This window comes from Streptomyces javensis (assembly GCF_039525925.1).
In the GTDB taxonomy this organism is placed as follows: Bacteria; Actinomycetota; Actinomycetes; order Streptomycetales; family Streptomycetaceae; genus Streptomyces; species Streptomyces asiaticus.
This window is the reverse complement of record NZ_BAAAIF010000011.1, coordinates 1-115,343: the sequence shown is the minus strand read 5'-3', so window position 1 is coordinate 115,343 and position 115,343 is coordinate 1. Positions and strand designations below refer to the sequence as shown.

Sequence of the window (115,343 nt, the reverse complement as noted above, 5' to 3'; positions counted from 1 at the left end):
CATCCACGCCACCTCCCCGACCGGCGGCAACGGCGCGAACACCGCCCTGCGCGATGCCGATCTGCTGCGCCGCCACCTGATCGGGGCCGTCGAGCGCCGCCAGGACCTCCTCGGCGCGGTCGGCGACTACGAGCGGCAGATGTTCGAGTACGGCGGCGAGGCCGTGCGCCACAGCCTCGCCGCGCTACCCGCCTTCGTCCCGAACCCGGAACGACCCGATCCGACATAGGAACTATTGGCGGGTTTCGGGAGCGTTCGCGGCGGAACCCCTCACTCGGTGTCCGCGCCGATGGCCTCCAGCATCGGGATGCGCGCGGCCTGCCGCCCCGGCCAGAGCGAGGCCAGTACACCGATCGCCGCGCTCGCGAGGAAGAAGAGGGCCGTCCGGTCCCAGGGGATGACGAGCGGAACGGACTCCTGGCCGAGTACGGCCGCCGCGCCGATGGCCGTACCGGCGACGACACCGAGCGCGGAGCCGAAGAGGGAGATGGTCACCGACTCCAGGCGCAGCACGGATCCGACGCCACCGCGGTCCAGGCCGATGGCGCGCAGAAGCCCGATCTCCCGCACCCGCTCGAAGACGGCCATGCCCATGGTGTTGACGACCCCGAGGGCGCCGATCAGCACGGTGACGCTGAGCATGGCGTACATGATGTTCAGGAACGGCGCGGACCGCGCGGTGGCGGCGGCCCGGGCATCGGCGCGGTCCTGGACGAGCAGCGCCGGGTTGTCCAGGGCGCGCCGGATCTTCTGCTGGAGCGCGGCGGTGCGGCCGGGGGCGGCCTTGACCAGGACCGAGTCGATGCTCGGCCGGTCCTCGGCGCCGACCGGACGTGGCAGGGCGCGCCGGGAGACGAGGGCGGGGGTCACATTCTCGGGGCCGTCGTAGATCGCGACGACGGGCAGATCGGCCTTGGCGCCCGGCGTACGCCCGCTCGCACGGGTGAAGGTGCCGGTGACACGGGAGCCGAGCCGCCAGCCGTGGGCGGCGGCCAACTCCTCCGTGACGGCGATGCCCTGGCCGAGGCGGTCCAGCGACCCCTCGCGGATGGTGAGCGACGCGGCGCGTTCCACCGCGGCGGGGTCCACCGCGGTGACCGAGAGCGGGGTCTTGTCGGCGAGGTCGAAGTAGGCGGGGATGACGGGCGTGACGGCCTCGGCGTCGGCGAGCCGCGCCACCCGGTCCGCCGTGCCCTCGCCCACCTCGCCGAAGTCGACGGCCGTGATGCGCAGGTCCGAGGCCATGGAGCGGTCGGCCTCCCGCTCGTCGAAGCGGTTCACCGAGGTGACGGCCACGGTGACGGCGGTGACCATCGCCAGACCGACCATCAGGGTGGTCGCGGTGGCCGCCGTACGCCGTGGATTGCGGCGGGCGTTCTCCACCGCCAGCTTGCCCCGGACGCCCGCCAGCCGGGTCAGCGGGGAGCGCAGCAACCCGGTGAGGCCGAGCGCGAGCAGCGGGGTGAGGACGATCAGGCCGACCAGCAGCAGGGGCGCGGCGCCGAAGAGGAGGTTCGGCTCGCCGACGGCGGCGGCGATCAGCAGCGCGCCGCACGCGGTGGTGATCAGCCCGATGGTGTTGCGGCGGCGCAGTGAGGCGGCGGTGGACGGCTGGACGGTCCGCAGCGCCGCCACCGGCGGTACGGCAGCCGCCCGGCGGGCCGGGACGTAGGCCGCGAGGACGGTGACACCGATGCCCACGGCGAAGGCCGCGAGCAGCGGTTCGGCGGACAACGCGGGCACGGTGGCGCTCCCCGCTCCGGCGGCGTCGAACAGGCTGCCCAGCAGATGCGCGGCGCCGACGCCAAGACCGTAGCCGATGGCCGAGGCGACCGTGCCGACCACGGCGGCCTCGGTCAGGACCATGCGCATCACATGGTTCGTGGTGGCGCCGACCGCCCGCAGCAGCGCGTGTTCCCGGGCACGGGCGGCGCTGAGCATGGTGAAGGTGTTGGCCACCAGGAAGGTGGAGACGAACAGGGCGACCCCGGCGAAGCCGAGCAGCAGTGTGGTGAGCTTGTCCGCGTCCCCGCCGGGGACCGCACCGGACTCCAGATCCGCGCGGGTGACCGCCCGCAGCCCGGAAGGCAGCAACTTCTGTGCACGCTGGGCGAGTTGGGCGTCCGTTGTGCCCTCGGCAGCGGTCAGTGTGATGGCCGAGTAGCCCTTCGGCGCGGGGGCGAAGTGCCGTTGCGCGGTGGCGGTGTCGAAGGCGGTGAGCGTGCCACCGGAGTCTACCCGGCTGTCGTGGGCGGTGAAGACGCCGACCAGCCGTGCGTCGAGGGCCGTACCGGCCACGACGATGCGCACCCGGGCGCCGACCCGGTACCCGGCCCGCTCGGCGGTCCGCCGGTCGACGGCGATCTCGGTGGCGCCACGGGGGCCGCGGCCCTCGGTGAGCGGATAGCGGACGTCCTTGCCGCTGCCGTCGGGCACGTAGTTGACGCCCGCGGCCTGGACCAGATCGCCGACCAGAGTGCCGTCGGAGCCGACGAGGAAGGAGCGGCCCTCCACCACACCGCGCGCCGCGGCCGCCGACGGCAGCGCCCGCAGCCGCCGCAGCAGCGTGTCATCGAGCCGGTGTGGCGCGGCGGGGTCCGCGGTGATCGAGACGGAGGCGTCGGGCTGGGAGTTGGACCGGGCGCGGTTCACGGCCGCTCTGACGGAGTCGCCGTAGAGCAGCGAACCGGTCACGAAGGCCACGCCGAGCACGACGGCGAGGGTGGGCATCGCGAAACGGAGCCGATGGGATCGGAGGGTGCGCAGGGCGGTGCGGAACATCGATGGCCTTCGGAAGAGCTGGCGGGGTGGCGGTCGGAAGGGGCGCGGCGCATCGGGCTCGAGCGCTCTCCGGTCGCCCCGGATGCCATCCTTCGCGAGGACGTGGCGCGGCGGATCCACCGGAATGCCGAAGCGGGCCGTGTCCCCTCCCCGGTTTCCTCGGCCGAAAGTCTGATGTGGCGGCGGCGGCCGGACCGTAGCGTGACCTGCCATGATCTCCGATTTCCGGTCCCGATTCCGCTTCCGGCACCTCCGACAGGGCCTGGTCGGCGCCGCTCTGGCCGTCCTCGTGGTCCTGGAGGGGCTGAACGCGCCGCATCCGGCGATGGCCGCGGCGACGATGGTGTCGGGGATGCTGTGCCTGGCCGCGGTCACCGTGCCGGAACGCCTCTTCGCGCGCTACGCCCTCGGTGCGGCGGTCGTCTCGTGCGTGCTGACCGGGGTGGAAGCGCGGCTGTCCGAGCGTCCCCCGAACACCCCGGGCATGGTGGAACTGGGTGCGCTGCTGCTGCTCAGCACCCGCGCGGTGCGGCGCTGCCCGCCGCTGCGAGCGGCCGGTCTTGTCGCGGTGTCCTCCGGCGCCGCCGTGGTCCTTCCGCTGCGGATCGAGCTGTGGGACGACCACCTCAAGGAACTGATCAGCGTCATCGCGGTCTGCGCCGTGCCGTTCATGGTGGTGGTGGGGCTGTGTCTGCGTCTGTACGACACGCTGCGGGAGCGGGAGCGCGAGGCCATCCGGCAGGCCCAACGCCTGGAGCACGCACGGGAGTTGCACGACTTCGTGGCCCACCACGTGACGGCGATCGTCGCGCAGACCAAGGCCGCGCGCTTCACCGCCGCGGCCGGACACACCCAGTCCCCTGAGGACCTGGACCGGATGCTCGCCCAGATCGAGCGGGCCGGATCCCAGGCGCTCGGGTCGATGCGCGCCATGGTCACCAGCCTGCGGGACCACGCCACCGCCTCCGCCACGACCCGGCCCACGGGCGATCCGGCGGGTCCGCGCGGTCCGCGCGGGCTGCGTGATCTGCGTGCCCTCACCGAGGAGTTCTCCGGGGTGGGGCCGGTCGCCGAGCTGATCCTCGCCCCGGAACTCGCCGACCGGCCGCTGCCGCCCGGTATCGCCACCACGGTCCACCGCGTGGTGCAGGAGTCCCTGACCAACGTCCGCAAACACGCCACCGGGGTCGGCCGGGTGGAGGTGCGGGTCGGTGTCCGGCCCGGCGACCGGGAGGGGCTGGAGGTGTCGGTCGTCGACGACGGGCGGGGTGGCGCCTCATCCGCCGCCGAACGGCCGGTCGAGGGGGGCGGCTACGGTCTCGTGGGGCTCGCCGAACGGGTCGAGGAGGTCAACGGGCACCTCACAGCAGGGCCACGGGACGGCGGAGGCTGGCACGTCCTGGCGGTCCTGCCACTGGACAAGACGGCCACTGAGGAGACGATCGCCTGCGATCATGCCTGACATGACGATCCAGGTACTCATCGCCGACGACCAGGAGATGGTCCGGGCCGCCTTCCGCATGATTCTCGACTCCCAGCCGGACATGCGGGTCGTCGCCCAGGCGGCGAACGGCGTCGAGGCGGTCGAGCAGGCCCGCTCTCTGCGGCCCGATGTCTGCCTCCTGGACATCCGCATGCCCGAGCTGGACGGTCTCGAGGCCACCCGGCTCCTCGCCGGACCCGATGTGCCGGATCCCCTCAACGTCCTCATCGCGACCACCTTCGACCTCGACGAATACGTCTACCGGGCGCTGCGCAACGGCGCGTGCGGCTTTCTGCTCAAGGACGGCGCACCCGGGCTGCTCACCGAGGCGGTACGGGCCGCGGCGTCGGGCAACTCGCTGATCTCCCCGTCGGTGACCGTCCGCCTGCTCGCGCACATGGCACCCCAGCGCGACCGGCCGGTCCCCTCCGAGACCCGCCCGGCCCGCCGGGGGAGGAGCGGACCCAAGGATCTGATCGAGCCGCTGACCCAGCGTGAGATCGAGGTGGTCAGGCGGGTAGCCCGCGGCCGTACCAACGAGGAGGTGGCCGCGGAGCTCCATGTCACCCTGTCCACCGTCAAGACCCACCTCGGCAACGTCCAGCGCAAGCTGGCCGCCCGTAACCGCGTCGAGATCGCGGCCTGGGCCTGGGAGCACGGCATGGTGGACGAGCCCTCGCCGAACGGCGGACGCTGACCGCCCGGCGGGTGTCCCCGCCGTTGTGCGCGCTACCAGGTGCGGGCGGCGTGCTGAAGCCGCTCCCGGACCCGGGCGACGTCCGGATTGGCGTCGGCGCCCGGCCGCTGTACGAGGAAGAGCGTGTTGAGCGGCGGCTCTTCGGGCTCATGGAGCGGGACGAGTCCACCGGAGGAGAGTTCGTCCTGGCACAGATAACGGGGGAGCACGCTGTAACCGGCGCCCGCGGCGACGGCCGACACGGCCCCGCGCAGATCCGGCACGGTCACCGCGGCCTCGGCGGTGAGCCGCTTGCCGAAGACATTGCGCCAGTACCGGCGGGCGATGGGGAGGTCCTCCGCGTAGGTGATCAGCGGTACGTCACGGACGGCCGCACACGGCCCGTCGGCCGCCAGGCGCTCCCCGACGCGCCGGGCCCAGCTCGGCGAGGCGACCAGCACATAGTCCTCGTCGGCCAGCGGGAGCGAGGTCAGCGTGCGGCCGCCGGGGCGTCTGGTGGAGATCACGAGGTCGTGGTGTCCCGCGCGCAGCGCGTCCAGCAGCGGATCGGTCAGCCCCATCGTGATCCGCAGCCGTACCCCCTCGGCCACCAGCGGGGCGAGCGCGGGCAGGGCGCGGGCGCACAGCAACTCGGCCGGCCCGGCCAGGTGGACGGGGGTGGTGCGGCCGGTGAGCACGGTGTTCCGGCCGCCGAGGGAGGCGAGCGCGTCGAGTGGCCCGGCGATGTGTCCGGCCAGGTCATGGGCGAGGTGGGTGGGCTCGGCGCCGCGCGGGAGCCGGGTGAACAACGCGCGTCCGGTCTGCTGCTCCAGGGCGCGGATCTGGGCGGTGACGGTCGGCTGGGAGAGCCCGAGCAGCGGCGCCGCGGCGGTGAACGAGCCGGAGCGGTAGACGGCCAGGAAGGTGCGCAGCAGATTCAGATCGGCGGGTTGCGCGGGCGCCCCGCCGCCGATGACGATGTCGCCGTCCTGGTGTGTCCGGTCCTCCATGCGGCCCAGCATAGAGAGGCACACCGTCTTTCCCGCCATCGGAAACCCGATGCCGTCGATCGAGCGATCTATTGGCATTCCGATGCCCAGTGGATCTACCTTCGAGCACGCCGCCAGGACGGCGGCGCCACATCGGGGCGGCGACGACGCCCCGGGAGAATCCAGCGATCACACTCACAGCACGTGATCGCGTCGAGGAGTGAGCATGGCCAAGATCCTGTTTGTGATGACCGGTGCCGACCAGTGGACACTGGCCGACGGTACGAAGCACCCCACCGGCTACTGGGCCGACGAGGCCGTGGTCCCCTATGAGGCGCTCAAGGCCGCGGGCCACGAGATCACCGTGGCCACCCCCGGCGGCGTCGTCCCGCCCGTGGACTCCGCCAGCCTCAGCCCCGACGTCAACGGCGGCCCGGAGAACGCCGCCAAGGTGAGGAGCGTCGCCGAGAACGCCGCCGAGTTCCGCGCCCCCGTAGCGCTGAGCGACGTAACGCTGGACGACTACGACGCCGTCCATGTACCCGGTGGCCACGGCCCCATGGAGGACCTCGCGGTCGACGCCGACTCGGGCAGGATCCTCACCCTCGCGCTGCGCGGCGGCATGCCGGTGAGCGTGGTCTGCCACGGCCCGGCGGCGCTGTTGGCGGCGGTCACGGAGGACGGCACCCACGCGTACGCGGGCTACCGGATCACCGCCTTCACCAATGAGGAGGAGAAGATGGCCGGCAACGCCGACAAGGCCAAGTGGCTGTTGCAGGACCGGCTGACCGAGGCGGGTCTGACGGTGCGGGTCGGCGACCCCTTCGCACCGCATGTGGAGGTCGACCGCAACGTCATCACCGGCCAGAACCCGGCCTCCTCCGGCCCGCTCGCCGAGGAACTGCTCAAGAAGCTCGGCTGACCTCGGCCCTGAGCTCGGCTGGTCTCTCGACCCTCCACTCGCGCCTCAGGCGGGCTCGGCCGTGGTGCCCCGGATGACGAGATGGGGGGCGACCACGGCCTCCCCCTCGGGGATCCGCTCTCCCTCCAGGCGGGCGATGGCCCGGCCGACGGCGAGTTCGGCGAGGCGGGGGACGTCCTGGCCGACGGTGGTGAGGTTGATATGGGCCAGGCGCGCCAAGTGGCTGTCGTCGAAACCGATGACGGAGATCTCGTCGGGGACGGGGACCCGGGCGCGCAGGAGAGTGTCCAGAACGCCGGTGGCGGAGCGGTCGTTGAAGGCGAGGACGGCGGTGGGCCGGGGAGCGGCGTCGAGGAGGGCGCTGGCGCCCGCGGCGCCGTCCTCCTCGGTGAGGCCGCCGGGCAGGACGCGGACGCGGTCGGCCAGGCCGTGGCGGCTCATGGCGGTGCGATAGCCGCGGCGCCGGTCGGCGGCGCCGGGGGCTCTGCCGCCGTCGATATGGGCGATGTCGCGGTGGCCGAGGGCCACCAGGTGGTCCACGGCCTGGCGGGCGCCCTCGTCATCGGCGGTCCGCACCACCTCCACACCCGGGGCGGACCCGCGCAGCCGACGGGCCACGGAGACCACCGGGAGCTGCGCGGCGAGTTCGGCCAGCCGCGCGGCCGGGGCCTGCGGGCCGAGCAGGATCAGGGCCTCGCAGCGATCGGCGAGCAGGGTGTCGGTGGCCCGCTGCTCACCACGCCCGGCGGCCACGGCGCTCAGCGCGATCTGGTACCCGGCGGGCTCGGCCACCGCGTAGATGCCCTCCAGCAGATCGGCGTGGAAGGGGTGCTGAAGGCCGAACTGCACCCCGAGGAGATGGGACCGGTGGCTGCGCAGCAGCCGGGCCCGGGCGTCCGGCCGGTAGCCGATCTCCTGTGCCGCCCGGAGGACCCGCTCACGGGTGGCGGCACCGGCGCCCTTGGCGTCCCGCATCACGATGGAGACCAGCGCCGTGGAGACGCCGGCCCGCGCCGCCACGTCCGCGAGGGTCGGGCGCTTCCCATGGGGGACGGCCGGCGTCGGTGGCACCACTGGTCTCCCTGGTCGGGGCGTCGTCTTCGGTCGGGGTTTCGCCTCCCGGCGGGGTTTCGCCTCCGGGCGCGACGATCGTAGCCCAGGGTCCGGCCGGTACGCTCCCCGCTTCTATAACGTTCTAGCGATTCCGCCGCCCGCCCTTGACAGGGGTGGGCGGCGGCTGGCGTACTGCTGCTCGCCCCTAGAACGTTCTAGTGACGGGAACGTTCTAGTCGCATTGTTGCCGGGTCCGCAGAGAGGGCGAGCAGTGGCGATGTACACATTGGCGGTCTGCGCCGAGATGGTCTTCCGGGATCTGCCGATCCAGGAACGGGCGCGGCGCATCCACGACGCCGGTTTCCAGGTCGAGATCTGGGACTGGAGCCGACACGATCCGACCGCCCTCGAGCGGACCGGCGCGGTGTTCTCCTCCATGACCGGCTACCTCCGCGGCAGCCTCACGGACGAGGACGGGGCGGCCGAACTCCTGCGCACCGCCGAGGAGTCGGTCAAGGTGGCCCATCAGCTCGGCTGTCCCCGGCTGAATCTGCACGGCACCGGGCTGGACGGCGAGGGCCTGCCGGTGGCGCCGGTGGCGGGCGAGGCCACCGGCCCGATGTGGATCGCCACCCACCGCACCCTCACTCGCCTCGCCGAGCTGGGCGAGCGCGCCGGGGTCACCTTCACCCTGGAGAACCTGAACACCGCGGTGGACCACCCCGGTGTGCCGTTCGCGACGGCCGCCGACACCCTGGCCCTGGTCGAGGCCGTGGACCGGCCGGGGCTGCGGATGAACCTGGATCTGTACCACGCGCAGATCGGCGAGGGAAACCTGATCGAGCTCGTCCGCCGGGCCCACGGCCGGGGTCTGATCGGCGAGATCCAGGTGGCCGACGTACCCGGCCGCCGCGAGCCCGGAACGGGAGAGATCAACTACCCGGCCCTCGCCCGAACCCTCACCGAACTCGGCTACGAGGGCACCGTCGCCATGGAGGCGTGGGCCTCCGGTGACAGCGACCGCGCCCTGGAGCGCTTCCGCTCCGCCTTCACCCGCTGAAGATCGCCCGCGCGTCCAGCCCTGATCGCTGAAGCGCGCCCACACCGACCCCACGGAGCATCCGCATGACCACACCGCACCCCCTCCCCATCGGCCTCATCGGCGCCGGACGCATGGGCTCCTTCCACGCCGAGACGCTCGCCCGCCGCCTCCCCGGCGTCCGCCTCGCCGTCGTCGCCGACCCGGCCCCCGGTGCCGCCCGGGCGCTCGGCGACCGGCTCGGCGGTGCCACGGCGTACACCGAGATAGCCGAGCTGCTCGCCGACCCCGGGGTCGAGGCGGTGGTCATCGCCACCCCGGCCCGCACCCACGCCGGGCTGGTCGAGGCCGCGGCCCGGGCGGGCAAGGCCGTCTACTGCGAGAAGCCCATGGCCGTCACCCTCGAGGAGGCGGACCGCGCCATCGCCGCCGCGGCCGACGCCGGTGTCCCCCTCCAGGTGGGCTTCAACCGCCGCTATGACAGCGGCTTCCACGCCGCCCACGAGAAGGTCCGCGCGGGCGTCATCGGCACCCCGCAGCTGCTGCGCTCGCTCACCCGCGACCCCAAGCTGGCCGACCCGGGTCGTATCCCGCCGTGGACGATCTTCCTGGAGACGCTCATCCACGACTTCGACACCCTGCGCTATCTCAACCCCGGCGCCGTACCGGTCGAGGTCTTCGCGTTCGCCGACGCCCTGGTCCGCCCCGACTTCAAGGACCGCGGACTGCTCGACACCGCCGTGGTCACCATCCGCTTCGACAACGGCGCCCTCGCCACCGCCGAGGCGAACTTCCAGGCGGTGTACGGGTACGACGTGCGCGGCGAGGTCTTCGGCTCGGCGGGGATGCTCACCATGGGCGACATCCGCCGCAGCCATCTGACCGCCTACGGACCGGACGGCACCGCCGCCGAATGCGTCACCTACGACCAGGATCTCTTCCGCGACGCCTACGTGGCCGAACTCGCCGACTTCACCGAGTGCGTGCGCACCGGCCGTACCCCCTCCGCCACCGGACAGGACGCCCGCGCCGCCCTGTCCGTCGCGCTCGCGGCCATCCGGTCGGTCACCATCGGCGGTCCGGTCCGCGTCGGTGACATCGCGTAGTGGTCCGCCCACCGGCTCTCGAGGCGTTATATTCGGGCTATATAGGACGCGGCTGGCCTGCGATCCGTACGGCACCGGGCTCCCGAGGACGATGACAGGTGACGCCATGGGTGTGGATGAACAGCACCCAGACAGTGCGGACACCCGGATCACTCGGTCGGCGCGGACACGGCTTCGGCTGATGGGTTCCGCGGGTGGCCAGCTGAGTGGCACCGGGCCGGTGAGGCTCGCCCTCGGGCAGGCGGTCGCCGAACTCGGCGCCCTGGGCGGCATGATCCATGTGCGTGATCCGCGCCAGGGGGTGATGCGCCTGGTGGCCAGCGTGGGGCTGCCGGACAACCTGGTCTCGGGGTGGGAGACCCTCACGGACGAGGACAGCGCGGCCCCCGTGTCATGTGTGCGCTACGGCACCCAGGTCTGGACGCCGCCACCGCCGGATGTGCCGCACCGGGCGCCCCTCCCGTCATCCGGTGCCCCCTCCCACGGGGACTTCCCTCCCGGCGCCGGCTCGCTTCCGCCCGGCAGCGGGGTGGCGTCGGTGCCCGTGATCACGGCTGACGGGGAGCCGGTGGGCGCGCTGTCCGCCTTGGTGGAGGAGCCGGACAAGCTCGACGAAGCGCACTGTGAGTTCCTGCGGTTGGTCGCCGACTGGGTCGCCGGGTATCTGCGGCCCGCCCGCCCCGCCGCCGCGGACGTCGCGCATGAGCGGCACCCGCTCGGTGGCGACGCCGTCGGCAGCGCCGTATGGCGGATGAACGACGGTCTGCTCGCCCTCGACAGCCAGGCGCGGCTGACCTTCGCCAACCCCGCGGCCCTGAAGCTGCTGGGCTCCTCCGCCCAGGAGGCGCTGGGAACCGTGCTGTGGGACCACCCGGTGGTCCGGGACACCGGGATGGCCGCCTGCCACGGGCGGGCCGTGACCACGCGCGCACCGGCCGGATTCGACACCCGGTGGCCCGGCAGACCGGGCTGGTACCACGCGCGCTTCGACCCCGTCCCCGACGGACTGGTGATCCACATCGCGGACATCACCGAACGCCGGACGGAGGAGGCCGAGCAGTCCGCGGCCCAGCGCACCGCGGCCGAGCGGGTCATGCGCATGGGCGAGCTGACCTCGGCGCTCGCCGAGGCGCTGACCGTCCAGGACGTGGTGAAGGCGGTCGCCGACCGGGTTCTTCCGCCGTTCGGCGCGACCGGCCTGATCTGCGGGCTGATCGAAACCGCGCGGCTGCGGGTGGTCGGTTCGGCCGGGTATCCGGAGGAGTTCCTCGAGATCGTCCAGAAAATGATGGTCTCGGAGATGTCCGCCGTCGTCCAGGTGCTCAGCTCCCGCACTCCGACCTTTCTGTCCACGCCGCAGGAGTACGCAGAACAGCATCCGGACGCCGTCGGCTACCTCCACCGCAGCGGGATGAAGGCGTGGGCGTTCCTCCCCCTGATCGCCTCCGACCAGCAGATCGGCTATTGCGTGGTGAGCTTCTCGCGGCCGCGCCACTTCTCCGAGGAGGACCGTTCCCTGCTCATCGCCCTGAGCGGACTGGTCGCCCAGGCGCTGGAGCGGGCGCGGCTGTACGACGCCGAGCACACCCGCGCCCAGGAGCTCCAGCGCGGACTGCTGCCCCGTACGCTGCCCGTCGTACCGGCCGTCGCCGCCGAGGCGCGCTATCTGCCCGCCACCGAGGGCGTGCAGGTCGGCGGCGACTGGTACGACCTCATCCCGCTGTCCGGGGAGCGGGTCGCCCTCGTCATCGGCGATGTCATGGGCCACGGGCTGTCCGAGGCCGCGACGATGGGGCGGCTGCGCACGGCCGTGCACACCCTCGCCGATCTCGAGCTCCCGCCCGATGAGCTGCTCACCCATCTCAACGATCTGGTCGGCGACCTCGGCGATGACTTCTACGCCACCTGTCTGTACACGGTCTACGACCCCGTCACCAATCGCTACGCCTTCGCGAGCGCCGGGCATCCACCGCTCGCCATCGTCCATCCCGACGGCACGGCACACTTCCCGCATGTGGACGCCGACCCACCGCTCGGTGCCGCCAGCCCGCCCTTCGAGACCCATGAGGTCCAGGTGCCCGAGGGCAGCCATCTGGTGCTGTACACCGACGGTCTGGTCGAGTCGGCGGCGGTCGACATCGACGAGGGGATGGCCCGTCTCGCCCAGGCCCTCACCAGGGCGGCCGCCGCACCTGCCGCCGATCCGTCCGGGGCCGAGTGCGCGCCTGCCTCCGCCCCCACCACGCGGCACGATCCCGGCCGGCTGTGCGACGCCGTCATCAGCGCACTGGTGCCCGAGCAGGCCACGACCCACGACGACGCCGCGCTGCTGATCGCCCGGACCCGGTCGTTGGCTCCGGACCGGGTGATGTCCTGGGCGCTCCCGGACGGCCCCATCGCCGCGGCCGAGGCCCGCCACCATGTCACCGAGCAGCTGTCCGCGTGGCATCTCGACGAGCTGGCGATGACGACGGAGCTCCTGGTCAGCGAGCTGGTCGGCAATGTCGTCCGGCATGCCAAGGGCCCCCCGCGACTGCGCCTGCTGTACGGCCGGACGCTGATCTGCGAGGTCTCCGACCGCAGTCTCACCACCCCGCGGATCCGCCGCGCCGCCGAGACCGACGAGGGCGGACGCGGGCTCCAGCTGGTCGCGGCGCTGTCCGATCGATGGGGCATGCGGTTCTCGGCGACGGGCAAGTGCATCTGGACGGAGCAGGCACTGCCCTCGCCCGCCCACCTGGCTGCCGCCTGAGGGGAACTTGAGGGGAACGGGGCCCGCCGCGCCCTGAGCGGACAGCGGCCCCCGCGCCCTGGCGGACGGGGTCCGCGGTGTGCCCGGCGGTGCGGCCCGCCACCGGCACGCTCTAGGATCGGTCGGTGACCGCCGTGAAACAGCAGACCACCAGGGACCAAGCGGCACCGGGGCGGAAGCGCTCGGACGGTGCCGGCCGGAGCGCCACCGTCAAGGACGTGGCGACGCTCGCCGGGGTCTCCCCGAAGACCGTGTCGAATGTGATCAACGGCTTTGTGCATGTCTCCCCGGCGACCCGGGAGCGGGTCCAGCGGGCCATCCGGGAGCTCGGCTACCGGCCCAACCGGGTGGCCCGCAACCTCCGCCGCGGCAGCACCGGCATGATCGGGCTGGTCCTGCCCGAGCTGGACGTCCCATACTTCGCCGAGCTGGGTCGCCATTTCCTCACCACGGCCGAGGAACACGGCCGCACCCTGCTGATCGAGCAGACCCTCGGCGACCGCGAGCGGGAGGCGGCCGTGATCCACGGCCTCGGCGACCAGGTCGTGGACGGCATGGTGGTGAGCCCGCTCGCCCTGCACGGCAGCGCGCTGGCGGACCACCTCGGCACCGTGCCGCTGGTGCTCATCGGCGAACGCCCCAGCGGCGGCCTCGCCGACCACGTGGTGATCGACAACGTGGCCGCCGCCAGGGAGGCCGTGGCCCATCTGGTGGCCGGCGGGCGCCGCCGGATCGCCGCCATCGGCCTCCAGCCCGAGCCGTACATCGGCACCCCGCTGCTGCGCAGGACCGGCTACCGCCAGGCCCTGGAGGAGGCCGGGCTGCCGCTGGACCCCCTGCTGGAGCGCGAGACGCCCCGCTACCACCTGGCCGAGGGCGCCCGGGCGATGGCGGCGCTGCTGGACCGGCCCGAACCGCCGGACGCGGTGTTCTGCTTCAACGACGCGCTCGCCCTCGGCGCCCTGCGGACCCTCTACGAGCGCGGACTGCGGGTGCCGGACGACATGGCCGTGATGGGCTTCGACGACGTCGAGGCCGCGCGCTACAGCACACCGAGCCTGAGCAGCGTGGCACCGGACAAGAGCGCCATCGCCCGGCACGCCGTCGATCTGCTGCTGGAGCGGATCGAGACACCGGACCGTCCGGCCCAGGAGGTCGTCGTCGGCCACACACTGCACACCCGCGAGTCCACCGAGGGCGGTATCGCCACGACCGCTCACTGACCTCCCAGACCCGTGGTGGCCACCGACTTCACGATCTGACGCTGGAACAGCATGAAGACGATGAGCAGCGGGATGGAGCCGAGGATGGAGGCGGCCGACTCCTGGGCGTTGCGGAGCCCGGTGGAGTCCTTCACGGTCGAAAGACCCACCGGCAACGTCATCAGCTGGGGATCGCTCGTGCTGATGAACGGCCAGAGGAAGTTGTTCCAGGTGTTGATGAAGACGAAGATGGCCACGGCCGCGAGGATCGGCCGGGACAGCGGCAGCACCACACTCCAGAACACCCGGAAGCTGCCGGCCCCGTCGATCCGGGCGGCCTCCTCCAGCTCCCGTGGAATGCCGTCGAAGAACTTCTTCAGGATGAACACCATCGCGGGCGCCACCACCTGCGGCAGGATCACCGCCGCGTAGGTGTCGACGAGGTTCAGCGCGAGCATCTGCCGGAACAGCGGCACGATCAGGATCTGCGGCGGCACCATGATCGAGGCGACGGTGACGGCGAAGAGCACCCGGCGGCCGCGGAAGAGCGTGCGGGAGAAGGCGTACGCCGCCATCGCCGAGATGGCCACGGTGATGGCCGTGACGCACACGGCGATCACCACGCTGTTCACCGCCCACACCGGGAGATTGCCCTGGCCGAAGATGGTCCGGTAGGCGTCGAGGGTGAAGCCCGCCTTGGGGATCCAGTCGGCGCCCGACGCGCTCGCGTCGACCTCCGTCTTGAACGAGGTGTCCACGCCCCAGCCGAACGGCACCAGCCAGACCGCCGCCATCAGCGCCAGCGCCAGCAGCGTCAGCACACGGGGGAGGGGGCCCGTGCCGAGCGAGGGGTGCCAGACACGGCCGCCGTAGCGGCGCCGCCGGACCACCTCCCGGGGCATGGTCGACCGGGGCTTTCCGGGGGTACGGGGGGAGAGTGTCTCGGTGGTCATGGCGCGGTCAGTCCTCCCTGCGCGAGAAGATCTTCAGCTGGGCGATCGAGAGGACGATGATGAGCCCGAAGAACACATACGACACCGCCGAGGCGTAGCCGAGCCGGTAGTTGGTGAAGCCGGTGTCGTAGATGTACTCCAGGATCGGCCGGGTGGCCCCGTTCGGGCCGCCCTTGGTGAGCAGATAGATCTGGTCGAACACCTTCAGCGACGCCATCACCTGCAACACCGCGATCAGCCCGGTGGTCCGGCGCAGCTGCGGCAGGGTGACCGACCACAGCCGGCGCCACGCCCCGGCGCCGTCCAGCGCGGCCGCCTCGTAGAGATGGTCGGGGATCGCCTGGAGCGCGGCCAGATAGAGCAGGAAGTTGAAGCCCACGGTCCACCACAGGGTCACCAGCGCGATGGACCACATCGCGTACTTCTCGTCCGTCAGCCAGGCGATGCCGTCGATCCCGAAGATCTTCAGCAGGCCGTTGAGCATCCCCCGGTCCGGCTGGAACAGCATGCTCCAGATCTGGTAGACCACCGCGACCGGCAGCAGATGCGAGGCGAAGAAGGCCAGCCGCCACAGCCACTGCCCAGGCATCCCCGTGTACACCAGCAGGGCCATCACCAGCGCGACGAGCACGAGGGGGACGGTGGTCAGGACGGTGAACCAGACCGTGTTGCCGAGGGTCTGCCACACCTGGCCGTCGCCGAACGCCTCGGCGTAGTTGTCCAGGCCGACGAGGGTGTTGTCACCGTGTCCGGTCAGGCTGGCGTTGGTGAAGCTCATCCACAGGCCGATGCCGATCGGCACGATGAGGAAGAGCGTGAAGAACACCAGGAAGGGGGTGGCGAAGAGCCACCCGGCGCCGCCCGACCGAGGCCGGTCCGTGGCGGTGGCCCGCCGGAATCCGGCCCGCCGGAATCCGGCCGCGGCCCGCCGCGCGGGCGTGGAGACGGAAGCCATGACATCGCTCCTTTCCATTGCGACTCCGTCGCGATCAGGCCGGATTCGGCTGGGCCAGCAGGGTGTTGATCTGGGAGACCATCGTGCGCACCGCGCTCCGCGCGGACGACGAGCCGCCCAGCGCGGGGTCGAGCGCCTGGCACATCCGGGTCTGGAAGTCCGAGCCGGAGCCCGCGAACCACACCGGCGGGTCGAGCACGAGCTGCTTCGCGGCGCCCGCGTACTCCGACTGCGGGCGCAGCTTCGCGTACTGCGGGGACGAGACGGCGGGTGTGTACGCGGGGATATGGCCCGCCGTCGCCCAGGTCAGCCCGGACCGGACCAGCTCGGCCACGAACCGGTGGGCGCGCCGCCTGCGCTCGGGATCCGGGTTGTCCTGGTGCGGCAGCACCAGGGCGTGGCTGTCCGAGGCCCCGGCCGGACGGTCGTAGAAGGTGGGGATGGGGGCGCCGCCCAGCTTGTCCTTCAGGGCCGCCTTGTACGTGGCCATGTCCCACTCGCCCGAGAAGATCATCGGGGAGCGGCCGTTGGCGAAGGCGGCGATGGCCGTCTGGACGTCCATGGTGCGGCTGTCGCGCGTCAGGTCGGCCATGAAGCGCACCACTTCGACGGCGGTGTCCTCGTCGATCTCGGCCCGCTTCCCCGTGAGGTCGAAGGTGGCGCCGGTCTGGCTGAACAGCGTCCAGAACATCCGCCAGCCCATCGCCGCGTCATTGGCGTGGCCGAAGACCGGCCCCAGCTCGCCGCCGGACCGGCGGAGCTTGTCCATCAGCTCCAGGGCGTGTTCCGGCGATTCGAAGGGCACCAGCTGACCGTCACCGGTGAGCAGCCCCGCCTTGTCCATGACGTCCCGGTCGAAGAAGACGACGAACGGGTGGGTGTCCAGCGGAACGGCGTACGGGTCTCCCTGGTACAGACTCCGCTTGACGAGCGTCTCGTTGAGGTCTTCCTGCTTCAGGCCGAACTCGGCCAGCAGATCCAGGTCCCAGGGGTCGAGCAGACCACCGGGGGCGTAGCCCGCCAGCCGGGTCAGATGCATGATCGCCACATCCGGCGACCGGCCACCCGCCGAGGCCATCGCCAGCTTGGTGTAGTACGGCGGGCCCCAGTCCAGCACCGTCGTCCTGACCTTGAGACCCGGGACGCGCTTCTCCACGTTCCGCGTCATGGTCTTCATCAGTTCGCCGTCGGGGCCGGTGAACAGGGTCCAGTACTCGATCTCGTCCGCGCTCCGCACGCTCCCGGCGATCGAACCGCAGCCGCTGAGCGCGGACGCCGACACGGCGGCCCCCGCCCCGTACACCGCGCCTCTCAGCAGACCACGCCGTGACAGGCCGCTCATCGCCCCTCCTCACCGGCCGGGCGCTCGAAGGCGGCGGGGCGCTGCTGCGCCGCGCGCAGCCGCTCCACGTCCAGCTTGCGGCTCCGGTCGAAGCGGTAGACACCGTTCTGCTCCTGGAACACATCGGTGAGCTGGGTGTAGCAGTAGCCGAACATCAGGGGGTCGTCGAGCAGCGCCCCGGTCAGCCCGGCGAAGCGGGTCTGGAACTCCTCCTCGGTCCGCGGCCGCTGCCCGTACCCCCAGGACACCTCGCGGTCGTCCCCGGCCGCCTCATTCGCCTCCTCCGGGTTCCACCAGATGCCGCCGAACTCACTACAGAAGTAGGGCTGGCCGCGGTACGGCAGCGACCACACCGCGTCGGTGTCCTTCCTTCCGGGGTTTCCCCGGTTGTCGGGGTTGAGATACGGGGCGTCCTTGTCCAGCCCCGCCATCTGGTGGCGGAACGCCTCCGGGTCCTGCTCATAGCTGTGCGAGTCGTAGACATCGGTCTCGGCCACGCGGTGGGAGTAGCCGGAGGCGTCCAGGACCGGACGGGAGGTGTCGGCGGCCTTCGTGGCCAGGAACATGCCCCGGGTGACATCGTCAAGGACGGTCTGCCGGTCGTGCAGCTCCTGGTGCGTCTCGTTGAGCGGGCACCAGCCCACGATCGACGGATGGGAGTAGTCCCGCTCCACGGCCTCCAGCCACTGGGTGATGAATCCGGCGGTGGGCTGCTGGTTGTCCTGGGTGGTGCGCCCGGTACTGGCTCCCCAGTCGCCGAACTCGCCCCAGACGAGATAGCCGAGCCGGTCCGCGTGGTGCAGGAAACGCTCCTCGAACACCTTCTGGTGCAGCCGCGCCCCGTTGAACCCCGCGGCCAGCGACAGCTCGATGTCCCGGACGAGGGCGGCGTCGTCGGGCGCGGTCATCAGCCCGTCCGGGTACCAGCCCTGGTCCAGGACGAGCCGCTGGAAGACCGGGCGGCCGTTGAGCAGCAGCCGCTTGCCGTCGATGGCCACCGACCGCAGTCCGGCGGTGCACTCGGCGCGGTCCACGACTCCGCCGGCGCCGTCCAGCAACTCGATCCGCACCCGGTACAGATGGGGGTCCTCCGGAGACCACGGCCGCCGCCGGTCCTCGGGCAGCGCGAGCACCATACGGGGGGCCAGATCCAGGTCGGCCCGCACGTTCGCCTCGGCCACCGGCCGGCCGTCCGCGTCGCTCACCCGGGCCGTGATCCGGTGGCCCGGGCGGTTGGCGCTGAGCGGCAGTTCGAGGTGGAAGGCGCCGGACGCCAGGTCCGGGGTGATCCGCGGCCTGCGCAGATGGACCTCGGGCACCGGCTCCGCCCACACCGTCTGCCAGATGCCGCTGGTGCGGGTGTAGTGGCAGTCGCTATTGGCGTAGTCGGTGGCCTGCTTGCCGCGCGCCTGGACGCCGTGGCGGGCGTCCCGGGCCCGTACGACGATCACCACTTCCGCGTCGCCGCCGGCCGCCCCCGCCACCACGCCGAGGTCGGCGGTGAAGGAGGTGAAGCCGCCGCTGTGCCGGGCCACTTCGCGGCCGTCGGCCCATACGGTGGCGTCGTGGTCGACGGCCCCGAAGTGCAGCAGCACCCGCCGGCCGGCCCAGCCCGCGGGTATCCGGACCGTGCGCCGGTACCAGACCGCGGGGTGGAAGTCGGTGTCCCCGATCCCCGACAGCTCGGACTCGGGGCAGAACGGGACCAGGATCCGCCCGTCCAGCTCCTGGTGCACCAGACCGCGCTCGAGTCCGCTGTCGCCAGGGTCGAAGGCGAACTGCCAGCTGCCGTTCAGATTGAGCCAGTCCTCACGGACGAAACTGGGCCGGGGATATTCGGGTCGTGGAACGTCGTTCGACACTTCGGGCGAGGTGATGTCCGGGTGGGCCATGGGATCTCCGGGAGGGCGGGGGATTCGACCGGGCAGGGGTATGCCATCACCCGTTTACATCGATGTAAAGATCCCGCGCAGCAACTTTTGCCACGACCTCGGACGGCCGGCGGTGGGCCTGGCTAGATCTCGCCCTTCTTCACCTTGTAGAGCTCGATGTCCGCGTTGGCGAAAAGGTGCACATAGCCGCAGTTCCAGCAGATCAGCCCGGTGGCCGATTCGTTGGCCCAGCCGAACGTGAACAGCTCCATGCCGGTGCTGTTGAGCTTCACCTCGCGATCCCGGAAGAGGTCGCCCTTGCAGAACACACATGTGATCCACACGTCTCCGATAGCCGCACGCACAGGCTTGGCCACGCTCTTTCACCTTTTCCGGCCACCGAAGTGGCCCCCGTCTCGCGTCAACAACGGTGATCAGCATAGGACGGGGGCCCACTCGGCGGGTCAGCCGCGATAGGTGTGCAGGTAGTCGAACCGCGCGAGCGCGCCCGCGGTGTTCTGCGCGACCAGCCCGATCCTGAGCTTGCTCGACGTCGGCAGGGTCCAGACCCCGGTGTGTACCCAGCGCACACCGTCGGTGCTGGTGGCGGCGCGCACCTCGGTCTCGTCCCGCGCGGTGTCGGCGTGGTACGACAGCCGCATCCACAGCGTGTCCGCGGGCGGGCCGCCGAACATCGGCCCGTAGGCCACCGGCGTCGGCGGTGTGGTGGTGGGACGCTCGCCCTCCTTCGCGAACTCGGTGAGATGCGTGGTCTTCCCGTCCGCGTGGCTCACCGGAAGCACCGCGTGCACCAGCTTGTAGTAGCGGTCGTCGTTCCCGTACAGCACCAGCCCGGCCTGCTGATTGGTCCGCCCCGGGGCGAACCGGAGCCTGGTCTCCACGGTGTAGTCGCCCGGTGGAGCGTCCCGGGTCAGCACCGACGCCGTATTGGTGCCGAGGTAGAGCTCCGCGCTCTGAGTGGGCCAGGACAGGGCGCCATCGGACATCGTGACCCCGGACGCCGGTCCGCGCACCCAGGACCACGGCGAGCCCGCGGTGGTGCCGGGGACGGTGGCGGTGTCGAAGTCATCGCTGTAGGCGGGCAGCAGCGGGCCCGGCGCGTGCTCGGGGACGCGGCTGGTGACCGGTGTGAAGAGTGCCGAGGCCCCCGCGTTGTCGGCCGCCGCACCGGCGCCGCGGGCGGCCACCCCGACCTTGCCGGGGCGGACCGCCGCCGCGGGCAGCGGCCGCTCCTGGGTGGCCACCGCGTCCCGCAGCCGGTCCGCGCTCACCTCCACGGTCATCCGGTTGCCGCGGATCTCCGCCGTCACGTTGTGCCAGGTCTCCCAGGAGAAGTCGGGCGGCAGCGGGGTCGTACGGGTGCCACGGCCGCGGCCGTCGACCCGTACGTCCGTCACCAGCGCGTTGCGCTGCCGGTCCAGCCACGCCACCACGTAGTCGTCCGGGCCGGAGTAGCCGGCCAGCAGCCCGGCCGCGCCGGTGGCCGAGGCGACCGCCGGTTCGGCCTCGGCGCGCCGGGCCGCCGGGGCGGACCGGTCCGAGACCAGGTGGACGGGGCCGGTGGGATTCCCGCGCGGTGTGACGAAGCCCCGGGCGTCCTGCTCGCGGCCGATGCGCCAGCGGTCCGTGCCGGATCCGCCACCGCCGTGCCACCCCTTCAGCGAGCCGTCGTTGAAGGTGCCGCCCGCGGCCCAGGAGGCCACGGGGGCCCGCTGTGCGCCCTGGGAGGCGCCCGCCCCGGCCCGTACCACGGGCCAGCCGTCGATCCAGTCCAGCCGGTCCATCAGCATCGGTCGCTTGGACAGCTTCAGCGTGCCGCCCGCGGCCGGTTTCAGATCCGGGTCGTCGGAGGAGATGGCGTGGTAGACGAGCCAGTCCTGGCCGGACAGATCGGTCTGGAGGGCGTTGTGCCCGGGGCCGATCCAGCCGTTGCCGTTGGCGGTCAGCACCACACCGCCCTTGCTGGTGGCGGCCGTCAGCGGAACGCCCTGGTCGTCCACGAAGGGCCCGGTCGGGCTGGTGGCCCGGCCGACCTTGACCTGATAGCCGCTGTAGGCGCCGTCGCAGCACCCCGCGTCGGAGTAGAACAGGTAGTAGTGGTCACCGCGCCGGACGACGAACCCGCCCTCCATCCGGCGGCCCTGCGCCACTTCGGTCACCGCGCCCTCGATGCGGGTGCGGTCGGCGTTCATCTTCGCCACGCAGATCGTGTCGTAGCTGCCCCAGTACAGATACGGCTGACCGCCCTCGTCCGTGAACTGGGCCTGGTCGATGTTGCCGGTGGCGCAGCCGCTCGGCGAGGGCAGTACGGCACCGCGGTCGGTCCAGGGGCCGGTGGGGGTGGGCGCGGTCGCCACGCCGACGGTGTTCCCGGAGGACACCGAGTAGTAGAGGTTGTAGTGGCCGTTCACATAGCGGATGTCGGGGGCCCACAGCCGGGCGCCCTTGTGCCAGGCGGGTTTGGTCTCCGGGGTGAAGACCTCCCCGGCGTACTCCCAGTGCGCCAGGTCGGCCGAGCGGAGGATGGGCAGCATCCGCTCACCGTCCTCGCCCTTGCTCTGGAACACCGGGTTCTGGGTGCCGTACGCGTACCACAGGCCGTCCTTGCCCCGGATCATCACCGGGTCGGGGAAGGTGTCGACCACTCCGGCCGTGAGCGGGTTGTGGTACGTGGTCGCCTGGTGGACCGTCGTGGCGCGCTCCGCCGCCGGGCGTGCGGCGGCCGTCGCCCGGGCCGCGGGCAACAGCCCGGCCAGCAGCGCGCACAGCACCGCGGCGACGAGCGTGCCGGGACTGTGTCGAGGGCTCGGTCTACGGCTTCGTCTCATCTACGCGGTCCCTTCCGGCTCGAAGGAGCTCAGGCTCGGGTCGTAGTCCAGATCCCCGATGTCGAACATCGGGGTCATCCAGTGGTAGAAGTTGTCGCCCCGCTCCCGCAGCAGGTCGTACAGGCGGCGCATCAGACGGCGGCGCACGGGCAGCAGTTCGGGGTGCTCATAGCGGTTGGTCAGCTCATGGGGGTCGGTGTCCAGGTCGTAGAGCTCGTTGACCGACTCGGGGTTGACGATGAGCTTGTGGCGCTCGTCGCGGATCATCCGCTGCGGATACGGGAAGTGGTGGCCGTGGAACTCGGCGAGCAACTCGGCCGGCCACCGCGGATGCTCGCCCCGCACCAGCGGCACCAGGCTCCGGCTGTCCACGGCAGGTGAGGTGTCGCAGCCCGCGAGGTCCAGGATGGTGGCGGTGCAGTCGGTGAGACTGACGAACTCCTGGCGCACCTGAGGGGCTTGCCCGGGGATCCGGATGATGCCGGGGATGCGGTAGATGTCCTCGTACATCGCCGGGCCCTTGTCGTGCAGCCGGTGGGCGCCGGTGAACTCGCCGTGGTCGGCGGTGAAGAACACCGAGGTGTCATCGGCGAGACCGAGTTCGTCGAGGCGGGTGAGGATGCGCCCGATCTGCTCGTCGATCAGCGTGACATAGCCCCAGTAGACCGCGATCAGCTTGCGGGTGACCTCGATCGGGATGGTGTCGAAGGTCCAGTGGGCGCTGTAGTTGCGCTGTACCGGTGGCTTTCCCTCGAAGGTCTCGGCGATCGAGGCGGGCAGGTCCACCAGGTCGGGGTCGTAGCGGTCGAAGTAGGCGTCGGGCAGCAGATACGGCAGATGCGGTCCGAAGAAGTGGGTGGCCAGGTAGAACGGCCGCCCGTCCGCGGCGTAGCGCTCCAGCTGCTCGATGGCGCGGGTGGCCAGATAGTGCTCGAAGGTGGCCTCCACCGGCTGGTGCAGCCGCGCCGCCAGCAGATTGCCCGGATTGCCGTTGGGCGTGGTGCCGCGTACGGAATCGGATATCCGGTACGGCGGCAGCCCCCGCTCCTTCAGGTACGCCGTGTAGTCCGGGTGGTCCACGGGGTTGTGCCAGCCGGGCAGATCGGGTCCGTCGAAGCCGTACGAGGCGGCGTTGCGGTGGGTGCCGACATGCCACTTGCCGACCAGGCCGAGCTGGTAGTCGCGCTCGGCCAGGGCACCGGGAAAGGTGAACGCGTCCTCGCGCAGATCCTCCAGATAGCCGACGTTGCGCTCGTAGTTGGCCAGCAGCCGGTGGCGGAAGGGCGCCTGCCCGGTGAGCAGACTGGCGCGGGCCGGGGTGCAGATGGCGGTGGGGGTGTAGAAGCGGTCGAAGCGGGTCCCGGTCGCGGCCAGCCGGTCGAGGTTCGGCGTGGCCACATGCGGATTGCCATAACAGCCGAGGGTGTCGACGCGGTGCTGGTCGGTCATCAGGAACAGCAGGTTCATCGGGCGGCCGCCTTCGTGTAGAGGTCACCGGCGTAGAACGAGGACGGGTCGGGAGCCTTCGGCAACTGCCCGGTCCGGACGAAGAACTGGCTCATGCCGTCCAGCCACTTCTCGACGGTGCCGTCCTTGGTCCTGGCCACCAGCTCGGCGGTCGTCATCGTCTTCACGTGCTTCGCGTCCGCCGCGACCTTCGCCTCATCGGCCTTGAGCAGCTTCGCGGCCAGCGCGATGGACTCCTTGACGTGCGCGGCCCGCCAGTCGTTGGCCTCCTGGAGGACCTTCACGACCTGTCGATCGCGCTCCGGCTTCGCCTTGGCGGCGGAGACGAACGCGGTGGGGAAGGAGGAGCCGGGGAGGTCCTCGGTGCTCGCCACCTCGTTCATCCCCGGCACCTTCTCCTTGATGGTGTCGATGAGCGGATACCAGATCCCGGCGCCGTCGATCTGCCCGGAGGAGAACGCGGAGACCACGGTGGGCGCGTCCATCACCACCTTCGAGATGTCCTTCATCGTCATCCCGGCCTTCTGGAGCGCCAGATTGAGCGCCATCTCACCGGAAGTGCCCTCGGGGACGCCGACCTTCTTCCCTCTCAGGTCCTGGATCGAGTCGATACCGGGCCTGGCGATGACCCGGTCGGCGTAGGTGAGGGTGTCGATGGCCACGATGGTGGCCTTGCCGGAGGCGGGCAGCCACAGCGCGCCGGGACCGATGTAGCCGTAGTCGAGATTGCCGGTGCGCAGGGCCTGGATCTGGACCGGCCCGTTGACGAACACCTTGGGCTCGGCGGTCAGGCCGTGCTTCTTCCACAGACCCCGCTCCTCGGCGATGGCCAGCAGGCTGGCGCCGTTGTAGTCGGCGATGTAGCCGAACCTGACCGCGGAGCCGCCGCCGCTGCCGGAGGACGAACACGCCGCCACCGACAGTGCCGCTCCGGTCGCGGAGAGTGAGATCATGAAGTCGCGTCGGCTCATCCTCATCTCGGGTGAGTCCTTTCGGAAAAGAAGTGCGGTGGGAGAGCGGGGTCAGGCGGCGGAGCCGGCCGGTGACTGGTGGTAGACGTGGGTCCAGACGTCGTTGCGGATGCGTGCGAACTCCGTGGAGAGCCGGATCTCCTCGGTCCGCGGATAGGGGAGGTCCACATCGATGACCCGGTGGATCCGGCCGGGCCGCGCGGCCATCACGACCACCCGCCCGGCCAGATACACCGCCTCGTCGACGTCATGGGTGATGAACAGGACGGTGCGCCGCTCCTGCGTCCAGGTGTCCAGCAGCTGGTCCTGCAACTGCACCCGGGTCAGCGCGTCCAGCGCCCCGAACGGCTCGTCCATCAGCAGTACTTCGGGGTCCACGGCGTAGGCCCGGGCGATGGCGCAGCGCTGTTTCATCCCCCCGGAGAGGGTCTTGGGCAGGGCGTCGGCGAAGTCCGCGAGCCCGACCAGGTCTATGGCGTGATCGGCGCGCCGCCGGCGCTCCGCGGCGGGGACGTGTGCCAGCTTCAGTCCGAACTCGACATTGCCGCGCACCGTCAGCCACGGGAACAGCGCGTACTGCTGGAAGATCACCCCACGGTCCGGCCCGGGCCCGGTGACCGGCGCGCCGTCCACCGTGACCGTGCCGGAGGTGGGTTCCACCAGTCCGGCCACCATGGACAGCAGGGTGGACTTGCCGCAGCCGGACGGGCCGACGACCGCGACGAACTCCCGGTCCCCGATGTCCAGGGAGACCTGGCCGAGGGCGGTGAAGGTGGTGTTCTTCATCGGGTACGTCTTGACCACGTCCCGGAAAGAGATCTTGGGGCTCATCGGCGCTCCTGCCACGCGGTGAGTCGGCGTTCGGCCAGTAGCAACAGCCGGTCCATGACCAGGCCGATGACACCGATGCTGATCAGGCCCACGAAGATCGTGGGCACGTCGTAGTAGGTCTGGGCGTGGACCATCTCGAAGCCGAGACCCTTCTGGGCGCCGATCATCTCGGCCGCCACCACGGTGGCCCAGGCCGCGCCGAGGCCGATGCGCATGCCGACCAGGATGAACGGCGTGGACGCCGGGATGACCACCTTGAGGAAGACGGTCCGGTCGGAGGCGCCGAGCACCCGCGCCGCGTCGATCAGCGTCCGGTCCACTCCGGTCACCCCCTGGAAGGCGGCCACCACACAGGACATGAACGCCGCCAGGAAGATGACGAAGATCTTCGGCGTCTCGCCGATGCCCATCAACACGATCACCAGCGGGATCAGCGCGAGTGGCGGGATCGTGCGGAAGAACTGGACGTACGGCTCCAGCAGGCCCCGGGCCACCGGGTACCAGCCCATCAGAAAGCCCACGGGCACGGCGACCACGGTGCCGAGCGCGAACCCCAGGAGCACCCGCTGGAGGCTGGCCAGCGCGTCCTCGGTGAGGGTTCCGTCGGAGAGCAGTTCCCGCGCCCGGGAGCTCACGGAGAGCGGGCCTGGGATGTCGGCGAGCCCCGCCGCGGCGGTCAGCGCCCAGAGGGCGATGGCCAGGACGAGGGCGATCAGATTGAACACGAGGGGGTGGACGGTGCGTCGTGCGCCGCGTGGCGCTTGTGGTGTCGTGGAGGTCTTCTCGGGTGCGGTGACCACCGTCATGGACGCCTCGCGGGGTACATGGGTCCTCCTCTTCGGCCCGGGATCGGGCCGGATCAGCCCGGAGGGGCCGGGTAATGGTTGAGCAGGGGGGATTCGCGCAGGACAAGGGCGATACCGCCCAGGGCGCCACCGGCCTCGCCGAGCGTCGCCGGCCTCAGGTCCACACGGTCCCGTGAGATCGGCATGATGTGTGCGCGCAGCGCCCGTTCGACCGGCTCGAAGAGCGGCGGGCCTGCCGCGGCCAGCTCGCCACCGAGCACGATCACCCCGGGGCCGATCGCGTTGCACACCGCCGCCAGCACGGTGCCGATATGGGTGCCGGTCGCCTCCAGCGTGCGCAGCGCCACCGGATCGCCGGCCTCCAGCGCCCCGAGGAGCGCGGCCAGGCCGTCCGCGTGGCCGCCGGCGCGGCGGTAGGCGGCGAGCACGGCGCCCACCGAGGCCACCGTCTCCAGGCAGCCGGTGGCGCCGCACGAACATCGTCCGTCGCCCGACTCGACCGCGATATGCCCGAACTCGCCGGACAGCCCGTACGCCCCGCGGTGCAGGGCGCCGGCCACCACCAGTCCGCCGCCCACACCGTGCGACAGCCGCAGATACAGCACGTCCTGACCGCCCGCGGCGGCGCCCCAGGTAGCCTCGGCGAGCGCGGCGAGCCGGGTGTTGTTGTCCACCAGCACCGGGGCCTCGAACCGCTTGCGCAGCAGGGCGGGCAGATCGGCGGAGGGGCACGGTTGCGCGGGCCCCGCGTCGGGGTTCTCGACGGGGCCGACCACACCCACCCCGATGGCGTTCAGCGCGCCCAGCCGCAGGGCGCCGTCGGCGAGCGTGCCGACCAGCCGCTCGGCCAGGGCGATCCGCTCCTCCCAGGGCAGCCCCGGGTCGTGCGGCTCACTGGCCGAACCGATCACCTCGTGGGCGACGTTGACCGCGGAGACATGCACCGCCCGGCGGGCGAAGTCGATGCCGATGGCCTGGCCCGCGCTGGGGTTGAGCGTCAGCGCCTCCACCGGCCGTCCCCGCCTGCGCGGAGCCGTTCCGGGCGCCGTGGCGACCACGGCGCCGCCCTCGATCAGCTCGGTGACGATATCGCTGAGGGTGGTCCGGGAGAGCCCGCTGTGCTGGCCCAGTTCGGCCCGGCTGAGCGGGCCGTGCTTGCGCAACAGGTCCAGTACCAAGTCTTCGTGGCCCCGCCGAAGCCGGGCCAGCGGGCCGTCCTGATGGGGGTGCATGCCGACCAGCATGCGCACGCCAATCTATTTCGTCAACACCCCGGAATAAAAGAGGGCTCGGCATCGCGGACGCGGCGGAAGCCGAGGTTGCCGGGGGAGTGCTCGCCTTCCCCGCCCGGCGCCCCACCCTCCTTCATCCCGCCCCACCACACCTGCTATAGCTGTTGGCTGACTCTTCATCACGGTGACATCTCCCGCCGCCGCTCAAGGAATGCGATCATGCTGACCTGAGCATGCCAACCCCCCACCTTCCCGGCGTGCGGTCACGCCGTGGTCGTTCAGGAGGACCCAGTGAAGAAGAGCTCGCGGATCGGCAGAGTGTCCGCCGTCCTCGGCAGCGCCATCGCGCTGGTCGTGGCCTTCCCGGGCAGTGCGCTCGCGGACCCGCCCACGGCCCTGCCCGCCAACGCGGACGGCACGGAGCAGACGTTCCAGCCGGCTTTCGACTACGACACCGACGGCTGCTACCCCACGCCCGCCATCGGCCCCGACGGGACGATCGCGGGCGGACTCAACCCGAGCGGCGCCCTCAACGGCCAGTGCCGCGACTCCTGGGACCTGGACAACACCAACGCATACTCCCGCTCCAAGTGCAACAACGGCTGGTGCGCCGTCATCTACGGCCTGTACTTCGAGAAGGACCAGGCCGTGGCCGGGAGCGGGCTCGGCGGCCACCGCCACGACTGGGAGCATGTCGTGGTGTGGGTGCAGAACAACGAGGCCAAGTACGTCGCCACCTCGGCCCACGGCAACTTCAACATCTACAACCGGGACCAGATCCGCTGGGACGGCACCCACCCCAAGGTCGTGTACCACAAGGACGGTCTGAGCACCCACTGCTTCCGCCCGGCGAACGCCAATGACGAGCCGCCGGAGAACCACCAGCACACCTGGCAGTACCCCGCGCTGGTCGGCTGGAACGGCTACCCCGCCGGGCTGCGCGACAAGCTGAGCCAGGCCGACTTCGGCAGCGCCACCCTCGGCCTGAAGGACAGCACGCTCAACTCCCACCTCGCGAAGGCAAAGCCGTCCGACATCCCCTTCGACCCCAACGCATAGGTGACACCGGCCCGGGAGGCGATGTGGCGCCAGCCCGCCTCCCGGGGCGGGGGTAGCCCGAGTCCACCGGCCCGGTCAGCGCCGGGGCGGCCCGGCCGGGGGCGGCTCGACCTCGAGGTAGCGGTGGCGGCGCGCCCCCCGGTACTCCAGCGCGTCCCAGCCCAGCCGCCGCAGCACGTCCGCGCACGTCCGCAGCGCTTCCTCCGCCGCGTATCCGGCGCCACTTCCCGGCGGCCCCAGCCAATCGACCCGCACCACCCCGGTCCGGTCCGCCGCGCCGAGGCAGTATCCGGTCGCCGTACGGCGGCCCTCCGCGTCCACGGCCGACGGGGGAACACCGGCCGCCTCCAGCGCCAGGGCCACGGCCCGCACCGGTTGGCGCCGCTCCCACTCGGCGGGCACCCCTTCGGCATCGGCGGTGTCGGCGTTCATCAGCCGGCGGATCTGTAGCAGCCCCTCGAACGCGGTCCGCACCGCGGCCTCACGGCCCCGGTCGTCGCCCGCGGGGAGCTCCGCGGCGCCGGTGGCCACCTCGAACTCCGCCATCCCCCTGCCCCCTTCGGACCTGGCCTTCCACAGCCTCCCGTGGCCCGGCCGCGCCGCTCAGCGCCGCCGCTCAGCGCCGTCGCAGACGGTCGGCCTCGACCACGGCATGGGCGAAGGCCTCCGGAGCCTCCTGGGGCACATTGTGGCCGATGCCCTTCAGCGTCCGGTGGGCGTACGGGCCCGAGAACTTGTCCCGGTACGCGGCACCGCCCCCGGCCGGGGTGAACGGATCGCGCCCGCCGTCCAGCGTGACCGTGGGGACGCCGATGACGGGGCCCTTGGCCAGGCGCCGCTCCAGACCGTCGTACCGGGGATCGCCCGCCGTGAGCCCCAGCCGCCAGCGGTAGTTGTTTATCACGATGCGCACATAGTCCGGATTCCTGAAGGCGGCGGCGGTGCGGGCGAAGGTGGCGTTGTCGAAGTGCCAGGTCGGGGAGTTGAACCGCCAGACGAGCCGTGCCAGTTGGCGTCGGTAGTCGGGGTTCTCCAGCCCGAGCACACCCCTCTCGGTGGCGAAGTAGTACTGATACCACCAGGCCCATTCGACCTTCGGTGGCTGCGGCCGCTTGTTCGCCTTCCGGTTGGTGATCAGATAGCCGGTCACCGAGACCAGCGCCTTGCAGCGCTCCGGCCACAGCGCCGCGACGATGTCGGCCGTTCGCGAGCCCCAGTCGAATCCGGCGAGGACCGCCCGCTCGATCCCGAGGGTGTCCATCAGGGCGATGAGATCGACCGCGAACACCGACTGCTGGCCGTCGCGGATCGTCCGGGGCGACAGAAAGCGCGTCGTCCCGTAGCCGCGCAGATACGGGACGATCACCCGATAGCCCTCGGCGGCCAGCAAGGGCGCCACATCGGTGTAGCTGTGGATGTCATAGGGCCAGCCGTGCAGCAGGACGACCGCGGGGCCATGGGCCGGACCGGCCTCGGCGTAGCCGACGTTCAGCACCCCGGCCCTGACCTGCCGCAGGGCGGCGAAGGACGGGTGCGCCCCCGCGGCCGACACCCCCTGCTCGTCCGGGTCCGTGAGCATCCCCGCGGCGTCCGCCGGGCCGGTGGCGGCCCGAGCGGCGAGCGGTGTCCCGACCGCACTCGCACCCACGATCTTCCAGAAGCTGCGCCTGCTGAACATTCGCACCCACCCTCCGCAGTGCGAACCGCTCCCCGGGCCTGGCATCCACCATGGCGCACGCGGCTGCCCCGCGCACGCCGTGCGTCACCTGCCAGAGAGGTGATACGAGGTGGGGGATGGACCTCTGCTCGGGTGGACCGGTCTCCACTCGGGCGGATGGGCCCCTACTCGTAGAGCTCCTCCTCCTCGGCGAGCTCACGCTCCGCCGTCACCGCCATCCTGCGCTTGATCACCGCGGCCGCCGCCAGCGCGCTCGTGGTGAACGCCGTCGCGATCAGCCACGGCCGGTCCAGCACATGGCAGGTGAGGTGGTCCAGGGAGTAGCGGCCGGGCCCCGAGATCCCGAGCGCCGCCGCCGAGCAGCCCAGCAGGGCCGGGAACTCATAGCCTCCGGACTGGGCGAAGAACCCGGCCGGCGCGTTCACCGACACCGCCCCCGCCATCGTCCCCGCGGCCGCCGCCCCGGCCGCGGGAGTGGCGAACCCCAGCGCGAGCAGCAGCCCGCCGCCCGCCTCGCCCAGCCCGGCCACCACGGCGCTTGCCCGCCCCGGACGGAAGCCCATGGCCTCCATGACCTCGGCGGTACGGGCCAGGCCATCGCCCCCGCACCAGCCGAAGAGCTTCTGCGTGCCGTGCGCGACCAGCACCCCGCCCACGCCGAGGCGCAGCGCGAGCAGTCCGAGGTCCTTGCGGTCGGGCATGGGCTCTCCTCCGCTCCGGGGCACGTCTCACCCAGTCTCGGTACGCCGCGCGGGCCCCGCCGTCGCTGCTACGCCATCGGAGTGCATCAGCTCCGTCGTGGTGACCGCGCGCAGACCGCGCCACCGCAGACCGTCGAGGACCGCGGGCAGCGCGGTCAGGGTCCCGGCGTGGCCGAGGTGCAGACTGACCACGGAACCGGCGCGGACCTGGCCGAGGACCGCGTCCCGCACCGCGTCCGGGCCCGGGTCCTGGAAGTCGAGCGAGTCCACGTCGTAGGAGAGGACGTGCGGATATCCGGCACGGGCCGCGAGACGGGTCACGAGGTCCGTGGCGGTCCGGGCCTGCGACGGTCGGAACCAGCTGCCGATGGTCCCGGTCAGGCGGCGCAGCCGGTCGGCGCACTCGGCGATCTCCGCGTACGCCTCGTCGGCGGGCAGGGCGCATACGGCGCGGTGCCGCATGGTGTGGTTGCCCAGCTCATGGCCGCCGTCCAGGACCCGCCGGGCCAGCTCCGGGTGTTCGTCCAGCCAGGTGCCGACGGCGAGGACGGTGACCCGGGCGCCCGCCCGTTCGGCCTCGGACAGCAGCGAGCGTGCGAGCTCCGGGTCGCCCTGGCCGTGGAAGGTGAGGGCCACCGCGCCGCCGTCGCGCGGGCCGTGGGCGATCCGCGGTGGCAGCCCGGGGAAGCGCGCCGGTCCGCGTGGCGCGTGTCCGGCGGACGTGGCCCGGTCCTGGGTCGCACCGGAGGAGGGCGGCTCGGTGTGACCGGCCGGCCGGGACGACGCGGAGTCGGCGTGATGGCCGCAGCCGACGCCGCACGTCGTGGCCGCCACGGCACCGCTCGCGGACCGCAGGACATCGCGGCGGGAGGGAGAGGACACCTGAAGCATGAGAACACGCCCCCGCCCGATATCCGGCGATTCCGCTCCGGTGGGGGGTGTTTTTCCGTCGATCGCCTCGCACGGGCTCGCACCGAGGCCCGAGGCCCGAGGCCCGAGGTCCGGGGCGCGTCGACGGAGCCCGTCGGCACGCATGGCACGCTGGGCCTTTGCCTGTTCGTGCACCACCGAGGAGACGAGCCACCGTGCCGCAGAACCACCCACCGGAGTCCATCGCCGCGCCGGCGGTGCTCGCCGAGGAGCGACGACTGCACAAGGACCTCGGATTCTGGGCCCTGACCGCGATCGGGTTCTCCAACATCCTGGGGTCCGGCTGGCTGTTCGCGGCCCTGTACGCCGCCCAGACCGCCGGCCCCGCCGCCCTGCTGTCCTGGATCGCGGCTGGTGTGCTGTGCGCCCTGATCGCGCTGGTCATGGTGGAACTCGGCGCCACCCGCCCGGAGGGCGGCGGCACCGTGCGCTGGCCGCTGTACGCCAGCGGACGGCTGGTCGGCACGATGATCGGCTGGTCGGTGCTGCTCTCGGTGGGCGGTACGGCGGCCGAGATCAGCGCCATCATGCAGTACGCCGCCCACTATCTGCCCGGGCTCTACAACGGCGGCACGCTCAGCGCCTCCGGCCTCGCCGTGGCCGTCGCGCTCAGTGTCGTACTGACGGCGTGCAACTGGTTCGCCGTACGGATATTCGCCCGGCTGAACAACCTGATCTCGGTGTTCAAGGTCGTCGTCCCCATCCTCACCATCGTCGCGCTGTTCCTCTCCGGCACCCACTCCGGGCGCCTCACCGACCACGGCGGTTTCGCGCCGTACGGCTACGCGGCCTGCCTGACCGCGCTCGCCGGCGGTGGCATCGTGTATTCCGTCAACGGCTTCCAGGCCCCGCTCGACTTCTCCGGTGAGGCCCGCAATCCGCGCCGTACCGTACCGGCCGCGGTGCTCACCGGGATCGGCCTCGCCGTGCTGGTCTACCTCGGGCTCCAGCTGGCGTTCCTGTACACGGTGCCCGAGTCGCTGCTGGGCCACGGCTGGAAGGGAGTCGACTTCGAGTCGCCCTTCGGGCAGCTCGCCCTGGTGCTCAACCTCCACTGGCTGGCCACGCTGCTCTACGCCGACGCGGTGATCTCACCGGGCGGATCGGCCTATGTGGGCGTGGCCATCGACGCTCGCCATACGTACGCCCTGGCCAAGAACGGTCTGCTGCCCCGCTTCTTCATGCGCATCCACCCCTGGTCCGGAGTGGCGCGCCGGGCACTGCTGCTGAACCTCGCGGTCATCGTCGTCTTCATGCTGCCGTTCGGCGGCTGGCAGGACATCGTGAGCGTGATGGGCGACATGTACTTGTTGATCTACGCCGCCTCGGCGGTGGCCGTCGCGGCGTTCCGGGCACACGACCGCGAGCGGGGAGTGGCGCGGGCCGAGGGCCAGGTGCCCGGGGTGCGCTGGATCGCCCCGGTGAGCTTCGTGGTGGCGAGCGAGTTCGTCTACTGGTCCGGTTGGCACGATCTGCGTCTCGCGCTGCCCTTCGTCCTGGTCGGCGCGGTGTTGTTCCTGTTGCAGCGCCGGGAGGACGGAGGCGCTCCGCTGGGGGAGGAGCTGCGGCGCGGCGCCTGGCTGGTCTTCCACCTCGCCGCGCTGACCGTGCTGTCGTGGCTGGGCACCTTCGGCGGTTCCGGCCGCCTCCCGGCGCCGTACGACACGGTGGTGGTGGGCGTACTCGCGCTCGCCGTGTTCGTGTGGGCGGTCCGCGCGGGCGCCCAGCACCTGCGCACCTCGCAGCTCAGCGCAGCGTCGCCGTGAAGCTCCGGCCGTAGGCGCGGCGGGTGGTGACGACGATCCGGGTGCCGCCGGGTACCCGGCCCACCCGGACACCGTCGTCCACCGCCACGGCCCTCATCCCGCGGCCCCGGATGACGAGAGAGACCGTGTCGCGCTCGGTCGTCGGATCGGACACCGCGACCGCCACGCCGCCGTCGTGGGTCTCCCGCAGGATCACCGAGCCGGGGCCGCGCACCGACAGCCGTCCGGCGTGGTGGCCGCCGGGGGCGAAGGCGTTGAGCGCGGTGATCCGCAGCCCCCGGTGGGCCACGGCCTGGAGCCGGGTGGTGTTGGCCAGGACGGCGAGCGGGTGTCGGGCGTAGCCGCCCAGTTGGCGTTCGGTGGCATTCGGGACGAGGGCGTACGCCATCGAGGAGTGTGGCGCGCCCGCCGCCCGCTCCACCGTGACGGCGAAGAGCTGTTTGGTCACCGGGGTGTCGGGGTTGGCCAGGCGGACCGCGCGGCGGCTGCGGGTGACGGTGTCCAGCGTGACGGTGGGCGGTGGCCCGTCGAGGAAGACGTACCCGACCGAGGCGGCCCGGGTGGCGTTGGCGTAGCGCAGCCAGGCGAGCGAGGCCGTGCCGGTGCCGGACCAGGGCGCACCGCCGCGGAGCCGCCCGGTCAGGGTGAGGGTGTCCGAGGGCGCGGCGATCCGGGTGTCGAGAGTGGTGGTCACCGCGCGGCCGGCGGCATCGCCGACCCCCGCGGCCAGCACCACGATCTCGTCGTCGAACAGGAACCACGACTTGGTGGCATCGGCGTTGCGGTACACCACGAAGTCCTCGGGCAGGTCGCCCGCCCGCTTCGCAGCGTACGCCACGTCGTCGGACTGGACGAACCCGGCCACACCGTACGGGCCCAGGGCGGCGCCACCGGAGAACGGGTGGGTGGACCGGGGGAAGTAGACATAGGTGTTCTGTGCCTCCGAGGAGGAGGTGAAGCCGCGCTCGGGGTTGTCGTACCAGAGCGTGCCGTACAGCTCGGGGATCGTGCGGCGCGTCTCCACGGGGGCGGTGACACCGGCGAGGCGCTGGGGCGGGACGGCGGTGAGGTAGTCGATGCCGAACGCCTGGGTCTGGTCCTGGCCGGACAGGTACAGATGGTGGGCGCCGTCCCCCTGGAACCAGGGCAGCAGGTTCTCCCCGCTCATGTACTCGTATCTGCTGATCCTGGACGAGCTCCGGGCCAGGGCGAAGGCGTAGCCGGGGCGCCGGTGGACGGTTCTGTCCATCGCGTTGAACGCCACATGGCGCTCGGCGGGCCCGAGGTCGCCCGCCGGGATCGAGGCGTCGGCGAGGATGTCGGCGTAGGCCGCGATGCTCACCGGGGACACGAACGCCGAAGGGTCGAGCACGGCCTTCGAGGTCTGCCGCAGATATGCCACATAGCCCTTGAGCGCCGTGGCGTCGGTGCCGGTGGCGTGGGCCGAGAGGCCCACCACGGCCTCCACCACCTCGGCCGCGTCGGCGTACCCCGTGGCCGGCCGGGACACCCCGCGCCCCTTGACGATCTCCATCAGCCAGCCCTCGAAGATCAGCGGCGCGAAGCCGTCCACCACCCACCCCTGGGCGACACGGACCAGCTGGTCGTCGGGGGTGTAGCCGGTGCCGTCGAGCATCTTGACGGTCTGTACGACACGGGTGAGCAGACCCTTGCCGTAGGAGCCCGTATAGGCCACGGACGCGTGCTGGATAAAGGAACCGTCGGCGTAGAAGCCGTCGGTGACGCCGTGCCGTAGCTCGTACGGGTCGATGGTCGCCAGGATGGTCAGCTGGTCGGCGAGGGCCTTGGTGATCCGGGCGTCGTCGCCGAGGACGGCGCCCTGGAGGACGCGGTTGGTGGTGATGTCGGCGAGGTTGGCGCCGGTGTGGAAGCGTGAGTCGAGGTCGACGTCGCCGTCCTTGCCGTTGCGCAGATACGCGTCCATCGAGGCCACGTAGGTGGCGGCGAGATCGGGCCGGTAGGCGGCGAGTTCGTCCGCGAGCAGCGCCAACATCTTGCTGACGTGGGTGGAGATGCCGATTTCCCAGGTGAACCAGTTGCCGTAGTAGCCCTTCGACTGGTCGCCGTAGGCGTGCTCGTGGAGCCATATCAGGCCGTCGATGACGCGTCGCTGGACACCGGTGTCGCCGTGGAGTCCGGACGGTGTGCCGCCGTCCGGGGTGCGGGTGGCGAGGGCGATCTCGTAGAGGTACTGGAACGAGGTGTTCAGGTTGGGATCGCTGGTGCCCAGGGCGAGGCCCTGGAAGAGCTCGCCCTGCCCGGCGCGGTCCATCGCGGTGAGCCGGGAGCGGGCGGTCGCGGCGATGGAGGTGAGTTTGGCGCGCACCTCAAGGCGGGCGTTGGACTCCCGAGTCCCGGCGAAGACGGCCACGGTGTTGTCGATCAGTCGGGTGTGAGCGGCGCCGGTCGCTTCACCGGCCGCTGCCGGACCTGCCGCGGCACGTGCGCGCAGTGGCAGGGCCATGGCCGCCAGCGCGGCCGCCGGGAGCGTGGAGACGAGAGCACGACGCGAGAGAGGCACGGGCACGCTCCAACGGTCGACGGGGTCCGATGGGGAACCGACCGACCATTCAAGCAACCCCGGCCTCCCCTGTCACGGGGCTGGAATGGGCCGGGATCAGGGGTGCGCGGGCCGCTCCCTGTCGCCAATATGGGCAACGAAATCGTTGACAATCTTGTTGGCCTAGATTTACCTTCGACAGGCACTCACTCAGGGAGGGCACGCGATGCCGAAGGAAGCTCGTCCAGGCACCGGGGAGCAGGCCAAGCAGCATGCCTTGGAACAGCTGCGGCAGGCGATCTTGCGCGGGGAGATGGCACCGGCCCAGCGGCTGGTGGAGAACGAACTCGCCGAGCAGTTCGGTGTGACCCGGGCGAGCATTCGCGCGGCACTGATCGATCTGGCCTCCGAGGGTCTGGTCGAGCGGATCCGCAACCGTGGCTCACGGGTGCGGGTGGTGAGCGTGGAGGAGGCCGTGGCCATCACGGAATGCCGCATGGTCCTGGAAGGGCTGTGCGCCGCCAAGGCGGCCGTCGAGGCAAGCGAGGAGCAGCTGACCGAGCTGGCCGACCTGGGCACGGCGATGTCCAAGGCGGTCGCCGACGGCGAACCGCTGACCTACTCCGACCTCAACCACCAACTGCACGCCCGCATCCGGGAGTTCTCCGGTCAGCAGGTGGCGGTGGAGCTGCTGGAGCGGCTCAACGCACAGCTGGTGCGCCATCGTTTCCAGCTCGCGCTGCGGCCGGGGCGTGCCCAGCGTTCCCTGGGTGAACACCTGGCCGTGATCGAGGCGATCAGGGCCAGGGACCCACAGGCGGCCGAGGCGGCCGTCCGTGCCCACCTCGCCAGTGTGATCGACGCGTTGGGCGAATGACGCGGGGCTCGCGCCGCGGGGTGGGTCACCGACCTGTCCAGCAAGGAGATATCAGCAATGACGCACGGTAGCCCGGGTGACGCGCCCGCCGCCGCACGGCCGAGCGGTGTCATCGTCACCGACCCGCCACGCGCCGGGGCCGAGCATGTGGAGGCCCTGCGGGGGTACGGCGTGGCCACGGTGCACGAGGCCATGGGCCGCACCGGATGCCTCGGCCCCGGGCTGCGCCCGGTCCAGCAGGGCGTGCGCGTCGCGGGCACCGCGGTCACGGCGCTGTGCTGGCCCGGCGACAACCTGATGATCCACGCCGCGGTCGAGCAGTGCGCCGAGGGCGACATCCTCGTCGTCGCCACCACATCGCCGTCCACGGACGGCATGTTCGGCGAGCTCTTCGCCACCGCCCTCCAGCACCGCGGGGTCCGCGGCCTGGTCATCGACGCCGGGGTGCGCGACACCGCCGAGCTGCGCGCGATGGGCTTCCCCGCGTGGTCGGCCGCCGTGTGCGCGCAGGGCACCGTCAAGGCCACGGCCGGGTCCGTCAATGTGCCCGTGGTGGTGGGCGGGCAGTGCATACGCCCCGGCGATGTGATCCTCGCCGACGACGACGGGGTGATGTGCGTACCGCGCCACTCGGCCGCCATGGCCGTCGAGGCGGCCGAGGCGCGCACCGCGAAGGAGGAGGCGACCCGGGCCGCCTTCGCCGAGGGCCAACTGGGCCTGGACCGCTACGGGTTGCGGGAGACCCTGGCCCGGCTCGGGGTGCGGTACCAGCCGTACGCCGAGTACGCCGAGAACGGCCGCGGCGGGGCCGTCTCATGAGCGGGCCGGAGGGCGTGCGCTGCATGCTGATGCGCGGTGGCACCTCCAAGGGCGCCTACTTCCTCGCGGAGGACCTGCCGTCCGACTCCGCCGCCCGGGACGATCTGCTGCTGCGGATCATGGGCAGCCCCGATCCACGGCAGATCGACGGACTCGGCGGAGCGCACCCCCTCACCAGCAAGGTGGCCGTGGTCTCCGCCGCGCGGGGCCCGGACGCCGATGTCGACTATCTGTTCCTTCAGCTCGGTGTGGACAAGGCCGAGGTCTCCGACCGGCAGAACTGCGGCAACCTGCTGGCCGGGGTCGGCCCCTTCGCCGTGGAACGGGGCCTGGTCACCGCCCGGGACGGGCGGACACCGGTACGCATCAGGATGGTCAACAGCGGTGACCACGCCACCGTGACCGTCCCCACGCCGGACGGGCGGGTCGACTACACCGGCTCGGCCGAGATCTCGGGTGTTCCGGGCTCCGCCGCCCCGCTGGTGATCGGCTTCGAGCAGGGCAGCGGCCCGCTGCTGCCCACCGGCCACCCCCGCGACGTCATCGGCGGCACCCCGGTGACCTGTGTGGACAACGGCATGCCGACCGTGCTCATCGCCGCGTCCGCCCTGGACGTCACCGGCTACGAGGACCCCGGGGAACTGGAGGCGAACGCGGCGCTCGGCGCCCGGCTCCAGGAGATCCGGCGGGAGGCGGGGCGGTTGATGGGCCTGGGCGATGTGAGTGCCACGACCGTGCCCAAGCTCAGCCTGCTGGCCCCGCCCGTACACGGTGGCACCGTGATGACCCGCACCTTCATCCCGGTCCGCTGCCATACGTCGATCGGCGTCCTGGGAGCCGCCAGTGTCGCCGCCGGGCTCCGCGTCGAGGGAAACGTCGGCGAGGACGTGGCCCGGCTCCCGGCGACGGGGGAGCGGCTGCGCATCGAACACCCCACCGGCTTCCTGGACATCGACACATCCGTGGACAACGGCGCCACTCCGGTGGCGCGGGGCACGGCCGTCGTACGCACCGCACGGAAGCTCTTCGACGGAACGGTCTTTCCCCGGCCCGCCTGATCCCGCGCCCGCACCACCCCTCCGCTCCAGTCCCGCTACGGCACCACCATGCCTTCTCCCCGCCCACTCGACTCAAGGAGTCGCCGATGACCCCGCCGCTCGGGGACATCGCCCACCTCGGGCATGTCGAACTGCTCACCCCGGACCCCGACCGCAGTCTGTGGTTCTTCACCACCATCCTCGGACTGACCGAGAACGGCCGCTCAGGCGACTCGGTCCACCTGCGGACCTGGGACGACTACGAACACCACAGCCTGACCCTCACCGCACACCCCACCTCGGGCATCCGCCGCACCGCCCTGCGCGCGTCCAGTGCGGAAGCCCTCCACCGCCGGGTGAAGGAGGCCGAGGCCGCCGGTCTCCCCGGGCGCTGGGCCGAGGACGAGCCCGGTATCGGCCCGCTCTATGTCACCAGCGACCCGGACGGCCATGAACTCGCCCTGTACTGGGAGTCCGAGTGGTACGAGGCACCGCCCGGGCTCAGGCCGGGGCTGAAGAACCAGCCCCAGGCCAAGCCCGCCCACGGTGTGGGGGTGCGCCGCCTGGACCACGTCAACTTCCTCGCCTCCGAGGTCGCGCCCAGCGCCGCCTTCACCCACGAGGTGCTCGGCGCCCGCCCCACCGAGCAGATCGTCCTCGACACCGGACGGCTCGCCGCCCAGTGGCTGACGTTCACCAACAAGTCCTACGACATCGTCTACACCGAGGACTGGTCGGGCTCACGCGGTCGGCTGCACCACATCGCGTTCGCCACCGACACCCGCGAGGACATCCTGCGCGCCGCCGATCTCTGCCTGGACAACGGCGTGCACATCGAGACCGGCCCGCACAAGCACGCCATCCAGCAGACGTTCTTCCTCTACGTCTACGAGCCGGGCGGCAACCGCATCGAACTGTGCAACCCGCTCACCCGCCTGGTCCTGGCCCCCGACTGGCCCCTGATCACCTGGACCCAGGCCGAGCGCGCCAAGGGCCAGGCGTGGGGGCTCAAGACCATCGAGTCCTTCCACACCCACGGCACCCCGCCGATCGACTGACCGCTCACAGGGCGCGCCTCCAGGACGAGAGGAATGCCATGTCCTCCATACCCGCCCCTCCCGCCGCCGGTTCGCGCGTCACGGCACTCGCGGTCCTCGTGGTCGCGCTGTGCTGGACGGTCGTCCTCTTCGACGGCCTCGACCTGTTCATCTACGGTGCCGTGCTGCCCGGCATGCTCGACGACCCCGACCTCGGGCTGAGCCCCGGCCGGGCCGGTGACCTCGGCAGCTACGCCACCTTCGGCATGCTGCTGGGCGCCCTGTCGGCGGGCACCGTCACCGACTGGATCGGACGCAAGAAGGTGATCATCGGTTGTACCACGGTGTTCTCCCTGGCGTCCGCCGTGTGTGCCATGGCGCCCGACCTGGGGGTCTTCGGCGTCGCCCGGTTCGTCGCCGGGCTCGGCCTGGGCGGTCTGCTGCCCACCACCATCACCCTGGTCGCCGAATACGCCCCGCGCGGCCGTGGCAACCTCATGATCGGCCTGTTGATGACCGCCCATCAGGCGGGCGGTATTCTGGCGGCGTTGCTCGGCCTGTGGCTGGTGGAGCCGTTGGGCTGGCGCTCCGCCTTCTGGGTCGGGCTGGCGCCGCTGGTCATCGCCGTGCCGCTGGTGGCGATGTACCTCCCCGAGTCCCTCGGCTTCCTCCTCGCCCGCGACCGTACCGACGAGGCCCGGCGGCTCGCCGACCGGTACGGGGTCGGGCTGCCCGCCACCGAACCGCCCACCGAACCGCCCACCGAACCCGCCACCGAACCCGCCACCGTGACCTCGCCCGGCCGCCGCCACGCCCTGTTCGCGCTGTTCCACGACGGCCGGTGGAGGAAGACCCTGCTGTTCTGGTGCGCCTCCTTCGGCGGGCTGCTCCTCGTCTACGGCGTCAGCACCTGGCTGCCGACCATGATGCGCGGTCAGGGCTATGAACTCGGCTCCGCCCTTGCCTTCCTCGTCGTCATCAACCTCGGTGGCATCGTGGGCATGCTGGTGGCCGGGCGCATCGCCGACCGCTTCGGCGCCGCCCGGGTCGCGGCGATCTGGTTCGGCTGCACCGCCGTCGGCATCTATCTGCTGGGCATCCATATGCCGCTGGCGCTCACCTACATCGTGGTCTTCCTGACCGGTCTGTGGCTCTTCAGCGCCCAGACCATGGTCTACGCGACCGTCGCGGGGCGCTCCACCGCCGAGAACCGCGCCACCGCCGTCGGCTGGACCTCCGGCATGGGCCGTTTCGGCGCCGTCTTCGGGCCCTGGCTCGGCGGGCGGCTCGTCGCCAACGAGGCACAGGACTGGGGCTTCACGGTGTTCGCCGCCACCGCGCTGCTCGCCACCCTGATGATTGGCCTGACCGGCCTCCGTACCGTACGGAGCACACCGCGGAGCGGCCCCGCGCAGCCCGTTTCCACCGCCGGCTGACAGCGGGGCCACAGGAACGCCTCATGTCCGTCAAAGGTTCGCCCTCTAACCTCCGGGCATGCCGATGACGCGCCCCACGGATGAGGCACTGGCCCGGGCCGCCGTGCTGGCCCTGATCGCCCAGGCGGAGCTCACGCCCAAACCGGGCCTCGCCGACACCCGCGATCTCCAGGCCCGCGCCACCGGTGCGGATCTGCTCGCGCTGCGCTGGTCGGCGAAGGCGCTGACGCCCGGGTTCGCGGCCATGGCCGCCGCGGCCCGCCGTCCCGGGGAGCCGACCCGGGCGCTGCGCGAGGAGCTGGGTGCCATCGGCCGCTGCGCCGAGTGGACGATGGCACGGGCCGGTGGCGGCGCGGCCACCGGCCCCCTGCACCACGGCGCGCTGTGGGTGATGGGCCTCCTGGTGGCGGCCGCCGCGCTGCGACCCGGCGCCGGGTCCGACGAGGTGACCGCCACCGCCAAACGGATCGCGGACCACCCCGACCGCGGCGCACCGCGCCGCCCCTCACCGGGCTCGCACGTCTCCGCCACCTATGGGGCGCCGGGCGCGCGTGGCGAGGCCCGGGCCGCCTTTCCCCATGTGCGCCGCGCCCTGGACGCCCTGTCCCGGGCGCGTACGGCGGGGGCCACCGAGACCCAGGCGCGGCTGGACGCGCTGCTCACCGTGATGAGCACCCTCCAGGACACCGGCCCGCTGTACCGGGCGGGCCCGCCCGGGCTCCGGCGGGTCAAGGAAGGGGCGTACGCCGTGCTCGAGGCGGGCGGCACGGCCACGCCCGAGGGCGCCGCCGCCCTGTCCGCACTGGACGCGGAGCTACGGGAGCGGGGCATCGCACCGCGCGGAAGCGCCGCGCTGCTCGCGGGCGCCCTGTTCCTGGACGGCCTCCCGGCACCGGCGGTCATGGCACCGCCCGCGCGGTGACTGCCCTCAGGCTCCGGACCCGGGCTTCGGACTTCCGGTTGTTCAGTCCTTCGCCGGTGCCGTCAGCCCGTGGCGGTGGAGAAAGGCGTCGACGAGCCGGTCGGTGAACTCCTGGCCGACGGGTTCGCCGGTCACCAGCACCCGGTAGTAGAGGGGGCCCATGAGCTGGTCGGTCTCGGCCGCCAGATCCAGGCCGGGCGGCAACTCACCGCGCTCCACGGCCCGTTCCAGCGGAAGCCGGTCGCGCCCGCGCTGGTCGTCGAGGTACCGGGAGCGGAAGTCCGCGGCGAACGCCGGATCGTGCTGCGCCTGGGCGATCAGCGCCTTGAAGACGGCACCGGCGTCGGACGCGTCGAGGAACCAGGCCAGCTCGCGCAGATACGTGCGCAGGTCCCGGGCGAGGTCGCCGCCGTCGCGCACGGTCAGGTCCTCGGCCACGTCCTGGAGGAAGGCGTCCATGAGGACGTCGGTCTTGGTGCTCCACCAGCGGTAGATGGTCTGCTTGGCGACACCGGCCCGGGTGGCGATGCCCTCCATGGTGACGCCCGCGAAGCCCTTCTCGACCAGCAGGTCGTCCGCCGCGTTCAGCACCGCCAGCCGGGCCTGCTCGCTGCGTCCGTGCCGGTTGCCGTGGTGGCGTGCCACCGGTCGGCCGGTGCCGGGTGTCCCGGTGGTCCGTGTCGCGCGTGCCATCTCGCCTCCCCGGTCAGGATAGCGACCCGCCGGGGCCGCTCCGCCCGGGAGGCCCACCCCGGCGTCGGGTGCGGCAGGGAGATCGGCCGCCGCCCAGCCATGGCTGGGCCCGCCTGCCGGTGGGAGATCACCGGCCCGCGGGCCCGGGCGCCGAGAGGGGGTGGCTAAGCATCGGAGGAAGTCCGCTACGGTTCGGGCAGCGCCCCGGAGCGGGCGCGGGGCCGTGTCGATGTGCGGCTCCGCCGCGCGGGCGCGACCAGCCACGACGGCGCCGCGGTCGGCCGACGACGTATCGCGACACCTCCAGCGGAGCGCTTAGTCCCGTTCCCCCTCGGCCTGTGAGGGAGTCGTCCTCTGTACGTCGGGGTGGCCGGTGTCCATCTCGTCGTCGCGCTCGCCCTCGGCCTGCGAGGGGGTCGTCCACGGTACGTCCGGGTGGCCGGTTTCCCGTTTGCGTTCGGTGCGGGAGGGGGCTGCCTCGGTCATCTGATGCCTCCGCTCCTCGTGCCCTCCTGGTGCGGACGGAGCCCATTTTACGCCCGAATGACCACGTCGTCGCGGTTGGCGGTCATGAGGGCCGGAGCGAGGCCGGGAGCTGCCGGTGCACCAGCGATGCGTACCGGCCCCCGGTGAGCATCAGGTCGTCGTGGCCACCCCGCTCCGTGAAACGGCCGTCGTCCAGGACGACGATCTCGTCCGCATCCATGATCGTGCTGATGCGGTGCGCGACGACGATCCTGGTACAGCCCAGCGCGGACAGCTCACCGGCCACCTCCGCCTCGGTCACGGCGTCCAGATGACTCGTGGCCTCGTCCAGCACCAGCAGCGCGGGGTCGGCCAGCAGCGCGCGGGCGATCGCCAGACGCTGCCGCTGGCCCCCCGAGAGCGCGCTCCCGCCCTCCGCCACATGCGTCTCCAGCCCCATGGGCATCCGCCGCACATCGGGGAGCAGCCCGGCCCGGCCGAGCGCCTCGAAGAGGGCCTCGTCGGGCAGGTCGTCCCGGCCGAGCCGCAGATTCGATCCGATGGTGCCGCCGAAGACATGGGGTTCCTGAGTGACGATGCCGAAGCGGCGGCGCAGACTGTCCGCGTCGTACTCCTCGATGGCGCGCCCATCGAGCAGCACCGTGCCCTCGGTCGGCCGCAACAGCCCGGCGAGCAGGCGGATCATCGTCGTCTTCCCGGAGCCGCTGGCCCCGACGACGGCGAGTTTCGCGCCCGCGGGGACGCGCAGGGTCAGGTCGCGCAGGATCCACGGCCCCTGCCCGTAGCGGAAGCCCACTCCGCGCAGCTCGATCTCGCCCCGCACCGTGGCGGGGGCGATGACACCCGGCCTTCGGACCTCCGGACGCTCGTCCAGCACATCGTGCACCCGCTCCAGATGGGCACCGATGGTCTGGAGGTAGCGCATGCTGGTGGCCAGCCCGGCGATCGGGGTGAGCAGCCCGGCCGCGATCGCGTTCAGCGCGATCATCGAGCCGATGGTCAGCGCACCCGAGCGCACCTGCGCGATGCCCAGCAGCAACAACACCAGCGGGGAGGCCACCTGGAGCAACAGGGTGAGGGAGTCGGTGAGGGCGTCCAGGCGGCGCCGGTGGAGCGCCGCCCGCAGATAGTCGCCCAGCGACCCGCGCCAGCGGTCGAGCACGGTGCCGACCAGCCCCGCGCTCTTCAGGAACTCCGCGCCCCGCAACGCGTCCACCGCCACCGACTGGGTGGCGGCCTCGGCGCTCAACTCCCGTTTCGCCAGGGCGTTGGCCGGCCGCAGGGTGGCCAGCACGATGGCGATCTGCGCCGCGCCCAGCCCCGCCGCCAGAAGCGCGTACCAGGGGCTGAAGGCGCACAGCAGCACCAGATAGCCGACCACGAAGACGCTGTCGATGACCAAGGTGACCATGCGCGAGGTCAGCAGGTCCCTGATCACCGTGTTGCTGTTGAGGCGGGCCAGCAGATCCCCGCTGCTCCGGGCCTGGAAATAGCCGAACGGCAGCCGGAACAGATGAGTCATAAACCGGTCGCCGAGCGCGCCGTCCAGCCGGTGCTGGAGTACCAGCAGGGCTCCGGCGCGCCCCAGTCCGATCAGCGCGTACACCGATACGAAACCGGCGATGCTCAGGGAGAGGCCCGAGAGTGTCCCGGCCCGTTCACCGATGAGCGTGTCGATGCCGTACTTGGTGAGGAACGCCGACCCCAGGGCGAGTAGCTGCACCACCCCGGAGAGCAGCACCGCGAGGGCGGCCCACCGCGGTGCCATCCGCATCATGTCGCGCACCAGCCGCAGCGGCCAGGAATCCCGGGGCCCGCGCCGCTCGATGAACGAGGGGCCGGGGGCGAACTCCAGCAGGGTGCCCGAGCTCCGGGCGCGGAACTCCTCATGGGAGACGGTGGCGCGTCCCTCGCCCGGGTCGAGCACCCGCACCCCGTTGCGCCCGACAGCTTCCACCACCACGAAGTGGTGGTCGTCCCAGTGGGCGATGGCGGGCTTGCGCACCGCGCCGAGCGCGTCCGGCGGTACCTTCAGCCCCCGGGCCTCGAGCCCGTGGGCGCGCGCGACCTCCAGGATCCGGCGGGCGCTCGCGCCATCGCGGCTCACCCCGAACTCCGCGCGCAACTCCCGCAGGGGAACCCTGCGGCGGTGCGCCCCGAGCACCATGGCCAGACACGCGGGACCGCACTCGACCTCGCTCATCTGGGCCACGAACGGCACCCGCGCCCCCTCCTGCCCGCCGCCCATATGCGTCTCCTCCCGCGCCGCGTTCCCTGGCGCAGCAGCGTGCGGCACACCGGTTCGGTCCCGGTTCACCGCCGGTTCATTTCGCCGCTGACCGGCGCGGACGGCACCGCTGGGCGCGGCGGCACAAGGTTTTCGCAAGGTTCCCGGCCAACTCGCTCACCCAGTTTTGGCCGTGTCACACCGGGCCGACCGGAGTGATGTCCATGAACGAACCGATGAGTGCACGTCGAACGGAGGAACCATGAACCGGACCACCAAGGCATGGAAGGACCCGGTCTTCCGCGCCGGACTGAGCTCCGAGGAGCTCAGCGCGCTGCCCGCCCACCCGGCGGGTGCCATCGAGCTGACCGACCAGCGGCTGGACAACGTCGTGGGCGGGGGGCTCACCGACACCTGGGTGACATGCGGTCACAAGACCTGCCGCACCTGCTTCACCTGTGACTGGCTCTGTGGCTGACCCGGCGCGTCCTCGGACGCGGTGACCCATGAGCCATTCCGGCGCGGGCCCCGCGGGGCCCGCGCCGGACCGGATCGCGACCGGGCCGTCTCAACGGTGACAGGGCCATGGCCGGTGACCGGGCCGTCGAAGGAGACAGGGCCATCAAAGAGGGGGAGAAGTGAGGAATCGGCAGCAGGACATCCTGAACTCGACGACGTGGTGGCGAGGCGTGCCCCTGCACGACCGGTGGCAGGGCGCTCCGGCGCTCACCGCCGAGCGGCGTGCGCACGGGCTGCGCCGCCTGGAGCTGTGGCGCGGCGGCATCCTCTGCTCCGCCGGAAGGCCCGCCACCGGCGTGGACCCGCTGGAGCGCTGGACGGCCACGGGCGTCACCGAGGAGGAGCTGATCACCCTGCTGGGCGAGCCCGCGGAGTCGCTCGCCGGACGGCTGCCCGCACCGGAGTGGCTGACGGTGATCGCCGAGGCATGGCGTCATCACACCTCCGACGGCGACGACGACATCCGGGGCCATGTCCACGCGGCCACCCACGATCCCGGCCATGACCACGGCCACCGCCCCGGGCTCGGCCCGGCCGAACTGGCCCTCCCGCTGCTGCGCTGGGCGCGGGGGGAGCTTCGGCGCCGGGTGCCCGGGCTGCCCTCGGACCATCCCCTCCTCCTCCCGCCCCTGGAAACGATCTCCGGCATGGTCTCCCGTGTCCTGGTGCTGGAGCTCAACGTGGCCAGGGTGACCGAGCAACTGGCCGGTGACACCCCCGAGGAGCGGTTCGCCTCGTTCATGGACACGGTCCGCACCCCGAAGCGGGCGCTGGAGATCCTGTCCGAATACCCCGTGCTGGCCCGAGAACTGGTGGCTTCGCTGCGCCACTGGATCGAGGTGAGGCAGGAGTTCGCCGAGCGCTTCCTGGCCGATCTGCCCCTGCTGCGCACGGTGTTCGGCGGCTCCTGGCGTGGTCTCGGCGATGTGACGGACATCGGCTTCGGCGCCGGTGACACCCACAACGGCGGCCGCTCGGTCGCGCTGTTCACCCTCTCCGACCGTACGAAGCTGGTCTACAAACCGCGGTCGGTCGACGTCGAGCGCCACTTCAACGACCTGCTCGCCCGGCTCAACGACCGGGGGCTGCGCCATCCGCTGCGCACCCTGGAGGTGCTGTCCCGGCCCGGGTACGGATGGGTGGAGCACGTGGCCTCCGGGACGTGCGCCGACGAGGCCGAGGCCGACCGGTTCTTCTGGCGCCAGGGCGCCCATCTGGCCCTGTTCCACGCCATCTGCGGCGCGGATCTGCACCTCCAGAACCTGATCGCGGCGGGGGAGCACCCCGTCTTCGTCGACCTGGAGGCCACCTTCCTCGGCCGCGCCCGAGCGGTGGCCGACCCCGTGCTGCGGATCGCCGGCGCGGTGCCCGATGTCCTCAACGACTCCGTCCTGGGCATCGGGCTGCTGCCGGAGCGGATCATCGAGGTGGACGACTCGGGCTGGCGGGACGCCGAGATCAGCGGGCTCGCGGGCGGCGGCGGCCAGCTCTCACCGAGCGTGCTGCCGACGTACGCCGGCCAGGGCACCGACGAGATGAGGCTGGTGCGCGAGCGAATGCCCATCGCCGGCGCGGCCAACCGGGCCTCCGTGGGCGGAACATCCGTCGATCCACTGCGGTACCGCCGATCCCTGATGGAGGGCTTCGAGTCCGCCTACGGGCTCATCGAACGGGAGCGGGACGAACTGCTCGCCGAGGACGGGCCGATCGCCGCCTTCGCCGGGGACGCCGTGCGCCATGTGCCCCGGCCGACCTCGGTCTACAGCCGCATCCTCGCCGAGTCGATGCACCCGGACGTCCTGCGCGACTCGCTGGACTGGGAGTACGTGCTCGAAGCCGGCCTCGCGGACGGGCATCGCGGCGTCGAGGGCAGGATCGGGCTGCTGACCAGCGAGCAGCGCCAGCTGGCCCGGCTCGATGTGCCGACCTACCACACCACGCCGTCCGCCACCGACCTGTGTGACGCGGACGGTGTTGTCGTCCGTGACTTCCTGGCCACCTCCGGGATGGAGGCGGTGCGCGCCAAGATCCGCCGCATGGGCCCGGTCGATCTGCGCCGCCAGAAGTGGTGCATCGACGCGTCGCTGACGGGCCTCACCTTCGGCACGCGGACGCGGACCGCCCCCCGACCGCGGGAGCTGCCCGACCGCCCCCTCGACACCCCGCTCGCCCTGCGGGCCGCGGCCTCCCTCGCGGACGAGCTGCTCGACACCGCGGTGCACGGCACCGACGACCAGCCACCGCACTGGCTGTCGCTCAATGTCGTGGGGGAGCGCTACTGGCGCGCGGGACCCGCCGGGATCAGCCTCTACGACGGGGTGAGCGGTATCGCGCTGTTCCTCGCGCACCTCGGCTCGATGACGGGGGACCAGCGGTACCGGGAGGTGGCCGAACGCATCGCGCAATCGCTTGCGGACTCGCTGACCAGCCCCGACCGTGGCCGTCACCTTCGATTCAACTTGACCATCGGGGGATTCGGCGAACTGGGCGGCGCCGTCTACACGCTCACCCATCTGGCCGCCCTGTGGGACACGCCCGAACTGCTCGACGCGGCCACCGCGCTGGTTCCCGAGCTGGCCGGGCGGTTCGCGGGCGACCGAGAACTCGATCTGGTCCAGGGAACGGCCGGGGCGGCGCTGGCCCTGGCCGCGCTCCACCGGACGCGTCCGCACGAACGCACCGCGGACGCGCTGCGGCTCGCCGCCGCCACACTCGCCAAGGCGGCGACCGAGGTGACCGGCGGAGCGGCCTGGCGGACGGCGGTCGACCCCGACCGGCCGCTGCTGGGAATGTCCCACGGGGCGAGCGGCTTCGCCCTCGCCCTGGCCCGCGCGGCAGAGCTGACCGGCGAGGACCACCACTACCGGCTGTGCGAGGCGGCGCTCCGGTTCGAACGCCACGGTCTGGACCCCGGCCGGGGCAACTGGCCGGATCTGCGCAGCATCGTGCCGCGGGGATCCTTCATGGACGCCTGGTGCCACGGCGCCGCCGGTATCGGGCTGGTCCGGGCGGCGCTGCTCGGCGTCGAGGGGCTCGCCGACGTCCATGGGCTGCTCACGGAGGACCTGCGCATCGCGGCCGACACCGTCCGCGGCGACCTGCTGGGGGACGGCGTCCACACCGGACTGGGCAACGACTCGCTGTGCCACGGGGACCTGGGGCTGGTCGCGACGCTGCTCGCGGCCGGCCCCGCGCTGGGGGAGACCGACGACCTCGGGCCCCGCGTGGCACGCCTGGTGGCCGACCGGGTGCTGGCCGGGGACGTCCGTCCCGGCGTCCCGATGGGAGTGACCACCCCCGGACTGATGACCGGATCCGCCGGAATCGGATACGGACTGCTGCGGGTGGCCGCACCGGACCGGGTGCCCGACGTCCTCACCCTCGCCGCCCCCGGAGCCGACGGCGGACCCGACGGGCGCCGTCACGGTGGACACCGATGACCCCGGCACCGGTGCGCTACCGCATCCTCGGGCCGCTGGAGGTCCGGGGACCGGACGGCGCCTTCCACATGGTCGGCCAGGCGAAGTGCCGTGCGCTGCTGGCCGCACTGCTCGTCAACGCGGGCCGTACGGTACCGGCCGGGGAACTGCTGGAGCAGCTCTGGCCGGGCGGGGCGCCGAAGTCCGCCCCCAAGCTGGTCCAGCAGTACGTCCACCGGCTCAGGCGCGTACTTCCCGCGCCCCCGCCGGAGCGATGCCCCGCGGTGCGGGGCGGAAGCCGGCTGCTCACCAGCCCGCCGGGTTACCGGCTGGCGGTGGACTCCGGTGAGCTGGACGCCGACCGCTTCACGGCGCTCGCGCGGGCGGCGCGCGGCGCCCTGGCCGAAGGGCGGACCGGGCAGGCGGCGGAGGGGCTGCGCCGGGCCCTGGACATGTGGCGCGGGCCCCTGCTCGCCGATGTGCCGGACCTCCCCGCGATCACGGCCGAACTCGTACGGCTTGAGGAGGCGCGGCTCTTGGCCACCGAGGCATGGGTGTGGGCCGAAGTGCACCAGGGACACGCCCTTGACGTCGTACCCGAACTGGAGATCCTGGTCGCGGCCCACCCGCTGCGCGAGACCTTCCGCCATCAGCTCATGATCGCGCTGTGTCTGACCGGGCGCCGTGCCGAGGCGCTCGGCGCGGCCCGGCAGTTGCGGCACGTACTGGCCGAGGAGCTGGGGATCAGGCCGGGAGCGGACGTCCTCGCCATGGAGCAGGCGATCATCCGGGACTCCCTCGCGGATCTGCCGGCGCTGGTGTCGAAGGCGATCGGCGCGCCCCCGGCCGCCCGGGTCGTATGAAGGGCGCACCCGGGCGGTAGCGGGTGCCCCCCGGTGCCCGGTTCGCGTTCCCCGTCGTGATGTCCCTTCCATACCGGGAAGTCCTCCCCGTACCTTGGGGAGTTGTTGACTCGGTATTGCGCCGACTGTCATCCAGTAGTGGTCGGCGCGGGGGCTACGACACAACGGGGGAAATCGCATGGGGGCGCGATTCGGCGTGCTCGGTGCCATAACGGTGTGGCGGGACGGGACGCCGGTGGACGTGGGGCACGCACGGCAGCGGCTGGTGCTCGCCGCGCTGGCCGTCGACGCGGGGCGGGTGGTGCCCACGGGGCCGCTGGTGGACCGGGTGTGGGGAGTGGGGGTGCCGCGGCGCGGCCGGGAGGCGCTGTACGCGTATGTGTCCCGGTTACGGCAGGCCCTGGCGGGCACGGGGGCGGAGCTGGTGCGCGAGCAGGGCGGCTACCGGCTGGCGGCGGAGACCGACGCGGTGGATGTGCTCCGGTTCCGCGAGACGGCCCGCCGGGCTCGTGCGGCAGGCGGCGGGGAGGAGGCCGCGGCGCTGTGGGAGACCGCCCTGGGGCTGTGGCGGGGTGAGGCGTTCGCCGGGGCGGACACACCCTGGTTCAACGCTCAGCGTTCGGTGCTCGAGGCCGAGCGGTTCACCGGACAACTGGACCTGATGGACGTGCGGTTGCGGCTGGGACAGCACGGCCGGGCGCTGCCCGAGCTGGCCGCCCGCGCCGAGGCGCATCCGCTGGACGAGCGGGTGGCCGGACAGCTGATGCTGGCCCTCTACCGGTGCGGGCGCCAGACCGAGGCGCTGGAGCAGCATGAGCGCATCCGGCGCCGGCTGGCCGAGGAGACGGGACTCGATCCCAGCCCGCCGCTGGTGCTGCTGCGCCAACGGATCCTCACCGCGGATCCGGCGCTCGACCTCGCCCCGGTCACGACGCCCGTGACGCCCCGGCCGCGACCGCGGCCGGTGCCTCAGCAACTCCCCGCACCGCCGGTCACGTTCGTCGGCCGCGAGCGGGAACTCGCCGCGCTCGACGACCTGTGCGGGACCGCCGACGGTGAGCGCACCCTCGACATCGCGGCGATCAGTGGTGTCGGCGGGGTGGGCAAGACCTGGCTGGCGCTGCGCTGGGCCCATCGCAACCTGCCGCGCTTCCCGGACGGGCAGCTGTACGTGAACCTGCGCGGGTTCGCTCCCGCCGCCGGTCCCGTGCCCGCGGCGGCGGCCGTACGCGGCTTCCTCGGCGCCCTGGGCGTGGATCCGCAGGAGATGCCCGCCGATCCGGAGGCACAGGCCGGGCTGTACCGGTCACTGATCGCCGACCGCCGGATGCTGATCATGCTGGACAACGCGCGCGACGCCGACCAGGTGCGGCCGCTGCTGCCCGGCGCGGGCGGCTGTGTGGTGCTGGTGACCAGCCGTGACCGCCTAACCGGACTGGTCGCCGCCAACGGGGCCCGTCCGTGCGCGGTGGACCCGCTCACCGACGGCGAGGCGCGGCTGCTTCTGGAGCGGCACCTGAGGCGGGTCCGGCGGACGGACGATCCGACGGCGTTCGACGCGATCGCCGCGGCGTGCGCGGGGCTGCCGCTGGCGCTGGCGGTGGTGGCCGCGAGGGTCGCGGTGACCCCGCGGTTTCCGCTCCGGACCCTCGCCGCCGAGCTGCACGACACCCAGCTCGGCCTGGACGTCTTCAGCGGGGGCGACACCGCGACCGATGTACGGGCGGTGTTCTCCTGGTCGTATCACGCGCTCGGCACGGACGCCGCACGGCTGTTCCGGCTGCTCGGCCTCCACCCCGGACCGGACATCTCCCTCCCGGCCATGGCGGGCCTGGCCGGTCTCCCGGTATCCCGGGTGCGCCCCCTGCTGGCCGAGCTGGCCCGGGTGCACCTGGTCGGGGAGGTCACGCCCGGCCGGTACGCGCTGCACGACCTGCTCCGCGCCTACGCGGGCGAACTGGCCCGCACCGTGGAGTCCGAGGCCGATCGCCGGGATGCGCGGCGCCGTGTCGTCGAGCACTATCTGCACACCGCCGATCGCGCGGCCGGGCTGCTGGACCCGCACCGGGACCGCGTCCCCCTGCCACCCGCCGTGCCGGGTGCCTGCCCGCAGGAGCTGGCGGACCAGGCCGCGGCGCTCGGCTGGTTCACCGCGGAGCACGCCGTACTGCTGGGCGTGGTCGACCTGGCCACCGGTGCCGATCTCGACGCGGGCGCCTGGCGGCTGGCCAGGAACCTGGAGACCTACTTCGACTACCGCGGGCACTGGCACGACTGGGCCGCCGTCCAGCGCATCGCCCTGGGCGCGGCCCGGCGGCTCGGCGATCCGGCGTGGCAGGCCGGCGCCCACCGCGGCCTGGGCAACTGCCTCACCCAGATGGGCCGCCTCGACGAGGGACACCACCACTTCCGGCAGGCCCTCGACCTCTACGAGCGGCTGGACGACCCCGTCCGTCAGGCACATGTCCACCGTGGCCTGGGCTGGGTCTGCGGCCGCCTGGGCGCCCATCGGGACGCGCTCGGCCACAACGAACGGGCCCTGACGCTCTATCGGCAGGCGGGGCACCGGGCCGGTGAGGCCCTGGCGCTGAACAACGTCGGGTGGGTGCACGCCGTGCTGGGCGACTACCGGCAGACGCTGGACTACTGCGCCCGGGCGGTGTCCGTGAACCAGGAGATCGAGGACCGGCATGCCGAGGCCGGGGCGTGGGACAGCCTCGGCTACGCCCATCACCACCTGGCCGAGTACCCCGCCGCCGTGTCGTGCTACGCCCGGGCCCTGCACCTGGTGCGTGGCTTCGGCGACCGCTATAACGAGACCGAGATCCTGAACCATCTCGGCGACACCCAGCTGGCCGCGGGTGACCTGGACGCCGCCCGGGCCACCCGGGGCCAGGCACTGGAGATCGCCCTCGAGATCGGCCATCCGGACACCGACGAGCTCCGCACCAAGCGGGACGACCTCGGCCCAGCGGGCTCGGCGGACCTCAGGGCCCCGCATCCGGCCCTGCGCTGATGTCGGCACGTGAGTATGTCTAGACCAGTGTCATGTTCACTGCCATGATGACTCTGCACTTCCGGCACCCCCCACCCCCGCTCCACGAGCACCCCATTCCCCCCGCTGACGCGGCCCCGCGCGGCCGCGCGAGAGGTGACGTATGTCCAGACGCGTCTCCACCCGATTCCGGACCCTGCCCTGCTGGGCGTCGGCCTTACTCCTGGCCCTGGGCATGACCGCACTGGCCCCCGAGGCGTCCGCCCGGCCGGCGGTGCCGAGCACGATCCCGCTGAAGTTCACCAACAACTCCGGGCGCGGCGACCAGATCTACGTCTATACGCTCGGCACCCTGCTCTCGACCGGACAGCAGGGCTGGGCCGACGCCTCCGGGACCTTCCACCCCTGGCCCGCCGGTGGCAACCCGCCCACCCCGGCGCCCGACGCGTCGATCGCCGGACCGGCCAACGGCCAGTCCCTGACGATCCGCATCCCGAAGCTCTCCGGCCGGGTCTACTTCTCCTACGGCCAGAAGATCGACTTCAGGCTCACCACCGGCGGTCTGGTGCAGCCCGCCGTGCAGAACCCCTCCGACCCCAACCGGAACATCCTGTTCAACTGGAGCGAGTTCACCCTCGACGACTCCGGTCTCTACATCAACAGCACCCAGGTCGACATGTTCTCCGCGCCGTACGCGGTGGGGGTGCAAGGCGCCGACGGCAGTACGAAGACCGCCGGACACCTCAAGTCCGGCGGCTACAACGGCGTCCTCAACGGACTGCGCGCACAGGGCGGCGGCTGGGCCAAGCTCATCCAGACCCGCCCGGACGGCACCGTGCTGCGGGCCCTGTCGCCAGGGCACGGCATCGAGGCGGGCGCCCTGCCCGCGAACGCGATGGACGACTACATCAACCGGGTGTGGCAGAAGTACGCCGGCACCACCCTCACGGTCACGCCCTTCGCCGACCGGCCGAGCGTCAAGTACTTCGGGCGGGTCTCCGGCGACGTCATGAACTTCACCAATGGTTCAGGAGCCGTGGTCACCAGCTTCCAGAAGCCGGACTCCGACTCCGTCTTCGGCTGCTACAAGCGCCTCGACGCACCCAACGACCAGGTGCGCGGCCCGATTTCGCGGACCCTGTGCGCGGGCTACAACCGCACGACCCTGCTCACCAACCCCAACCAGCCGGACACCAGTGACACCGGCTTCTACAAGGACGGCGTGACCAACCACTACGCCCGCGTCATCCACGGCCAGATGGCCGACGGAAAGGCGTACGCCTTCGCCTTCGACGACGTCGGCCAGCACGAGTCGCTGGTCCACGACGGCAATCCGCAGCAGGCGTCCATCACCCTGGACCCCTTCAACTAGGCCGGGAGGAGGCACGGCATGAGAGGCAAGAGACCGCTGCGCACCCGCCTGGCCGCCCTCGCCACCGGAGCACTCGCCCTGCTGGCCCCGCAACTCCTCCCGGCCACGGCCGAGGCGGCGCCGTCCGCCACCGTGTGCAACAAGTACTGCGACGCCCGCGATCCGGCGCTCGCCCCGCAGGGCCGCACCCCCGTCACGGCCACCGTCTTCTCCCGCTCCATCGCCCTGCACTTCGACGACACCGACGCGATGGGCTGGGCCTCCATCGACAACGGCAGCCCCGGTGACGAGGTGTGGCTGGACCGCTCGTTCGACGGCGGCCGGACCTGGTCCTCGGGCAGCCGCCTCGGAAACACCGCCGTCCCCGCCGGACAGCGCGGCTGGCGCACCCTGATGTACAACGTGGACGACTGGGGCGCCCAGGGCGTCGGCGCGCTGCGGGCCTGTGGCAAGGCCGGTGACCGCGCCGACATCGCCTGTACGCCCTGGGCCCGTACGACCTGGAACGCATGGGACCGCCGCACGGCCGCCGCCACCGCCCAGATGGCGTTCTACTCGAACCGGACCGGGCTGTTCTCCACCACCGGCTGGTGGAACTCGGCCAACGCCCTCACGGCCGTCATCGACAACATCCGCGTCACGGGCATGCGCAGCTATGAGTACGCGATCGCCCGCACCTACGACCTCAACCTCGGTGCGCAGGGCGGGCAGTTCCGCAACGACTACATCGACGACACCGGGTGGTGGGGCCTGGCCTGGGTGGCCGCCTACGACCTCACCGGGGACTCCCGCTATCTGTCCACCGCCCGCGCCGACGCCGACTACATGGCCTCCTACTGGGACTCCACCTGTGGCGGCGGGGTGTGGTGGAGCACGGCGAAGACGTACAAGAACGCCATCGCCAACTCCCTCTACCTCCAGCTCAATGCCGCCCTGCACAACCGGATCCCCGGCGACACCGCCTATCTCCAGCGGGCGAAGGCGGAGTGGACCTGGTTCCAGGGCACCGGCATGGTGAACGGCTCGAACCTGGTCAACGACGGCATCGACCTGGGCACCTGCAAGAACAACGGCAGCGCGGTCTGGTCCTACAACCAGGGTGTGCTGCTCGGCGGCCTGACCGAGCTGCACCGGGCGACCAGCGACGGTTCCGTGCTTGACACGGCCCGTCGCATCGGCACGGCCGCCACCACGTCGTCCCAGCTCAACACGGGTGACGGGATCCTCAGGGACCCCTGCGAGACCGGCGACTGCGGTGCCGACGGACCGTCGTTCAAGGGCGCCCATGTGCGGGGGCTGGCCAAGCTGAACGCGGCCCTGCCCGACCGCCCCTACACGGCCTACCTCAAACGGCAGGCGGACCGCGCCTACGCCGCCGACCGCAACGCCCTCGACCAGTACGGACTGCGCTGGTCAGGACCGCTGGACAAGACCGACGCGGCACGACAGCACAGCGCACTGGACCTGATGAACGCGGCCTCCTAGGCCAGGACAGCGGGCACGACGGCGGGCACGACGGCGGCCATGACAGCGGCAGCGGCAGCGCTCACCAGGGCCGCAGGATGAGCTTGCCGCGGCTGTGGCCGGCCTCGCTCTGCGCATGGGCCTCGGCGGCGTCGGCGAGCGGGAAGCTCCGCATCACGGGCACCCGCAGCCGGCCCTCCGCGGCCAGCCGGGCGTAGTCGGCGATGGCCTCCATGGAGCGGCCGCCACCCGCGGAGAACGTGACACCGAGATCGGCGGCCGCGGGGTCGGCGATGGTGACGACGCGGTCGGTCGTGCCGCCCCGCAGCTCGATCGACACGGGCAGGGCGCCCTGGCCGGCCGCGTCGTAGACGGCGTCGACACCCTTCGGCGCCACGGCGCGCACCCGGTCGGCCAGGCCCTCGCCATAGGCCACCGGGATCGCGCCGAGCGAGCGCAGATAGTCGTGGTTGGCGGGCGACGCGGTGCCGATGACGATGGCGCCCCGGGCCACCGCGAGCTGGACACCGATCCCGCCGACCGCACCGGCGGCCCCGTGCAGCAGCAGGGTCTCGCCCTCCTTCAGCCCCAGCAGGTCCAGGACGCGGGCCGATGTCTCGGTGGCCACGGGCAGCGCCGCGGCCGTCTCCCAGTCGAGTCCGGCCGGCTTGGGGGCGACATCCGTGGCCAGCGCGTACGGGGCGTAGGCCCCGGTGTCCGTCCAGCCCAGCACCTCATCGCCCACCGACACACCGGTGACCCCGTCACCGACCTCGTCGACGACCCCGGCCGCCTCCCCACCCGGGATCGCGGGGAACGAGGCGGGGCCCATCTGCGGCATCCAGCCACCGCGGATCTTGTAGTCGAGGGGGTTCACGGCGGCGGCCATGACCTTCAGCCGCACCTGCCCCGGACCCGGATGGGGCTCCTCCGTCTCCTTCAGCCGCAGCACCTCGGGGCCGCCGTACTCCTCGTAGACGATCGCCTTCATCACTCTCACTCCCGTCAGCCCCGTCGAGGGGGCACGTTTGTAGCGACAACGCCATCCTCGGCCGGGGCATGCCCCGGCCCGGCCGTTCCTTCGGCCAGTTCCACCTGGCCGAAGGAACGGCCGGGGGCACGGGACGGGCCCGTTACGCTGACGGACATGGACCTCACGGCCGCAGTCGATGTGATCCGGGCGCCCCTGGGCGAGATCCTGCCGCGCGTGTCCGCCGTGCTCTCCGAGGCGATCGCGCACCGGGCGGCGGCCGAGCTCTCCGGCAACTGCCCGCACTCACCGTTCAAGACCCACGGCGACCCGCCCGGCGACCCCGGAACCGCCATCACCACCGCCGAGATGGCCGCCCTCGCCCCGATGGCGCGCGCCGAGGGAACCTGGCAGGGCCGGGCGTGGATGGCCGGGGCCGAGGTGCCCGTGCTCGCCGTGCACAGCGACGCCACCGCGCGGGGCGCGCTGCTCGTCCTCGTACGGACCGAGGAGGCCCCCGTCCCGGCCGAGGCCCTGGCGGGCGTCCGTGCCCTGTGGGACCTGGTGACCGCGCACCGTGACCGGATGGCGGCCGAGGCGGTGCCCGGGGCGCTGGGCCAGTCGCGCGCCGCGGCCGCGGCGCGGGCCACGGCCATCGCCGAGCTCGTCGACGCCCACGGCGCCGCCCTGTCCGCCCTGCTCGGCGTGTTGCGCGGCCGCGACCTGGACGACCGGACCGCCCGGGCCCGCGCGGTGGACCTCGCGGTCAGCTCCCTGGCCGAACTGCGCGCCCGGACCGACCGCGATCAGGCGCTGGTGGAGGAGCCGGCCGGTGACGCCTTCGCCCGGCTCGCCGCATCGCTCCGCCCGGAGCTGCGCGGCCTGTCCGTACGGCTGGACCTCGGCCCGCCCGGCACCGAGGAGGGCGCGGACCGGCTGCTCGCCGCCGATGTGGCCAATGCGGCCCGCGCGGTGGTGCGGGCCGTGGTGCACGCCATGCTGAACGAGCAGGGACCGGGTCAGGACGGCGCGCCGCGCCCGGTGCACCGCGTGCACATCGGCTGGAAGGTCGGCGAGGGCGAGCTGCGCGCCACCGTACGGGACGACGGGCCCGGCGTCCTGAGGCGGACCGCGCTGGACGCCCGCCGGGTCGGGGAGCGGCTGGCCGCGCTGGGCGGACGGCTGGACGTGGACGCGGTCCCGGAGTGGGGCACCACGGTGACGGCCACCGTGCCGCTGGGCCCGCCGCAGCCGGCCCGCGAGGATCCGCTGGACGTCCTGCGGGCGCGCGAGCTGGAGGTGCTGGAGCAACTGGCCCGCGGGCGGCGCAACCGGCAGATCGCCCAGGAACTCCACATCAGCGAGTCGACGGTGAAGTTCCACGTGGCGAACATCCTGGAGAAGCTCGGGGTCACCTCGCGTGGCGAGGCGGCCGCGCTGGCCCACACCTGGGGGGCCACCGACTCCTGAGCGGCCGCTGACACGGCGTATCCGGCAGGCACGTCGGCGGACGGCCTTACGCTTCGGAACGTATCGTTGGCGAGGAACGGCGAGCGGAGCGTTTGATGACCACACCGCGGGACCTGCTGATCGTCACTCTGGACGTGGCGCCCATCCGCCCCCTGGAGCGGGGTGACCTGGCGCTCGCACTCGCGGGGGCCGAGCTGATCGACCTCCTCGGCACCGAGGCGCTCACGATCGAGGACGAGCGGATCGTGCCGGGACTCTGCCCGCCGACCGGCGATCGCCTGCTGGACGAGGCCGCGGCCTCCCTCGTCCGCCAGTCGCCCCACGAGCCGGTCGCCGAGTGGCTGTGGCGCAGGGGCCGCGGTCTGTCCTCCGCCTATCTGGACGCCCTGGAGGAGGCGGGAGAGATCACCCGGCGGCGCCACGGCTGGCTGCCGCTGCGCGCCGGTCAGGCGGTGCCGGTCGACTCGCCCGGCCGTCGCCACGCGACGGACCGCTGGGCCTCGGACGAGCCCGTCCTCGCCACCCTCGCGGCGGCCATCGGCATCCGTGAGGAGCCCGCGGCAGACGCCGCGGGCGCGGTCGGCGACGCGACCGTGACCGTGCTCGCCGCCGTCAACGACGCCGTGATGGAGCTGGAGGCCGAGCGGCAGCGGCGGGCCATCGAGGAAGCGGCCTACGACAACATCTGGCGCGGCGAATGACCGCGTGACCGTGAGGGGGAGTGGCGGACGCCGCCGGGGGCGCGATGGCGCCGGGGCGCGGTGCCGCCGGGCCGCGGTGCCGCCGGGGGTGGCGAGGTGCCGTTGTGGGGAGCGCGGCGCCTCCCATGATTCGCGCCCGTGGCCGCGGGCGGGCCGTGCCGCCGTATCGTGTCGGGTGATCCACCACGTCCCATTGGGCACCATCCCCGAACGGAGACGCACATGGACACCCTAGCCGGAGCGTCCGGCCACAGATCCCCCCGCCGCGACGCCGAGCCCATCACGGCTCCCTTCCCCCAGGCCCTCATCGACGCCTTCCGCGCGCGGCCGGAGCCGCCCGCCTTCGAACACCGCTCGCGCGTCCTCTCGCGCGGCGAGGTGCTGGAGCTGATCGGCCGGTGCGCGGACGGGCTGCGGGCGGCCGGACTCGGCCCGGGCCGTTCGGTGGCGGTGGCCACCGATGTGACGCCCGAGGGCTTCGCGCTGCTGGTGGCGGCCTACGCGCTGGGCTGCCGGGTGACGGGGCTGCGGCCCGGCATGACCCCGGCCCATCTGGTGTACGTCCTTTCCGACGGAATCGACGTCCTCGTGGCCGACGAGACCGGTGCCACCCCCGAACTGCTGGACGCGGCGGGTGGGATGACCGTGTTGCGGCTGGGCCCGGACCTCCTGGACGCCCATCCGAAGGCCACGGGAGAGCTGACCGCCCAGGGCCGCCCCGACGACATCGCCTTGGTGACGCTGACCAGTGGCAGCACCGGACGCCCCAAGGGCTGTGCGCACAGCTATCGTTCACTCGCCCTCAACTGGGCCTGGCAGCCCGCCCGTTGGCCGGAGCGAACCGCGCGGCTCGCGGCGGGCTACGAGCGCTATCTGCTCTTCGGCACCCTGAGCAGCGCGGTGATCTTCGAGCATCTCGGGGTCTGCCTGATGGGTGGCGGCACCGCCGTCATCCCCGAACCGCCGTTCGCCTTCCCCCAGGTCTTCGAGCGCCGCCGGATCACCGCGTGTCTGATGACCGTGCCCCGGCTGCACCAGGTGCTGGACGTGCTGCGCACGGAGCGCGTGGACACCTCCAGCCTCCGGGTGCTGCTGGTGGCGGGGTCCCCGCTCGCCCCGCACCGGCTCGCGGAGGCGGCCCGGCTGCTCGGTCCGGTGGTCCACCAGGGCTACGGGCAGACGGAGACCGGCATGCTCACCCTGCTCACCCCGGATGAGATGGCCGAGTTTCCGGACCAGGTGTACGACTCGGTGGGCCGGGCGTGGTCCGGGGTGGAGATGGACGTCCGCGACCCGGAGGGACGGCCGGTGCCCGCCGGGACCACCGGCGAGATATGGGTGCGCACCGACTCGGCGATGGCGGGCTACTGGAAGGACGAGGAGCGGACCCGGGAGGTGCTGCGGGCCGGGTGGGTGCGCACCCGCGATGTGGGACACCTGGACGACCAGGGTTTTCTGCGGCTCACCGGGCGCGCCCGGGACGTGGTCATCATCAACGCGATCGTGCACTACGCCGGGGCGATCGAACGCGCGCTGGCGGCCCATCCCGATGTCGACCAGGCGTATGTGGCGGGCGCGCCCGACGAGCGCACCGGCGAGGCCGCGCACGCCTTCGTCGTTCCGGCCGAGGGCCGTGAACCGGACCTCGACGCGGTGCGCGCGTTCGTCGCGGCGGAGTTGGGGGAGGCGAGTGTCCCCGCCACCGTCACCGTCGTGACCGAGGTGCCGGTGGCACCGAGCGGGAAGCCCGACAAGCGGGCGCTGTTGTCGCGGATCACCGGGCCGCTGGAGACGGCGTGACGGTGTGGGGCCGCCCGGACTGAGAGGTCCCGGTGTGCCCGCTGGCACACCGGGACCCCTCCCGTGCGGAGGGTGGCGCTCAGCTCCCGGCCGGCACCGCCGCCGCGGTGTCGGCCGGCTCCCCGGCCGCCCGGGACCTGGCGTCCCGGCGGTCCAGCCAGTTGAGCACCGGGACGGTCATCACCGTGGTCACCAGGGCCACCAGGACCAGCGCCGCGAACAGCTCATCACCGACGATCCCGGCCGAGAGCCCGATGTTGAGCGCGATGAGCTGCATCAGCCCGCGCGCGTTCATCAGGGCGCCGACCCGGACCGCCACCGCACCCGGCTCCCCGCACAGCTTGGCGGCCGCCCAGCAGCCGCCGAGCTTGCCGACCGACGCGAGCACGACACAGCCCGCGCCGAACGCCATCACGGCCGGGTCCGCGAACACGTCGAAGCGGGTGTTGAGACCGGAGTAGGTGAAGAACATCGGCACGAAGATGACCTGGGTCGCTCCCTGAATGGTCCGCACCACCCGCTCGGACGCCTCGTGGCGGGGCATGGCCAGGCCGATGGAGAACGCCCCGAAGACCGCGTACAGCTGGATGGTGTCGGTGAACCAGGCGCCGCAGAACAGCACCGCGACCGTGAACAGCAGCCGGGACTCCTCGCTCAGCCCCGGCCTGGTCAGGATCCAGGCCAGCAGCCGCCGCCCCACCAGGAGCAGGACGGCCACGAAGAGCAGCGAACCGCCCAGCGCCTTGACGATGGGCCCCGTCTCCTCCGAGGCCACGCTGAGCACCCCGGCGAGCATGAGCCACGCGGCCGCGTCGTCGGTGGCCCCCGAGGCGAGGGAGAGCGACCCGTGCCGGGTCCCGGAGATCCCCTGTTCGGTGATGATGCGGGCCAGCATCGGGAAGGCGGTGATGGCGAGGGCGACCCCGACGAAGGCCGCCGTGACCCAGACCGAGACCCCGTCGACGAAGATGGGGACATGGCCGTCGGACGCGAAGGTCAGCCCCACGCCCAGCAGCAGCGGCACCAGCACCCCGGCGGCGGAGACCGTCACCGCGGTTCCGGCCAGTCCGCGCCCGGCGTGGGCCCGGAATTCGTACCCCGCGTGGAACATCAGGGCCACCAGGCCGATCTGCCCTGCCACGTACAGCACCGGTTTGAGCTCCGGCGGGAAGACCGCGTCCGACGCGCCCGGCGCCACCAGGCCGAAGAGCGACGGGCCGAGCACCACACCGGCGATCATCTCCCCGACCACCGGCGGCTGGCCGAACCGGCCCATCACCAGCACCACCAGACGGCAGGTCAGCAGGATGACCACGGCGGCGAGGAAGAAGGCGGGGGCGAGCTCTGTGGGAGTCATCGTCTCGCCCTCCTCATCGGCCGCCGGCGACGGCCGGTACGGCGGTGTCACCGGCGGCCGAGGCGAAGTAGTTGCGGCACAGCCCCTGGCGCCGGGCGTCCCACACCATGTAGCCACCGAGCACCAGCTGGGTGAGGCTGCGCGGGATCGCCCCCCACCGGTCGCCCAGCCGCATCCCCGCGAGCCTCGCCGCCCGCGCGGCCGGTCGCCAGGCCACCGTGGTCTGCCGGGAGGCGTGCGGGATCAGCAGACAGGGGCCGCGGCTGGGCAGCGACCGGGTGTGCTCGGCCGTGGACGCCAGCCGGAAGCGCCGCAGGACCTCCTCGGCCGCCGTCCGCATGGTCAGCACGGCGAAACCACGGGCCGGGCAGGGCCGGTTGGCGGTCACGCCGAACGGGATGAAGGCGGTGGGCCGGGTCTCCGCGGACAGCCAGCGGCCGGGGTCGAATCGCTGCGGCCCGGTGGCTCCCGACCGCTGATACTCGGGGTAGTTGAACAGCAGGACCGAGCCCGCCGGTATCGCGGGTCTTCCGGCCCGGGGGATCTCGTCGGTGGTGATGCGGTGGGCCACGCCGAACAGCGGGAAGTGCTGGAGCGTCTCGTTGATGACATGGTCCAGGTAGCCGTCCTCCTCCTCGCCGGAGAGCAGCCGGTCCTGGACGCTCTGGTGCGTGGCCAGGGCCAGCAGCAGATGGGCCGTCGCCTCCGACGTCTGCACCACGGCGGTGTTGAAGAACGTGCCCTGGAGGTAGTACGCCTGCTCCCGCCGGCTGAGCAGCGACGGCAGCGGCACCGGCGGGGGATCGCTCGCCAGCCGTTCGCGCAGATACGCGGTGAGCCGGTTCCGCCGGTCCATATGGCGCAGGCTGGTGCACTTCAGGGCGCTGACCACGTCATCGGCGTTGCCGACGATGAGGTCCCGTACGTGGCGCGGGCACGGTTCGCGGAAGACCACCTCGTAGTAGACCTCGGCCCACACCGGCATCATCAGATCGCGCAGTCGCACCCGGTGCTCCCGGGCGCCGTATCCACCGGTCCGTGTCTCGAGTTCGTCGAGAACCCGCCGGGTGCAGCGGCCGACCAGTTCGCTCCACCGCTCCCGGGAGAGCCCGGCGAGTATCTGCCGGGTGGTCCTGGCCACGTCGTCGTACCGGGGACCGGGTTCCAGATGCTCCTGGTGGACCTCGGGGCCGGGGGAGAGCCAGTACCAGAAGAGGTCGGAGAGGGCGGCGCCGCGGCTGCGGCCGTTCGCGGCCGGATGCCCGTAGACCCGCTTGAACTCCTCGACGGGCACCTCACGGCCGGGCGCCGGGATGCCCTCCTCGCCGTTGACCCGGGCGAAGAGGCGCACCCGCAGGGCGATCACCAGCCGGGGCAGCCAGTACGGCAGGCTGGCCGTCAGCGCCACGGCCGCCGCACCGGCGGCCGTCCGTCCGAGGCGGCTCATGAGACCGCTCCACCGGGCCGGGTGGTGTACGCACCGAGGTCCGGCCAGGCCGGGGCGCGCACCAGATCCGGGGTGAGATCCCGGACGCCGGAGGCGCCGCACAGCGCCAGCGCGTGGTCGACCTCCTCGCGCAGCAGCTCCAGCAGCCGCCGCACACCCTTCTCCCCGCCCTCGGCCAGGGCCCACATCACCGGTCGGCCGATGCCCACGGCGGACGCGCCGAGCGCCAGCGCCTTGACCACATCGGTGCCCCGCCGCACCCCGCCGTCCAGCACGATCGGAATCCGGCCCGCGACCGCCGTGTGGAGCTCGGGCAGCAGTTCGATCGTGGCGGGCACGGTGTCCAGCTGACGGCCCCCGTGGTTGGACAGCAGCAGCCCGTCCACACCGTGGCGCACCGCCAGCCGGACGTCCTCGGGGTGCAGGGCGCCCTTGAGCAGAATGGGCAGCGAGGTGATACCGCGCAGCCAGTCGATGTGCTGCCAGGAGATCTCCGGCGACATGGCGATCGGCCGCACCCGGCCGCCCTCGCCCGGCTCGGCCATGTGCTCGCAGCGCAGTCCGTCCGGCAGATCCAGGAAGCCGTTGCGCAGGTCGCGCTCGTGGGCGCCGCGCACCGGGGAGTCCACGGTGACCACCAGCGCGCCGCACCCGGCGTCGGTGGCCCGCCGCACCAGGGTCCGGGTGAACTCCAGGTCGGGCTGGAGGTAGAGCTGGAACCACAAGGTCGCCGGATCGCCGGTCTCGCCGGTGCCACGGGTGGCCTCCGCGATGTCCTCCACCGCGACCGTGGACGCCATGCTCACGATCATGATCGCGCCGACGGCAGCGGCGGCGCGTGCGGTGGCCAACTCCCCTTCCGCGTCGAGGAGTTTGTGGAAGGCCGTCGGCGAGATCAGGACCGGTGTCCGCGCCCGGCCGCCGAGCACGGTGATGTCCAGCGAGCGCTCGGCGCTGCCGCGCAGCACTCTGGGCAGCAGCCGCAGCCGCCGGAACGCCTCTTCATTGGCCCGTACGGTGATCTCGTCCCCCGCCCCGCCGGAGATGAAGTCGGCGTGGACGGGATCGAGTCTCCTCCGGGCGGCGGTTTCGAAGTCCTGGACGGTCATCAGCATCGGGCGGTGTCACCGCCCCGCGCCGGTGGGCTGTGCGTCCAGCTCACGCGCGAAGAACTCGACCAGCGGGGCGTGGTGGACCTTCGGGTGGTTCCACTCGTTCTCCAGGTTCTCGGCCATGTGGTGGGTGCCGAGGAGCTCACCGCCCCGGAAGTGGCGGATCACCGGATGCAGATAGGAGGCATCGAAGGCTTCCCCGACCGAGTTCTGCGCCGCCCGGCGCACCGTGATGTCGAAGGGATCGACCTTGTCGTGGTCGGGGCCGTACTCAAGGGTGACGAGGAAGTAGTCGGCGCCCGCCGTCAGGGCGGATTCATGGGCGTAGGCGACCGGCACCTCCTCGTGGTAGCGGCTCCCGTCGCCGTCCACCGCGACCAGCAGGTCGCCGATCACACCGAACTGCTGCCACAGCGCGGAACTCCGGTTGACCCGCGCCACCACGGCGTCCGCCAGCGCGGACGGCTCGGTGGCCAGCGGCTGGTGGGGCCAGGGCCGGTCGTGGTGGCGTTCGTCGAGGATGCGGCTCAACGCCCGTACCCCGTAACGGAATCCGTGGATGAAGCCATTGGTGGAGTGCTTGAAGTCGCGCTGCTGGGTGAGGGTGCCGGCGAAGTACAGCCCGGGCACGTTGACCGATTCGTAGGCCGAGGTGAGGGCGGCGAAGCGGTCGTTGATGACGAGGTCAGGGCGGCACTCGGCGTCGAACGGCGAGGCGTCGAAGCGGAAGCCGGTGCACACGATGATCCGGTCGTAGAGCAGTTCCTTCACGACCTCGTCCGCCCGGGAGAAGCTGAACCGCACGCGGTACCGGCCGCCGTCGCCCGGCTCCTTCTCGATCGAGAGCACATTGCCGTCCAGGACGGCGTTCTGCGACTTGAGCTGGTAGGTGTCGAGGAAGTTGTTGTTGACGGCGCGCAGATGGCCCACATAGTGGGTCTTCCACGCCAGCCGCAGGGTGTGCGGCCCGGCCACGTGGATGACGGCGGCCGTCTCGATGAGGTTGTCGGCCGTTTCCAGCGCGGAGTTGCCCTTGCCGAGGATCAGCACGCGCTGGTCGGTGAAGTCGTCGGGGTCCACCGAGACGACGGTGTAGTTCTCGGTGGTCTCGATGCCCGGCACATCGGGGATGTAGGGGCGGCTCACTCCGGTGGCCATCACCAGCCGGTGGGCGCGGTGATCGGTGCCGTGCTGATCGGTGACGACGAAGCCGTCGTCGTCGCGGCGGATCCGTACCGCCCGGGTGTCATAGGCGATGTCGAGGTCGAACGCCTCGGCGAAGTCGGCCAGATAGCGCACGAAGTCGTCGGCGGCCGGGAAATAGCGTTTGCTGTAACGGGTGAAGAGCAGCTCGGAATCCGAGGACAGCAGGGAGTTCCAGTCCATGCGGAGGTTGAACTCGGGGTCGTCGATGCCGGTGTGCACCTTGTTGCTGGAGATCAGCTGGCGGTGGCGGGGGAATGTGCGGAAGAAGGTGCCCGGTCTGCTTCCGGCTTCCAGGATCCGGTAGCGGTGGCCCGCCGTTGCCAACTGGTGCCCGAGCTGGAGGCCGGCGGGGCCGGCGCCGATCACGAGGTAGTCGAGGGCCTCGGAAGAGTGGAGAGGTTCCTTGTGCACAGTGCCTTCCTTCCAGGAGCGCGATGCCGTGGGAAAGCCGTGACAATTTCCTTTAAATCTCAACAACCACTCTATTGAGCCGTACTCAACTTCAGCAACACCGAAAAATGGCCAGTGTGATCGCGGGCGGAGGTGGCAGGTCCGCCTCCGCCCGCGCCACCTACTCCTTTGTCACCAGGTCACGGGCAGTTCGTAGACGCCGTAGACCGATCCGTCGTGTTTGAACGGGATCCGCTCCAGCTCCACGGCCGGCCGCAGCGTGGGGATACGGCGGTAGAGGGTGCCGTAGACGACCTGGAGCTCCATCCGGGCCAGCGGCTGGCCCAGGCACTGGTGCACGCCGAAGCCGAAGGCCACATGGCGGCGGGCGTCACGCCGGAGGTCCAGCCGGTCGGGCTCGGCGAACATCCCGGGGTCCCGGTTGGCGATGTCATTGGCCAGGATCAGCCCCTCGCCCGCGCGGATGACCTCCCCGCCGATCTCGATGTCGGCCACCGCCACCCGGCGCCGACCGCTGTGGGTGATGTGCAGATAGCGCAGCAGCTCCTCCACCGCCGAGGCGATCAGCCGGCGGTCGTCGGTGTCGCGCAGCAGGGCGAGTTGCCCCGGGTGCTCGAACAGGGCGAGGGTGCCGAGGGCGATCATGTTCGCGGTGGTCTCGTGACCCGCGATCAGCAGCAGCACGCCCATCTGAGCGGCCTCGTTGCGGGACAGCTCGCCCGCCGTGACCCGCTCGGCGAGACCGGACAGCAGATCGTCCACGGGGTGGTCGATCTTCTCGCCCATCAGGCCGTCCAGATACTCGATCAGGTTGCCATGGGCGGCCGAGCGCTGCTCGGGGGTGACGTTCCGGTTGATGATGACCTTGCTGTTGTCCTGGAAGAAGTCGTGGTCGGCGTAGGGCACTCCGAGCAGCTGGCAGATGACCAGCGAGGGCACCGGCAGGGCGAACGCCTCCACCAGGTCCACCGGGTTCGGACCGGCCAGCAGCTCGTCGATCAGATCGTCCACGATCCTCTGCACACCGGGCCGCATGGCCTCCACCCGCTTGATGGCGAACGGCGCCGTCACCATCCGCCGCAGCCGGGCGTGCTCGGGGTCGTCCTTGAGGATGAAGCTGACCCCCGTACCTCCGGGCGGCATCGGGGCCTGGCGGGGGTAGCCGGGCCGGTGGATGTCGGCGCTGACCCTCGGGTCGCCCAGCAACGCCCGCTGATCGGCGTACCGGGTCACCAGCCACGGTGTGCTGCCGTCCCACAGGCGGACCCTCGCCAGCGGGCCCTCCCGCTGGAGGTCCCGCAGCGCCGGGGGCGGGTCGAACGGGCAGCCCGCCGCCCTGGCCATCGGAAACTCCGGGGCCCGCGCGGCGCGCTCGTCCACCGGGTTCACTGTGCTGGTCATCGCTCCCTCAATTCGTCTGAAGCGGGTGGTGGAACCCCCGTTGTCCCCCGTTGTCCCCCGTTGTCCCCGACGGCCCCCGACGGCCCTCGGCGGGCCGTCGGTGGGTGAAGGCCGCGGTCAGCGCGTGACGGGCGCCAGCCACAGCCCGACGATCCCGTCGATCAGACCGGTGGCGGCGTCATGCCAGCTGGACCGTGGCGTGGCGGTGTTCTCGGCGAGCGCGCGCTCCCGCTCGGCGCACATGTGCAGGATCAGCTGGCGCGCCATGGCCCCGCGCTCGATGTGCACCTCGATCGGCAGCTCGGGGAGGCACCGGTTGAACCCCTCGACGGTCCGCCGCAGCGCCGGGGAGGCCATGGACTCATCGGACATGATCTCGTGGAGCGCGGGATCGGTCATCACCTGGGCGCAGAACCGCGCGTACCAGGTCGGGCTGGGCAGCTCCGCCAGATGCTCGAGGACCGGGCGCACCAGACAGGCCACCCAGTCCCGTACGTCGGTGGAGTCGCCGATCTCGCCCAGCATCCGCAGGCGCAACCGCTCGACCTGATCGGCGTGTTGCCGGGCGATGGCCCGCACCAGGTCGGCCTTGGTGCCGAAGTGGTAGCCGACCGCGGCGTTGTTGCCCTGCCCGGCGGCCTCGCTGACCTGGCGGTTGGAGACCGCGTACACCCCGCGCTCGGCGAACAGCCGCTCCGCGGCGGCGAGGATCGCCCCGCGCGTGGCATCGGTCCGCTCGTGCCGTACGGCCCTGCCCGCCATGGTCACCACCGCACCGGAAGGTCGCACAGCCCGCCCACGGCCAGGCCCTCCAACGGCCGCAACTCCGTCACGGATACGGCGAGTTCGAGGGTGGGCAGGCGGCGCAGGAGCACATCCAGCACGGCCTGGAGCTCGGTGCGGGCCAGTGCCTGGCCCAGACAGGAGTGTGCCCCGACGCCGAACGCCAGATGAGGGTTGGGGCTGCGGTCGAGGGTGAACTCCCCGGCGCCCTCGAAGGCGGTTTCGTCACGGTTGGCGGCGGCCATGCTGCACACCACGGTGGTGCCGCGCGGCAGTGCGGTGTCGGCCACTTCGGTGTCCTCGCCGATGTACCGGGGCATCCCGAACCCCGGATTGGCGTCGAACCGCAGCGCCTCCTCCACGGCGGTGCGCACCAGCGAGCGGTCGGCCAGCAGCCGCTCCCAGTGGCTCCGGTCGGCCAGCAGCATGGCCATCATCTTCCCGATCATGTTCGCGGTGGTCTCGTGCCCGGCGACCAGCAGGGCCTGGCCGGTGGCCACCAGCTCCGCGTCGGACATCCGATGGCCGCCGGGATCGGTGGCCGTGATGAGCTCACTCAGCAGATCCTCGCCCGGCGCGGTCCGCTTGGCGGCCACATGGGCGGCCATGTAGTCCGCGAACTGGGCCTGGGCGGCGTCGACTTCGTCCTGCCGGTACCGGGTGAGATTGAGCAGGGTGTCGGACCAGTGGGCGAACCGGTCGCGGTCGCTGTCGGGGACGCCCAGCAGATCGCAGATGACCCACACCGGCAGCGGGAAGGCGAGGTGCGCCTTGAGATCCGCCGGATGGCCGTGGGCCAGCATGCCGTCGATGAGCCGCTCGGCCATCGCCTCGATCCCCGGCCGCAGCGCGTTCATGCGTTTGGCCGTGAACCATTTGGCCACCATCCGGCGCCAGCGCTGATGGCCCTCGCCGCCCTGCGGGAGCGACTGCGCCATCGAGCTGTTGAACACCCCGCCCGATTCGCTGTCCGAGACGCGGGCCGCGTCGTCCGCGTTCAGCAGCCGGGTGAACCTCGGATCGGACAGCACCCGTTTCACATCGTCGTAGCGGGTCAGCAGCGCCGCCTCGTCCCCGCTGGGCAGCGCCACCTTCGCCACCGGGCACCGCTGCCGCAGCCGGGCCCACTCGGCGGGTGGCCCCAGCGCCGTATCGCTGGGGATCGGATAGCTGAGTAACTGGTCGCCGTCTCCTGAAGTCACGACGCTCTCCCTCGGTCCGGGGCGGGGCGGTCATCGACAAGATCAGGCAACCCCATGGGCCACCCTTGAGTCAAGCGACTGATTTAATTTGCCCCTCCGTGGCCGGTGATCGCCTCCAGGCTGTGTTCCGCCTGCGGTGCCCTCGTCGGGGCGCTGCCGTTGCACGTCCGTACCTGGACGTGTGGCTGCGGCGCCACCCATGATCGTGACGTGAACGCCGCGGAGAATCTTCTGGCTGCCGGACGGGCAGTGTCGGCCTGAACGGATGACAGGCAGGGGGCCGACGGGGCGTCAATGGCCGGTGCGACGGTCAGTCCGCCGAACGCGGCGGCGCGGTCGTACCGCGGACCTCGAGGACCGGTGCGGTGAGGGTCGCCTCGCCGGGGCGGGCGGGGTCGGCGATCCGGTCGAGCAGGCGGCGCGCGGCGCGGCGGCCGATGTCATGACCCGCGTTGTCCACGGTGGTGAGCCACAGATGGCGCAGCCGCGCGAGATAGGTGTTGTCGTAGCCGACGAGGGAGAGGTCGCCCGGCACCCGCAGGCCGAGCTCCTCGGCGGCCGACAGGGCGCCCACCCCGGCCATGTCGTTGAAGGCGAAGACGGCGGTGGGCCGGTGCGGCGCGCCCAGCAGCCGGACCGTGGCCCGGTAGCCGCCCTCCTCGGTCAGATCGCCCTGCACCACGGTCGCCGACCCGGACAGCCCGTGCTCCCGCATGACCGCCTCGAAGCCGCGGCGGCGCAGTTCGCCCACCACGCCCTGCCCGGCGATATGGGCGATGTGCCGGTGGCCCAGGCCGATGAGGTGCTCGGTGGCCAGGCGGGCGCCCAACTCGTCGTCGCCCGCGACGATGTCCACGTTCGGCAGTACGGGCTCGCGGGTGCCCGCGACCACCGTGGGCACCCGCGCGGCCGCCGTGCGCACCGCCGCCGGGTCCGGGAGCGTGCCCACGGCGATCAGGCCGTCCACCCGCAGCTCGGTGAAGGTGTGGGTGAGGTCCTCGCCGAGCCGCCGGTTGAGTCGGCCGTCGGCCAGCAGGGTGCGCAGACCACTCGCGTGCAGCTCGGAGTTGAGGCCGTCGAGCAGCTCCACGAACCAGGGGTTGCGCAGATCGTTGAGGAGCACCCCGACGGTCCGGGTGCGCCGCTCGCTGAGGCTGCGCGCGGCCGCGTTGGGCCGGTAGCCGAGCTCCTCGACGGCGGCCAGGACGGCCCGCCGCTTCTCGGGGCGCACCTGCTGGGAGCCGCGCAGCACCAGGGAGACCAGCGACTTCGACACTCCGGCCCGTTCGGCGACATCGCGGATCGTCGGTGGTCTCATGGTCTGGACCGTTCCACAGGGCGGACACGGTTGTCAAAGGGGTTGACACCTGCGAAGAGGGCTTTCAGTGTGGGCCGGGAGAGATCTGGAACGGTCCAAAGAAGGGCAGTCATGGTGAGTACGCTCGGGGTCGCCGTCGTGGGATTCGGCTGGATGGGACGGGTGCACACCCAGGCGTACGTCCGGCTGCCGCACCACTTCCCGCAGCTGCCCCTGCGGCCCGAACTGGTCGCGGTGGCCGACGAGGTGCCCGGCCGGGCCGGGGAGGCCGCCGCGCGGTACGGGTTCGCCACCGCCGCCCGGGACTGGCAGGAGGTGGCCGCCGACCCCCGGGTCCAGGCGGTGAGCATCGCCGCGCCGAACTTCCTGCACCGCGAGATCGGCGTCGCCATGGCCCGGGCGGGCAAGCACATCTGGATCGAGAAGCCGGTCGGGCTCACGGCCGACGACGCCCGCGCGGTCGCCGGGGCCGTGGCCGAGGCCGGGGTCCAGGGCGCGGTGGGCTTCAACTACCGCAACGCACCCGCTGTCCAGACCGCCCGCGCCATGATCGCCGCCGGGGAGATCGGCACCGTCACCCATGCCCGGGTCCGCCTCTTCAGCGACTACGCCGCCCATCCCGAAGGTGCGCTGACCTGGCGGTACGAGCGTGCGCGTGGCGGCAGCGGAGTGCTGGGCGACCTCGCCTCGCACGGGGTGGACCTGGCCCGTTTCCTGCTCGGCGAGATCGACGCGCTGACCGCCGACACCGCCGTGTTCGTGCCCGAGCGGGCCCGGCCCACGGGCGCCACCGCCGGTCACACCCGGGCCACCGGCGGCGAGCTGGGCCCGGTGGAGAACGAGGACTACGTCTCCTGTCTGCTGCGCTTCGCCTCCGGCGCCCGCGGGGTGCTGGAGGCGTGCCGGGTCTCGGTCGGCGAACAGAACACCTACGGCTTCGAGATCCACGGCACCGAGGGCGCGGTGTTCTGGGACTTCCGGCGCATGGGTGAACTCGGCGTCAGCCGCGGCACCGCGTACCAGGACCAGCCCGTCTCCACCGTGTACGTCGGCCCCGGGCACGGCGAGTACGCCGCCTTCCAGCCCGGCTCGGCCAACGGCATGGGCTATGACGATCTGAAGGTGATCGAGGGGTACCACTTCCTGCGCTCCATCGCCGAGGGCACGGCTCACGGCGCCACTCTGGACGATGCCGTGCACAGCGCCACCGTGCTGGACGCCATGACCCGCTCCGCGGACCTGGGCACCTGGGTGAGGACCGGCTGAGCGAACCGGCGGACGCCTGGGTGACTTCCGGTTCATGGTGGCCGCGGTGAGCACACGGGGCCGAACCGGCGTACTGGAGGGGGCGGGGAACCGCGCCACGCACCCTCGACGCCGGAGGTATCCCACCCGTGACCACCACGACCGAAGCGGCCTCTACCGAAGCGGCCTCTACCGAAGCGGCCTCGACCGAGCCCGGCCACCGCGACGCGGGTGATCCGCGGGGCGGGCGCTTCGATTCCTCCCTCGGCCTCATCATGCTGCTGCTCGTGGTGGTGGTCGCGCAGGGACCGGTCCGCCGGGCGCTGTCGGCTCCGGTGGCGCAGAGCTGGATGACCGTGTTCACCGCGGTGGTCCTCCAGGCCCTGCCCTTCCTCGTGCTCGGGGTGCTGCTGTCGGCGCTCATCGCGGTGTTCGTCCCGCCGTCGTTCTTCGCCCGGGCGCTGCCCCGGCGGCCCGCCGTCGCGGTGCCGGTGGCGGGCGTGGCCGGGGCGGTGCTGCCCGGCTGTGAATGCGCCTCCGTACCGGTGGCCGGGGCGCTGGTGCGGCGGGGCGTCACTCCCGCCGCGGCGCTGGCGTTCCTGCTGTCCGCCCCGGCGATCAACCCGATCGTGCTGACCGCCACCGCGGTCGCGTTCCCCCGCCAGCCGCAGATGGTGTTCGCCCGGTTCGTGGCGAGTCTGTTCGTGGCGTGTGCGATGGGCTGGCTGTGGCAGCGGCTGGGGCGGGCCGACTGGCTGCGCCCACCGGACCGCCCCGCCTTCCACGGCCACGGCAAGGGCGCCGCGTTCTGGGCGTCCGTACGCCACGATGTGATGCACGCCGGTGGCTTCCTCGTCGTCGGCGCGATGGCCGCGGCCACCCTCAAGGCCGTGGTCCCGGCGAGCTGGCTGCGCGGCGCGGCCGATGACCCGGTCGTGTCGATCCTCGCCCTGGCGGTCCTCGCGGTGCTGTTGTCGATCTGCTCCGAGGCCGACGCCTTCGTGGCCGCGTCCCTGTCGCAGTTCTCGCTCACCGCCCGGCTGGCGTTCCTCGTCGTCGGGCCGATGATCGACCTGAAGCTGTTCGCCATGCAGACCGGCACGTTCGGCCGTGGGTTCGCGCTGCGGTTCGCGCCCGCCACCTTCGTCCTCGCCGTGCTGGTGTCGACCCTGGTCGGGGCGGTGCTGCTGTGAACCGGAAGGCTCAGGCGATCGTGTTGTTCCTGCTCGGCGGGGCGGTGCTGCGGGCCGGATCCACCGACCTCTATCTGCGCTATGTGAAGGCGGGGCTGCGTCCGTTGCTCCTCGCGTCCGGTGTCGTCCTGATGGCGGCCGCCGTCGCCACCGTCTGGTACGAGCGGCGGACGCGCCCGACCGGTGAGGAGGTGAGGGAGGGCCGAGACGGCCGCGGTGGGGGCGAAGGCGGCCACGCCCACCGGGAACCGCGTGTCTCCTGGCTGCTCGTGCTCCCGCTGTTCGCCCTCATCCTGGTGGCGCCGCCCGCGCTCGGCTCGTACACCGCCATGCACACCGGCACGGCGCTGCAACGCCCTTGGGGCTTCCCCACCCTGCCCGCCGGGGACCCGCTGCCGCTCAATGTGGCCGACTACGCCGGGCGCGCGGTGTACGACCACGGGCGCTCCCTGGAGCACCGGAGGGTCAGGATCACCGGCTTCGTCGCCCTCGACGGCCACGGCGCCCCCTACCTCGTCCGGATGGCGCTCAACTGCTGCGCCGCCGACGCCCAGCCCGTCAAGATCGGTCTGACCGGGCGGGTCCCCGCGGTGCTGGAACCCGACACCTGGCTCCAGGTCGTCGGCACCTACACCCGCAAGCGGACCAGGGACCCGGTGGGCGGTGGCGCCATCCCGTACCTCGAGGTCAGCCGGTCCAGGCCGGTCCCGGCCCCGCGCGATCCGTACGACGAGAGCTGGAACGGCTGATGATTGACCTTGCGTCAGGTCGCCCTTCCGCCCCGTCACCCGGTCGGTAGAATCCGCCGGGCGGCTGCTGATCTTGGGACAGTGGGCGGCCGACCACAGGAGTTCTTCCTGCCACCCCCCTGGGAGCCGACCATGGAGCAGACCTCGCCGGACCGGACGGCCACGGCACCGCTCGGGCCACCGCCGCCCTTCGATCCGGAACTGGCCACGGCGCTCGCGGCCATCCATGAGCTCCTGCCGCCCGGCGGCTCCGGGGCCGATCCGGGTGCGACACCCCCTCAGGACGTGCCCGGCATGGAGCCGGTGACGAACGAGGCCCTGGAGCGCGACGGGGTCTTCCGGGTCGAGGAGCGGTCCGTTCCCGGCCCGGCGGGCGGGCCGGACGTCTCCCTGCTGATCTGCCGCCTGGCGGACGCGGCCACTGAGGTGCCGGCGCTCTACCACATCCACGGCGGTGGCATGACGGTCGGGGACAACCGCACGGGCGTGCCGGAGATGCTCGACCTCGCCCAGGAACTGGGGCTCTCCGTGGTCTCCGTCGAGTACCGCCTGGCGCCGGGGACCCAGCACCCCGGGCCGGTCGAGGACTGCTACGCCGGTCTGGCCTGGACGGCCGAACACGCCGCCGAGCTGGGTATCGACCCCGGACGCGTCATCGTCGTCGGGGGCAGCGCGGGTGGCGGCCTCGCCGCAGCCGTCGCCCTGATGGCCCGGGACCGCGGTGGCCCCGCCCTGTTCGGACAGCTGCTGATGTGCCCCATGCTGGACGACCGCAACGACACGCCCTCCGCCGTGCAGATGGCAGGTGTCGGGGTGTGGGACAGGGCCGCCAACGAGGCCGGGTGGACCGCGCTGCTCGGCGCCGCACGCGGTGGTGAGGACGTATCGCCCTACGCCGCACCGGCCCGCGCGACGGATCTGTCCGGACTGCCTCCCGCGTTCATCGACGTGGGGGCCGCGGAAACCTTCCGCGACGAGGACGTCGACTACGCCGGGCGCATCTGGCGGGCCGGGGGACAGGCCGAACTGCACGTCTGGCCGGGTGCCTTCCACGGATTCTCGGGCATGGCACCGCGGGCGGCCGTCTCGTGCGACGCCCGGGAGGCGCGGCTGCGGTGGCTGCGCAGGCTCCTGGCCAACTGACGGCGGGCCGCGCGGTGGCCGTACGTGCCACCGCGCGGTGACCGCGAGAGTCAGTGGTCAGTGGGACTCGCGGGGCACCGGATGTCCGCTGCCGCCGACCAGGAAGTCCAGGTCGAGGCCCTGGTCCGCCTGGAGCACATGCTCGGTGTAGAGCCTGCTCCAGCCCCGGTCGGCGACCGGCGGCGGGGGCTCCCAGGCGGCCCGCCGGCGCTCCAGCTCCTCCTCGCCCACGTCCAGGGTCAGCGTACGCGCCGGGACGTCCAGGGTGATCCAGTCGCCGTCGCGCACCAGCGCCAGCGGGCCGCCGACGGCGGACTCGGGCGACACGTGGAGCACCACGGTGCCGAAGCCGGTGCCGGACATCCGGCCGTCACAGACGCGCACCATGTCCTCGACGCCCTTGCGCAGCAGCTTGGGTGGCAGCACCACATTGGACACCTCGGGCATGCCCGGGTAACCGCGCGGGCCGCTGCCCCGGATCACCAGCACGGTGTTCTCGTCCACCGGCAGATCCTCGTCGGCGTGCACCGCGAGGTAGTCCTCCGGGGTGTCGAACACCAGGGCCCGGCCCCGGTGGGTGAGCAGATGGCGCGATGCGGCGGACTGTTTGATCACCGCGCCGTCCGGCGCGAGATTGCCGCGCAGTACGGCGGTGCCGGTGCCCGCCTCCTGGAAGGGGTCGTCCAGCGTCCGGATCACCTCACGGTTCCAGCACTCGGCGTCGGCGACGTTCTCCGCCACCGTACGGCCGGTCACCGTGGTCGCCTCCGGGTGCAGCAGCGCGCCCAGCTCGCGCATCACCACCGGCAGCCCACCGGCGTAGCAGAAGTCCTCCATCAAGAACCGTCCGGAGGGCTGTAGATCGACCAGCGTGGGCACCTCCCGGGCCAGCGCGTCGAAGTCGTCGAGAGCCAGCGGCACCCCCAGCCGCCCCGCGATGGCCAGCAGATGGATCACCGCGTTGGTGGAGCCGCCGATGGCCGCGTTGACCCGGATCGCGTTCTCGAACGCCTCCCGGGTCATGATCTGCGACGGCCGCAGGTCCTCCTCCACCATGGCCACGATCCGCTGCCCGGCGCGCTGCGCCGTCTCGTACCGCCGCGAGTCCACCGCCGGCCAGCTCGCCGAATAGGGCAGCTGCATACCGAGTGCCTCGGCCATCGACGCCATGGTGGACGCGGTGCCCATGGTCATGCAGTGCCCATTGGACCGGGCCATGCAGCCCTCGGCGAAGTGGCACTCCTCCTGGGTCATCCGTCCGGCCGCCAACTCGGCCTCGAACCGCCAGACCTGGGTGCCCGAGCCCACGTCCCCGCCCCGGTACTTGCCGTTCAGCATCGGGCCGCCGGTGACCATGATGGCCGGCAGATCGACGCTGGAGGCGGCCATCAGCAGCCCCGGGGTGGTCTTGTCACAGCCGGACAGCAGCACCACACCGTCCAGCGGATTGGCCCGCATCAGCTCCTCGGCCTCCATGGCCAGCAGATTGCGGTACAGCATCGCGGTGGGCCGCATCAGCGTCTCGCCCAGCGCCATCGCGGGGAACTCCAGCGGAAAGCCACCGGCCTGCCACACCCCGCGCTTCACCGACTCCGCCACCCGCTGGAGATGGCTGTTGCAGGGCGCCAGCTCCGACCACGTCGTGGCGATGCCGATCACCGGACGGCCGTCGAACACCTCGCTCGTATAGCCCTGGTTGCGCATCCAGGACCGGTAGACCATCCCGGACCGGCCCTCCGCGCCGAACCAGGCCGCGCTGCGCCGACGGCCGTGTGTTCCCGTGTCAGTCACTTCTGCACTCCCTCTGGCGATCGCTGTCAGCGAAGGGTGATGACGTTTCCGGTGATGAGCGCGGCCTCGTCCGAGGCGAGGAAGACGATGGTCTTCGCGACCTCGGCCGGATCGGCGACATGGAAATGAGTGGCGCTCGCGGCGACGAACCGCCGGACCTCGTCGGTGACCCACCCGGTGTCGGTCACGGGCGGCCGCACCACATTGGCCGTGATGCCGAGGCCGGCCAGCTCCGCGGCCGCCGACAGGGTGTAGTCGGTCTGTGCGGCCTTCGCCGCCCCGTAGGACACCTCGCCGGGGAAACCGAGCTCCCCTCCCGACGTCAGGCCCACAATTCGCCCCCAGTCGGCACCGCGTGCCCGGTGGCGGCGGGCCAGCTCGCCGATCAGCAGGGCGGGCGCCATGGCGTCCACCGAGAACTGCCGGGACCACGTCTTAGGGGTGACGGGGCGCAGCGGTCGGCCGAACCGGTCGGCCGGATCGGGGGTGAAGGTGTCCTGGATCCACCCCGAGGCGTTGTTGACCAGGATGTCCACCGGGCCCAGGCGGTCCTCGGCGAGGTCGAAGAGCCGCTCCGGAACCGCCGGGTCGCCGAGGTCCGCCTCAACGGCCTCGGCCCGCCCTCCGGCCCGGCGGATCTGCGCCGCGACTTCTTCACCGTCGGTGGATCGCGCGGCGTGGTACGGATCCGGGGCGGCCCCCTCGCCGGTGCCGTGTGGCGGGCGCAGATAGGCGCAGAGCACCGCGACACCGCGGGCCGCCAGCGCTCGTGCCGTCGCGGCGCCGATCCCCTGGTTCGCCCCCGTCACCAGGGCGACATGGCTGGTTGACGTTGTTTCCCGCACCCACGCAGTACAGCAAAGACGAGCGCCGCACGGAAGATCGTGTCATCGGAAGTATGGGCGGGGCCGAGGTCGGCCCGGTGCCATTCGGCGGCTCCGGGCGGACGTCCGTTCAGCCCCCGGGACGGCGAGCCGTACCGCGCGGTGGGGATGGGTGCGGTAAGCATCCGGTGCGTGTGGTGTGGAGCGGTGTCCGGCCTACGGTGAGGAGTGTCCGCATGAGTGGTGAGCTGTCCGGTGCCACGGCCCTGGTCACGGGCGCCACGGCGGGGATCGGCCGGGCCGTGGCCCTGCGGCTGGGCGCGCTGGGGGCCGAGGTCGTCGTCCACGGCCGGGACGCGCGTCGGGGCGCGGAGGTGGTCCAGGAGGTGTCCGCGGCGGGCGCCACCGCCAGGTTCGTGGCGGCGGATCTGGCCGAGGCCGACGATGTGCGGCGGCTGGCCGCCGAGGCGGGGGACGTGGACATCCTGGTCAACAACGCCGGTGTCTACCGGTTCGCGGACACCGCCGGGACCTCGTCCGAGATGTTCGACGTCCATATGGCCATCAACGCCCGTGCGCCGCTTCTGCTGGTCGGGCGGCTCGCACCGGGTATGGCCGCCCGGGGCCGCGGAGCCATCGTCAACCTCAGCACCATCGCCGCCGGTGTCCCCGCCCGCGCCGCCGGGGCGTACGGCGCCTCGAAGGCGGCGCTGGAGCTGCTGACCCGGGTGTGGGCCGATGAGTTCGGCGGCCGGGGAGTCCGGGTCAACGCCGTCCGCTCGGGCCCGGTCCGCACTCCGGGCACCTCCGAGATGGGGGAGGAGGCCCTGCGGACCGTGGCGCGGGCCACGGTTCTGGAACGGCCCGCGGCGCCCGAGGAGATCGCCGAAGCCGTGCTCTTCCTCGTCTCCTCCCGGGCGAGCTACATCACCGGCGCCATCCTGGAGACCAGGGGCGGCGAGCCGGCCATCGGCTGACGCACACCGGCCCCTGCGGCAGCCTCAGGGCGATGCGCCGGTCCACGCGATGGGCTGCTCCGTCCAGATGCACTTGCCCTCCGCGGTGTAGCGAGTGCCCCAGCGCTGCGAGAGCGCGGAGACCAGTTGCAGCCCCCGGCCTCCCTCGTCCGTCACGGCGGCCCGGCGGATCCGGGGAGTCGTGGCGCTGGCGTCCGAGACCTCGCAGATCAGCGATCTGCCGCGGATCAGCCGGAGCCAGGTGGGGCCCCTGGCGTGCCGGACGACATTGGCGACGAGCTCGCTGGCCAGCAGTTCCGTGGTCATGACCAACTCGTCGAGGCCCCATGCCTCGAGCTGTTCGCGCACATGGGCGCGGGCGAGACCGGCGGCCACCGGGTCCTCCGGCAGCGGCCATCCCGCGGTGTTCCCGGACGCCAGCCCGTGGAGCCGGGCGATCAGCAGGGCGGTGTCGTCGGCGGTCAGCCGCTTCGTGGGCAGCATGGCCCCGACCAGGAGGTCGCACAGCCGGTCGAGCCGGTCGTGGTCCGTCCCGCCGTGCCGACCGACCGCCCTGCGGCCGCCCGTACGCGGACGGGGCGGTGGACATGTGAGGAGGCGCCCGTACTCGCTGGTCAGCACCTGGGTGCACTCGGCGATTCCGGTGTCGATGTCACGCGCCGCGGACTCCACCAGGCCGTCGGTGTACATCACCAGCAGACTGCCGTCGGGCAACCGCAGATCCACGGTGGAGAACGGGGGCTCCCCGGCGCCCAGCGGCGGATCGGGCGTCGGCTCCAGGCACTCCACACTGCCGTCGGGGCGCACGATCAGGGGCGGCGGATGACCGGCGCGGGCGAGGGAGCAGTACCCCGTGATGGGGTCGTACACCGCGTACAGACAGGTGGCGAAGGAGTCGTCGCCCAGATCGCTGACGACCTCGTTCAGATGGGCCAGGACCTCCTCGGGAGGCAGCTCCAGGTTGGCGAGCGTGTGCACGGCGGTGCGCAGCCGCCCCATGGTGGCGGCCTCGGCCAGACCGTGGCCCATCACATCGCCGATGACGAGCGCCACCCGCTCCGCGGACAGCGGGATCACGTCGTACCAGTCGCCGCCGATGTCCGTACCGCTGCTGGCGGGCAGATAGCGGACGGCGGCGGTGAGGGCGGCCGGGGAGGGCAGGTCCCGGGGCAGCAGACCGCGCTGGAGCGCCTGGGCGCGGGCGTGCTCGGTGTCGTAGAGCCGGGCCCTGGCCAGCGCCTGGGCGGCCATTCCGCTGAGGGCGGTGAGCAGGGTGCGCTCATCGGGGGACAGATAGCGGGGCTCGTCGAAGGAGACGGTGCAGGTGCCGATGGCGTTGCCCGAGGCGATCAGGGGGAGCACGGCCCAGGCGTTCTTCCGGGCGATGGCGGGGTTGCCGGTGAGATCGGGGAACAGCTGCTCGTACTCCTCGGTCGAGGAGATGAAGCGCGGCCGCCGCGAGCCGAGCACCTCGTTGAGCAGACGGTAGCCCCCGAACGCCGGGACACCGTCGACCCTGCTGAGGAAGGCCCGGGGATAGCCCACGGACCCCACCACGTTCAGCCGGCCGCCCTCCAGACACAGCATCAGCAGACCCGAGGCGTCGAACGGCGGCAGCACATGGGCGGCCATGACCTGGACGACGTCCTCGGTGGTCACGGCCTCCGCGAGTGCGTTGCCCAACTCGCCGATCCGGGCGGCCTGTTCGGCACCGACGCGCTCGGCCTCCGCACGCCGCGCGGCCTGGGTGCGCCGATCGGTGACATCGGTGAGATAGGCCGTCAGCCCATCGGGTACCGAGACCAGCCGTATGTGATACCAGCGGTCGTCGGTGGGCCACCGGATGTCGAACCCGGTCGGCCTGCCGTCGGCGGCGGCGCGCCGGCAGCGGTCCTCCAGCTCGGGGACCGTGCCCGCGGGGCCCTCCCAGAGCGGCCGGCCGAGCACCTCTCCGGCCGGGCCGACCAGGCGCTCGGCCTCGACGTTGAGGAAGGTGATCCGCCAGTCCCGGTTCACCGCGAAGAACGCGTCGCTCATGTACCGCAGCGCCTGCCCCACCGACTCCCGGGCCATCCGGCTCTCGGTGGTGTCCCAGACCTTGCCGAGCATGCGGACCGGCTCGCCGTTCTCGTCGAGCTCGAGGTGGGCCCGGCTCTGCACCCAGCCGGTGGTGCCGTCGGGGCGGCGGACCCGGTACTCGGCCTCATAGCCGCTCCGCTCGCGCAGCGACTTCTCGGTGGCGGCCATCACCCGCGGCATGTCCTCGGGGTGGATGAGGTTGAGCCAGCTCTCGATCCGCCGCTCGTAGCCGCCGGGGAGGCCGAGAAGTGTCAGCCCCGCCCGGTCCCAGCGCATCTCACCGGTGTGGATGCTCCACTCCCAGGACCCGGCCTTGACCGCGTCCAGGGACTGCTGGACCACCGAGCCCCCTGGCCGCTGCTGCCACCAGGGGTGCGCGTCGCAGTCGCCGACCCCGGCCCCCGAGCGCGAGAGACGGCGCTCCGCCCAGCGTCCCACCGCCTCGAGGAAGGCGGCCTGCTCCGGGGTGGGCTCCCGCGGGCCGGTGAGGACGGACAGCGCGCCCACCGGACCGTCCGGCCCGGTCAGCGGGACGGACGCCACCGTGGTCGAGGCCGGGAGGCTCCCGGGGGCGGTGCGGCTGTTCTCCTCGGACCCGGCGGTTCCCCCGGACCCGGGAGCCTCGCCAACGGGCCCTGCGGCCTCGCCGGACGCCGCCGGCAGCCATACGAAGCGGCCGTCCCGCACGGCTCGGGCGGGGGCGAGCGGGGCCCCGTCCTGGCGGATCTCCTCCCAGCCGCCGAGCGCGGGCAGCGGCAGCCCGCTGGCGAGGACCAGGCGCAGCGTACGACTCCCGGCCGGGCCGCAGGACCAGTGCACCAGGCCCGCGAGGCCGCCCAGCTCGGAGACCGCCTGGTCCAGGGCGTGCTGCATCACCTCGCGGTCGGTGAGCGCCGTACCGACCGCCGAAAGGAGGGACAGCCGCTCATCGCCCCATGAGTGGGAGCGCCCCGCCGCGTCTGTTCCGCGCCGCACCACCATCCCAGAACCTCACTCACGGAATAGGGCGTTCTCGGACAAACGTAGCACTGGCATATGCCGGGCATCACTCACTGGACGCCGCCCGCCCAAGTTCCCTATTTTCCCTACTGGAAAAATAGGGAATGATGAAGTCCGGCCGGATGGAGGGGAGCGGGCGTGACGGTGGTGGATGCGGCGGCCGAAACACTCGACCGCGCGTGGTGGCTACAGATCGCCGGCGAGGCGGCGGACGACCTCGCCACGGACGCGGTCGTCCGCGACCAGGCCGGCAAGACGCCGTACGGCGAGATCGCCCGGCTCCGCGAGGCGGGGCTGCTGGCGCTGCTGATCCCCGTCGAGCACGGGGGAGGGGGTGCGGGCTGGTCCACGGCCTGCGCGGTCGTACGGAAGATCGCCGCGGCCGACGGTGCGATCGGCCAGGTGCTCGGCTGCCACTACCTGCTGTCCTCCAGCGCCCGCTTCTTCGGCGGGGCCGATCTCGCCGCCCGGGTGGAGCGCGAGTCGGCGGCCGGGCAGTGGTGCTGGGGCGGCGGTCTGACCCCGCGCGAGCCACGGCTGACGCTCACCTCCGGCAGGGACGGCCGGCTGGTGAACGGGCGCCAGGGGTACGCCACCGGCGTGCTGGTCGCCGACCGGCTGGCCGTCCGTGTCACCCACGCCGACACCGGCGAACCGCTGGCCGTGCTCGTCGACACCGCCCACCCCGGCGTGGTGTGCGGCGGCGACGACGGGGACACCTTCGGGCAGCGGCTGGCGGCCGGTGGAAGCGTGGAGTTCGACGCGGTGCCGGTCGAGGACGACGCGGTTCTCGGCCCGCTCTCCTGGGACGAGGACACCCTCTCGCCGTTCAGTGGGCTGGCCGCGCCGACCGGCCGTCTGGTCTCGGCGCAGATATGTCTCGGGATCGCGCAGGGGGTGCTCGCCGAGGCCCGCGAGTACACCAGGGCGGTGCACGCGCCCTGGCCGCACAGCTCCCCGCGCGATCCGTACGCGCTGACCACCTACGGGGAGCTGACCGTCGCCACCTTCTCCGCCGCCGCCCTCGCCGATCAGGCGCTGGAGGCCCTGGACGGCGGGCTGGCGCGCGGCGAGGACCTGACCGACGACGAATGCGCCGAGATCACCGTGCTGGCCGCCGCGGCCGAGGCCGCCGCCTCCCGGGCCGCCCACGACGCCACCGCCCGCGCCCTGGACGTCGTCGGCGCCCGTTCCGCCTCCTCGGCCTACGGATTCGACCGCTTCTGGCGCAACGCGCGCACCCACACCCTCTACGACCCCGTCGCCCACCGGCTCCACGAGGTCGGCGACTACTTCCTCAACGGTGAGCACCCCCCGTTCACCCTGCCCTTCTGACGGCCCGGTGGGTAAGGGGCGGATAATCGGCGCATGCGGATCTCGGCGAAGGCGGACTATGCGGTGCGTGCGGCGTTGGAACTGGCCGTGGCGGGGGAGGACACCTCCGTCAAGGCCGAGGCGATCGCCGGTGCGCAGGGCATCCCGCACAAGTTCCTCGAGGGGATCCTGGGCGATCTGCGCCGGGGCGGTCTGGTGGCCAGCCAGCGCGGCGGCAAAGGCGGCTACCGGCTGGCCCGCCCGGCGGACACCATCAGCATCGCCGAGGTGATCCGGGTGGTCGACGGCCCCCTGGTGTCGGTGCGCGGAGTGCGCCCGCCCGAGCTGTCGTACTGCGGACCGGCGGAGTCGCTGCTGCCGCTGTGGATCGCGGTACGGGCCAACGTACGCAAGATCCTCGGCGAGGTGACCCTCGCGGAGGTGGCCGCGGCCAAGCTGCCCGGCGATGTCGTGGGGCTCGCCGAGGACCCGGAGGCGTGGACCAACCCGTAGCGGCCGGGCGATCACCCCTCGGGCCGTCGGGGCCCGGGCCGCCTTACGAACCGGCGCCGGGCCGCCTTACGAACCGGCGCCGGGCCGCCTTACGAACCGGCGTCCAGGCCGTCGACCATGCGGTCGAGCAGCCGGGCGAACGTGGCGTCGGGGGTGAGCGGGCGTACCGGGGCGGAGAGGGCCTCGGCGAGCTCCGGATGGTGTCCGTCGGCGGCCACCGCGGCGAGATAGCGGGCTTCTGCGGCGGCCCGCTCGGGTGAGGCGGAGAGCGCGGCCTGGGCGATCTCGTCGGCGACGAGCCTGGCGGCGAAGCCTGTGATCAGGCTGAACACCTCCAGCTTCGCGCCCCCGTCCAGCGCGGTGGGCCGCAGGGCGGCGAGCGCGTGTTCCAGGAAGGCCAGGGTGTTGGGCCCGAGGGACCAGCGGCGGTTGAACAGCGCGCCGGGCAGCCAGGGGTGGCGGAGCATCAGCCCCCGCTGGGCATGGGCGATGGCCTTCAGATCGGCACGCCAGTCGCCGGTCAGCGGGTCCGCCGGTGACAGCTCGCCGCTCACATGGTCGACCATCAGCTGGAGCAGCGTCTCCTTGTCGGGGGCGTAGCTGTACAGCGACATGACCCCGGCGCCGACCTCCGAGGCCACCCGCCGCATGGTGACCGCGTCGATTCCCTCCGCGTCCGCGAGGGCGACCGCCGCGGCGGTGATCGCCGCCCGGCTGAAGGCGGGTTTGCGCCCCTTGCGGGGGCGGCCGGAGTCCAGCCACAGCTGCTGGGGGTCGACGCCTCCGGCGTCGGACCCGTCACCGCGCACCACGACCTGACCGCTCCTTCCCCGCATGTCGACTCGCCCTGCCATGTCGACTCGCCACGCCATGGCGACTCGCCCCGCCATGGCGACTTGCGGAATCCATCCAAGCATCTACTATTCTCGTACGTGGTACGAGATTGCGGGAGGGGAACGCGGGATGACGTCACACACGCGCGACGGAGTGTCCGGGACCACGGACGGCGGGGCCGGCACCACCTGGGTCGCGCCCTCGGGCAAGCCGCCGCTGTCCGCACGGATGATGAGGGCGACCTGGCGCGGTCTGCCGGCCAAGCGGTACGAGGCCGGATGGGAGCCGGGCCTCGAGGTCCCGGCCGCCGACGGCAGCCTCCTCCGCACGGACCACTACTTCCCCCGCGCGCGGGGCGACTTCCCCACCCTGCTGGTGCGCTCGCCCTACGGCAGGGGAGTGCCCTGGTCACCCATGTACGGTGTGCTCTTCGCCGAGCAGGGCTTCCATGTAGTGCTCCAAGCCTGCCGCGGCACCGGTGGCTCGGGCGGCGAGTTCCACTTCTGGCGGAACGAGGCCGCGGACGGCCGGGCCACCGTGGACTGGCTGCGTGACCAGCCCTGGTTCGACGGCGCGCTGGGCACCGTGGGCCCGAGCTATCTCGGCTATGTGCAGTGGGCGCTCGCCCTGGACCCGCCGCCGGAGCTACGGGCGATGGTGGTGCAGGTCGGCCTGCACGACCCGTACGCCCTGTTCCACCGCGACGGCGCCCTGCAACTGGAGAACGCGCTGCTCGTCGGCTCCGGTATGACCTCCCAGCACCGGGGGTTCGGCCCCTTCCTCCGGGCCACGCTGCGGCTGCGGCGCCACCTCGCGGAGATGACCCGGGCGCTGCCGCTGCGTGGCTCGTACGTCCGCGGGTTCGGGGGCGAGGTGCCCTGGCTGGACGAGGTGATGTCCCACCCGGACGCCGGTGACCCGTTCTGGGAGGGCGCGTCCACGGGCGGCGCCGCGGCCACCTCGCGCGTCCCCACCTGTCTGATCAGCGGGTGGCATGACGCGCTGGTGGACCAGACCTTCGAGCAGTACGGCCGGCTGCGCCGGGCGGGCTGCGACACCTCCCTGCTCGTCGGCCCCTGGACCCACACCTCAGCGCTCCAGAAGGGCTGGCCGGAGGTCTTCGCCGAAAGCCTCGCCTGGCTGCGCGCGCATCTGTGCGACGACCCCTCGGGGCTGCGTCCGACCGGGGTGCGGGTGCACATCGGCGGCCAGGAGCACTGGCGGGACCTCGCCGAGTGGCCGCCGGCCCCGGCCGCCGGCCAGTGGTTCCCCGCGGAGGACGGGCGGCTCGTCCGGCAGCCGTCCGAGGCATCCGTCCCGCTCGCCGCCTTCCGCTACGACCCGGCCGACCCCACCCCGTCCATCGGTGGACCACTGCTCTCGTCCACCGCCGGGAGCCGTGACAACGGCGGCCTGGAGGGGCGACCCGATGTGCTGACGTTCACCAGCGAGCCGCTGGACGAGCCCCTGGACGTCCTCGGCCCGGTGGCCGCACGGCTGCGGATCTCCACGGACACCGGGTACGCCGATGTCTTCGCCCGACTCTGCGACGTCGACGAAAAGGGCCGCTCCGTCAATGTGTGCGACGGGCTGGTGCGGCTGCCCACCACACCTGAGCACCCCCTGGAGGTCACCGTGCCGATGAGCTCCACCGCCCACCGCTTCGCCCCCGGCCACCGGGTCCGCCTCCAGCTCAGCGGCGGCGCCCACCCGCGTTTCGCCCGCAACACCGGAAGCGGCGAGCCGACGCTCGACGCGACCACCCTCACGCCCGTGCGCATCACCGTGCACGGGGGCTCGGCGCTGGAGCTGCCTCAGGTCCGCGCCGAACGATGAGACGGTCGCCGGCGCGCGGGGGGCGTCAGCGGCCGTCTCATCCGTCCACCACATAGCCGAGGGCCTTGTCGACCACATTGCGCAGGGGGCGGCCCTCGCGCCGTCGCAGCAGATTGTCGAGGAAGAGTTCGCCCAGGTCGGCGCGCCAGTCCGTGACCTCGCCCGCGGTGTGCGGGGAGATGATGACACCCGGCATCTCCCACAGGGGGGATTCCATCGGCAGCGGCTCATGGGTGAAGACATCCAGCGCCGCCCCGGCCAGCCTGCCCTGGGCCAGGGCGTCGACAAGGGCCTGCTCGTCGACCAGTGGGCCACGCCCGACGTTGACCAGCCGCGCGCCCCGCTTCATCGCCGCCAGTACGGGCGCGTCGACCATGCCACGGGTGGCGGGGGTGAGCGGGGCGGCCAGGACCACGTAGTCCGCCTCGCCCAGCGCCGCGCGCAGCCCCGCCGGGCCGTGCACCACGCCGAAGTCCGGGTCGGCGGCCCTTGGGGTGCGGCCGGCGCCGCTGACCCGCATGCCGACCGCGCGCAGCAGCCGGGCGACGGCCCGCCCGATGGAGCCGGTGCCCCAGACCAGGACCGTACGGTTGCCGATGCGCTCGCTGTCCGAGGGCCGCCACTCCCGGCGGCGCTGATGCTCCCAGGTGCCGGGGAAGTCCTTGGCGAGGGAGAGGATCAGCCCCAGGACGTACTCGGCGATGGGCCGGTCGTAGACGCCCCGCGCGTTGGTGAGCACCACCTCGGGGTTGCCGGTCAGCGCGGGGAAGAGGAACGGCTCCACCCCGGCCGCCGCCACATGCACCCAGCGCGGGGCCTTCGCCGGATCGTCCGGCCAGGCGCCGGCCACCGCGGAGGTCAGCGGCCACCACGCGAGCAGGGCGTCCGCGCCGGGGAGGAACAGCGGCAGCTCCTCCTCGGTGGCGTACACCGTCTCGGCGAGGGACTCGATCCGCGCCCGGTTGGGCGGCAGATGGTCCCGGTACAGGACGACCAGCCGGTCAGCCACGTCCGGCTCCCACGGCGGCGGCCGCGGCGGTGGCATCGGTCATGACGGGGCTCCCACGGGCGTGACGGGTACGGGCGGACGCCTCAAGCGTGGCCGAGGCCACGGCGGTGGACAACGGACAGAGTGTCCACCCGATGACGAGGGACGGAACACGGTGGACGTTGACGGTGGCCGACGGCTGAACCAGGGTGATGGCCAGCCGGAACGCGCCACCGGTCGCTCCGGAGCCACCCCGCCGTGCGTGTCCACCGAATGCTTGACCCACGATGCCCGCCACGCCCCGGCATCGGCCCGCGCCGCAGCGCCCCTCCTCGTCCCCAGGAGAAGCAAGCATGTCCCTTCCCAGAACCTCCCGCGATCCCTCCCGAGAGCCCCTCCAGGGCTCCGCCGCCACCCTGGACAACGCCCCCGTCACCGCCTTCCACCGCAGAATGGTCGCCGTCGCCATGGGCGGTCCGTTCTGCGACGGCTATCTGCTCGGCATCATGGGGGTGGCGCTCAGCCTGATCACCCCGGCCCTGGACCTGGACACGATGTGGACCGGGCTGGTGGCGGCCTCCGTCCTCGTCGGCGTCTTCCTCGGCGGTGTGGTGTTCGGCCCGATCACCGACCGGGTGGGCCGCCATCTGATGTACGTGCTCAATCTGGTCGCGTTCGTGATCGGCTCCGCGCTCCAGTTCTTCGTCACCGAGGCGTGGCAGCTGGTGGTGCTGCGGCTGTTCATCGGCATCGCGATCGGCGCCGACTACCCGATCGCCTCGGCCCTCACCACCGAACTGGTGCCGCGCCGGATGCGCGGCCCCGCCCTGTCCGGGCTGGTCCTGGCCTGGTGGGTGGGGTACGGGGTCAGCTTCTGGGCCGGCTGGCTGCTGCTGGGCACCGGCGACGACGACTGGCGCTGGATGCTCGCCTCCGGCGCGGTCCCCGCCGTGCTCTTCCTGCTCCTGCGGGCGGGCGTGCCCGAGTCGCCCCGCTGGCTGGCCTCGCGGGGACGGGTGGAGGAGGCCAGGGAGGTCGTACGCCGCCACCTCGGCCAGGAGGTCAGCGCCGAGGAACTGCTCGCCGAGGTCCGTCAGGACCGGCGAGGCGGCTCCGGGCTCGGCAACCTCGCCGAAATGTTCCGCCGTGGCTATGGGATCCCCGCGCTGTTCTGCTCGCTGTTCTGGATCTGTCAGGTGGCGCCGGCCTTCGCGGTGCGGTCCTTCCAGCCGCAGATGCTGGAGTCGTTCGGCGTGACCGGCACCTTCGGCGCCAGCGCGCTGATCACCACGCTCGCGGTCGCCGGAACGGGCCTGGGGCTGGTCGTGGTCAACCGCGTCGGCAGGCGTCCGCTGCTCATCGGCAGCTTCCTGTGCGTCAACATCTCCCTGATCGCCCTCACCGTGCTGCCACTGCACTACGCGGCCCTGGTGGTGGCGCTCTTCGCCGCCTTCCAGTTCTTCGAGGCCGCGGGCAGCGGACTCCAGTTCGTCTACCCCAGCGAGCTGTTCCCCACCGACCTGAGGGCCACCGGCGTCGGCGTCGCCACCGCCATGAGCCGGGTGGGCTCCGCCTCCAGCACCTTCCTGCTCCCGATGGCCACCGCCGACCTCGGGGTCCGCGGCACCCTCGCCATCGGGGTGGCCATCACGCTCATCGGCCTGGTGGTGTCCGTCGTCCTCGCCCCCGAGACCAAGAACCTCGGCCTGGCCGAAGCCAGCAGCCGCGCCTGACCCGCCCCCTGCCCGACGAGCCGTCAAAATCCCTTTACCGGAAAGGACCCACCCATGCGCAAGCTGGTCTCCTTCGACTGCTACCGCACGCTCATCAACTTCGACACCCGCACCGCCACCCATGAGATCGTCAAGGACCGCCTCGCCGAACTCGGCGTGGACCCCGATCGGTTCCACCACGACGCGTATGTGATGCGCTTCCAGGGCGTCCTGGACGAGTACCTGCCCTACCGGGAAGTCGTCCGCCGCACCCTGCGCAATGTCATGACGCTGCACGGCCTGGAGTACCGGGACGAGGACGGCGAGGCGCTGATCGAGGCCATCAAGAAGTTCGTCCCCTTCCGCGAGGTCCCCGACGCACTGCGCCGCCTCAAGGGCGAGTACGACATCGCGATCCTCTCCAACAGCGAGGACGACCTGATCACTTACGCCGTCGAGGCGCTGGGCGTGGACTTCGACCATGTGCTCACCGCCGAGCAGGCCGGTGCCTACAAGCCGCTGCCGCAGGCGTTCGAGTACCTCATGACGGCCACCGGCCGCGGTCCCGAGGACATCATCCACACCGCCCAGGGCTGGGAGTACGACATCATGCCGACCAAGCGGTACCCGGGCATGCGGCGGATCTGGGTGAACCGCTACGGCTTCCCCGGCTCGGACGCCTTCCAGCCGTACGAGGAGATCAAGGACCTGTCCGAGCTGCCCCCGCTGCTCGGCGTCTGACCCTGGGGCCCTTCCGGCGGATCTCCGTGGAAGAAGGACCCCAGCCCCCGGCCCCACCGCCACCCACTCCACCGCCACCCACCCCACCGCTCTTCGCCGCGAAGGGAATCCATGACCGCCACCACGGCCGGCCGTCCGGCACCGGTCAACGGCCGCGTCGCCCACTGGTTCGCCGAACTCCCCACCCCCCGCCCGGCGTTGCCCGGCGACCGCGACGCGGATGTATGCGTCGTCGGCGCCGGACTGACCGGGCTGTGGACCGCGTACTACCTCAAACACGCCGACCCCGGTCTCCGGATCACCGTCCTGGAGGCCGAGTTCGCCGGATTCGGCGCCTCGGGCCGTAACGGCGGCTGGGCCTCCGGACTGATCCCGGGCGCCCGCGACCGGATGGCCAGGGCCTACGGCGGGCCCGCGGTCCTGGACTGGCAGCGGGCCATGAACGAGGCGGTGGACGAGGTGATCGACGTGGCCGCCCGCGAGGGCATCGACGCGGACATCGTCAAGGGCGGCACCCTGCGCGTCGCCCGCACCCCCGCCCAGGCCACCCGGCTGCGCCACAAGGTCGAGCAGGACCATGAGTGGGGGGTGGCCGACTCGGTGCTGCTCACCCCCGCCGAATCCGCGGCGCGCATCCGTATCGACGGGGTCACCGCCGCCGCCTTCACCCCGCACTGCGCCCGGTTGCAGCCGGCCGCCCTGGTCCGCGGCCTCGCCGACACCGTCGAGCGGCTCGGTGTCACCATCCATGAGAAGTCCCCGGTCACCGCCATCGAACCGGGCCGGGCGATCACCGCGCACGGCACCGTACGGGCCCCCGTCGTGCTCCGGGCCACCGAGGGGTTCACCGCGTCCCTCAAGGGGCACCGGCGCACTTGGCTGCCCATGAACAGTTCCATGATCGTCACCGAGCCGCTGCCCGCGCGGATCTGGCGGGAGATCGGCTGGGAGGGCCGGGAGACCCTCGGGGACACCGCCCACGGCCATATGTACGCCCAGCGCACCGCCGACGACCGGATCGCGATCGGCGGGCGCGGGGTGCCCTACCGCTTCGGCTCGCGCACCGACAACGGGGGGCGGGTCGGCGAGCGCACGATCGGCCAGCTCACCGGGACCCTGGAGCGGATGCTGCCGCAGACGGCCGGGGCCCGGGTGGACCACGCCTGGTGCGGGGTGCTGGCCGTGCCCCGCGACTGGTCCGCCACGGTCGGCCTGGACCGGGCCACCGGGCTCGGCTGGGCCGGTGGGTACGTCGGCCACGGCGTCACCTCCACCAATCTGGCCGCCCGCACCCTCACCGATCTGGTCCTGGCCCGCGACACCCGGCTCACCCGGCTGCCGTGGACCGGCCACGCCCCGGGCACCTGGGAGCCCGAGCCGTTCCGCTGGCTGGGGGTGCGCGGCCTGTACACCGCCTACCGCCTCGCCGACCGCCACGAGGCGGGCGGACGTGTCCGTACCTCACCCATCGCCACCATCGCCGACCTCATCGCACGCCGCCCGTGAGGCCGGGTGCCGCCGCGCCCGGCCCCGGTCCGACGGCCCTGGGCGCGGCGGCCCGGCTCTGCGATGATGAGCGGTATCCGGAGGGAGTCCGTCCAGATGCCGTTGCTCACGGTTGCCGACGTCCTGCGTCTTCCCGTCATCGTCGCGGGACTTCCCCGTGTGATGGCCGGTGAGGAGCAGCTGACCCGTGCGGTCCGCTGGGTGCACGTCACCGAGCTGCTCGACCCCGCCTCGTTCCTCGAAGGCGGGGAGCTCGTACTGACCACCGGCATGCCCCAGCCCAACGACCCCAGCCGGTTGCGCGGCTATGTGGACCAGCTGGCCGACATCGGCGCCGCGGGGCTCGTGGTGGAGCTCGGCCGCCGCTACCAGCAGGCGCCGCCGGACCTGGTGGCCGCCTGCCGCGCCCGGGACCTCCCCCTGATCGTCCTGTCCCGTGGCATCCGCTTCATCGAGGTGACCCAGAACGTCCACGCGCTGATCCTCGACGCACAGGGCGAGCTGCTGCGCCGCTCCCAGCAGGTGCACGAGATCTTCACCGGGCTCACGCTGCGCAACGCCGAGCCGAAGGAGCTGGTGCGCGCCGCCGCCGATCTGATGGGCCGCCCGGTGGTTCTGGAGAACCTGCTGCACCACGCGGTGTTCTCCGGTACGGCGGGCGGCGCGGCCGGCCAGATCCTGGAGGCGTGGCAGCGCCGCTCCCGCGCCACGCCGACCCCCGACACCACGCGGATCAGCGGCCCCGAGGGCTGGCTGGTGGCCTCCGTCGAGCACAACGGCCGGCGCTGGGGGCGGCTGGTGGCGGTGCCGAACGCGACCGCCCCCGCGGCCGACCCGGAACACACCATGATCCTGGGGCGCGCCGCCACCGCACTCACCCTCGCCCGGCTGACCGGCCACACCCAGTGGGACCGCCAGGCCCACACCTGCGCCCTGCTGGAGCTGTTGCGCTGGAGCTACCGCGGCCGCACCGAGGCACGCATCCGCATCGAGGCCCTCGGCATACCGGTCGTCGGCCACCGCCTCATCGCCCTCGCCATCGGCCACCACGGCGCCACCGCCGACGAGACGGGCCTGGACGACCGGCTCGCCGACGCCCTCCAGGGCTCCGGCATCCGGGCCCTGGTGGGGAGGCTCTCCCCGGACCGGACCGGCGTGCTGCTCGCCCTGGCCCGGGCCAGCGCCTGGCAGCCGGTGGTGGAGCGGGTCAGCCGGCTCACCGAGGAGACGCTGGGCGCGCCGGCGGTGGTGGCGGTCGGACCGGGGGTGACCGAGATCGACCAGGTGGCGAGGGCGTTCCGGGAGGCCGAGGAGGTCGTGGACGCCATCGGCCCCACCACCCCGCACCGGCCGTTCCATGTGCCCTCCGACGTCGGACTGTCCGAGCTGCTGTACGCGCTCCGCGATGACATCCGTGTGCAAAGGTATGTCGAGCACCAGCTGGGCAGGCTGATCGAGTACGACGAGCGCCACGCGGGCGATCTGCTGACCACGCTGCGCCACTACCTTGCCGCGGGCAACAAGTCCATCGCCGCCAAACAGATCGGCCTGTCCCGCCAGGCGTTCTACCAGCGGTTGCACACCATAGAACGGCTCCTCGGCCGCGACCTGGAGTCCGGTGTGCAGCGCACCCAGCTCCATGTCGCCGTCACCGCCCTGGACACGCTGACGGCGGCCGGCGCGGGAGGATGGGACGCATGACATCCGAGACCGGCTATCTGCTGGACAACCGGCAGCGCGAGGCCGGCCGGCGCTTCGACGCGCTGGCCGAGCTCTTCGACCCGTGGACCCTGGACCACCTCGACCAGCTCGGCCTGGCCGCCGGATGGCGCTGCTGGGAGGTGGGAGCGGGCGGGCCCTCGGTGCCCACCGCCCTCGCCGAGCGGGTCGGGCCCACCGGGCGGGTGCTGGTGACCGACATCGACACCTCCTGGCTGAGAGCCTGTGTCACATCCCCGGCCGGGCGTGCGGCGTCTGGCACGCACGCTGATCCGGCCGGGGATGTGACACAGGCTCTTACGGAGCTGTCCGGCCCGGCCACCGGGCCGATCGAGGTGCGGCGCCACGACGTGGCCCGCGACGAGCCGCCGGGCGACGGCTTCGACCTCGTCCACGTCCGGCTGGTACTGGTGCATCTGCCCGACCGGGCCGAGGCGCTGCGGCGGATGGCCGGGGCGGTGCGGCCGGGCGGATGGCTGGTGGTGGAGGACGCGGACCCGGCGCTCCAGCCCCTGGCCTGCCCCGATGAGCGCGGCCCGGCCGAGGAGCTGGCCAACCGGATCCGCCGCGGGTTCCGCGCGCTGCTCGCCGAGCGCGGTGTGGACCTCTCCTTCGGCCGCACCCTGCCCGCCCTGCTGCGCGGCGCCGGGCTGCACGACGTACGCGCCGAGGGCTGCTTCCCGCTGACCTCCCCGGCCTGCCGGGAGCTGGAGGCGGCCACCGTGCGTCAGCTGCGCGGACGGCTGGTGGCGGGCGGCCTGGCCACCGAGGAGGAGATCGAGCGCCATCTGGACCATCTGCGCGGCGAGGGCATGGACGTCACCACCGCCCCGCTCATCACGTGCTGGGGGCGGCGTCCGGACTGAGCGCCGAACGTTCCGAGGAGCCGCGCTCAGTCGAGCAGACCGAGTTGGCTCGCCGCCCGGATCGCCAGCCAGACCTCGGCGAACGCACCCGTGGTGGACAGATCGCGGCCGGTCAGCTCGCTGAAGCGGCGCAGCCGGTAGGCGAGCGTATTGGGGTGCACATGGAGCGCCGCCGCCGCCTCGTCCGTACGGCGGTCGCGCTCCATCCAGGTGCGCACCGACGTCAGCAGCCGTGAGCCGTGGCCGGTGTCGTAGCGCAGCGCCTCGCCCAGCACATGCTCGACCAGGTCGGTGAGCGCGGCCGGGTCGTCGGGCAGCCAGCGGCCGGTCACATCGTCGCCGTACCGCACCAGGGCACGGCCGGACGCGACGGCGTGGGAGGCCGCCCACAGCGCCTCGCGCTGGGCGATCCGCAGCGGGGAACCGGGGCTGAACGGGCGGCTCATCCCGGCGGCCACACCCGGCAGGGACTCGACCGCCTCGCCCAGGTCGGGCGAGCCGAGCAGATAGCGGTCCGCACCGCGCTTGAGCAGCAGACACGGCTGGTCCTCCAGCGCCCGCAGCACGGCGTCCTCGGTGACCCCCCTGACCACCGCCAGCACGGTCTCGCCCTCGATGGAGTGGCGCAGCAGATGGCGCCGCGCCACCGCCGGTTCGAGCGCGCCCTGGAGCAGCTCGGCGAGGATCTCCGCGCCCTCGCGGCGCAGCGTCTCCCGCTCGGTGCGGACCATGGCGAGCTGGAAGGCGGCCACCGTGGCGATGTGCTGCACCACGGCGAGCCCGGCCGGGCGCGCGCCCTCCCGTTCGAAGGCGATGAGGAACCCCGCCGGGCCACCGGGGGAGGGGACCGGGAGGGCGAAGCCACCGGGGATGGTCGGCGGGGCGTCCGCCGAACCGGGGATCACCGACGCGTCGGGCGCGGGCACCCCCGGCAGCAGCGGCCTGCCCTGGGTGGTGCACAGATAGATGTCGTAACCGGACAGCTTCTCCAGCCGGCCGAACAGCGTCGCGGTGTCCAGGTTCTCCGAGGTCAGCCAGCGCAGCGCGCCGAACACCTGGAGCTGGGCGCCCAGCCGGTGGCGGGCGTCCTCCTGGACGGCGGCGGCCACCTCCTGCGCCACCGCCATGAACGGCACGGCCAGCGGGATCTCCAGGACCGGCATCCCCCGCTCCTCGGCGGCGTCGAAGAACGCCCGGCGCAGCGGGGGCATCCGCAGCTGGGCGGAGACCGCGAGGGCGGCCACCCCGGCGTCGTCCAGCCGCTCCAGATAGGCCCGCTGCCCGGCCGCCGAGCGGGGCATCGCTATCCCCGTCGTCATGATCATCTCGGAGCCGAGCAGCCAGGGCGTGGGGTCGTCCAGCTCGCTCACATGCGCCCAGGACACCGAGCGGTGCAGCCCCGCGCCACCCGCGATCAACCGCAGCTGAAGGGCCGGATACGACAGCAGATCGTCGACCGTCACACCCTGCTCTTTGTTGTTCACCACAAATTGAGCCTAACTCTTTGTCTCAGCAACGATTGTCGCGCGGTTCCTCCGCTGTGCAGACTCGCTCGACCGGACCCCACCGGCGCACGTCAAGAAGGGACTGCAACACCATGACCGAACCCCGAGGGCCCGTCGACTCCTCCCGGGTCCCGCGCTTCGCCGGCCCGGCCACCTTCGCCAGGCTGCCCCGCCTCGACGAGGTCGCGGGGGCCGACGTGGCGGTGGTGGGCGTCCCGTTCGACGGCGGTGTCTCCTACCGCCCCGGCGCCCGCTTCGGACCCGCCGCGGTCCGCGAGGCCAGCCGGCTGCTGCGCCCCTACCACCCGGGCCTGGACGTGTCCCCGTTCGCCACCCAGCAGGTGGCCGACGCCGGTGACATCGCCGTCAACCCCTTCGACATCGGCGAGGCCATCGAGACCATCCAGGACGCCGCGGGCAGCCTCCAGGCCGAAGGAACCCGCCTGGTCACCATCGGCGGCGACCACACCATCGCGCTCCCGCTGCTGCGCGCCGCCGCAACGAGGCACGGCCCGGTAGCGGTGCTCCACTTCGACGCCCACCTGGACACCTGGGACACCTACTTCGGCGCCGAGCACACCCACGGCACCCCGTTCCGCCGGGCGGTGGAGGAGGGCATCGTCGACACCTCCGCCCTCTCGCACGTCGGCACCCGCGGCCCGCTGTACGGTAAGCAGGACCTCACCGAGGACGAGAAGCTGGGCTTCGGCATCGTCACCTCCGCCGATGTCTACCGGCGCGGCGCCGACGAAGTGGCCGACCAGCTGCGCCAGCGCATCGGCGACCGGCCGCTGTACATCTCCATCGACATCGACTGCCTCGACCCGGCCCACGCCCCCGGCACCGGCACCCCCGAGGCGGGCGGCCTGACCTCCCGCGAGCTCCTGGAGATCCTGCGCGGCCTGGCCGGATGCCGTCTGATCGGCGCGGACGTGGTGGAGGTGGCGCCCGCCTACGACCACGCCGAGATCACCTCGGTCGCGGCCTCCCACGTCGCCTACGACCTGATCAGCCTGCTCGCACTGCAAGGGAAGCGGGAGAAGACGGATGAGTGAGTCCCCGGCACTGACCGAGGTCGAGAGCTACGGCGTCGAGCGCATCCCCGACGCGGACCGCAGCGCGACCCCCTTCGACCTGTTCCGCGTCGCGTTCGGTGGCGCCAACACCTTCGCCACCTGTGTGCTCGGCGCGTTTCCGATCCTTTTCGGGCTCTCCTTCTGGCAGGGCCTGGCGGCAACGTTGCTGGGCGTGCTGGGCGGCTCCCTGATCCTCGCCCCCCTCGCGGTGTTCGGCCCGTGCAACGGCACCAACAACGCGGTCTCCTCCTCGGCGCACCTGGGAGTGCACGGGCGGATCGTGGGCTCTTTCCTGTCGCTGCTCACCGCCATCGCGTTCTTCTCCATCTCGGTGTGGTCCTCCGGTGACGCGCTGGTCGGCGGCGCCCACCGGCTGATGGGCGTGCCACAGAACGACGGTGTGTTCGCGCTCGCCTACGGTGTTTTCGGGGCGCTGGTGCTGACGGTGTGCGTGTACGGCTTCCGGTTCATGCTCTTCGTCAACAAGATCGCGGTGGTGGCGGCCTCGACGCTGTTCGTCCTCGGCTTCTTCGCCTTCGTGGGGGACTTCGACCCCGGCTACCAGGGGATGTTCCCCTCGGCGTCCACGGCCGGGTTCTGGCCCGCGTTCATCGGCTCGGCGCTGATCGTGCTGTCCAACCCGGTGTCCTTCGGCGCCTTCCTCGGCGACTGGGCGCGCTACATCCCCGCCGACACCTCGCGCCGCAAGGTCGTCGCGGCGGCGTTCGCCTCGCAGATCGCCACCGTCCTGCCGTTCTTCTTCGGCCTGGCCACCGCCTCGATCATCGCCAAGAAGGCCGCGCCGTACATGGACGCGGGTGCGCCGAACTACGTCGGCGGACTGCTGGCCATCTCGCCCGGCTGGTACTTCCTGCCGGTGTGCCTGCTCGCGCTCATCGGCGGCCTGTCCACCGGCACCACCTCGCTCTACGGCACCGGCCTGGACTTCTCCAGCGTGTTCACCCGGTTCAGCCGGGTGCAGGCCACGCTGTTCGTCGGGGTGCTCTCGATCGGGTTCATCTTCCTGGGCCGGTTCGCCGCCAATCTGTCCCAGTCCATCTCCACCTTCGCCACGCTGATCATCACCTGTACCGCCCCCTGGATGATCATCATGGTGCTCGGCTATGTGACCCGGCGCGGCTGGTACGACCCCGATTCGCTCCAGGTGTTCAACCGGCGCCAGCGCGGCGGCCGCTACTGGTTCCACCACGGCTGGAACTGGCGTGGCATGGGCGCCTGGCTCACCGCGGCGGTGCTCGCCCTGCTCTTCGTCAACGTCCCCGGCCAGTTCGTCGGGCCGTGCGGCGATCTGGTCGACGGCGCGGACATCTCGCTCCCGGTGGGCCTCGCCACCGCCTCGCTCCTCTATCTGGCCCTGCTGTGGCTCTTCCCCGAGCCGCGCGAGGTGTACGGGCCCGAGGGGCCGCGGCTGGTCCGCGCCTCGGACGCGCCCGTACCGCCGATCACCACGGAGGCCGGCGCGCCCGTGCCCGCGGTGGCGGAAGGGGCGTGAGGCCACCGTGCGCCTCATCGACCTCTCCGTGCCCCTGGCCACGGACATGCCGGTCTACCCCGGCGATCCGCGGGTGGCCATCGCCCCCGCCCTGAGCGTCGCCGCCGACGGGGTGAACGTGCTGCACCTGGACATGGGGTCGCAGTCCGGCACCCATGTCGACGCCCCGTTCCACATCGACGACGCGCTGCCCACCCTGGACCGGCTGCCCCTGGAGCGCTTCTGGGGCCGGGCGGTGGTGGTGGACGCCCGTGGCGCGGAGCCCAGGACACCGCTCGGGCCGTCCCTGTTCGAGGGCCGGCTGCGGGCCGGGGCCATCGTGCTGGTGGCCACCGGCTGGTCGCGGCACTGGGGCCACGACGACTACCTCGCCCATCCGTATCTCACCCCGGAGGCCGCCGAACTCCTGGTGGACGCCGGGATCCGCACCGTCGGCATCGACGCGCTGAGCGTCGACGCCACCCCCGCCGACGACCTCCCCGCCCACCGGATCCTGTGCGGCGCCCACGCCGTCATCGTCGAGAACCTCACCGGTCTCGACCCCCTGCTCGACGCGCAGACGGCGGGAGAGCCCATCGAGGTCTCCCTGCTGCCGCTGCGGCTCCCCGCCGCCGACGGCGCCCCGGTACGGGCCGTGGCCCGCGTCGGCTGAACCACCCACGCAAGGCACGCAAGGCACGCAAGGAGCACCACCCCATGAACGACGAGGTTCTGCGGGCCGCCGACGCCCTGGTGGCGGCGTTCGGCGAAGGCCGCCTCGACGACTACTTCGGAGCGTTCGCGCCCGACGCCACATTCGTCTTCCACACCACCTCCGAACGGCTCGGCTCCACCGCGGACTACCGGGCCCTGTGGGACCGCTGGGTCGCGGAGGACGACTTCCGCGTCCTGTCCTGCGTCTCCACCGACCGGCTGGTCCAACTCCTCGGCGACAGCGCGGTGTTCACCCACCTGGTGGAGACCACGGTGAGCACCACGGCCGGTGTGGAGACCACCCACGAGCGCGAGACCATCGTCTTCCGCCGCCAGACCCACGGCCACTGGCTGGCCGTGCACGAACACCTCTCGGCAGCGCCCGGCACGACGACCCCCACGGCCACGGCCACGACGACCCCCACGGCTACGACGACGGCCACGATCACGGAAACGGAACGATGAGCGAGCTTCTCGTACTGCGCAACCACATCGATGGCGAGTACACCGACGCCGCCGACGGCGGCCGCCTGGAGATCACCGACCCCGTCACCGGCGAGGTGTACGCCACCTCGCCCCGGTCCGGCGCCGCCGACGTCGACGCCGCGATGGCCGCCGCCGCGGCGGCCTTCCCCGCCTGGCGCGACGCCACCCCGTCCACCCGGCAGAAGCTGCTGCTGAAGATCGCGGACGCCGTCGAGACGCGGGCGGAGGAGATCGCGGACGCGGAGTGCCGCAACACCGGAAAGCCGCGCGCCCTCACCCTCACCGAGGAGATCGCGCCGATCGTCGACCAGATCCGGTTCTTCGCCGGCGCCGCGCGTCTGCTGGAGGGCCGGTCGGCCGGCGAGTACATGGAGGGCCTGACCTCGATCATCCGGCGTGAGCCGATCGGGGTGTGTGCCCAGGTCGCGCCGTGGAACTACCCGCTGATGATGGGCGTCTGGAAGTTCGCCCCGGCCCTCGCCGCGGGCAACACCGTCGTCCTCAAGCCGTCGGACACCACCCCGGCGTCCACCGTGCTGCTCGCGGGCATCATCGGCGACATCCTCGAGGAGATGGGCCTCCCGGCCGGAATCCTCAATGTGGTGTGCGGCGACCGCGAGACCGGCCGGCTGATGGTCGAGCACCCCACCCCGGCGATGGCGGCGATCACCGGCTCGGTGCGCGCGGGCATGCAGGTCGCGGCCTCGGCGGCGAAGGACATCAAGCGGGTCCACCTCGAACTGGGCGGCAAGGCCCCGGCGGTGGTCTTCGAGGACGCGGATATCGCGGCGGCCGTCGAGGGCATCTCCCTCGCCGGGTTCTTCAACGCGGGACAGGACTGCACCGCGGCCACGCGTGTCCTCGTCCACGAGTCGATCCACGACGCGTTCGTGAGCGCGCTCGCCAAGGCCGCCGCCGCGATCAGGACCGGCGGTGACATCGACGACGAGGACGTGCTGTACGGGCCGTTGAACAACGCGGGCCAGCTGGCCCAGGTCACCGGCTTCATCGACCGGCTGCCCGCACACGCCACCGTGGAGACGGGTGGCCACCGCGTCGGCGACAAGGGCTTCTTCTACGCGCCCACCGTGGTCTCCGGGCTCGAGCAGGACGACGAGATCATCCAGAACGAGGTCTTCGGCCCGGTCATCACCGTGCAGTCCTTCCGCGACGAGGCCGAGGCCGTCGCCTTCGCCAACGGCGTGGAGTACGCGCTGGCGTCCTCGGTGTGGACCAAGGACCACGCCCGCGCGATGCGGATGTCCAAGGCCCTGGACTTCGGCTGCGTCTGGATCAACACCCATATGATCCTCGCCGCCGAGATGCCGCACGGCGGCTACAAGAAGTCCGGCTACGGCAAGGACCTCTCCGCGTACGGCTTCGAGGACTACACCCGCGTCAAGCACGTCATGACGGCCCTCTGAACAACCGCCGCCACTCCGGCGTGTCATCACCGCGCCGCCGACCCGGCGCGGTGATGACACGCCCGGTGCCGTACGTGCGTAGCCTGTTGCGACATGAGCGAGATGACACTGCGCCGGGCCCAAGTCTCCGACCACGGGACGATCGTCGAGTGCGTGCGGGAGTGGTGGGGCGACTCACGCACCCCCGATCAGGCGCGTGAGCTTTCCATGCTGCTGCCCAGGCTGTTTCTCCAGTTCTTCGCCGGCACCAGCCTGGTGCTGGAGGACGGCGACGGCGTCAAGGCGTTCCTTGTGGGCTTCCACGCCGCGGACAACGACCACGAGGCGTACATCCACTTCGTCGGGGTGGCGCCCGAGCTGCGCGGGCAGGGCGTGGGCCGCAGGCTCTACACGGCGTTCTTCGAGCGCGCCGCCGAGGCGGGCCGCCGTGAGGTGCACGCCATCACCTCGCCCCTGAACACCGGGTCCGTGGCCTTCCACCGGGCCATGGGGTTCATGCTCGAGGAGGGCGACCGCGAGGTCAACGGCCTTCCCGTGCACGGCGATTACGACGGCCCCGGGCAGCACCGGGTGTGCTTCCGCCGACAGATCGCCGTCCATCCCCGATCTGACTGAGGACGAGAGGGCTTGACGGTGGTGGGGTGCTGCTCTACACCGGTATGGGAGCGCTCCCATGAGCTCCCGTGACGAGTTCCACGACCAGGGCGTCCGCACCCGTTCCACGGGCGCCCACGGACCGAACCTCATGGACCGCCGAAAGGAAAGCGCATGGCACGCACCAGACGTCCGCTCGCCGCCCTGATCCCCTTGGTCGCATTCCTCGCCGTTCTCGTCCCGCTCGGCGCCGGCCCGGCCCACGCCGAGTCCAACGGCGGGGTGAAGGTCATGCCGCTGGGCGACTCGATCACCGACGGGTTCAACGTCCCGGGCGGTTACCGCGTCGGCCTGTGGCAGAAGCTCACGGCCGGCCGTTACAAAGTCGACTTCGTCGGCTCGCTCTTCAACGGCCCGTCCGGCCTCGGCGATCACGACCACGAGGGCCACTCCGGCTGGACGATCCAGCAGATCGACGACAACGTCGTGAACTGGTTGCGCACCCAGAACCCGCACACGATCCTGCTGCACATCGGGACCAACGACATCTACGGCAGCAACCCCGCCGGTGCGCCGGCCAGGCTCTCCACGCTGATCGACCACATCACCGCCCAGGCGCCGAGCGCGGAGCTCTTCGTCGCCACCATCACCCCGCTGGGCTTCCTGGACTCGACGGTACGGGCGTACAACGCGGCGATACCCGGCATCGTGCAGAGCAAGGTCAACGCGGGCAAGCGCGTCCATCTGGTTGACATGTACAGCGCATTAACGCCCGCGGACCTGGCCGACGGGGTGCACCCCAACGCCGGTGGCTACGACAAGATGGCCGACGTCTGGTGGCGGGCGCTGCGGGCGGTACCGGGCAGCATCGGCAACCCCGCGCTCGCCGCCACCGGGTCCGGGGCGCACGGCAACGGGTCGGCCGCACGGGCGGCATGAGCCGCTCCTTCACCGTCACAGCGCAGGAAGGACCGCCATATGCACGGCACGCCCGTTGAAACCACGCACACGCCCCGGCGCCGCCCGAGGACACCGAGGTCGATGGCCGCGGCGTTACTCGGCGGCGTACTGCCGCTGCTCGCCACACTGCTCCTGCTGGCGCCGCCGCCCGCCGCGGCCGCCTCGCTCACCGAGGTCACGGGCTTCGGCAACAACCCGAGCAACCTCCGCATGCACGAGTACGTGCCGAACAACGTCGCGGCACGGCCCGCCGTCCTCGTGGCGGTGCACTACTGCACCGGCTCGGGGCCCGCGTTCTACTCCGGTACCGAGTTCGCCTCCCTGGCCGACCGGTACGGCTTCATCGTCATCTACCCCTCCGCCACCAGAAGCGGCGCCTGCTTCGACGTCTCCTCCCCGCAGGCGCTGCGGCACGACGGCGGCAGCGACCCGGTGGGCATCGTCTCGATGGTCCGCTACGCCCAGCAGCGCCACAACGCCGACCCCGACCGGGTGTACGTCACCGGCGCCTCGTCGGGCGCCATGATGACCAACGTCCTGCTGGGCGACTACCCGGATGTGTTCAAGGCGGGCGCGGCCTTCGCGGGCGTGCCCTTCGGCTGCTTCGCCACCACCGACGGATCCGGCTGGAACACCGCCTGCGCCAACGGCACCATCACCAAGACACCGCAGGCGTGGGGCGATCTCGCGCGCGGGGCCTACCCCGGTTACCAGGGCGCCAGGCCGAGGATGCAACTGTGGCACGGCACCGCGGACGGCACCCTGCGCTATCCGAACTTCGGCGAGGAGATCAAGCAGTGGACCAATGTGCTCGGGGTGAGCCAGACCCCCGTCTTCACGGACCATCCGCAGCCCTCCTGGACCCGCACCCGCTACGGCGCCACGGGCAACCAGGCCCCCGTCGAGGCGATCAGCGTTCAGGGCACCGGACACTCCCTCCCGACCGCCGGAATGGCCGCACGGGCCATCACCTTCTTCGGCCTGGACGCCGGATGACCCGCTGACGGACCGGAAACACGAAGAACGAGCCGACACGAAGAACCGGTCGACACCATGCTGAGAAAGGCGCCTCGGGGCCCGCGAAACCGGCCCCTAGGCGGCCTTCCGCGGGCATGTGGGCGGCCGGTGTCCATCGCTGCGGACAACTCCTCCGCCGCCTCGCCCTCGGCCCCGCCGTCGGCACTCCATACCCTTGCCACACATCCTCTGAGCTGGTATTTCGCTGGGTCCGTGGCTATGTTTCACCCCTTGGGAAAGGGGAGCGCGTGGACCGGAACATCCGCACGGTGGACGACGTCTTGAGGCTTCTGGACGGCCTCTTCGCACCGGAGGCCGACCGCTGGACGGCCGACGGTGCCTCGTGGTGGGACGATTTCTACGCGGACCGCGCCAAGTCCGTGCCGTTCTTCGTGGCGAAGCCCGATGAGCATCTGGTGTCCTACCTCGACCGTGGCCTGATCGTCCCGGGCCGGGCCCTCGACCTGGGGTGCGGCCCCGGCCGTAACGCCCTCCACCTCGCCTCCCAGGGGTTCACGGTGGACGCCGTCGACCTCTCGCCCACGGCCATCTCCTGGGCCGAGGAGCGTGCCCATGAGGCCGGGGCCGACATCCGGTTCCACTGCGGCGACGCCTTCGCCCTCACCGCCCGCGAGTTGGCCGGGCCGTACGACCTGATCTGCGACTCCGGCTGCTTCCACCATCTGCCACCGCACCGCCGGATCAGCTACCTCGCGCTCCTCGAACGTGCCCTGGCCCCCGGCGGCCATCTCGCCCTCACCTGCTTCGCGGCGGGCGCGATGGGTTCCGAACTGCCCGACGCGGCCTTCTACCGTCAATCCGCGCTCCACGGTGGCCTCGCCTACACAGCGGATTCCCTGCGCTGGATCTTCTCCGAGCTGACCGAGATCGAGCTGCGCCGCATGCACGACGAGCCGTCCGGCTCCCCGCTCTTCGGGGAGCCGTTCCTGTGGACGGCCCTCTTCCGCCGCCCGAAGGAGGCCGGGGAGCACGGCGGCCCGAGGTGGCGCTGACGATCAGCGGGCCGGAGCGGGGTCCGACACCGAGACATCGGCCGAGGCATCCCCGAGGCCGGCGTTCCACCGCTGGTCGTCGCGGTCCTCGGCCGAGCGCAGCTCGACCTCGCTGTCGGGGTCGTCGCCGCCCGGGGTGACCGCGAAGTCGGGTGCGATATGGGGGCGGATGACCCCGTTGCGATCGACCGCGAACCGCAGGTTCTCGCCGTTGTCGCCGTCGGCGGACGAGCACGGCCAGATGCCCACACCCCGGTCGGTGTCCCCGCGCGAGTCCAGACAGAAGTCGGGATCGGCCTCGGTGTGCAGCAGCCCCTCCGGGTCCAGCCGCCACCGCTGGGTGTCGCTCCCGCTGCACTGGGCCAGGATGGCGTCCGTGCGCTTCTCCACCTGCTGGTCGCGGATGTCCAGACAGAGCCCGGAGGCGGCGTTGATCACCACCGTGAAGCTGTCGTCCGGGATCGGGGCGGAGGGCGCGGGGGCGGTGTTCGGGGGAGTGGTGGCGGGGGCGGTCGTGGGCGGTTGGGTCATGCCGCCGGGGTTCGGCGGGCGCTGTGGCCTCTTCGTCGGAGTCGGCGGATCCGTCGTCGGCTCCGGTGAGGGAGCCGACGGTGTGGCCGTGGGCGCAGGGGTGTTCGCGCGGCCGGCCGGGGCCATGTCGTCCCCGTCGGACACCAGGAGGGCGACGGTGAGTGCCACCACCGCCACGGCCGCCACCGCTACCAGCGCGGCTGTCACGGGCGGCCGGGAGCCGATCCGGGTCCGTCGGCGCCAACCTTCCGTGGATTCACGGTCCATTGGCACGTTCGCCGCGACTCCGGCGGGTCCCATCGATGGATACGGCGGCGGGGGAGTGGGGACCGAAGGGGGCTCCGGCCGCGGCGGTTCCGCGGGCGACGGCGGCGCCGCCCCCGCCGGGGGCACAATGCCGACCGGTTCCGCCGTGACATAGGGCGTCCCGCCCCACCCCAGGAGCCCGTCGGCGATCACGGGTCGGGGGTCCTCGTCCATCCGCAGCAGTTCGCCGTACACCCCGGCACACGAAAGGCAGCCGGAGAGATGGCGGTCCAGGTCGTCGCAGCGCCGGGGGTTGTCCGGCCGTACGGCCGCCTCGATGAGGCCGCGGAACCCCTGACACGTCTGTTCGCCGCCACGCTCCAGATGGGTCCGCAGCCATGCCTCGCGCAGCGCGCCCTGTGCCGTCTCCCGGAGCGTGGGGACGGTGTGCGGCGCCACGCCCGCGAACGTGGCCACCACCGTGTCGGGCTCCTCCTCCACCACGCTGTACCAGAGCACGTCGCGGGTGCGCGCCGAGAGGGTGAGGAAGCCGCCGAGCATGGCCGAACGCTCCCCGGGCCTCGGGAGCCCGGCCGCACCGCCCGTGGCGGTACCGGAGCGGCCGAGCCACTCGGCGAAGGCGGGATCCAGCCGCTCCCCCCGGCTGCCCTCCGCCCAGGTGGCGGCCACCCGCTGGACCAGCAGCAGCAGATGGTGGCGCCACGGCCCCCAGGGATCGATACCCCGGCAGGTCTCCTGCGCGGCGAGGCCGAAGGACAGTTCGGCGAGCTGGCCGGCGTCGGCCTGGGTCCTGCCGCAGAGCAGGGCGTAGGACAGCACCGCCGGAAGGTGGCGCCTCCTCAGTTCCTGGGTGGCGGGGAGGGCGGTCGGCGCGCCGGAGCGGATCCGTTCGGTGAGCTCCGTGTCGGACAGTCGGGCGTACGACCGCTGCCCGGTGGTGGCATCGGGTTCGGTTCCGTGCGGGTCGGTCACCCTCACCACTCCTCGCGTCACCGACAGTGAGACGAGTGCCCATAGTGGTGGAGGGCACGGGTGCGGGTAAAGGTATCCGCCAGTAACTCCCCTGAGGCGACAATTCTTTACCGGTCGGTTGGCTACCGACGGGTTGGTTACCGACGGGTTGGCTACCGGCCGGTGGTGAAGCGGCCGACGAGTTCGCGTTTGAGCACCTTGCCGCTGGGGCCCAGGGGGAAGGCGTCGATGAACTCCACCCGGCGGGGGTACTTGTGCCCGGCGAGCCGTTCCCTCGCCCACGCCACGATCCCGGAGCCGAGTGCCGCGTCCGGGGCCGTCCCGGGGCGTGGCCGCACCACGGCGCACACCTCCTCGCCGTACACCTCGTCGGGCAGCCCGATGACGGCCACCTGGGCGATGGCCGGGTGGCGCATCAGAGCGTCCTCCACCTCGCGCGGGTAGACGTTGTAACCGCCGCGCACCACCAGGTCCTTCTTGCGGTCCACGAGGGTGAGGTAGCCCTCCGCGTCCTTGGTGCCGAGGTCGCCCGAGCGGAACCACCCGTCGACCAGCACCTCGGCCGTGGCCTCCGGGCGGTTGAGGTATCCGGCCATCACATTGTGGCCACGGATGACGATCTCACCGACCGCGCCCGCCGGCAGCAGCTCGACGCGGTCCTCCACGTCGGCCGCCGCGATCTCCGCCTCGACGCCCCAGATCGGGCGCCCCACCGTCCCAGGTTTACAGGGCCACGCCCTCTGGTTGTAGGCGACCACCGGTGAGGCCTCGGTCAGTCCGTACCCCTCGTAGATGGGGCAGCCGAAGACCTCCTGGAAGTCCTCGAGCACCTTCACCGGAAGCGCCGAGCCCCCGGAGAAGGCGCGGTCGAGGGCGGGGCGGCGGGGGTCCTCGGCGGCGGCGTCGAGGAGGGCCAGATACATGGTGGGCACGCCCATGAAGACGGTGCACCCCTCGGTGACCATCAGGTCCAGCGCCCGGGGGCCGTCGAACCGGTCCATCAGCACCATCGTGCCGCCCGCCAGGAAGGTGGTGCCCATCCCGCAGGTCTGCCCGAAGGTGTGGAACAGGGGCAGACAGCCGAGCAGCACATCGTCGGGGCCCAGGTCGAACGGCGAGCGCATCGTGGTGCTCACGTTCATCACCAGGTTCAAGTGGGTGATCATCGCGCCCTTGGGATGGCCGGTGGTGCCCGAGGTGTACAGGACCACGGCGAGGTCGCCCGGCTCGCGCGGGGCGCAGCGCTCGATGGGCTCGGTGCCTCCGGCGAGGGCGTCCAGGCGCGGACGGCCGCCGTCGTGCTCCTCCAGCACGGTGACCACCGGAACCCCGGCCACCTCCGCGCCCTTGGCGCCCTGGGTGAGCATCGGCGCCCCGCACACCAGCACCTTCGACCCCGAGTCGCGGAGCACATGGACGATCTCGTCGGCGCGCAGCAGGCCGTGCACCGGGACCGCCACGGCGCCGAGCGCCAGCACTCCGTAGTACACCATCGGGAAGTGCGGGGTGTTCGGCAGCAGCAGCGCCACCCGGTCGCCGGGGCCGATGCCCTGGTCGCGCAGTACGGCGGCGTACCGCCGGGTGGCGTCCCACAGCTCGCGGTAGGTGATCCGCCGCGAGCCGAAGACGAGCGCGGGGTGGTCCGGGCGCCGCAGTGCGGACTCGGCGAGCACCGCCGCCGCGGTGAGCGTCATGCCCCGGCCCGCTGGGCGGCCAGCCGCTGCTTGTCCGGCTTGCCCGCACCGGTCAGCGGAAGGTCGTCATGGAAGGTGATGGCGGCCGGCACATGCTTGGGCGAGAGCTCACCGGACACATGGTCGAGCAGTGAGGTGAAGTCCGCGGCGCCACCGGTCCTGAGCACCACGGCGGCGTGGATGTGCTCCACCCGGTCCCCGTCGGCCACTCCGTACACCGCGGCCTGGGCCACATCGGGGTGGGTCAGCAGCGCGTTCTCGACGGCGGTGGGATGGACCTTGATCCCGTTGGTCTTCATCACCTCGCCCACCCGTCCGTGCAGCCGCACATAGCCGCGCTCGTCGAGGGAGCCGAGGTCACCGGTGTACACCCAGCCGTCGCGTACGGTCTCCGCGGTCAGCTCCGGCTCGCGCCAGTAGCCGAGCATGTTGAACGGCGATCGTACGCAGATCTCGCCGACCTCGCCCACCGGCAGCTCGCGCTCGTCCTCCAGGTCGCGGATGCGCACCTCGGCGGTCAGCCGGCCGGCGGTGAACCGCAGTTCGGGGTCGAAGTGGTCCGGCGGGGCGAGCACGCTGATCCCGCTGGTCTCGGTGGTGCCGTAGAACTGGAGCAGCACCGGGCCGAACACCTCGACCGCCTCGGCCAGCCGGGCCGGGGCGGCGGGGCAGCCCCCGTAGGAGATGATCTGGATGCTCGACAGATCGGTGTCCTTGATGGTGGGGTGGTCCACCAGCATGTACAGCTGCGGAGGGGTGAGGGTGAGCGCGGACACCCGGTGGCGCTCCACCGCGTCGAGCACCGCGCTCGCGTCGAAGCCCTCGTGCAGCACCACCGTGCCACCGGAGGCGAGGGCGAGATCGGCGCCGGAGCCGTTGGAGTGGCTCACCGGCAGCGTGGACAGATAGGTGATCGGGCCGGGTGCCTCAAGTCCCGCCCGCAGATAGAGAGTTCGGACCCGGAAGGGGAGTGTCACCCCCTTCGGGCTGCCACTGGTGCCACTGGTGAACAGGACCACGGCCGGACGCTCGGGGTCGGTCTCCACGACCGTCAGATCGAAGGCGTCCGCGTCGCCCGTGGTCAGATCCAGCACATCGGGGCCGAGGGAGCCCAGCGCGGCGAGCCGGGGCGGCTCCGGCAGACGCTCGCACAGCTCCCGGGCCAGGCCCAGGTTCTCCTCGTCCACGGCGAGGAACGTCGCGCCGGTCTTCCTCAGGATCTCGTGGCGCTCGCGGGTGGCCAGCTGATCGGTGGGGTCCACCGCGTTGGTGGAGTGCAGATGGACCACCGTGGCACCGATCAGGTTCGCCGCATAGCGGAGAATGATGGTGGCCGGGGTGTTGGCGACGGTCAGCACGGCCACGACCGGAATTTCTTCCTCCGCTGTGTGGCGGCGCAGCAATTCCGCCGCCGCGACCACGGTCCGGGTGAACTCACCGGCGGTGAACCGCTCATCGTCGCGGAGCAGGGCAACCCGCTCCGAATCGGCTGATAGAGCCTCGAGGACCCGTCGGACGTAATTGTCGGTCGGAGACATCGAAACTCCAGTTCGCCGTGTGCCGTTGAGTTCAAGGTGCCGTTTCCCGCTGAAGGATGACACCCTGCCCCCGGCGTGGCAACCTTCTTCCAACCACCCGTCAGTTTCCTGCCGTGAAACCGGGTCGGATGTGCGGAGGTTGCCTTTTGGCATACCGATTGACGGCCTACCGCATGTAGATTGGCGTCGGCGGGGGGTCGCTACGGCTCATCCCGCTTTCTGCGCGATCCCCAAGCAGCCCAAAAGCGAAGTGAGTGGACGTGACGACCCAATATCTGGACCTGTTTTCGCGCCTCACCGAAGGTTCTGACGGTGGAAAGCGGGAGTTCCTGGAGATCGGACGGCTCGCCGGTCAGTTCCCCGCCGCCAGCGTCACCGGCGTCGAGGACACCTCCCGGATCAGCGTCTGGTGCAGCAATGACTACCTCGGCATGGGCCAGCACCCCGCTGTGCTGGAGGCCATGAAGGAAGCCGTCGACGAGTACGGGGCGGGCGCCGGCGGCTCGCGCAACATCGGCGGCACCAACCACTGCCATGTTCTGCTGGAGAAGGAGCTCAGCGCGCTCCACGGCAAGGACGACGCGCTGCTGTTCACCTCCGGCTACACCGCCAACGACGGCGCGCTGTCCGTCATCGCGGGCCGCATGGAGGGGTGCGTCGTCTTCTCCGACGCGCTGAACCACGCCTCCATCATCGACGGCCTGCGCCACAGCGGCGCCCAGAAGCGGATCTTCCGGCACAACGACACCGCGCACCTCGAGGAGCTGCTCGCGGCCGCCGACCCCGACGCGCCCAAGCTGATCGTCACCGAGTCGGTCTACTCGATGAACGGCGATATCGCGCCACTCGCGGAGATCGCCGACATCGCCGAGCGCCATGGTGCCATGACCTTCCTCGACGAGGTGCACGCGGTGGGCATGTACGGCCCGCAGGGCGCGGGCATCGCGGCGCGCGAGGGGCTGGCCGACCGGTTTACCGTCATCATGGGCACCCTGGCCAAGGGTTTTGGCACCAACGGCGGATACATCGTGGGCCCGGCGGAGGTGATCGAGGCGGTGCGGATGTTCTCCCGCTCCTTCATCTTCACCACCGCGATGCCGCCCGCCGTGGCCGCCGCCGCCCTCGCCGCCGTCCGCCATCTGCGCTCCTCGGAGGCCGAAAGGGAGCGGTTGTGGGCAAACGCACAGTTGATGCACCGGATGCTGAAGGAGCGCCGGATCCCCTTCATCTCCGACCGCACCCACATCGTGTCCGTGCTGGTGCGGAACGACGCCCTGTGCAAGCGCATGTCCACGGCCCTGCTGGAGCGGCACGGCATCTATGTGCAGGCGATCAACGCGCCCAGCGTACGGGCCGGCGAGGAGATCCTGCGGGTGGCCCCCGGAGCCGTGCATTCCACCTCCGACGTGGAGATGTTCGTCAAGGCCCTTGACCAGGTCTGGGAGGAGCTCGGCGGCCCCCGCGAGGATGCCGAAATGCGGTTGCGCAATGGGGTCGGCCGGGGTTAGGCAAAGGTGGCGCAAGGCGTGTCGATCTTGCTTGACACGCCTTGGCGGCGAGATGTTTGATGAGCGAACGCGAACAGCTGGGCGATTCTTGAGACCCGCTAGCGGAACGGGGATCTCGGGGGAGCAGTTCATGGGGTGCCGCGGCGATGCGGCATGCTTTGGCCCGGTGCGAACGGGCGGAAACGGGGGTTTCGGGGTGACGCTTGCGTATGTCCTCGACGGTGGTATGAACGATCAGCCGGGAGCCGGCGCAGAGCTGTATGAACTCTTTCCGAGTGTGCAGCACACCTATCAACGAATCGCCGAGTGGACGGGTATCGACGTCCAGCGGATATTCGAAGAAGAACGGCAGCCCGGACAGGAGCACCGACAAGGGATCGGTGCCATTCGTCAGGCCGCGGCCGTATTAGGAATTGCGGATGTTCTCGCCGAGGAATACGGCATAACACCGGCCGCCGTATGCGGGCTGAGTTTCGGCGCACTGGTCGGCGCCACTCTCGCCGGAGCCGTGGAGCGTCAGGATCTCTTCACCCTTCTGATGCGATTGCGGGAAGTACCCCCGCCGGCCGCGGACAACGGCCCACAGGCCGTCGCCATGCTGCGGATCCCCTACGAAACCGCCACCGGCGACCTGCTCGCCGGCGTCCCCGATGTGTATCTCTCCGCCGACCTCGGGAAGGTCGGCACGGGACAGGAGCGCATGGTGCTGCTGGGCGGCTACCGCTCCGCGCTCCAGGAGTTCGGCTCGGGGTTCCCGGCCGGTGCGCTGCATGTGTCCGACGACCACGGCGCGGCGTTCCACTCGCCGCTCCAGCAGCACATCAGCGACTTCCTCGAGCCCACGCTGGAGGCCATGACCTTCCATGACCCACGGGTGCCCGTGCACTCGTGCATGGAGCGCAAGGCCCTCACCACCGCCGAGGAGATCCGCGATCTCTTCCGCCGCAACCCCACCGCGCCCGTGAGTGTCCCGCACATGATCGGCGGACTGGAGGACGGCGGCACCGAACTGGGTCTGGTGCTCGGCCCCGCCGCGTTCGGCACCTTCCAGAGCGCGGCGTTCCCCGTGGTCCACGTGGAATCCCCGGACCATGTCTTCGAGGCGATGACCGCGGTCTACGACTTCGGCATCGAACTGCCCTCCACGGAAGCGGGGGTGACCCGGTGAAGGACGTGACCGAGCAGATCGACCAGTGGCTGTCGCAGGACATCGACGCCTGGACCCGCCGGGTCGTACGCCGCCACTTCGACCCCGACACCGGCACCCCGTACTGGCTCAAGCGCGCCGCCGAACTCGCCATCGACCCACGGGACATCACCCGCCACGACGAGCTGTCCGCGTTCGGCCCGATGCCACTGGGCGACCTGCGCACCCTGGACCCCGCCGAGCTCGTGCCCCAGGCCGTGCCCCGGCCCCTGACCGGCCGGGTCTGGGACTCCGGAGGCACCACCGGCAACCCCTGCCGGGTGTTCTACACCGAGCCGATGCTCGAGCACCGCGCCGCCTGGCGGCGCTGGGTGATCGAGCGCGAGGGATTCGAACCGGGCCGCACCTGGCTCCAGGCCACCCCCACCGGACCGCATCTCATCGGACACGGCGCGGTGGACCTGGCCGACCTCTACGACGGCCGGGTGTACGGCATCGACTTCGACCCGCGCTGGGTCAAGCGGCTGCTCCGCGACGGCAGACTGAAGGACGCCCAGGAGTACACGGCCCACATCACCGAGCAGATCGCCGCGGTCCTGGAGCACCAGCCGGTCGACTACCTCGTCACCACCCCGGCCCTGTTGCAGGCACTGATCAAGGCGCGGCCCGAACTGGTGGCGCGGCTGAAGGGCGTACGGCTCAGCGGAACACACGCCACCCCCGCCATGCGCAGATCCTTCCACAAGGCCCTGGGCGGCGGACTGGTCGTCGTCACCTACGCCAACACCTTCGGCAACACCGTGGGCCTGCCCGTGGAGGATGACGGCGCCCTCATGCCGTACCTGCCGAACTACCCGCAGGTGACCATGGCGGTCGTCGACAAGGACGACTGGTCCAAGGTGGTCGGATACGGCGAACAGGGCCAGGTCAGGCTGACCGTCCTGCACGACGACCTCTTCCTGCCCAATGTGCTCGAGCGCGACCTCGCGGTGCGGTACGACACGGGCCCGGAATGGCCGTGTGACGGCGTCGCCAACGTCAAGCCACTTCAGGTCGTGCGATCGGCGCCGGAAGGCATCTACTAGGCCCCGCCCAGACCCACAAGACATCCACGAAGCCCGGGGAACACGGTCCACGCATCACGGACCGCGGGCCACCGGCCACGGGACATGAGCACCCCGCGTGGCATCCGCCACGCGGGAGGGTTCCGCCCGCCCACGTCCCGTCCGTTCCCCGCCCGCTTCGCCAGCTCGTTCTCCTGTCCCGCTGTCCTGCCCGGACGCGGCGCAGACCTTCGCGTTGCGCTGGTGTGCGCCGGGCGTCCCACGTTCCTGGATCCAGGGAGTCACGCTCATGAAGGGTTCCGACGGCACCGCGCCGAGCACGACGGACGCGCCGATCGCGGTCGTCGGACTGTCCTGCCGCCTCCCCGGAGCACCCGACCCCGCCACCTTCCGGCAACTGCTCCGCGACGGCGCCGACGCCATCACGGAGGCCCCGGAAGGACGCTGGGACGCGGACACCGGTGCCCCCCGGCGGGGCGGATTCCTGGACCGGGACCGGATCGACCACTTCGACGCCGCCTTCTTCGGCATCTCGCCACGCGAGGCCGCGGCCATGGACCCCCAGCAGCGACTGACCCTGGAACTGACCTGGGAGGCCCTCGAAGACGCCGGAATCGTTCCGGACCGGCTCCGCGACAGCCGCACCGGCGTGTACATCGGCGTGATCGCGGACGACTACGCCACGCTGATCCGGCGGAGCGGCCCGGAGGCCATCGACCGGCACAGCTTCACCGGACTCCACCGCGGCATCATCGCCAACCGCGTCTCCTACCACCTCGGACTGCGCGGCCCCAGCCTCACCCTCGACGCCGGACAGGCGTCCTCGCTGGCCGCCATCCACCTGGCCTGCGAAAGCATCCGCCGCGGCGAGACATCCATCGCCATCGCCGGCGGCGTCCACCTCAACCTCGCCCCCGAGAGCGGCGTCAGCGCCGCCCGGTTCGGCGGGCTCTCACCGGACGGCGTCACCTACGCCTTCGACGCCCGCGCCAACGGCTTCGTACGCGGCGAGGGCGGCGGCGCCGTCGTCCTGAGGCCCCTCGCGGACGCCCTCGCCGACGGGGACCCCGTGTACTGCGTCATCCGGGGCAGCGCACTCAACAACGACGGTGGCGGGGACCACCTCACCACCCCCCACCAGGAGGCCCAGGAGGACCTCCTGCGCCGTGCCTACCGGCAGGCCGGAGTCGACCCGGCCCGTGTCCAGTACGTGGAACTCCACGGCACCGGTACGAAGGTCGGCGACCCGATCGAGGCGGCGGCGCTGGGCGCGGTCCTGGGCGCGGCACGGCGGCCCACCGACGCCCCGCTGCTGGTGGGGTCGGCCAAGACCAACGTGGGCCATCTGGAGGGCGCGGCGGGTGTCGTCGGCTTCATCAAGACGGCCCTGGGGCTCAAGCACGGCGAGCTCTTCCCCAGCCTCAACTTCCGGACGCCCCACCCTGACATTCCGCTGGATCGGCTGAAGCTGCGGGTGCAGACGGCATCCGAGGCGTGGCTCGCGGACGCGGCGGGGAGGCGGGAGGCGTTGACCGCCGGGGTGAGTTCGTTCGGAGTGGGCGGGACGAACTGCCATGTGGTGCTGTCCGGGCCACCGGAGCCTGCGGTGGCCCGGGACGTGGCGAAAGCTGAGGGGAAGGACGCTCCGGTCCCTATCCCGTGGGTGGTGTCGGGGCGCTCCGAGGCGGCGTTGCGGGGGCAGGCGGGTCAGCTGGCGACGTACGTGGGGGAGCGGGCGGAGCTCTCGGTCGGGGACGTCGGGTTCTCCCTGGCGACGACGCGTAGTGCGTTTGAGCATCGTGCGGTGGTGTTGGGGTCCGATCGTGGGGCTTTGGTTGAGGGTTTGGGTGCGGTGGTTGAGGGTGGGGGTGCTCCGGGGTTGGTGCGGGGTGTGGTTGTGGGTGGTGATGGTCGTGCGGTGTTGGTGTTTCCGGGGCAGGGGTCGCAGTGGGTGGGGATGGCGGCGGGGTTGTTGGAGTCGTCGCCGGTGTTCGCGGAGCGGTTGGGTGAGTGTGCGGCGGCGTTGGGGCCGT

The 115,343-nt window shown here is 72.0% G+C and carries 90 protein-coding genes and 2 pseudogenes (1 of these 92 running past the window's edge); 52 read left to right on the top strand and 40 right to left on the bottom strand.

What is annotated here, in order from left to right:
• On the top strand, window positions 1-229 hold the final stretch of the coding sequence (locus ABD329_RS13200) for an FAD-dependent oxidoreductase (RefSeq protein WP_198276072.1). It extends 905 nt beyond the left edge of the window; the window shows 229 of its 1,134 coding nt (coding positions 906-1,134); its start codon lies beyond the left edge, outside the window; its stop codon occupies window positions 227-229.
• 41 nt (window positions 230-270) lie between these two features.
• On the opposite strand, the gene ABD329_RS13195 is transcribed toward ABD329_RS13200, so the two are convergent.
• Entirely contained in the window at window positions 271-2,730 is a 2,460-nt protein-coding gene (locus tag ABD329_RS13195) for an ABC transporter permease (protein WP_306420093.1), read from the bottom strand.
• A 262-nt stretch (window positions 2,731-2,992) separates the two neighbouring features.
• On the opposite strand from ABD329_RS13195, the gene ABD329_RS13190 reads away from it, so the two are divergent.
• On the top strand, window positions 2,993-4,243 hold the full coding sequence (locus ABD329_RS13190; protein WP_198276074.1) for a sensor histidine kinase: 1,251 nt from the start codon (window positions 2,993-2,995) through the stop codon (window positions 4,241-4,243).
• Entirely contained in the window at window positions 4,236-4,961 is a 726-nt protein-coding gene (locus ABD329_RS13185; RefSeq protein WP_425574325.1) for a response regulator transcription factor, read from the top strand. The genes ABD329_RS13190 and ABD329_RS13185 overlap by 8 nt, the downstream gene beginning before the upstream one ends.
• A gap of 32 nt (window positions 4,962-4,993) precedes the next feature.
• Here the strand turns inward: ABD329_RS13185 and ABD329_RS13180 are convergent, their stop codons facing one another.
• The gene (locus tag ABD329_RS13180) at window positions 4,994-5,950 is read right to left on the bottom strand and encodes a LysR family transcriptional regulator (RefSeq protein ID WP_198276076.1); all 957 of its coding nucleotides are present in this window, start codon (window positions 5,948-5,950) and stop codon (window positions 4,994-4,996) included.
• Window positions 5,951-6,155: 205 nt separating this feature from the next.
• Between ABD329_RS13180 and ABD329_RS13175 the strand changes: the two genes are divergently transcribed.
• Window positions 6,156-6,851 (top strand): type 1 glutamine amidotransferase domain-containing protein, encoded by a 696-nt coding sequence (locus ABD329_RS13175; protein ID WP_198276077.1) that lies wholly within the window; start codon window positions 6,156-6,158, stop codon window positions 6,849-6,851.
• A gap of 45 nt (window positions 6,852-6,896) precedes the next feature.
• Here the strand turns inward: ABD329_RS13175 and ABD329_RS13170 are convergent, their stop codons facing one another.
• Window positions 6,897-7,922 (bottom strand): LacI family DNA-binding transcriptional regulator, encoded by a 1,026-nt coding sequence (locus tag ABD329_RS13170; RefSeq protein ID WP_198276078.1) that lies wholly within the window; start codon window positions 7,920-7,922, stop codon window positions 6,897-6,899.
• Window positions 7,923-8,181: 259 nt separating this feature from the next.
• On the opposite strand from ABD329_RS13170, the gene ABD329_RS13165 reads away from it, so the two are divergent.
• The 4 genes from ABD329_RS13165 (at window position 8,182) to ABD329_RS13150 (ending at window position 14,024) form a co-directional block, all read left to right on the top strand.
• A complete protein-coding gene (locus ABD329_RS13165) occupies window positions 8,182-8,964 on the top strand; it encodes a TIM barrel protein (protein WP_198276079.1) in 783 nt (260 codons plus the stop codon).
• A 65-nt stretch (window positions 8,965-9,029) separates the two neighbouring features.
• Window positions 9,030-10,049, top strand: coding sequence for a Gfo/Idh/MocA family oxidoreductase (locus tag ABD329_RS13160; RefSeq protein WP_344316375.1), 1,020 nt, complete (start codon window positions 9,030-9,032; stop codon window positions 10,047-10,049).
• Between the two features lie 181 nt (window positions 10,050-10,230).
• Complete coding sequence (locus ABD329_RS13155; RefSeq protein ID WP_246618802.1) at window positions 10,231-12,801, top strand: ATP-binding SpoIIE family protein phosphatase; 2,571 nt, start codon at window positions 10,231-10,233, stop codon at window positions 12,799-12,801.
• Window positions 12,802-12,926: 125 nt separating this feature from the next.
• Window positions 12,927-14,024, top strand: a complete 1,098-nt coding sequence (locus ABD329_RS13150; protein WP_198279614.1) for a LacI family DNA-binding transcriptional regulator — start codon at window positions 12,927-12,929, stop codon at window positions 14,022-14,024.
• Here ABD329_RS13150 and ABD329_RS13145 read toward each other — a convergent pair.
• The 11 genes from ABD329_RS13145 to ABD329_RS13095 all read right to left on the bottom strand — a co-directional run bounded on the left by ABD329_RS13145 (window position 14,018) and on the right by ABD329_RS13095 (window position 27,292).
• Window positions 14,018-14,956, bottom strand: coding sequence for a carbohydrate ABC transporter permease (locus ABD329_RS13145; RefSeq protein WP_198279615.1), 939 nt, complete (start codon window positions 14,954-14,956; stop codon window positions 14,018-14,020). The genes ABD329_RS13150 and ABD329_RS13145 overlap by 7 nt on opposite strands.
• A 7-nt stretch (window positions 14,957-14,963) precedes the next feature.
• Window positions 14,964-15,911: a carbohydrate ABC transporter permease gene (locus tag ABD329_RS13140; RefSeq protein ID WP_198279616.1), complete on the bottom strand. Its 948-nt coding sequence runs from the start codon at window positions 15,909-15,911 to the stop codon at window positions 14,964-14,966.
• A 34-nt stretch (window positions 15,912-15,945) separates the two neighbouring features.
• Complete coding sequence (locus tag ABD329_RS13135; protein WP_198279617.1) at window positions 15,946-17,253, bottom strand: extracellular solute-binding protein; 1,308 nt, start codon at window positions 17,251-17,253, stop codon at window positions 15,946-15,948.
• Window positions 17,250-19,145: a glycoside hydrolase family 2 protein gene (locus tag ABD329_RS13130; RefSeq protein ID WP_198279618.1), complete on the bottom strand. Its 1,896-nt coding sequence runs from the start codon at window positions 19,143-19,145 to the stop codon at window positions 17,250-17,252. Before ABD329_RS13130 ends, ABD329_RS13135 begins: the two co-directional genes overlap by 4 nt.
• Before the next feature lie 122 nt (window positions 19,146-19,267).
• On the bottom strand, window positions 19,268-19,501 hold the full coding sequence (locus tag ABD329_RS13125) for a hypothetical protein (RefSeq protein ID WP_198280239.1): 234 nt from the start codon (window positions 19,499-19,501) through the stop codon (window positions 19,268-19,270).
• Between the two features lie 87 nt (window positions 19,502-19,588).
• Complete coding sequence (locus ABD329_RS13120) at window positions 19,589-21,973, bottom strand: family 43 glycosylhydrolase (protein WP_344316374.1); 2,385 nt, start codon at window positions 21,971-21,973, stop codon at window positions 19,589-19,591.
• Entirely contained in the window at window positions 21,974-23,440 is a 1,467-nt protein-coding gene (locus tag ABD329_RS13115) for a sulfatase family protein (protein ID WP_198280237.1), read from the bottom strand.
• Window positions 23,437-24,417, bottom strand: coding sequence for an aliphatic sulfonate ABC transporter substrate-binding protein (locus ABD329_RS13110; RefSeq protein ID WP_198280236.1), 981 nt, complete (start codon window positions 24,415-24,417; stop codon window positions 23,437-23,439). Before ABD329_RS13110 ends, ABD329_RS13115 begins: the two co-directional genes overlap by 4 nt.
• Before the next feature lie 45 nt (window positions 24,418-24,462).
• Window positions 24,463-25,242, bottom strand: a complete 780-nt coding sequence (locus tag ABD329_RS13105) for an ABC transporter ATP-binding protein (RefSeq protein WP_198280235.1) — start codon at window positions 25,240-25,242, stop codon at window positions 24,463-24,465.
• Window positions 25,239-26,048 (bottom strand): ABC transporter permease, encoded by an 810-nt coding sequence (locus ABD329_RS13100; RefSeq protein WP_198280234.1) that lies wholly within the window; start codon window positions 26,046-26,048, stop codon window positions 25,239-25,241. Before ABD329_RS13100 ends, ABD329_RS13105 begins: the two co-directional genes overlap by 4 nt.
• 53 nt (window positions 26,049-26,101) lie before the next feature.
• A complete protein-coding gene (locus ABD329_RS13095; RefSeq protein WP_198280233.1) occupies window positions 26,102-27,292 on the bottom strand; it encodes an ROK family transcriptional regulator in 1,191 nt (396 codons plus the stop codon).
• A 279-nt stretch (window positions 27,293-27,571) separates the two neighbouring features.
• Here ABD329_RS13095 and ABD329_RS13090 point away from each other — a divergent pair, with 279 nt between their 5' ends.
• Window positions 27,572-28,339: an NPP1 family protein gene (locus tag ABD329_RS13090; protein ID WP_198279176.1), complete on the top strand. Its 768-nt coding sequence runs from the start codon at window positions 27,572-27,574 to the stop codon at window positions 28,337-28,339.
• Window positions 28,340-28,414: 75 nt separating this feature from the next.
• Here the strand turns inward: ABD329_RS13090 and ABD329_RS13085 are convergent, their stop codons facing one another.
• The 4 genes from ABD329_RS13085 to ABD329_RS13070 form a co-directional block, all read right to left on the bottom strand.
• Window positions 28,415-28,885: a hypothetical protein gene (locus tag ABD329_RS13085; protein WP_198279175.1), complete on the bottom strand. Its 471-nt coding sequence runs from the start codon at window positions 28,883-28,885 to the stop codon at window positions 28,415-28,417.
• A gap of 70 nt (window positions 28,886-28,955) precedes the next feature.
• Window positions 28,956-30,017 carry an alpha/beta fold hydrolase gene (locus ABD329_RS13080; protein WP_198279174.1) on the bottom strand — a complete coding sequence of 354 codons (1,062 nt, stop codon included), beginning with the start codon at window positions 30,015-30,017 and terminating at the stop codon, window positions 28,956-28,958.
• A 164-nt stretch (window positions 30,018-30,181) separates the two neighbouring features.
• On the bottom strand, window positions 30,182-30,718 hold the full coding sequence (locus ABD329_RS13075) for a DoxX family protein (RefSeq protein ID WP_198279173.1): 537 nt from the start codon (window positions 30,716-30,718) through the stop codon (window positions 30,182-30,184).
• Between the two features lie 27 nt (window positions 30,719-30,745).
• On the bottom strand, window positions 30,746-31,609 hold the full coding sequence (locus ABD329_RS13070) for a polysaccharide deacetylase family protein (RefSeq protein WP_198279172.1): 864 nt from the start codon (window positions 31,607-31,609) through the stop codon (window positions 30,746-30,748).
• A gap of 194 nt (window positions 31,610-31,803) precedes the next feature.
• On the opposite strand from ABD329_RS13070, the gene ABD329_RS13065 reads away from it, so the two are divergent.
• On the top strand, window positions 31,804-33,414 hold the full coding sequence (locus tag ABD329_RS13065) for an APC family permease (protein ID WP_309142814.1): 1,611 nt from the start codon (window positions 31,804-31,806) through the stop codon (window positions 33,412-33,414).
• Here ABD329_RS13065 and ABD329_RS13060 read toward each other — a convergent pair.
• Window positions 33,395-35,956, bottom strand: coding sequence for a polysaccharide lyase family 8 super-sandwich domain-containing protein (locus ABD329_RS13060; protein WP_198279178.1), 2,562 nt, complete (start codon window positions 35,954-35,956; stop codon window positions 33,395-33,397). The two genes, ABD329_RS13065 and ABD329_RS13060, sit on opposite strands and share 20 nt — an antisense overlap.
• 205 nt (window positions 35,957-36,161) lie before the next feature.
• Here ABD329_RS13060 and ABD329_RS13055 point away from each other — a divergent pair, with 205 nt between their 5' ends.
• The 6 genes from ABD329_RS13055 to ABD329_RS13030 all read left to right on the top strand — a co-directional run bounded on the left by ABD329_RS13055 (window position 36,162) and on the right by ABD329_RS13030 (window position 42,063).
• Entirely contained in the window at window positions 36,162-36,812 is a 651-nt protein-coding gene (locus ABD329_RS13055) for a GntR family transcriptional regulator (RefSeq protein ID WP_198279171.1), read from the top strand.
• A gap of 57 nt (window positions 36,813-36,869) precedes the next feature.
• Window positions 36,870-37,631 (top strand): 4-carboxy-4-hydroxy-2-oxoadipate aldolase/oxaloacetate decarboxylase, encoded by a 762-nt coding sequence (locus ABD329_RS13050; protein WP_198279170.1) that lies wholly within the window; start codon window positions 36,870-36,872, stop codon window positions 37,629-37,631.
• On the top strand, window positions 37,628-38,689 hold the full coding sequence (locus ABD329_RS13045) for a 4-oxalomesaconate tautomerase (RefSeq protein ID WP_198279169.1): 1,062 nt from the start codon (window positions 37,628-37,630) through the stop codon (window positions 38,687-38,689). The genes ABD329_RS13050 and ABD329_RS13045 overlap by 4 nt, the downstream gene beginning before the upstream one ends.
• A gap of 86 nt (window positions 38,690-38,775) precedes the next feature.
• Window positions 38,776-39,726 carry a catechol 2,3-dioxygenase gene (locus ABD329_RS13040; protein WP_198279892.1) on the top strand — a complete coding sequence of 317 codons (951 nt, stop codon included), beginning with the start codon at window positions 38,776-38,778 and terminating at the stop codon, window positions 39,724-39,726.
• Window positions 39,727-39,764: 38 nt separating this feature from the next.
• On the top strand, window positions 39,765-41,141 hold the full coding sequence (locus tag ABD329_RS13035) for an MFS transporter (protein ID WP_198279891.1): 1,377 nt from the start codon (window positions 39,765-39,767) through the stop codon (window positions 41,139-41,141).
• A 64-nt stretch (window positions 41,142-41,205) separates the two neighbouring features.
• Window positions 41,206-42,063, top strand: a complete 858-nt coding sequence (locus ABD329_RS13030; protein ID WP_198279893.1) for a triphosphoribosyl-dephospho-CoA synthase — start codon at window positions 41,206-41,208, stop codon at window positions 42,061-42,063.
• A 42-nt stretch (window positions 42,064-42,105) separates the two neighbouring features.
• Here the strand turns inward: ABD329_RS13030 and ABD329_RS13025 are convergent, their stop codons facing one another.
• The 3 genes from ABD329_RS13025 to ABD329_RS13015 all read right to left on the bottom strand — a co-directional run bounded on the left by ABD329_RS13025 (window position 42,106) and on the right by ABD329_RS13015 (window position 45,490).
• Window positions 42,106-42,756, bottom strand: coding sequence for a TetR/AcrR family transcriptional regulator (locus tag ABD329_RS13025; RefSeq protein ID WP_198279890.1), 651 nt, complete (start codon window positions 42,754-42,756; stop codon window positions 42,106-42,108).
• 315 nt (window positions 42,757-43,071) lie between these two features.
• Window positions 43,072-43,242 carry a hypothetical protein gene (locus ABD329_RS13020; protein WP_020874047.1) on the bottom strand — a complete coding sequence of 57 codons (171 nt, stop codon included), beginning with the start codon at window positions 43,240-43,242 and terminating at the stop codon, window positions 43,072-43,074.
• A gap of 82 nt (window positions 43,243-43,324) precedes the next feature.
• The gene (locus tag ABD329_RS13015; protein WP_281404690.1) at window positions 43,325-45,490 is read right to left on the bottom strand and encodes a peptidase domain-containing ABC transporter; all 2,166 of its coding nucleotides are present in this window, start codon (window positions 45,488-45,490) and stop codon (window positions 43,325-43,327) included.
• A gap of 241 nt (window positions 45,491-45,731) precedes the next feature.
• Here ABD329_RS13015 and ABD329_RS13010 point away from each other — a divergent pair, with 241 nt between their 5' ends.
• From ABD329_RS13010 to ABD329_RS12985, 6 genes are all read left to right on the top strand, one after another.
• The gene (locus ABD329_RS13010) at window positions 45,732-45,947 is read left to right on the top strand and encodes a mersacidin/lichenicidin family type 2 lantibiotic (protein ID WP_044579866.1); all 216 of its coding nucleotides are present in this window, start codon (window positions 45,732-45,734) and stop codon (window positions 45,945-45,947) included.
• Between the two features lie 160 nt (window positions 45,948-46,107).
• Entirely contained in the window at window positions 46,108-49,428 is a 3,321-nt protein-coding gene (locus ABD329_RS13005; RefSeq protein WP_344316370.1) for a type 2 lanthipeptide synthetase LanM family protein, read from the top strand.
• On the top strand, window positions 49,425-50,270 hold the full coding sequence (locus ABD329_RS13000) for an AfsR/SARP family transcriptional regulator (protein ID WP_198281232.1): 846 nt from the start codon (window positions 49,425-49,427) through the stop codon (window positions 50,268-50,270). The genes ABD329_RS13005 and ABD329_RS13000 overlap by 4 nt, the downstream gene beginning before the upstream one ends.
• A gap of 178 nt (window positions 50,271-50,448) precedes the next feature.
• Complete coding sequence (locus tag ABD329_RS12995; RefSeq protein WP_214665617.1) at window positions 50,449-53,286, top strand: AfsR/SARP family transcriptional regulator; 2,838 nt, start codon at window positions 50,449-50,451, stop codon at window positions 53,284-53,286.
• 142 nt (window positions 53,287-53,428) lie between these two features.
• Window positions 53,429-54,637, top strand: a complete 1,209-nt coding sequence (locus tag ABD329_RS12990) for a glycoside hydrolase family 64 protein (RefSeq protein WP_344316369.1) — start codon at window positions 53,429-53,431, stop codon at window positions 54,635-54,637.
• A gap of 18 nt (window positions 54,638-54,655) precedes the next feature.
• Complete coding sequence (locus ABD329_RS12985) at window positions 54,656-56,122, top strand: glycoside hydrolase family 76 protein (protein ID WP_198275438.1); 1,467 nt, start codon at window positions 54,656-54,658, stop codon at window positions 56,120-56,122.
• A gap of 61 nt (window positions 56,123-56,183) precedes the next feature.
• Here ABD329_RS12985 and ABD329_RS12980 read toward each other — a convergent pair whose 3' ends face one another.
• Window positions 56,184-57,092 (bottom strand): NADP-dependent oxidoreductase, encoded by a 909-nt coding sequence (locus ABD329_RS12980; protein ID WP_198275437.1) that lies wholly within the window; start codon window positions 57,090-57,092, stop codon window positions 56,184-56,186.
• Window positions 57,093-57,248: 156 nt separating this feature from the next.
• Here ABD329_RS12980 and ABD329_RS12975 point away from each other — a divergent pair, with 156 nt between their 5' ends.
• The 3 genes from ABD329_RS12975 (at window position 57,249) to ABD329_RS12965 (ending at window position 61,042) form a co-directional block, all read left to right on the top strand.
• A complete protein-coding gene (locus tag ABD329_RS12975; RefSeq protein WP_198275436.1) occupies window positions 57,249-58,541 on the top strand; it encodes a LuxR C-terminal-related transcriptional regulator in 1,293 nt (430 codons plus the stop codon).
• A 95-nt stretch (window positions 58,542-58,636) separates the two neighbouring features.
• Window positions 58,637-59,242, top strand: a complete 606-nt coding sequence (locus ABD329_RS12970) for a GPP34 family phosphoprotein (RefSeq protein ID WP_198275435.1) — start codon at window positions 58,637-58,639, stop codon at window positions 59,240-59,242.
• A 222-nt stretch (window positions 59,243-59,464) separates the two neighbouring features.
• A complete protein-coding gene (locus ABD329_RS12965) occupies window positions 59,465-61,042 on the top strand; it encodes a class I adenylate-forming enzyme family protein (protein ID WP_198275434.1) in 1,578 nt (525 codons plus the stop codon).
• A gap of 79 nt (window positions 61,043-61,121) precedes the next feature.
• Here ABD329_RS12965 and ABD329_RS12960 read toward each other — a convergent pair whose 3' ends face one another.
• From ABD329_RS12960 to ABD329_RS12930, 7 genes are all read right to left on the bottom strand, one after another.
• On the bottom strand, window positions 61,122-62,399 hold the full coding sequence (locus ABD329_RS12960; protein ID WP_198275433.1) for a cation:proton antiporter: 1,278 nt from the start codon (window positions 62,397-62,399) through the stop codon (window positions 61,122-61,124).
• A gap of 13 nt (window positions 62,400-62,412) precedes the next feature.
• Window positions 62,413-63,846: a cytochrome P450 gene (locus ABD329_RS12955; RefSeq protein WP_198275432.1), complete on the bottom strand. Its 1,434-nt coding sequence runs from the start codon at window positions 63,844-63,846 to the stop codon at window positions 62,413-62,415.
• Window positions 63,843-64,961: an alpha-hydroxy acid oxidase gene (locus ABD329_RS12950; protein WP_198275431.1), complete on the bottom strand. Its 1,119-nt coding sequence runs from the start codon at window positions 64,959-64,961 to the stop codon at window positions 63,843-63,845. The genes ABD329_RS12955 and ABD329_RS12950 overlap by 4 nt, the downstream gene beginning before the upstream one ends.
• Window positions 64,962-64,970: 9 nt before the next feature.
• Window positions 64,971-66,575, bottom strand: coding sequence for an NAD(P)-binding domain-containing protein (locus ABD329_RS12945; RefSeq protein ID WP_198275430.1), 1,605 nt, complete (start codon window positions 66,573-66,575; stop codon window positions 64,971-64,973).
• Window positions 66,576-66,746: 171 nt separating this feature from the next.
• Window positions 66,747-67,976, bottom strand: a complete 1,230-nt coding sequence (locus tag ABD329_RS12940) for a cytochrome P450 (RefSeq protein ID WP_198275429.1) — start codon at window positions 67,974-67,976, stop codon at window positions 66,747-66,749.
• A 117-nt stretch (window positions 67,977-68,093) separates the two neighbouring features.
• Window positions 68,094-68,738, bottom strand: a complete 645-nt coding sequence (locus ABD329_RS12935) for a TetR/AcrR family transcriptional regulator (protein WP_198275428.1) — start codon at window positions 68,736-68,738, stop codon at window positions 68,094-68,096.
• Between the two features lie 2 nt (window positions 68,739-68,740).
• A complete protein-coding gene (locus ABD329_RS12930; RefSeq protein ID WP_198275427.1) occupies window positions 68,741-69,961 on the bottom strand; it encodes a cytochrome P450 in 1,221 nt (406 codons plus the stop codon).
• A gap of 111 nt (window positions 69,962-70,072) precedes the next feature.
• Here ABD329_RS12930 and ABD329_RS12925 point away from each other — a divergent pair.
• Window positions 70,073-70,216 (top strand): annotated as a pseudogene (locus ABD329_RS12925) (zinc ribbon domain-containing protein); the annotation flags it as partial.
• A gap of 55 nt (window positions 70,217-70,271) precedes the next feature.
• Here ABD329_RS12925 and ABD329_RS12920 read toward each other — a convergent pair.
• Complete coding sequence (locus tag ABD329_RS12920) at window positions 70,272-71,279, bottom strand: LacI family DNA-binding transcriptional regulator (protein ID WP_198275426.1); 1,008 nt, start codon at window positions 71,277-71,279, stop codon at window positions 70,272-70,274.
• A gap of 111 nt (window positions 71,280-71,390) precedes the next feature.
• Between ABD329_RS12920 and ABD329_RS12915 the strand changes: the two genes are divergently transcribed.
• The 4 genes from ABD329_RS12915 to ABD329_RS12900 all read left to right on the top strand — a co-directional run bounded on the left by ABD329_RS12915 (window position 71,391) and on the right by ABD329_RS12900 (window position 75,609).
• On the top strand, window positions 71,391-72,545 hold the full coding sequence (locus tag ABD329_RS12915; RefSeq protein WP_198275425.1) for a Gfo/Idh/MocA family protein: 1,155 nt from the start codon (window positions 71,391-71,393) through the stop codon (window positions 72,543-72,545).
• Between the two features lie 128 nt (window positions 72,546-72,673).
• Window positions 72,674-73,717 (top strand): permease, encoded by a 1,044-nt coding sequence (locus ABD329_RS12910; RefSeq protein ID WP_198275424.1) that lies wholly within the window; start codon window positions 72,674-72,676, stop codon window positions 73,715-73,717.
• Entirely contained in the window at window positions 73,714-74,466 is a 753-nt protein-coding gene (locus tag ABD329_RS12905) for a TIGR03943 family putative permease subunit (protein WP_198275423.1), read from the top strand. Before ABD329_RS12910 ends, ABD329_RS12905 begins: the two co-directional genes overlap by 4 nt.
• A gap of 132 nt (window positions 74,467-74,598) precedes the next feature.
• Window positions 74,599-75,609: an alpha/beta hydrolase fold domain-containing protein gene (locus ABD329_RS12900; protein ID WP_198275422.1), complete on the top strand. Its 1,011-nt coding sequence runs from the start codon at window positions 74,599-74,601 to the stop codon at window positions 75,607-75,609.
• 57 nt (window positions 75,610-75,666) lie between these two features.
• Here ABD329_RS12900 and ABD329_RS12895 read toward each other — a convergent pair whose 3' ends face one another.
• Together ABD329_RS12895 and ABD329_RS12890 are read right to left on the bottom strand one after the other, a co-directional pair.
• Window positions 75,667-77,331, bottom strand: a complete 1,665-nt coding sequence (locus tag ABD329_RS12895; RefSeq protein ID WP_246618196.1) for an IlvD/Edd family dehydratase — start codon at window positions 77,329-77,331, stop codon at window positions 75,667-75,669.
• A 95-nt stretch (window positions 77,332-77,426) separates the two neighbouring features.
• Complete coding sequence (locus ABD329_RS12890; protein WP_309142617.1) at window positions 77,427-78,245, bottom strand: SDR family NAD(P)-dependent oxidoreductase; 819 nt, start codon at window positions 78,243-78,245, stop codon at window positions 77,427-77,429.
• Between the two features lie 215 nt (window positions 78,246-78,460).
• Here ABD329_RS12890 and ABD329_RS12885 point away from each other — a divergent pair, with 215 nt between their 5' ends.
• A complete protein-coding gene (locus ABD329_RS12885; protein ID WP_198275420.1) occupies window positions 78,461-79,201 on the top strand; it encodes an SDR family NAD(P)-dependent oxidoreductase in 741 nt (246 codons plus the stop codon).
• A 24-nt stretch (window positions 79,202-79,225) separates the two neighbouring features.
• On the opposite strand, the gene ABD329_RS12880 is transcribed toward ABD329_RS12885, so the two are convergent.
• The gene (locus tag ABD329_RS12880; protein ID WP_309142616.1) at window positions 79,226-82,255 is read right to left on the bottom strand and encodes a SpoIIE family protein phosphatase; all 3,030 of its coding nucleotides are present in this window, start codon (window positions 82,253-82,255) and stop codon (window positions 79,226-79,228) included.
• Between the two features lie 162 nt (window positions 82,256-82,417).
• On the opposite strand from ABD329_RS12880, the gene ABD329_RS12875 reads away from it, so the two are divergent.
• Together ABD329_RS12875 and ABD329_RS12870 are read left to right on the top strand one after the other, a co-directional pair.
• Window positions 82,418-83,614, top strand: coding sequence for an acyl-CoA dehydrogenase family protein (locus ABD329_RS12875; protein ID WP_198275419.1), 1,197 nt, complete (start codon window positions 82,418-82,420; stop codon window positions 83,612-83,614).
• Between the two features lie 33 nt (window positions 83,615-83,647).
• Entirely contained in the window at window positions 83,648-84,106 is a 459-nt protein-coding gene (locus ABD329_RS12870) for an RrF2 family transcriptional regulator (protein WP_198275418.1), read from the top strand.
• Between the two features lie 89 nt (window positions 84,107-84,195).
• On the opposite strand, the gene ABD329_RS12865 is transcribed toward ABD329_RS12870, so the two are convergent.
• Complete coding sequence (locus ABD329_RS12865) at window positions 84,196-84,918, bottom strand: TetR/AcrR family transcriptional regulator C-terminal domain-containing protein (protein ID WP_309142615.1); 723 nt, start codon at window positions 84,916-84,918, stop codon at window positions 84,196-84,198.
• 253 nt (window positions 84,919-85,171) lie between these two features.
• On the opposite strand from ABD329_RS12865, the gene ABD329_RS12860 reads away from it, so the two are divergent.
• Window positions 85,172-86,776 (top strand): CocE/NonD family hydrolase, encoded by a 1,605-nt coding sequence (locus ABD329_RS12860; RefSeq protein ID WP_246618194.1) that lies wholly within the window; start codon window positions 85,172-85,174, stop codon window positions 86,774-86,776.
• A 37-nt stretch (window positions 86,777-86,813) separates the two neighbouring features.
• On the opposite strand, the gene ABD329_RS12855 is transcribed toward ABD329_RS12860, so the two are convergent.
• Window positions 86,814-87,785 (bottom strand): D-2-hydroxyacid dehydrogenase, encoded by a 972-nt coding sequence (locus ABD329_RS12855; RefSeq protein WP_198275416.1) that lies wholly within the window; start codon window positions 87,783-87,785, stop codon window positions 86,814-86,816.
• A gap of 332 nt (window positions 87,786-88,117) precedes the next feature.
• On the opposite strand from ABD329_RS12855, the gene ABD329_RS12850 reads away from it, so the two are divergent.
• From ABD329_RS12850 to ABD329_RS12830, 5 genes are all read left to right on the top strand, one after another.
• Window positions 88,118-89,497 (top strand): MFS transporter, encoded by a 1,380-nt coding sequence (locus tag ABD329_RS12850; RefSeq protein ID WP_198275415.1) that lies wholly within the window; start codon window positions 88,118-88,120, stop codon window positions 89,495-89,497.
• 54 nt (window positions 89,498-89,551) lie between these two features.
• The gene (locus ABD329_RS12845; RefSeq protein ID WP_344316367.1) at window positions 89,552-90,217 is read left to right on the top strand and encodes an HAD-IA family hydrolase; all 666 of its coding nucleotides are present in this window, start codon (window positions 89,552-89,554) and stop codon (window positions 90,215-90,217) included.
• A gap of 111 nt (window positions 90,218-90,328) precedes the next feature.
• Entirely contained in the window at window positions 90,329-91,723 is a 1,395-nt protein-coding gene (locus tag ABD329_RS12840) for an NAD(P)/FAD-dependent oxidoreductase (RefSeq protein WP_198280108.1), read from the top strand.
• A gap of 96 nt (window positions 91,724-91,819) precedes the next feature.
• A complete protein-coding gene (locus ABD329_RS12835) occupies window positions 91,820-93,424 on the top strand; it encodes a PucR family transcriptional regulator (RefSeq protein WP_198280109.1) in 1,605 nt (534 codons plus the stop codon).
• Complete coding sequence (locus ABD329_RS12830) at window positions 93,421-94,308, top strand: class I SAM-dependent methyltransferase (protein WP_425574324.1); 888 nt, start codon at window positions 93,421-93,423, stop codon at window positions 94,306-94,308. The genes ABD329_RS12835 and ABD329_RS12830 overlap by 4 nt, the downstream gene beginning before the upstream one ends.
• Window positions 94,309-94,334: 26 nt before the next feature.
• Here ABD329_RS12830 and ABD329_RS12825 read toward each other — a convergent pair whose 3' ends face one another.
• Window positions 94,335-95,795: a PucR family transcriptional regulator gene (locus ABD329_RS12825; protein WP_309142866.1), complete on the bottom strand. Its 1,461-nt coding sequence runs from the start codon at window positions 95,793-95,795 to the stop codon at window positions 94,335-94,337.
• A gap of 110 nt (window positions 95,796-95,905) precedes the next feature.
• On the opposite strand from ABD329_RS12825, the gene speB reads away from it, so the two are divergent.
• From speB to ABD329_RS12780, 9 genes and pseudogenes are all read left to right on the top strand, one after another.
• Window positions 95,906-96,868 carry an agmatinase gene (gene speB / locus ABD329_RS12820; protein WP_198280111.1) on the top strand — a complete coding sequence of 321 codons (963 nt, stop codon included), beginning with the start codon at window positions 95,906-95,908 and terminating at the stop codon, window positions 96,866-96,868.
• Window positions 96,861-98,402 (top strand): purine-cytosine permease family protein, encoded by a 1,542-nt coding sequence (locus tag ABD329_RS12815; protein ID WP_198280112.1) that lies wholly within the window; start codon window positions 96,861-96,863, stop codon window positions 98,400-98,402. The genes speB and ABD329_RS12815 overlap by 8 nt, the downstream gene beginning before the upstream one ends.
• A gap of 7 nt (window positions 98,403-98,409) precedes the next feature.
• A complete protein-coding gene (locus ABD329_RS12810) occupies window positions 98,410-99,054 on the top strand; it encodes a cyclase family protein (RefSeq protein WP_344316366.1) in 645 nt (214 codons plus the stop codon).
• 44 nt (window positions 99,055-99,098) lie between these two features.
• Window positions 99,099-99,560 carry a YybH family protein gene (locus ABD329_RS12805; protein WP_246619015.1) on the top strand — a complete coding sequence of 154 codons (462 nt, stop codon included), beginning with the start codon at window positions 99,099-99,101 and terminating at the stop codon, window positions 99,558-99,560.
• Window positions 99,557-101,005, top strand: coding sequence for a gamma-aminobutyraldehyde dehydrogenase (locus tag ABD329_RS12800; protein ID WP_198280920.1), 1,449 nt, complete (start codon window positions 99,557-99,559; stop codon window positions 101,003-101,005). The genes ABD329_RS12805 and ABD329_RS12800 overlap by 4 nt, the downstream gene beginning before the upstream one ends.
• Before the next feature lie 93 nt (window positions 101,006-101,098).
• Window positions 101,099-101,620 carry a GNAT family N-acetyltransferase gene (locus ABD329_RS12795; RefSeq protein WP_198280921.1) on the top strand — a complete coding sequence of 174 codons (522 nt, stop codon included), beginning with the start codon at window positions 101,099-101,101 and terminating at the stop codon, window positions 101,618-101,620.
• Window positions 101,621-101,773: 153 nt separating this feature from the next.
• The gene (locus tag ABD329_RS12790; RefSeq protein WP_198280922.1) at window positions 101,774-102,538 is read left to right on the top strand and encodes an SGNH/GDSL hydrolase family protein; all 765 of its coding nucleotides are present in this window, start codon (window positions 101,774-101,776) and stop codon (window positions 102,536-102,538) included.
• A gap of 39 nt (window positions 102,539-102,577) precedes the next feature.
• Window positions 102,578-103,552: pseudogene (locus tag ABD329_RS12785) on the top strand (extracellular catalytic domain type 1 short-chain-length polyhydroxyalkanoate depolymerase); the annotation flags it as partial.
• A 272-nt stretch (window positions 103,553-103,824) separates the two neighbouring features.
• Entirely contained in the window at window positions 103,825-104,589 is a 765-nt protein-coding gene (locus ABD329_RS12780; RefSeq protein ID WP_198280924.1) for a class I SAM-dependent methyltransferase, read from the top strand.
• Window positions 104,590-104,592: 3 nt separating this feature from the next.
• On the opposite strand, the gene ABD329_RS12775 is transcribed toward ABD329_RS12780, so the two are convergent.
• The 3 genes from ABD329_RS12775 to ABD329_RS12765 all read right to left on the bottom strand — a co-directional run bounded on the left by ABD329_RS12775 (window position 104,593) and on the right by ABD329_RS12765 (window position 109,591).
• Window positions 104,593-106,359 (bottom strand): ricin-type beta-trefoil lectin domain protein, encoded by a 1,767-nt coding sequence (locus tag ABD329_RS12775; protein ID WP_344316364.1) that lies wholly within the window; start codon window positions 106,357-106,359, stop codon window positions 104,593-104,595.
• Window positions 106,360-106,511: 152 nt separating this feature from the next.
• A complete protein-coding gene (locus ABD329_RS12770; protein ID WP_198279696.1) occupies window positions 106,512-108,053 on the bottom strand; it encodes a long-chain-fatty-acid--CoA ligase in 1,542 nt (513 codons plus the stop codon).
• On the bottom strand, window positions 108,050-109,591 hold the full coding sequence (locus ABD329_RS12765) for a class I adenylate-forming enzyme family protein (RefSeq protein ID WP_198279695.1): 1,542 nt from the start codon (window positions 109,589-109,591) through the stop codon (window positions 108,050-108,052). The genes ABD329_RS12770 and ABD329_RS12765 overlap by 4 nt, the downstream gene beginning before the upstream one ends.
• Before the next feature lie 260 nt (window positions 109,592-109,851).
• Here ABD329_RS12765 and hemA point away from each other — a divergent pair, with 260 nt between their 5' ends.
• The 4 genes from hemA to ABD329_RS12745 form a co-directional block, all read left to right on the top strand.
• The gene (gene hemA, locus ABD329_RS12760) at window positions 109,852-111,099 is read left to right on the top strand and encodes a 5-aminolevulinate synthase (RefSeq protein ID WP_309142846.1); all 1,248 of its coding nucleotides are present in this window, start codon (window positions 109,852-109,854) and stop codon (window positions 111,097-111,099) included.
• Window positions 111,100-111,376: 277 nt separating this feature from the next.
• Window positions 111,377-112,267: an ACP S-malonyltransferase gene (locus tag ABD329_RS12755; protein ID WP_344316363.1), complete on the top strand. Its 891-nt coding sequence runs from the start codon at window positions 111,377-111,379 to the stop codon at window positions 112,265-112,267.
• On the top strand, window positions 112,264-113,331 hold the full coding sequence (locus tag ABD329_RS12750) for an arylcarboxylate reductase (RefSeq protein WP_198279692.1): 1,068 nt from the start codon (window positions 112,264-112,266) through the stop codon (window positions 113,329-113,331). The genes ABD329_RS12755 and ABD329_RS12750 overlap by 4 nt, the downstream gene beginning before the upstream one ends.
• Before the next feature lie 268 nt (window positions 113,332-113,599).
• Window positions 113,600-115,343, top strand: a 1,744-nt coding sequence (locus ABD329_RS12745; protein ID WP_344316362.1) for a type I polyketide synthase, incomplete at its 3' end; no start/stop codon positions are given.

What these genes read in the sequence shown, in the direction of transcription:
- ABD329_RS13195 (WP_306420093.1), bottom strand. Translation starts at nt 2,730, where the DNA reads ATGCCCACCCTCGCCGTCGTGCTCGGCGTGGCCTTCGTGACCGGTTCG.
- ABD329_RS13190 (WP_198276074.1), top strand. Translation starts at nt 2,993, where the DNA reads ATGATCTCCGATTTCCGGTCCCGATTCCGCTTCCGGCACCTCCGACAG.
- ABD329_RS13185 (WP_425574325.1), top strand. Translation starts at nt 4,236, where the DNA reads ATGCCTGACATGACGATCCAGGTACTCATCGCCGACGACCAGGAGATG.
- ABD329_RS13180 (WP_198276076.1), bottom strand. Translation starts at nt 5,950, where the DNA reads ATGGAGGACCGGACACACCAGGACGGCGACATCGTCATCGGCGGCGGG.
- ABD329_RS13175 (WP_198276077.1), top strand. Translation starts at nt 6,156, where the DNA reads ATGGCCAAGATCCTGTTTGTGATGACCGGTGCCGACCAGTGGACACTG.
- ABD329_RS13165 (WP_198276079.1), top strand. Translation starts at nt 8,182, where the DNA reads ATGTACACATTGGCGGTCTGCGCCGAGATGGTCTTCCGGGATCTGCCG.
- ABD329_RS13160 (WP_344316375.1), top strand. Translation starts at nt 9,030, where the DNA reads ATGACCACACCGCACCCCCTCCCCATCGGCCTCATCGGCGCCGGACGC.
- ABD329_RS13155 (WP_246618802.1), top strand. Translation starts at nt 10,231, where the DNA reads ATGGGTTCCGCGGGTGGCCAGCTGAGTGGCACCGGGCCGGTGAGGCTC.
- ABD329_RS13145 (WP_198279615.1), bottom strand. Translation starts at nt 14,956, where the DNA reads ATGACCACCGAGACACTCTCCCCCCGTACCCCCGGAAAGCCCCGGTCG.
- ABD329_RS13140 (WP_198279616.1), bottom strand. Translation starts at nt 15,911, where the DNA reads ATGGCTTCCGTCTCCACGCCCGCGCGGCGGGCCGCGGCCGGATTCCGG.
- ABD329_RS13135 (WP_198279617.1), bottom strand. Translation starts at nt 17,253, where the DNA reads ATGAGCGGCCTGTCACGGCGTGGTCTGCTGAGAGGCGCGGTGTACGGG.
- ABD329_RS13130 (WP_198279618.1), bottom strand. Translation starts at nt 19,145, where the DNA reads ATGGCCCACCCGGACATCACCTCGCCCGAAGTGTCGAACGACGTTCCA.
- ABD329_RS13120 (WP_344316374.1), bottom strand. Translation starts at nt 21,973, where the DNA reads ATGAGACGAAGCCGTAGACCGAGCCCTCGACACAGTCCCGGCACGCTC.
- ABD329_RS13115 (WP_198280237.1), bottom strand. Translation starts at nt 23,440, where the DNA reads ATGAACCTGCTGTTCCTGATGACCGACCAGCACCGCGTCGACACCCTC.
- ABD329_RS13110 (WP_198280236.1), bottom strand. Translation starts at nt 24,417, where the DNA reads ATGAGGATGAGCCGACGCGACTTCATGATCTCACTCTCCGCGACCGGA.
- ABD329_RS13105 (WP_198280235.1), bottom strand. Translation starts at nt 25,242, where the DNA reads ATGAGCCCCAAGATCTCTTTCCGGGACGTGGTCAAGACGTACCCGATG.
- ABD329_RS13100 (WP_198280234.1), bottom strand. Translation starts at nt 26,048, where the DNA reads ATGACGGTGGTCACCGCACCCGAGAAGACCTCCACGACACCACAAGCG.
- ABD329_RS13095 (WP_198280233.1), bottom strand. Translation starts at nt 27,292, where the DNA reads ATGCTGGTCGGCATGCACCCCCATCAGGACGGCCCGCTGGCCCGGCTT.
- ABD329_RS13085 (WP_198279175.1), bottom strand. Translation starts at nt 28,885, where the DNA reads ATGGCGGAGTTCGAGGTGGCCACCGGCGCCGCGGAGCTCCCCGCGGGC.
- ABD329_RS13080 (WP_198279174.1), bottom strand. Translation starts at nt 30,017, where the DNA reads ATGTTCAGCAGGCGCAGCTTCTGGAAGATCGTGGGTGCGAGTGCGGTC.
- ABD329_RS13075 (WP_198279173.1), bottom strand. Translation starts at nt 30,718, where the DNA reads ATGCCCGACCGCAAGGACCTCGGACTGCTCGCGCTGCGCCTCGGCGTG.
- ABD329_RS13070 (WP_198279172.1), bottom strand. Translation starts at nt 31,609, where the DNA reads ATGCTTCAGGTGTCCTCTCCCTCCCGCCGCGATGTCCTGCGGTCCGCG.
- ABD329_RS13055 (WP_198279171.1), top strand. Translation starts at nt 36,162, where the DNA reads ATGCCGAAGGAAGCTCGTCCAGGCACCGGGGAGCAGGCCAAGCAGCAT.
- ABD329_RS13050 (WP_198279170.1), top strand. Translation starts at nt 36,870, where the DNA reads ATGACGCACGGTAGCCCGGGTGACGCGCCCGCCGCCGCACGGCCGAGC.
- ABD329_RS13045 (WP_198279169.1), top strand. Translation starts at nt 37,628, where the DNA reads ATGAGCGGGCCGGAGGGCGTGCGCTGCATGCTGATGCGCGGTGGCACC.
- ABD329_RS13040 (WP_198279892.1), top strand. Translation starts at nt 38,776, where the DNA reads ATGACCCCGCCGCTCGGGGACATCGCCCACCTCGGGCATGTCGAACTG.
- ABD329_RS13035 (WP_198279891.1), top strand. Translation starts at nt 39,765, where the DNA reads ATGTCCTCCATACCCGCCCCTCCCGCCGCCGGTTCGCGCGTCACGGCA.
- ABD329_RS13030 (WP_198279893.1), top strand. Translation starts at nt 41,206, where the DNA reads ATGACGCGCCCCACGGATGAGGCACTGGCCCGGGCCGCCGTGCTGGCC.
- ABD329_RS13025 (WP_198279890.1), bottom strand. Translation starts at nt 42,756, where the DNA reads ATGGCACGCGCGACACGGACCACCGGGACACCCGGCACCGGCCGACCG.
- ABD329_RS13020 (WP_020874047.1), bottom strand. Translation starts at nt 43,242, where the DNA reads ATGACCGAGGCAGCCCCCTCCCGCACCGAACGCAAACGGGAAACCGGC.
- ABD329_RS13015 (WP_281404690.1), bottom strand. Translation starts at nt 45,490, where the DNA reads ATGGGCGGCGGGCAGGAGGGGGCGCGGGTGCCGTTCGTGGCCCAGATG.
- ABD329_RS13010 (WP_044579866.1), top strand. Translation starts at nt 45,732, where the DNA reads ATGAACCGGACCACCAAGGCATGGAAGGACCCGGTCTTCCGCGCCGGA.
- ABD329_RS13000 (WP_198281232.1), top strand. Translation starts at nt 49,425, where the DNA reads ATGACCCCGGCACCGGTGCGCTACCGCATCCTCGGGCCGCTGGAGGTC.
- ABD329_RS12995 (WP_214665617.1), top strand. Translation starts at nt 50,449, where the DNA reads ATGGGGGCGCGATTCGGCGTGCTCGGTGCCATAACGGTGTGGCGGGAC.
- ABD329_RS12990 (WP_344316369.1), top strand. Translation starts at nt 53,429, where the DNA reads ATGTCCAGACGCGTCTCCACCCGATTCCGGACCCTGCCCTGCTGGGCG.
- ABD329_RS12985 (WP_198275438.1), top strand. Translation starts at nt 54,656, where the DNA reads ATGAGAGGCAAGAGACCGCTGCGCACCCGCCTGGCCGCCCTCGCCACC.
- ABD329_RS12980 (WP_198275437.1), bottom strand. Translation starts at nt 57,092, where the DNA reads ATGAAGGCGATCGTCTACGAGGAGTACGGCGGCCCCGAGGTGCTGCGG.
- ABD329_RS12975 (WP_198275436.1), top strand. Translation starts at nt 57,249, where the DNA reads ATGGACCTCACGGCCGCAGTCGATGTGATCCGGGCGCCCCTGGGCGAG.
- ABD329_RS12970 (WP_198275435.1), top strand. Translation starts at nt 58,637, where the DNA reads ATGACCACACCGCGGGACCTGCTGATCGTCACTCTGGACGTGGCGCCC.
- ABD329_RS12965 (WP_198275434.1), top strand. Translation starts at nt 59,465, where the DNA reads ATGGACACCCTAGCCGGAGCGTCCGGCCACAGATCCCCCCGCCGCGAC.
- ABD329_RS12960 (WP_198275433.1), bottom strand. Translation starts at nt 62,399, where the DNA reads ATGACTCCCACAGAGCTCGCCCCCGCCTTCTTCCTCGCCGCCGTGGTC.
- ABD329_RS12955 (WP_198275432.1), bottom strand. Translation starts at nt 63,846, where the DNA reads ATGAGCCGCCTCGGACGGACGGCCGCCGGTGCGGCGGCCGTGGCGCTG.
- ABD329_RS12950 (WP_198275431.1), bottom strand. Translation starts at nt 64,961, where the DNA reads ATGCTGATGACCGTCCAGGACTTCGAAACCGCCGCCCGGAGGAGACTC.
- ABD329_RS12940 (WP_198275429.1), bottom strand. Translation starts at nt 67,976, where the DNA reads ATGACCAGCACAGTGAACCCGGTGGACGAGCGCGCCGCGCGGGCCCCG.
- ABD329_RS12935 (WP_198275428.1), bottom strand. Translation starts at nt 68,738, where the DNA reads ATGGCGGGCAGGGCCGTACGGCACGAGCGGACCGATGCCACGCGCGGG.
- ABD329_RS12920 (WP_198275426.1), bottom strand. Translation starts at nt 71,279, where the DNA reads ATGAGACCACCGACGATCCGCGATGTCGCCGAACGGGCCGGAGTGTCG.
- ABD329_RS12915 (WP_198275425.1), top strand. Translation starts at nt 71,391, where the DNA reads ATGGTGAGTACGCTCGGGGTCGCCGTCGTGGGATTCGGCTGGATGGGA.
- ABD329_RS12900 (WP_198275422.1), top strand. Translation starts at nt 74,599, where the DNA reads ATGGAGCAGACCTCGCCGGACCGGACGGCCACGGCACCGCTCGGGCCA.
- ABD329_RS12895 (WP_246618196.1), bottom strand. Translation starts at nt 77,331, where the DNA reads ATGGTCTACCGGTCCTGGATGCGCAACCAGGGCTATACGAGCGAGGTG.
- ABD329_RS12885 (WP_198275420.1), top strand. Translation starts at nt 78,461, where the DNA reads ATGAGTGGTGAGCTGTCCGGTGCCACGGCCCTGGTCACGGGCGCCACG.
- ABD329_RS12870 (WP_198275418.1), top strand. Translation starts at nt 83,648, where the DNA reads ATGCGGATCTCGGCGAAGGCGGACTATGCGGTGCGTGCGGCGTTGGAA.
- ABD329_RS12860 (WP_246618194.1), top strand. Translation starts at nt 85,172, where the DNA reads ATGAGGGCGACCTGGCGCGGTCTGCCGGCCAAGCGGTACGAGGCCGGA.
- ABD329_RS12850 (WP_198275415.1), top strand. Translation starts at nt 88,118, where the DNA reads ATGTCCCTTCCCAGAACCTCCCGCGATCCCTCCCGAGAGCCCCTCCAG.
- ABD329_RS12845 (WP_344316367.1), top strand. Translation starts at nt 89,552, where the DNA reads ATGCGCAAGCTGGTCTCCTTCGACTGCTACCGCACGCTCATCAACTTC.
- ABD329_RS12840 (WP_198280108.1), top strand. Translation starts at nt 90,329, where the DNA reads ATGACCGCCACCACGGCCGGCCGTCCGGCACCGGTCAACGGCCGCGTC.
- ABD329_RS12835 (WP_198280109.1), top strand. Translation starts at nt 91,820, where the DNA reads ATGCCGTTGCTCACGGTTGCCGACGTCCTGCGTCTTCCCGTCATCGTC.
- ABD329_RS12830 (WP_425574324.1), top strand. Translation starts at nt 93,421, where the DNA reads ATGACATCCGAGACCGGCTATCTGCTGGACAACCGGCAGCGCGAGGCC.
- speB (WP_198280111.1), top strand. Translation starts at nt 95,906, where the DNA reads ATGACCGAACCCCGAGGGCCCGTCGACTCCTCCCGGGTCCCGCGCTTC.
- ABD329_RS12815 (WP_198280112.1), top strand. Translation starts at nt 96,861, where the DNA reads ATGAGTGAGTCCCCGGCACTGACCGAGGTCGAGAGCTACGGCGTCGAG.
- ABD329_RS12805 (WP_246619015.1), top strand. Translation starts at nt 99,099, where the DNA reads ATGAACGACGAGGTTCTGCGGGCCGCCGACGCCCTGGTGGCGGCGTTC.
- ABD329_RS12800 (WP_198280920.1), top strand. Translation starts at nt 99,557, where the DNA reads ATGAGCGAGCTTCTCGTACTGCGCAACCACATCGATGGCGAGTACACC.
- ABD329_RS12795 (WP_198280921.1), top strand. Translation starts at nt 101,099, where the DNA reads ATGAGCGAGATGACACTGCGCCGGGCCCAAGTCTCCGACCACGGGACG.
- ABD329_RS12790 (WP_198280922.1), top strand. Translation starts at nt 101,774, where the DNA reads ATGGCACGCACCAGACGTCCGCTCGCCGCCCTGATCCCCTTGGTCGCA.
- ABD329_RS12770 (WP_198279696.1), bottom strand. Translation starts at nt 108,053, where the DNA reads ATGACGCTCACCGCGGCGGCGGTGCTCGCCGAGTCCGCACTGCGGCGC.
- ABD329_RS12765 (WP_198279695.1), bottom strand. Translation starts at nt 109,591, where the DNA reads ATGTCTCCGACCGACAATTACGTCCGACGGGTCCTCGAGGCTCTATCA.